We start from the raw sequence: 113,245 nt of genomic DNA, 5'->3' as shown, positions 1-113,245 counted from the left end.
GCACCAGCAGGCAGGCGCCCATCAGCGTGAACGACATCGCCGCGCCGGCCGGCCAGTTGAAGCGGGTGGAAAATTCCTGGGCGATGAACTGGCCGATCATCGTGCCCGAGCCGCCGCCGAGGAACAGCGGCGTGACATAATCGCCCGCCGCGCTCAGGAAGGAGATCGCGAAGGCCGAGAACAGGCCGAACCGGCATTGCGGAATGACAACCCGCCACAGCGTCTGCCAGGGCGATGCGCCCAGGTCATGCGCTGCCTCCAGCGTGATGTCGCGCACATTGCGCAGCTCGGCGTAGATCGGCAACAGCGCGAAAGGCAGCAAGAAATTCACCAGCGCGACGATCACCGCGCCCGGATTGTAGATCAGCCAGCCGACCGGTTCCGTTACTATGCCTGCGCCGAGGAGCAGCGAATTGACGATGCCGTCCTGGCTGAGGATTGCCTTCCAGGCGTAGATTTTCACCAGATAGCCGCCGAACAGCGCGATGAGGGCGGTGACGATCAGCCAGTCGCCATGCCGCCCGGCGCGGAAACGTACGCCGTAAGCGAAGATGAAGCCGAGAACCGTGCAGAACAGCGCGGTGGCGATGCCGATCGCCAGCGTCGACAGCATCAGGCCGGAATAGGCGGTGAAGACGCGGGTGTAGGCGGCGAAGGAGAAGTCCGGCCGCAGCGCGAAGCTGCGCACGGTCCAGAAGCTGACGACCAGCAGCAGCGACATCGGCACGACGAAGAGCGTGGCGAACACAAGGTAGGACGGCGCCAGGAAAAGCCCGCGCCGCGCGCCGCTCATGGTCGGCTCGGCCCTCATCGGCCGACCTCGACCAGCGCCTTCGCCGGCCATGAAATGGCAACCTCCGTGCCGGGATCCAGATCGAGCGTCCTGTCCGGCTCGGCGAGTGTCAGAAGCAGCGTCTGTCCGTTGGGCGCGGTCACGCTGGCGCGGCCGGAGCCGCCGAGATGTATGGCTTCGTTCACTGTTGCGGCGATCGCGACCCTGTCGCCGCTTTCTTCATGCATGACTGCGTCGAGCCGGATGTCTTCCGGCCGAAGCACGAAGCTGGCGCGGCTGTCTGAACCCTGAGACGCGAAGCTGGATCCGACGTCCAGAGCGACGCGGCCATTGGTCCGCGTGCCGTCGAGCACGTTGGCGTCGCCGACGAACCGCGCGGCGAACAGGCTTGCCGGCCTGCGATAGACCTCGTGCGGGCGGCCGATCTGCTCGATGCGTCCGGCATTCATGACGACCAGCCGGTCGGCCAGCGCGAAGGCCTCGTTCTGGTCGTGCGTGACATAGATGAAGGTGCCGCCGGCTTCGCGGTGGATGCGGCGCAATTCTTCCTGCATGGTCTGGCGCAGCTTGAGGTCGAGGGCCGACAGCGGCTCGTCGAGCAGCAGGATCTTTGGCCGCATGACCAGCGCGCGGGCCAGCGCCACGCGCTGCTGCTGGCCGCCGGAAAGTCGGTCGACCGGACGGTCGTCGAGCCCGTCCAGCCGCACCAGCGCGATGGCGTCGCCGACGCGCCGGCCGATCTCGGCACGCGGCCGGCCGGCGATCGACAGGCCGAAGGCGATGTTTTCCCACACCGTCATGTGCGGGAAAAGGCCGTGGCTCTGGAACACCATGTTGGTCGGCCGCTTCTGCGGCGGCAGTTTTGTCACGTCTTCGCCGGCGATGGTGATGGTGCCGGAAGAGGGCAGCGCGAAGCCGCCGATCATCCTCAGCAGCGTCGACTTCCCGCAGCCGGACGGCCCGAGGATCGCCGTGAACGATCCTACTTCGACTGAAAGGTCGACGGGATGCACCGCTACCGCGCTGCCAAAAGCCTTGGCGACGCCGGAGAGGCTGAGAAGCGGGGATCCGGCCGGCAATGCGCCGGCCGGTTCGGAGCGTGCGGTCATGCCTTAAGGAAGCGCTGGTACTCTTCCTGGACCTGGTCGAAGGTGGCGAATTCGCCTTCCTCCTCCAGCGGCCAGAACGGGTTGAAGCGGGCAAGCTTGAACAGTTCGTCGAGCGCGTCGTAGCGGTAGACCTGGCGGTTGACCTCGTCGACCAGCGGCACGGCGTCGATGTTGATCACCGCCTGGGTGAGATTGGTCGCCATCACCTTCTGGCCTTCCGGCGAGATCGCCTGCGCCAGCGCCTTGTAGGCGGCGTCCAGATGCGGTGCGCCGCGCGGGATCGCGAGCGTATCCATGAACGCCATGACGCCTTCCTGCGGCATGACGAAGGCGAGCTTCTTGCCCTTGGCGGCGGCGAAGCCGACTTGCGCGTCCCAGCCGATCGCCGAAATCACCACCTCGCCGCGCGCGAACAGGTCGGTCGATTCGCCATAGCTCGGCGAGAAGGTGCGGGCATGATCCTTCTTGATGGTGATCAGGAAATCGATCGTCTGCTTCAACTGGTCCATGGTCAGACGGGCCGGCGTCTTGGTACCGGTGACGATCGGCGCCCAGGTGGAGATCAAGCCGGTGATGTCGTCGGTCATCGCCACCTTGCCCTTGAACTCGTCCTTCAGGCAGTCCTTCCACGAGGTCGGCGCGGCAATCGCGCCGGGATCGTAGACCATCGACAGCGTGCCCCAGGTGAACGGCACGGCGTAGAGCTTGCCGTCCTTGCGGATCGTTTCGACATTGAGGAACTGCGGGAACACCTTGTCGATGCCGGCGAGTTTCGTCTCATCGATCGGTTCAATCAGGTCTGCGCCAGACAGGATCGGCACATGGCCGAAATAGATGGTGATCAGGTCGATCTGGCCTGCGCCGCCGGCCTGCAGCTTGGTGATCACCTCCTCGTTGGAACTGATGTATGTGGTGACCAGTTCGATGTCGGCGTCCTTCAGGAAGCTGCCGGCCTTCAGCGGATCGTCATAACCCTGCCAGCCCATCCAGGCGAGTTGAGTGGCGGCGCGCGCCGCGCCGAGGCCGGCGAGCGACAAGGCGCCGGTCGCGGCGGCGCCCGCCATCAGGGTGCGGCGGTTGAGATTGGGAAATGAGAAAGATCGGCCGTCTGTCATTGCGTTCTCCCATTGCTTGATGACGTCATATTTCTCGGTACGGCGACGGGCTCGGCGCGCCCGCGCGTCCATTCGGTGAGGCGGTCGATGACGGCGGCCTTCAGCGCCGGATCGTAGCGCATCAGGTTGAAGCTTTCGGCGAACCACAGCCCGTCCACCGCCATGCGGATGATGGTCGACAGCACAGGGTCGATGGCGTCGGCCTCGATCGCCTTCTGGTGGCGCTGGCCCTGGTCCTGCACCGGTTGCAGGCGCTCCGGCGAATTGGCGAGCGCGGCGGTAATCGCGCCATTGACGTGGTCGAAATGCAGTCCGGTAAAGGGTTCGCCGCGATGCGTGGCGTTGATGTAGGCGCGGATGGCGCGGCCCCGCGCGTCCGGGTCGGTGGCGATGGCATCCGCCCAGGCGGTGTCGAAGCGCTCGACGAAGCGTTCGATCATCGCGGCGGTCAGGGCTTCCTTGCAGTCGAAATGGTAGAGCACGGTGCCCTTGGCGACCTCGGCCTCGACGGCGACGCGGTCGAAGGTCAGGCTGAGCACGCCGTCGCGGGCGACGATCGCCTCGGCTGCATCAAGAAGCCGCTTCCTTGTCTGGTTGACCCGCTTGCCTTTTGCCATGAGTTTTTTGTACTGTCTGGTCAGTATAAAAATCAAGTGCCGTTTTGACTGGCGAGACAAGGAAATCCGCATGGCCTACAAATCGTCGCCGCGCCCGGTGTTCGACCAGCCGACCCATATCCGCTACGCGGACGTGACGCGGCATCTGTGGGGAGACGCCACCACCGGCTACGTCGACGACTGGATCTACGCCTCGACCGACAAGATCCATCAGCTCGTCTTCGGACTGCCGGGCGGCGGCTCGTTCAAGCATTCGGAAGATTTCCGCACCGTCTTCGGCGCCGACGAGGTGCTTTACGTGCTGTCCGGCACTTATGGCTCCGCCAATCCCGAGACCGGCGAGGTCCGCGTGGTCAAGGCAGGCGAGGCGGTGTTTTTCCGCAAGGACACCTGGCACCACGGATTCAGCCTGTCGTCCGAACCGGTGCGCGTGCTGGAATATTTCGCGCCACCGCCCTCGACGGGCACGTCGGGCGCTTATGCCCGCACCCGGCCCTATGTTTCGGAGCCCGCCTATCGCCAGGAGAAATTCATCGGGCGCTGGCCGCTGGCGACCGCCGAGGAAAAGGCCGGCGCGACCATGCATGTGCTGCGCGACGCGGACATGCTGTGGGAACTCGACATCGAGGACCAGGGAGTGATGACCGGCCTGTTCGCCTCGACCGAGCATCTGACGTCGGGCAAGACGACGGTGCTGCCGGGCCGCAAATCGTCGATCCAGACACATGCCGGCGACGAATGCCTCTATGTGCTGTCCGGCTGCCTCAATGTACTGACGCCCGACCGTGACGGCCAGGTGTGGTTCGAGGTGCATCCCGGCGACGGGTTCTTCGTGCCGGCCGGCGCGCGCCACCGCTATGCCAATATGGGCGGCGAACCGGCGGTGTTCGTGTTCGGCGTCGCGCCGGGCTACCTGCCGGCGGCCGCTGTCTGACTATGCTTGCGATCGGAGTTGACGTCGGCGGCAGCAAGGCGTCGGTCGGCATCGTCGATACGGCGGATGCGCGCATCGTCGAGCGGCTGGAGATCGCCACGCCACCGGTCGAGGAGACCGGCGATGCGTTCCTGGCCGCCGTTGCCGAGGCGGGGCGCGATCTCGCCGCGAGGCGCGGCGGAGCCCCGATGCCGACTGGCATCGGCATATGCGAACTGGTCGACATCGGCGGCGAAATCCTGAGCGAGCATCGGGTGCGTTGGAACACTGCAGATGTGAGTCGTGCCTTCTCATTCGCGAAAACCGTGCTGATCGAGGCGGATGTGCGCGCGGCGGCGGTGGCGGAGGCCAATTTCGGTGCGGGAGCGGGGCTGCGGCACTGGATCTACGCCAATGCCGGCACCGGGATCGCCACCGTGCTGATGGACGGGCGAACGCCCTATCTCGGCGCGCATGGGCGCGGCGTGGCGATGGGCATGAGCCTTGCCGACCTTCGCCCCGTGGAAGGGCCGTCGCCCACCGTCGAGGACATCGCCGGCGGGGCCGGCATGCTGGCGCGCGCCCGAAAGGCGGGGCTGGCGGTCGTCCGTATTGCCGACCTGATCGACCGGGCCAACGCCGATCACGAGCCGGAGCGGACAATCGTCGCGGAGGGCGGCCACATCTTCGGCCGGTCGCTGGCGTTGCTTGCCAACAGCCTCGACCCGGAGGCGATCGTCATCGGCGGCGGCATCGCGGCGGCAAGCGCCGGTTACATCGCGGCCAGCAGCGAGGCCTTCATAGGTTCGGTCTGGTATGCCCGCGATGGGGTTCCGGCGCTGCGCACCGCCCGCTTTGGCTCGGAATCCGGGCTGATCGGCGCGGCGCTGCTGGCGGCGCGTCAGGCCGGCTGACCCCCGAGGCGCTGTCCGCCGTCGAATGCATTGGCATAACCGACGGCAGACATTCTAGTCGCCGCAAACCCCGGCGAGCACGTGGTGCTGTCGTCGCGAATGCCGAGGATACTCTGGGATCAGCGGCAGCGGTGCGACAGGGAATGCCGTTTGCCCACCCCGTTCAAACGTCGATCCGGTCGTCGGCGAACGCCAGGACTTCGATGGGATCCCCTAGCCCCTTGAGGGGATGGAAGCCGAGATTTTCGAGCTTCGAATCGCAGCCCGCCGCGTCCGCGAATGCCCTGGACAAAAGTACCGGCCGCTTCACTTCTTTGGTCAGGCTTTCGATGCGGGACGCCACGTTGACGGCCGGGCCGATGACAGTGAAGTCGAGGCGCGTGCGCGAGCCGATGTTGCCGTACATCACTTCGCCGACGTGGACGCCGATGCCGTATCCGAGCGCCTGATGCCCTTCACGAACGTTCTTTGCGTTCAGGTCGCGTATGGCGACCTGCGCTTCGCTGATGGACCTCAGCAGGTTGCGGCATGCCTCCGGGTTGCTGAGCGGAAAGATCGCGAGCAGGCCGTCGCCCATGAACTTCAAGATCTCGCCGCCATGCCGCTCGATCGGTTCGCACATGGCGTCGAAATAGCCGTTCAGAAGCTCGATCACGTCGTCGCGGGGCCAGGCATCCGAGATCGCGGTGAAGTCGCGAAGATCGCAGATGAGGATGGCCGCGCCGACCGACGTTCCGCTGCCGCGCATCGTCGCGCCCGCCAGGATCTTCTCGCTGGCGTGGGGGCCGACATAGGTTTCGAGCAAGGTGCGCGCCAGCCGGTTCTTGATTCGGATTTCGCTGACCAGGGCCAGCGCCGGAAGCAGGTCCTTCAGATATTGCAGATGGCCGTCTTCGAAGCCGCCCGGCGCATCGGTCGCGAAGCTCACCACCTGCCGCTTGCCGAGCGTGTGGTCGACGGGCCAGGCGACATAGTCCGTATAGCCTTCGTCCCGCAGTTCCTTGTAGACGGGGTGTTCGGGTTCCGCGCTGACGGTCCCAAGCCGCCGCCGGGCTTCGCTGGCGCCGTTGTTGATGTCTCGGATCGGGCTGTTCGCATATTGCGCGCTGTCTTCGACGTCATGGCCGAAGGTTGTCATCTCCGCCTCCGACATGCCCTTTTTCCAAAGCATCCGGGCGCCAAGCCACTGCGGATTGAGTGTCCGCATGTAAAGTGTGGCCCGTGAGATGGGAACGCCCTCCTCGACGAGCCTCCGGCACATCTCGACCAGGATGTTGTCGATGAAACGTTCGGTCCTGGTTTCGATCATGAGCCAGTCGAGCGTCGATCGTCTTGCCGTCGGCCACAGCCCCTCCTTCGGGGACGTCTGGACGGGCAGGGGCGCGTTGTTGAGAACCAGGTTCATGGGGCAACTCCTAGCACGGCTGCGCGGCAGGTCCGTGGGCTGGTTGGTGCGGCCGATCTTTCCAGGCGACCTGGATCGCGGTCATATAGGACGGCCACCCCGCCGTTGCAGGGGCAAATTTTTTTGCGGATGGCCGATAAGTTGGTTCTCCGAACTATCGTCGACTTGCGGCAAGCCTCCTGCCTGGACGGGCAAATGATCCTGCGCCGGGGATGCGAGCGAGCATGGCGAGATTTCAAGGCCGGTGACGGCTGGGTTCGACAGACGCTATGAAGGCGCGGCAACCGCCGCAAATGCCTCTATCCCTCGAATTGACGGCACCAGTGCTCGGCGATGGCGACGACGGCGGCATTGATCGGGCCGCTGGGGATGCGCGGAATGATCGAGGCGTCGACCACGCTGAGATTGTCCAGCCCGCGCAGAGTGAGGTCCGGGTCGACGACCGAGGACGGGTCCGATCCCATGCGGCAGGTGCCGCAGGGATGGTGATGGGTTGAGGCGGCCGTGGCGATGAAGGAGTCGATCTCGGCGGGGGTGCGTGTCGCGGGGCCGGGCAGCACCTCTTCGGCCCGCCAAGCGGCGAGGGCCGGATGGTGGCCGATGGCGCGGGCGGCATCGAATGCCTTGCGGAAGGTCGCACGATCCGCCTCGGCTTCGAGGTATCGCGGATCGATGATCGGCGGGAGATGCCGGTCCCCGCTGCGCGGCAGGAGCCGGCCGCGGCTCAGCGGATGCGTCACGCCGAACAGCAGCGTATAGGCCGAGCCGTAGGGTGGTGCCTCGAGGCCCGGCGCGGCGGACGGCGCCACCACGCAGGCGACGACGATGTCCGGGCTGCCGTCATTGCTCGAATGGTCGTCGCTGTTCAGATACATCAGCGATTCGGAATGCTGGAGGCGGGACGGCGGCACCGGCCGCTTCGCCGAATAGACGTTGCCCAGACCAAGCAGGTGATCTTGAAGGTTCGAACCGATTTCCGGGCGGTCGATACGGCATTCGATGCCGGCTTCCTTAAGCGCCGCGCGCGGTCCGATGCCCGAGCGCATCAGTAGCATCGGCGAGCCGATGGCGCCGGCGCAGAGCACGAAGCGATCGGCCTCGATCTTGATCTCCTCGCCATTGACGACGCAGGCCAGCCGGGCTGCGCGCATGCCCTCCAGTTGGAGATGGTCGACCTGGCAATCCGTCAGCACCGTCAGGTTGGGCCGGGCGAGCACGTCCGCCGACAGGTAGGCGTCGGCGACGCTGACGCGCCTTCCCTTGTCGATCGTGAGCGAATTGGGGGAGACGCCGCTAAGCGGACCGCTATTGTGGTCGGTCAACCGCGGCACCCCAAGAGTTTCGCCGGCCGCCATGAAATCGCGCACCAACGGGCTCACTTCGTCGTCAGGGAGATGGACGGAAAGCGGCCCGTCGGTACCGTGGGAGGCGTTGCGGAAGGCGCGAAAAGTCTCGCTCCGGATAAAGGCGGGAAGCAGGGCTTTGAACGACCAGCCCGGCCCGCCTGCCTCCGCCCAGGCGTCGAAATCGTCGGGATGGCCCCGCACATGCGCCATAGCGTGAAGACAGCTCGATCCGCCGACGATCCGCCCGCGCGGCCATTCGTGGACGCGGCCAGCGGTGAAGGGCTGCGGCACCGTGCGGTAGGCCCAGTCGTAGTCGCGGTTCTGGAGCGCGGGCCACTTCGATGGATCGGCAATATTCGGATCGGCCGGCCAGCCGCCGGCCTCGATCAGGACCACGCGACAGGCAGTGTCCTCGCTCAGCCGGCTGGCGACGACCGAACCGGCTGAGCCGGCGCCTATGACGGCTACATCGAAATGCCGCTTCACTGAAAATCGCCTCCCGGCGCAATAGCGATGGAAAGCCCGGGATCAGGCGGCAAAGGCAGCGGCATTGGTGCGTTCGTTGATCTGCTTCTGAACTGAGAGCAGATGCGCGCGCATGGCCGCTTCGGCCGCCTCCGGATCGCGCCGGGCGATCGCTTCGGCGACCAGCCGATGCTCGGAATCGCGCTGCGCGATGCGTTTGGGGCAGCTCGGCGCGCCGGTGCCGGCAATGCGCACCCGCGCATCGACGCCCAGTTGCCGCAGCATCTTGTAGAGCTCGCTGGCGAGATGATTGCGCGCCGCGCTGACCACCGCGAGGTGAAAGGCGAAGTCGACGGCGCCGGACGAGGCGTTCTCGGGCGTCGTCGCCGCGTCGAGGATTCCCGCGATCTCATGCGTCGACGCCCGCACGGAGGCAAGACGCGCCAAGCCCGGTTCGATCAGCAGCCGCAGCTCCAGGATCTCGAGCGGATTGGTGACCCGCACCAGTTCTTCTCCATAGCGCGGCTGCTCCGGCGAGGCCCGCCGCACGCGGGCCGGGGCAAGGTCGCCCGAGCGCCGCAGCGTATCGAGAGCCTTGCGCAACTGGTGGCGCTTGACCTGGAGCCGCTCGGCCAGCTGGCGTTCCGGAGGCAGCGTCCCGAGGTCTCGCTGAAGGTCCAGCACCGCCTTCACGATGTGATCGACGCCAAAGGGCATGACGGCCGATGTGTCCAATACTGACCTCCCGGGCCGATCCGCCCAACGCGGCCGAGGGACTCAACCCCCAACCCAGTGCAACCAAAAGATAGCTGGTTAGACCGTGGTTGACAACATCGGGCGGGCGATGGTTGACTTGTTTCGGGCGCTGCGCCGCTTTTGCCGGGGATGTTCATGCCGACCGCCGAAACCTTCGACTATGTCATCGTCGGCGCCGGGTCGGCCGGCTGCGTGCTCGCCAATCGCCTGAGCGAGGACCCGAAGGTCACGGTCCTGCTCCTGGAAGCAGGCGACTGGGATCGCGACCCGATGATCCACATTCCGCTCGGATGGGGCAAGATCCTGACTGAGCGGCGGCATGACTGGATGTATTTCTGCGAACCGGAAGCCAATGTCGGCGGCCGCAAGGTCGAGTGCGCGCGCGGCAAGGTCATTGGCGGCTCGTCGTCGACCAATGCGATGGCCTATGTTCGCGGCAACCGCGGCGATTTCGATCGCTGGGCGGCGTCGGGCCTCACTGATTGGTCCTACGACAATGTGCTGCCCTACTTCCGCAAGGCCGAAAGCTGGGAGGGCGGCGAAACCCGCTACCGTGGCGGGTCCGGACCGCTTCGAACCCAGTTCTGCCGGTATCGCGACGACCTCATCGACGCCTTCGCTGAAGCCAGTCGCCAGGCCGGCTTTCCGCAGACCGATGACTACAATGCCGGGACGCAGGAAGGTTTTGGCCGGCTGCAGATGACGATCTCCAATGGCCGCCGCTGCTCGTCGGCCACGGCCTATCTCCGGCCGGCGATGCGCCGGCCGAACCTCAAGGTGATGACGCAGGCCATCGCCACGAAAGTACTGCTCGCAAACGGCCGCGCCACCGGCGTCGCCTTTTCGAGGGGAGGCGTGGTCTCGCAGGTCAGTGCTCGGCGCGAGGTCCTGCTTGCCGGCGGCGTCATCAACACACCGCAATTGCTGATGATTTCCGGCATAGGCGATGGAAGCGCGCTCGCCGCCCACGGCATCGAGACGCAGGTCTCGGCTCCCGATGTGGGAAGCAATCTGCAGGACCATGTATCGGTCATCCTGATGTATCGGCGCAAGAGCCAGGGGCCGTTCCTGCGCATGATGCGCGCCGACAGGATCGGCCTCGATTTCGCAAAAACCTATCTGACTGGGCGCGGTTTTTCCGGGGACGTGCCGGGCGGCGTGGTGGCGTTCCTGAAAAGCGACGCGGACCGCCCGCTCCCGGACATCCAACTGCTGTTCACCGCCGCGCCGCTTGGCGCCTGGCCCTATTTCCAGCCGTTCAAGCAGCCGTTTCCCGACGGTTTCGCGACGCGCATCGTCGCCGTCCAGCCGGAGAGCCGCGGGCATGTGGCGCTGGCATCCGCCGATCCGTTCGCCGCGCCGCTGATCCATCAGAATTTCCTGTCGTCGCCGCGCGACTGGCAATCGCTGAGACATGGCTTTCGCGTTGCCCGCAAACTCGCGTCGCAGTCGGTGATGGCGCCGCATGTCGCCGCCGAGTTTTTTCCAGGGCCGAAATGCGAGAGTGACGACGAGATTGATGCGCATATCCGCGCGACGTCGATCACGGTTCATCATCCCGCCGGCACCTGCCGCATGGGCGCCGACGACCGGTCGGTCGTCGATCCGCAACTGAGGGTGCGCGGCGTTGATGCATTGCGGGTCGTCGATGCGTCGGTGATCCCGGACCTTGTTTGCGGCAACATCAACGCGGCCGTCATCATGATCGCGGAGAAGGGCGCCGATCTGATCCGTGCGGCCGCAGCGCAAAGGCTGGCAGCCTGAACTCAACCAAAATGGCTATTGGTTGACTCTTGCGGAATCGTGCCGATGTCCGCCCTGTGGATGGTATCGTCAAACGATGTGTTCTATAAGTAGCTGAATTGCATGTATTTTATTGGGACGATGCTCCTTTTCAAGGGCTATTTGCCTTTCTCCGAAAGCTTCTGAATTGCTGGACAAACGGGTTCGTTTTTGGGCTTGAAGTGCGTAACCGCTATGCTACGGTTGGCTTGGTCGGTAGACATTTGTTCTCGGCAAGGGATGGTTGACATGTCAGTCGCTCGCACGGTCTCGCTCAGCAACAAGCAATCGGCGCTGGCCGACCTCTATGACGACATCCATCGCGGCAACATGTTTCCGTTCTGGGCGACCAAGGACGTCGAGCATGACGAGATCAAACAGCTCATGGCGACGCCGAAGGCGGTGCCGTTCGTCTGGAAATACACCGACATAGAGCCGACGCTGCAGCGCGCGGCGCAACTCGTCACCATGGACGACAGCGAGCGGCGGTCGCTGATCCTGGTCAATCCCGGGCTGGCGCCGAAGCGTGCGTCGGTTTCGACCATGTATACCGCTTACCGGCTGAACGATCCGGACGAGATCATGCCGCCGCACAAGCATTCGCCGAGCGCCATCCGCTTCGGCCTGACAGGCGAGGGCAATTTCACCGGCGTCGAGGGTGAGGACGTGGTGTTCGGCCCCGGCGACATGGTTTTGACGCCGAACGACGCCTGGCATAATCACGGCACGGTCGGCGGCGAGCAGGCGGTGAACCTGTCGGTGCTGGACCTGCCGCTGGTCGAGATGCTGCACGCCGTGCATTTCGACCACAAATACACCGAGATGGTCGACGGCAAGGAGGTCGAGAAGAAGGTCCAGACGGCGCGTTACCCGTCGGATTATTCGCAGCGCATCTATGGCGAGGGCGGCCTGATGCCGCGCTTCGTCGACCACAAGCGCGGCGGCGGGCTGTCCTCGCCTATGTACGTCTATCGCTGGGAGAAGATGCAGGCGGTCCTGGACGCCCACAAGGACTGGGACGGCGACCCCCATGAGGGCATCGTCGTCGACTACGTCGATCCGTCGACCGGCGGGCCTGTCTTCCACACCATCAATTTCTACGTCCAGATGCTGCGTCCCGGCGAGAAGACGCTGCCGCAGCGCGAGACGGCAAGCCTGCTGCTCGCGCCGTTCCGCGGCAAGGGGCACTCGATGATCGACGGCAAGCGCTACGACTGGAACCAGTTCGATACGCTGGCGGTTCCGGGCGGCTCTTGGGTCGAGCATTTCAACGGCTCGGACAAGGAGCCGGTCATCTTCTTCGGTGCGACCGACGCGCCCACCCAGAAGGCCTTGCTGCTCTACAAGCGCTGGGGGCGCAACCAGGCTGGCGACCTGCTTCGTCTCGCCTAGTCTTTCCTATCGCGACGGCCGCCGCGCACGCGGCGTCCGACCCACCCGAGTTTGTCACAGGGAAGGTGTTGCAGTTTGATTTCCGCCGTCAACACGAAACATCTCGCGAATTTCGACTGTCCGGGTGGCGGGCAGGTCTGGGTCGATGGCGACATCCTCTATGTCGGCCATATGCGTCCGCCTTCCGGCACGACGCTCGTCGACATTTCGGACCCGCGCAAGCCGAGGAAGATCGCGACGATCGACGTTCCGCCGGGCTGGCATTCGCACAAGGTGCGGGCCAAGGACGGCGTGATGATCATCAACCACGAGCGCTTCGGCAGCGATGGTCCAGCCGAGTTCGGCGGCGGGCTGGCGATCTACGACACGTCGAAGCCAGCGGAACCGAAACTCATCTCCAAATGGATGACCGGCGGCAAGGGTGTTCACCGCTACGACTATGACGGGCGCTACGCCTTCATCTCTCCGACGGCGGATGGGTATGTCGGCAACATCGTCATGATCCTCGACCTCATCGATCCGGTCCATCCGGTTGAGGTCGGGCGCTGGTGGATACCCGGGCAATGGACCGGCGGCGGCGAGGACTATCCCTGGCATGACTACGTGTCGCCGCGCTGCCATCACCCGCTGCGCATGGGTGACCGGCTGTTTGTCAGCTACTGGCACCACGGCCTGTTCATCCTCGACATCTCCGACATGAGCCGGCCCAAACTGATCAGCCACCTGAATTCCAGCCCTTCCTTCCCGCATCCGACCCATACCTGCCTGCCGATTCCGCAGAAGCTGAAGGGCCGCGACATCATGGTGGTGGCCGACGAGGACGTGGCGAAGCTGCGCCCGTCGCCGCCGGCCTTCTCATGGATTTACGACATCACCGACGAGACCAACCCGCTGCCGATCTCGACGTTCCAGGTGCCGGGCCTCGATCCTGACGGCGCGCCGCAGCCGCCGATGACCGGCTGTCACCAGCCTTCCGAGCGCTTCAAGGGCAGCATCATTCCGTTCGCCTGGTTCGCGCAGGGGCTGCGGCTGGTCGACATCGCCGATCCGTTCGCGCCGAAGGAGGTCGGGCATTTCATGCCGGATCCGCCGGCAGGCGCCGAGCGCTCGTCGTCCAACGACGTCACCATCGACGACCGCGGCATCATCTATCTGATCGACCGCATCCGCGGCGTCGACATCATCGAAACAAGCGTGTTCTAGGAGCGGCCGTGGCGGACAGCACCCGGAAGTCCGACAAGCATTATGCCGTCGGCAACAAGAATCCGAACCTTCCCTTCCATCCGGCGGTCAGGGCCGGCGACTACATCTTCGTCTCCGGCCAGGTACCAAAGGACGAGAACAACAACATGATCGACGGCACGATCGAGGTGGAAACGCTGGCGACGCTGAAGACCATCGAGCGGGTCATTGCGCATGAGGGCGCGACGCTGTCGGACGTGGTGCGCATCACCACCTATTTGCAGGATGTGCGTGATTTCGGACGCTACAACAGGGCCTTCCTCGAAGGCATCGGCGACGCCGTGTTGGCGCGCACCACGGTGGAGGCGCGCGCCGTCATCAACACCAAGATCGAGATGGACGCAATCGTCTACAAGCCGCTGCCGGCCGACAAGGCCTGAGCGGAACAGGACAGGGAGAAAGCCATGTACAAGCTGCTCGGACGCCAGACGTCCGGAAACGTCCAGAAAGTTCTCTTCATGCTGGAAGAGGTCGGCGCTGAATACAGCCGCGAGGACTATGGAAGGCAGTTCGAGAATACGGCCACGCCGGAATACAAGGCGCTCAACCCGACCTCGAAAGTGCCGACCCTGATCGACGGCGATACGGTGATCTGGGAATCGAACACCATCCTTCGCTACATCGCGAGCAAGGAAGCGGGCCAGCTTACCGGCTCGACGGCTGCCGAGAAGACCGAGGTCGAGCGCTGGATGGATTTTCTGCTTGCGGCGGTCAATCCCGGCTATCTCGCGGCCTTCAAGGGCGCCAAGCTGACGCCGGAGGAGCAGACCGCCGAATACAAGGAGCAGGTCAAGGATCTCGGTGCGCAGTTGAAGATCGTCGACGGCCATCTTGCCGACAAATCCTTCCTCGCCCTCGGCAAGTTCACCATTGCCGACATCGCCTGTGCGCCGATCCTGAAGCGCTGCGTCGATTTCAAGATTGAGCGTCCGGCGCTGCCGAATCTGGAGCGCTGGGTGGCGGCGATCGCCGGGCGCGCCGCCTTCCAGAAGGCGACGGCGCCGCAGTCGGCCGCGACCAAGGCGGCCTGAATGATTCGCCGCGTCGCCCTCATCGGCCTCGGGACCATGGGTCCGGGCATCGCCGCGCGACTTGCGCGTGGCGGGCTGGATGTCGTGGCGTTCGACAGCGCGGCGGCGGCGGTCGAGCGGGCGAAGGCGATGCTTCCGGTGGCGGCCGGCGCGCTGGATCGGCTTGGCATCACGCCGCCGGAGGCAGGCGAGGGAACGATCGCTTTCGCAGCCTCGCTCGCCGAAGCGGTCAAAGGCTGCGATCTGGTCATCGAGAACGTGCCGGAGGACGCCGGGATCAAGGCGGAAATCTATCGCGCCATCGACCCGTTGATTGGATCGCAAACGATCGTGGCGACGGATACGTCCGGCATTCCGATCACCGGATTGCAGGAGAACATCTCGCATCCCGAACGCTTCGTCGGCATGCACTGGTCGAACCCACCGCACATCATCCCGATGATCGAAGTGATCGGCGGCGCGAAGACTGCCCCTGCGACGGTGGCGGCGATCCGCGACCTGATCCGCTCGCTCGGCCTGCTGCCGGTGGTGCTGAAGAAGGACGTGCCGGGTTTTGTCGAGAACCGGGTGCTTTACGCGCTTCTGCGTGAGGCGGTCGATTTGGTTGAACGCGGCGTGATCGAGGCCGAGGATCTGGACACCTGCGTGTCCTGGGGCATCGGATACAAGATCGCGGTGATCGGTCCGATGGCGCTGCTGGACATGGCGGGGCTCGATATCTACCGCTCGGTCTCTTCCTTCCTCAACGCCGATCTCGCCGACCGCAAGGACGTGTCACCTGCAGTGGAAGAACGCTTCGCCGCCAGGAAGCTCGGCATCAAGACAGGCGAGGGCATGTATTCCTACACGCCCGAGCGTATTGCCGCTTTGCAAGGCGAGCGCGCCGGCAAACTGATCGCCATCCGTCGCATCCTCGAAGCGGCGAAATAGCGCGATGAGGGGCACTTACGAACAAGCGAGACGCCCGGCCTCTTCAAGGCAGGCGACGCTGCGCGGAGTTGCAGCGGCGGGCTGGCCGCGGTCGAGCGGCAGGGCGGCGCGGGTCTCATACGACCGGCCTTCGAAGCCGCACCAGAGCGCCTCGACGGGCATGTTCTCCTGCTTGTCGTTGAGCGCCACGAAGGCGCCGGTCGACGGGTCCTGCCATAGGGCGATGCGCGTCGATGCGCCAGGGCCGGCCTGCGCCACGACGGCGGAATACCAGTGCGCCAGTTGGGCGACGCAAACGATCGGCGCGGCGGTGGAGTTCGTGACGGCGATCGGCGCGGGGTGGAGGCCGTCGACGCCGGTGCGCACCGTGATGTGCCGCAATTCGACTGCGTGCGCGCCGATGGTCTGAACGAGGAGGCCGGCAACGGCCATGGTGGCGAAAAATCTCATTCCGGTACTCAAAAGGGGTTCAACAGCAAGCAGAGACTAGCCTGAACGGGGAATAACACAGAACTGCTCTCAAGAGAAACAGTCAAAATGGAGGCTTCAATGAAGAAATACATGATTGCGGCAGCGAGTGCGCTGCTGCTTACCAGTACAATGCTGGTCGGCGCCTATGCGGCCGAGGTGAAGTCGATTGCGATCCTCACGCCCGAGGAAGGAACCGACTACGGCTGGAACCAGCAGGGCATCGACGCGGCGAAGGCTGCGGGCGCCGCCGCCGGTGTCGAGGTCAAGGTCGCGCAGGGCCTGGGTTATGGCGACGTGCGGCCGACGCTGCGCGAGCTTGCCGAGGACGGCGTCGGCCTGATGATCGCGCATGCCAGCGGCTACAACACCGCCGCGCCCGAAATCGCCGAAGAGACCAAGGTGCCGGTCGCCATCGTCGACACGCCGACCGGCCTCAAGAAAGGGCTCGTCGCCGACTATACGCTGTCCGGCCATGAAGGCGCCTATCTCGCCGGCCGGCTTGCGGCGAAGATGTCCCGGTCCAAGGCCGTCGGCATCGTCGTTTCCGGCGAGCCTCCGTCATGGAACTCGCAGTCCGCCGCCTTTGCAGAGGGCGTGAAGGCCGAGAACAAGGACGTCAAGCTGATCTATGCCGTGATCGGACCCGCCGCCTACAGCGATGCGGCCGGCGGCAAGCGCGTCACCGAAAGCGTGATTGCGGCCGGCGCCGACATCATCTTCGGCCAGGGCAACGGCTCTTCCTTCGGCATGTTGCAGGCGGTCGAGACCACCAAGGCGGGCGACGGCGGCAAGGTGCTGTTCATCGACGTCATCGGCGACAAGACCCCGATCGACAAGGGCTTCCTGCTGTCGTCGGTCGTCTGGAACATCGAGCCGGTCTATGCGGCGATGATCGCCGACCTGAAGTCCGACACGTTCGGCACCAAGAGCTATGCCATCGGCCTCAAGGACGATTCGGTGAAGCTGCTCAAGACCGCGCAGATCCCCGACGATGTCTGGGCGTCCGTCCAGGGCATCCGCGACGAGATCGTGTCGGGCAAGATCGTGGTCAAGCCGGTGTTCGAGGCGACCGCCGTCCGCGCGCTGATGTCCGACGTCAAGGAGTGATCGATCGGGAGGGCGCCCTCTCGGTGCCTTCCCGCTATCCAGTGTGTTAGGTGCTGATTGCCGACGGTAGAGCAAGATAATCTGGCCGGGCCGGTCATAGCGCTGGAAAACGTCACGAAACGTTTTCCGGGCGTGATCGCCAACGATGCCGTCAGCCTGGCGATACGGCCCGGCGAGGTTCACGTCCTTCTCGGCGAGAACGGCGCCGGCAAGTCGACGCTGATCGGCATGCTTTCGGGCCTGCAGCAGCCGGACGAGGGCCGCATCCTGGTCGACGGCAGGCCGCAGCCGATCCGCTCGCCGCGCCATGCGCTGTCGCTCGGCATCGGCACGGTGTTTCAGCACGCAATGCTGGTGCCCACGCTGACGGTGGCGGAAAATCTGCTGCTCGGCGAAAGCTGGTGGAAACCGCCGCGCAAGCAGGCGCTACGGGCAGAGGTCGACGGACTGGCGCGGTCGCTGGGCATGCGCATCGATCTGGACGCCGTCGCCGCCGAACTGTCGCTGGGTGAACAGCAGCAGGTCGAGATCCTGCGCGCTTTGCTGCGCAAGAGCCGCGTGCTGATCCTCGACGAATCGACTTCGATGCTGACGCCGTCGGGCATCGACGAGCTTGGCGCGCTGATGCGGCGGCTGGTCGAGCGCGGACTGGCGGTGGTGTTCATCACTCACAAGTTGCGCGAGGCGGCCGCCTTCGGCGACAGGATTTCGGTGCTCAAGCTCGGCCGCAAGGTTGGCGAGATAAAGCCGGAGCGGTTCCGCGAACTGGATGGGGACGGGCTCATCGCGGAAGTCGTGGAACTGATGTTCGGGCGGCGCGCCGGCGACCCGGAGGAGTCACGGATTGCAGTCCGCGAAGCGCCGGCGAAGGGCCTGCGCCTTCTTGCGGTGCAGAACCTGCGCGTGCTTCCCGGTTCGACCTCGCCCGAACTGCATGATGTTTCATTCGAGCTTCGCGCCGGCGAAATTCTTGGCGTGGCCGGCATAGACGGCAATGGCCAGAAGCAACTGGCGGAAGCTCTCGCCGGCCAGATCCCGGTTGAGAGCGGTACGGTGCATCTCGACGGGCGACCGATCGGCCAACTGAGCATCGGTGAAAGGCGGGCCGCGGGGCTGCGCTACCTTACCGACGACCGGCTGGGGGAGGGCACCGTCGCGACCTTTCCGGTGTCGCTCAATTTTCTGCTCAAACAGATCGGCGAGACGCCTTTCTGGAAGAACGGCCTGGAGCAGGCCGGCGAGATCGAGCGGAACGCGCAGCGGCTGATCAAGAGCTACGATGTGCGTACGCCGAGCGAGCGCACCCCGATCGGCCGCCTGTCGGGCGGCAACATCCAGAAGGTGCTGCTGGCACGCGAACTGGCCGACGGCGCCAAAGTCGTCATCTTCAACAAGCCGACCTATGGGCTCGACCTCGCCAACACCATGGCGACGCGGGCCCGCATCGGCGAGAACGCGGCGGGCGGCAAGGGCGTGCTGCTGATATCGACCGACCTCGAGGAATTGCTGCAACTCTGCGACCGCATCGTCGTGATGTCGGGCGGCGCACTGGCCGGAACGGTCGAAAACGGGCCGTCGGCGCGCGCCCAGGTCGGGCGGCTGATGGTCGGGCTGGCGGCATGAGCGTGGACACGGCTTCCGAAACTGGAGCGTTGCCGACGTCGTCGCCGAGAGTGCCGCGCGGCGCGACCCTGCGTCGGCTGGCGCTTGCTGTCGGCCCGGTGCTGATCGCGCTGGTGCTGGCGGGGCTGCTGCTGCTCGCGCTCGGCGTCAATCCGCTCGCCTATTACGGATTCGTGGTCGAGCGTGGCCTGCTGTCACCTTCCGGTGTCCAGCAGACGCTGACGCGGATGGCGCCGCTGCTGTTCATCGCTGCGGGTTTGATCGTGGCCTTCAGGGCCGGCATCTGGAATCTCGGCGTCGATGGCCAGTTCCTGCTGGGCGCGGTTTCGGCGGCGGCCAGCGCGCCGTGGCTGGTCACGCTGATGCCGGTCTGGCTGGCGACAATCGCCGTCTTCGCGCTGGCGATGCTGGTCGCCATGGCATGGTCGCTCGCGCCGGCTCTATTGAAGGCATACCAGGGCGTCAACGAGATCATCACCACCTTGATGATGACGTTCCTCGGCACCTCGCTCGCTAACGTGCTGGTCAAGCTGGTCTTCCTCGATCCCGGCACCACCGTGCCGCAGACCCGCACGCTGCCGGTCGAGGACCGTCTGCCTCGCCTGTTCGACACGACGATCAGCAGCGGGCTCTTGCTCGGGTTGGTCGCCATCGTCGCCGTCCATATCCTGATGACCCGCACCAGCTTCGGCCTCAAGCTCAGGGTCGTCGGCGCCAATCCGCGTGCCGCGATCCATGCCGGGCTGCCGGTGCCGAAACTCACGATCGCCGTGTTCGCGCTGTCCGCCGGCCTGGCGGGGCTTGCCGGGGCGGTCGACATCGTCGGCGTGCAGGGCAATGTGCGGGCCGACTGGAATCCCGCCTACGGGCTCACCGTCATTCCCATGGTGTTCCTCGCGCGGTTCAACGGGTTCGCGACGATCGTCTACGTCATGTTGCTGTCGATCCTGTCGATCGGCGGCGAAAGTGCGGCTCGGCGGCTGGGCGTGCCCAACCATTTCACGCTGGTGCTGGTGGCGACGGTGCTGATCGTATTGGCGATCGCCGAATATCTCGACCATCGCTTCCAGCAGGCGCGCAGGATATGATCTTATGAGCGGCCTCTTTGGCGAAGTCTTTCTCGGGGCGCTGCTCTTCGGCGCGGTGACCGCCTCCGTGCCGCTGCTGCTGGCGGGTCTTGGCGAGCAGATGTCGGAAAAGGCCGGCGTGCTCAACATCGGCATCGAAGGCATGATGATCTTCGGCGCCTATATCGGCTTCGTCGTCGCCTACTATTCGGAATCGCTGTGGCTCGGCTTCCTCGGCGGTGCCGCCGGGGGCATGGCGGTGGCGCTGATCATGGGGCTGCTCTGCGTCAGGCTCGGCCTCAACCAGATCGTCATCGGCATCGGGCTGACGCTGGGCTTCGAGGGCCTGACCGCGCTGCTCCATCACTTCCAGTTCTCGCGCAGCTATCCGCGCCTGCCGGCGGCCGAGGCGACGACGATTCCGCTGCTCGACGATGTTCCGGTGCTCGGGCCGGCGCTGTTCCGCCACCATTTGCTGGTCTATGTCGCGGTGCTGCTGGTTTTTGTCATGCGCTACATCTACCGGCGAACGCAGCTTGGCCTCAACCTGCAAGCGGCGGGCGACAAGCCTGCGGCGCTGGACGTTGCCGGCGTCGACGTCGTGCGGACGCGCATGATCGCGGTTATGACAACCGGCGCGATGGCGGGTCTCGGCGGCGCCTATCTCGCCAATATCGGCGCCGGCATCTTCGTGCCGTTCATCACCAATGGCGCGGGCTTCCTCGGCGTCGTGCTCGCCATGCTGGCGCGCGGCCGGCCGAGTTGGGTCCTGCTGGGCGCGCTGGTTTTCGGCCTCTGCCTGTCGCTGACGACAGCGCTGCAGGTGGCCGGCATCAACATCCCGACCGACGTGATCCAGATGATCCCGTTCCTGGCGGTGATGGCGATGCTGCTCGCCTTCGGACGCAAGTCCAGCCTGCCGGCGGCCCTTGGCGTTCCCTATGAGCGCGGTGCAAGATGATTTTTCAAGACCGGCCTAAGCACAAGAAATGTGCCGGCAGTGAATGGGAGAAATGAATGTCGGATACGAAAGTCTACCTGCTCGACGGCGGCTCGCTCGTGCTCGATGGCTACCACGTCTATTGGAACCGCGGTCCTGGCGGCGAGGTGCGGTTTCCCGTCTATTCGATCCTGGTCGAGCACAAGGACGGACGCTTCCTGATCGACAGCGGCTATGACTACGACCATGTCATGAAGGTGCTCCCCTTCGAGAAGCCGATCCAAAGCAAGGACCAGACCGTGCCCGGCGCGCTGGCGCTTCTCGGCCTGGAGCCGAAGGACATCGACGTCGTCTTCAACTCGCATTTCCATTTCGACCATTGCGGCGGCAACAAATATTTCCCGCACGCCAAGAAGATCTGCCACCGCCTTGAAGTGCCGCAGGCCTGCGCCCCTGCGCCGTTCGAGCATCTCGGCTATTCCGACCTGAGCTTTTCCCTGGAGGCGGCCGAGGCGCGCGGCGCGACCGCGCAACTGCTGGAAGGCACGACAAAGGCGAATTCGACGTTCGAAGGCGTCGACGGCGACGTCGAGCTTGCCAAGGGGGTGAAACTCATCCTCACGCCCGGCCATTCCATCGGCCACTACAGCCTGATGGTCGAGTTCGGCAGCCGCAAGCCGATCCTCTTCACCATCGACGCCGCCTATACGCAGAAAAGCCTGGAGACGCTTTGCCAGGCTTCCTTCCACATAGACCCGGTCGCCGGCGTCTCGTCCATGCGCAAGGTCAGGAAACTGGCGGAGGACCATGAGGCGGAACTGATGTATTCGCACGACATGGAAAACTTCAAGACATACCAGACCGGCACCCGGTTCTACGGTTGAGCGAGGCTTCGATGCGTTATTCTCCAGACCGCAAACCGGTCGTCACGCTGGCCGCTGGGCCGGTCGATTCCTATCCGGAAGTGCTGAACGCGCTGTCGCGCACGGTGCTCTACGATTACGACCCGGCCTTCCAGGGTTTTTACGAGCGCGTCGTCGACAAGGCGCAGAAGGCGCTGCGGCTGTCGAACAAGCCCGTCATCATGCATGGCGAGCCGGTGCTCGGGCTGGAGGCGGCGGCTGCCTCGCTGATCACCCCGCAGGATACGGTGCTCAATCTCGCCTCGGGCGTTTACGGCAAGGGGTTCGGCTATTGGGCGAAGCGTTATTCGCCGAACCTGCTGGAGATCGAGGTGCCCTACAACGAGGCGATCGATCCGCAATCCGTCGAGGACATGCTGAAGAAACATCCGGAAATCACGATCATCTCCGTCTGCCATCACGACACGCCGTCCGCCACGATCAATCCCATCGATGCGATCGGCGCGCTGAGCGCCAGGCATGGCGCCTACATGATCGTCGATGCCGTCTCGTCCTTCGCCGGCATGGATACGCATCCGGAAGAATGTCATGCCGACATCTATGTGACGGGACCGGGCAAATGCCTCGGCGCGCCGCCGGCGCTCACCATGCTCGGCGTCAGCGATCGTGCCTGGGCGAAGATGAAGGGCAACGCCGCGGCGCCGCGCGCCTCGATGCTGTCGATCGTCGACTGGGAAAACGCCTGGTCGCGCGAGCGGCCGTTTCCGTTCACGCCTTCAGTGGCCGACGTGAACGGGCTCGACGCGGCGCTCGACCTCTATCTCGGCGAGGGACCGGAGAATGTGTGGGCACGCCACGCGCTGACCGCCAGGGCTATGCGGGCGGGCGTGCAGGCGATGGGGCTGTCGGTGTGGGCCGCGAGCGAGGCGATCGCCTCGCCGACCTGTACGGCGGTCCGCACGCCGGAAGGCATCGACGAAGCGCAGATGCGCAAGCTGGCGCGCGAGCGCTACGGCGTGGTGTTTTCGTCCGGGCGGGGCGAGACGCTGGGCAAGCTGACGCGCGTCGGCCACATGGGCACCACGGCGCATCCGATCTACGCGCTGACGGCGCTGCCGGCGCTTGGCGGCGCCTACGCCGCGCTGGGCAGGAAGGTGGACATCGGCGCGGGCGTCGAGGCGGCGCTCGCCGTCATCGACGCCTGATTCACAAGAACATTGCAACGATTAGGGGAAAGATCATGACGGATCGGCTGGCGGGCAGGACGGCGCTGGTGACGGGCGCGGCGCAAGGCATCGGCAGGGCGATCGCCGAACGGCTCGCTGCCGACGGCGCCACGGTGGTCGTGAGTGATATCAATGCGGAGGGCGGAATGGCCACCGCCAAGGCGATCGGCGGCAAGGCGCTGGCCATCGCCGCGGATGTATCGGACGCGGCGTCGGTGAAGAACCTCTTCGACCAGATCGAGGCGAAGACGGATGGCATCGACATATTGGTCAACAATGCGAGCATAGTGCCCTTCATCGCCTGGGACGACGTCGACCTGGCGCACTGGCAGAAGATCATCGGCGTCAACCTCACCGGCACCTTCATCGTCACCCGCGCCGCCACCGACCTGATGCGGGCGAAGAACAGGGGCGGCCGCGTCATCTCGATCTCCTCCAACACCTTTTTCGCCGGCACGCCCAACATGGCCGCCTATGTCGCCGCAAAGGGCGGCGTCATCGGCTTCACGCGCGCGCTGGCGACTGAACTCGGCAAATACAACATCACCGCCAATGCGCTGACGCCCGGTCTGATCGAGAGCGACGGGGTCAAGGCCAGCCCGCATAACCAGGCCTTCGGTTTCGTCGAGATGCTGCAGGCGATGCCCGGCAAGGGTCAGCCAGAGCACATCGCCGACGTCGTGTCGTTCCTTGCGTCGGATGACGCACGCTGGATCACCGGCCAGACCCTGAACGTCGATGCCGGCATGGTGCGCCATTAAGCCAAGCCATCAAGCCAAGGCACGTCTTGTCTGCCGCATCTGCCGAGCCGTACGGCCGTCCCGGAACGAGATGGCGCGGGCGGATCGGGAGAATTAAGGGGTTACAGGCGTGAGCGAAACTCGCCCTCCGGATTTGGGTTCTCGGCGCTGCGCCTGCCCATCGGGAGATCGTCGGAAGGCCGGGCGAGTCGCGTGCCACAGCGGCGAGGGCAGGGCGGACATCCGCACATTCGCGTGTCTGCGGGTCTTGTCCTGATGGATCCGGAACTGCTCGGCGGCGAGACGTTCGCCGTCCCGCACGGCAAGCGCCACTGCGTGCGGAGGCGCTTGCGCATCGCGGGTCCTGCGCACATTGTAGGTTGCGGACGGAGGGCAGATGGACGCGGCGGATCGGTCTTCATCCGTCAGACGTCGACAAAACCCGCGAATTCAACGGAAAATCCGTCTGGAAGAAAGGAATTTTGACCCAATTGCTGGACGACGGCGCGTCTGCTGATTGTGATTCGTGCGATTCGGTATCGGACCAAACGACGGGTGCGACGGCCGGTCTTGTCGATGCCAGCGGCAGCCCCATGCAAGAAACCTATCCTGCATCGGCCTCGCGCGCCGGCTTGATCGAATTCCTGGTCGCGCCGCCTTGCGGAGGTCCGATCAAGCCATAGGCCGCACGCGGTCGCATCCCGAACAAGCCTTGAGACCCATACCATGCTCCGTTTCATTCACAGCGGCGACCTGCATCTCGGCAAGCGTTTCGGCAATATGCCGGAGGACCTTCGCGGCCGCTTGCGCGAGGCGCGGCACGGGATCATCGGCCGGCTGGCCAGCCATGCGCGGGAGAATGGCGCAACCGCCATCCTGCTGGCTGGCGATACGTTCGACACCGAAACGCCGACCCCGGAAATACGCCGGCAGGCGCTGGCCGAGATGGGTCATCATGCGCCGCTCCTGTGGGTGGTGCTGCCGGGTAATCACGACTCGCTGCAGGCGGTGCAGCACTGGAACGCCATGCGCGCCAGCGCTCCCGGCAACATCGTCTTCGCCACCGAGCCCGAGCCGCTGACGATCGCGCCGGACGCCGTGCTGCTGCCCGCGCCCTGCACGACGCGCCGGCCCGGCCGCGATCTGACGGGATGGATGGACGCGGCTGCGACGCCGGAAGGCGTCATCCGGCTCGGCCTCGCCCACGGCGCGATCCAGTCGTTTTCGGAAGAGGCGGCAGCCTCCGACGTCATCGCGCCCGACCGGGCGGTGCGGGCCGGCCTCGACTATCTGGCGCTCGGCGACTGGCACGGGCCGGTCGCCGTCAATGCACGCACCCACTACAGCGGTACGCCGGAACCCGACCGCTTCAAGCACGACAAACCCGGCCAGGCGCTGCTGGTGTCCATTGCTGCACCGGCCGCCACGCCAGAGATCGTTTCGCTCGAAACCGGCAGTTTTGCCTGGCGGACCATCTCCCTGCCGCTGCTGTCGCGCGACGACGCGGTCGCGGCCCTGGCGGCGCACCTCCCGGCCGGCCTCTCGCGGCGGCAGACCTTGCTGCGCATCGCCCCGTCCGGCCGGCTGAGGCTCGGCGGTCGCACGGCGCTCGCTGCCGCCGTCGAGCATGCGGCGCCGGAATTCGCGCATCTCGAACTGGATGAGAGTGAACTGGCGACGGATTGCGAAAGCGAGGATCTGGACCTGATCGACCGGGCGGGCGCCTTGCGCGAGGCGGCGAATGCGCTGCTTGCCGAGAGCGAGGACGAGGCGCGCCCGGCGGGCGAGCGCGAGGTGTCGCGCGAAGCCCTGGTCCGCCTGTTCTCCTACTGCGAGAAGATCGCATCATGAAGATCTCCGCGCTTCGGCTGCACAACGTCAAGCGCTTCGCCGGTCGCGGCGTCGCGATCGAGGGCATAGGCGACGGCGTGAACGTGCTTTGCGCAGCCAATGAACACGGCAAGTCGACGAGCTTCGAGGCTCTGCATGCGCTGTTCTTCCAGCCGCACAGTGGTACGCCGGGCGACGTCCAGAAGCTGCGCCCCTACAGCGGCGGAAACCCTCTGGTCGAGGCGGACATCGTCACGGCGCAGGGCCGGTACAGGCTGACCAAGCAATATTATGGCGGCCGGCGGGCCAGCGTCACCGATATCGCCACTGGCCGCCTGCTGGCGCAGGCCGACGAGGCGGAGGCCTTCATTGCCAACCTGATCCGTGGCGGCACCTCTGGTCCGGCCGGTCTGCTCTGGGTCCGGCAAGGCGTCACCGGCATCGAGAAGCGCAGCCGGGCCGAGGAAGACGGCGAGAAGCGCGTCCGCGAAAGCCTGCTCGCATCGGTGCAAGGCGAGGTCGAGGCGATGACCGGCGGGCGGCGCATGGCGGAGATCGTCGATGTCTGCAACGAGGAACTCTACCGGCTGGTGACGCCGACGATGCGCCCCAAGGGCGGCGGGCTCTACGAGGCGGCCGTGGAAAAGCACCGGCGGCTGGTCGAGGAGGAACGGCGGCTCGCTGCCGAAGTCAATGCGATGCGCGAGGCTCTCGACAAGCGCGGCGCGGCGCTGAAACGCCTTGCCGAGATCGAGGATCCCTCGGAACTGGACGCGCGGCGCGGCGCGCTGGAAAAGGCCGAAGCGGCCTTGGCGGCGGCGAAGACCCATCGCGCCGCCCTTGACGCGGCCGAGGCAGCCGCCGCGCTGGCTCGCAGCCGCCGAGACACCGCCCAGCAGGCGCTGGGCGGCTTTCGCGAGGCGATCGCCCAGGCGGCAAGGCTGGGCGAGCAGGTTGCCTCGGCACAGTTGCACCGCGATGACGCCGTTGCCCGGCGCGACGCAGCGACCGCCGAGATCGATCGCGCCGCGGGCGAGGCCGACGCCGCCGACGCCGCGGAACGCGAAGCGCGCGAATTGCTCGCCCGGCTGGACCGAGCCATGGCGGCGCGACAGGCGGCCGAGCATCGTACCGAGATGCGAGACCGGCTGGACAAGGCCGAAGCCTTGCGTGCGAAGATAGAGGCTGGCGAGACCGCACTCGCCCTGCTGGCGATGCCCGCCAACGCCATCGGCCAGTTGCAGGATTTGGAGATCAAGCTGGCCGGCCTGCGCGCCGCCAAGAACGCCACCTTGCCGACGTTCCGGATGACCTACGGCGCAAGCGCCGAAGGCCGCGTCACGCTGAACGGGGCGCCGCTGCCTGATGCCGTCGAACAAATGTTCGCCGACGTCGCAAACCTCGAAATCTCCGGCATCGGGACGCTGACGCTGCGCTCCAACCGCCCGCCCGAGGCGGACCAGGCATTGCTCAAGGCCGAAGCGAGGCATCGAGACCTGCTGGCCGCGCTGGGCGTCTCCAGTCTGGCCGAGGCGCATGGGCGGCAGTCCGCCGGGCATGAGAAATCGACAGGGCTTGAACTGGACCGCCAGAATTTCAGGCACCTTGCGCCGGGCGGACTTGCGCAGCTTCGCGAGGATGTCGCCCGGCATGCGGACGACGGCGCCCAGGACCTGGAACTGAAGGCCGATCCGGAAGACGTGCGGCAGGCGATGTCGGCCGCCGGCCAGACGGCCGCCGCCGCGCGCAACGCCGCCCGCGAGGCCCGGCCGATGCGAGGTATCGCGGACAAGGCCGCCATCGAGGCCGAGACGGCCTATGCCGCCGCCAGGGGCGAACTGGAAAGGGTCGTTTCCGTGCTCGGCCCCGAAGCGGAGCGTGGCGACAAGGAAAGGCGGCTTGCCGAGGGTCTCGACGAGCAGGAGACGCTTTTTACGAAAGCCGAGGCGCATGCTGCGACGCTGCGCGCCACTGCGCCCGATCTGGAAACCACGGAGGCGGCCCTGCGCCGTGCGCGGTCGGTGCGGGATGCCGCGACGCAGGAAGCAGCCAGGCTGCGCGAGACCGTGGCGGATTTCAACGGCGAGATACGGACGCGCTCCGACGTTGCGGTCGAGGAGGCGTGGCGCGAGGCCTCCGAGGCCATGGCGGCGGCAGCCGAGCGCGTCAAACACTACGAGACCGAAGTCGCGGTGCTCGACCGCTTGCGCAGGGCGCTGCAATTGTCCCGCTCGGCGGCCCGCGACCTCTACCTGAAGCCGATCATCGAGGAATTACGCCCGCTGCTCGGCGTGCTCTTCGACGACATCTCGATCGTCTTCGACGAGAATACGCTGTTGCCGCAGTCGATACGCCGCAACGGCCAGGACGAGGACGTGGAGCGGCTGAGCGGCGGCATGCGCGAGCAACTCTCCGTGCTTACCCGCCTTGCGTTCGCAAAACTGCTGGCGCGCGACGGACGCCCTGCGCCGGTTATCCTCGACGATGCTCTGGTCTATTCCGACGACGACCGAATCGAGCGCATGTTCGACGCGCTGCATCGCCAGTCCCGCGACCAGCAGATCCTGGTGTTTTCGTGCCGGCAACGGGCTTTCGCAAAGCTCGGCGGAAACGTCCTGCACATGACGGCCTGGACCCCGGATGCCTGATTCTCTTCGACGGCAAAGCAAGGCCCGTCAGTTTGTCTCCCGGCGATCGCAACGAAACTCCAGGCGGCTATCGCCATGCCCCGTACGGCTTGGCGGAAGGAATCCTTTGATCTGAAGGGATCGATCATTCAGCTCTGACGTCGCACGCCTGTCGTTGAGCTGAATCTGCGGTTGAGCAGAATAAATCGCCAATCCTTGAGGTTATCCTCGGCCGCGCCGGTTAAAAGAAAAATAACGAGCCAAATACCGAGTAGCGCTGCGCGTCTCGCCCTCGTGGATGGGGGCATAAACAATCCACAGACAAGAAAAGCATCGACAACTTGAAAGTCTGAGAAGCGGATGGAGGCCCGGTCGATCACATTTGATCTTAAAAACTGGCGGAGAGGAAGGGATTCGAACCCTCGAGAAGCTTTTGACCTCTACGCCCTTAGCAGGGGCGCGCCTTCGACCACTCGGCCACCTCTCCGTCCGTCCCACTAGCCCGAGCGCTTCCGGCGATCAAGCGGTTTCTCGGCTTATATCGCGCCGGCGGTGGAAACGCCGGAAACGGGAACCGGTCTTGAGATCGGGCGGAATGGTTTCGTGGCTGGCTGTACCGAGCGCGATTCGAGGCTGCGGATCGTGGACGCGGCATCCATGCACCTTCGCCCGGCGCTGGATGGTTAACCAAGTCTTTAAAGGGGGTATCAAATCGTGTCTTTTGTGTCACAGACACCCGGCATCGCATCCATGCGTCGGCGCGCTTCCGATGATCGAGGTTGAACGCGCCGAAGCTATGCGCGATCCTCGAATCGAGAGAGGGGCGAACTATCGTGTCTTTTTCGGCTTGGGAACGGGGCAGGGAACGCTGTCCTTCAGCAAACACAAAGCCCAGACCCTTTTAACAACTTTTGACTGGAGATCAGAAAATGAACATCAAGAGCCTTCTTCTCGGCTCCGCTGCGGCCCTGGTCGCAGTCACCGGCGCTCGTGCGGCCGATGCGGTCGTGGTTGCCGAGCCGGAACCCGTCGAATACGTCCGCGTCTGCGACGTCTATGGTTCGGGCTTCTTCTACCTGCCCGGCACGGAAACCTGCCTGAAGATCGGCGGTTATGTCCGCGTCGATATTCGTGGCGGCGATTTCTACGGCGTGACGAGCGCCGCAGGCGACGATACTTACAACAATCGCGTCCGCTTCCAGCTGCGCACCGACGCCCGCAGCGAGACCGAACTCGGCACGCTGCGTGCGTATGCCGCCATCAACTTCAATTACCAGGTGTCCGGCAGCGGCACGCCCTTCTACGACATGAACGACGGCATGAGCATCGAGCATGCCTATATCGAGCTTGGCGGTTTCCGCATCGGCAAGACGGACTCCTACTTCTCGACCTTCACCGACTATTCGTCGGGCGTCATGAACGACGGTATCGTTCCCTACGGTCCGTTCGGCACGTTCCAGATCGCCTACACCTACACTGGCGCGAACGGCTTCTCGGCCGGCGTCGCCCTGGAGCAGGGCGACCAGAACGAGATCGTGTATGGTTCGGACTTTGACGGCCCCTTCGGGTATGGCGGCATCACGCAGGACTACGCTCCTTATGTGGTCGGCGGTCTGTCGTTCACGCAGGGCTGGGGCAAGATCGGTCTCGTCGCCGGTTACGACAGCTGGCAGTCGGAAGTGGCGGTCAAGGGTCGCCTGGACATCAACATCACCGACACCGCTTCGGTGTTCGTGATGGGCGCCTGGGACTCGGCCGGCTTCGACAACGAGAACTTCTACGCGCAGTGGGCTGGCGACTGGGCCGTCTGGGGCGGCACGGCGATCAAGCTGAACGAGAAGGCGACGTTCAACGCCGAAGTCGGCTATGACGACGGCTCGAACTTCTCGGTTGCCGCCAACGTTGCCTACGACCTGGTTCCGGGCTTCACGATCACGCCGGAAGTCGTCTATTACGCCCCCGACAAGAACAGCAAGGGCGTCGACCAGGATCTCGACGACAGCTGGGGCTTCAACCTGCGCTTCCAGCGCACGTTCTGATCGGCTTCACCGATCGGCCTAGACAGAACCCGGCGGGCAACCGCCGGGTTTTTTATTGCACCCGCCGCTGCGTCTTTGTTGCACCGCCGCCGCGTCGGGGCGGATATCGGCAGTGGATCAGCGGGACTGGCCGCGGCTGCCGGCCGATGTCAGGCGGCAGGCTGCGTGGTTGGCGGAGGGCCGGGCCGATGGCGCGCTATAGGCGGGTCGGTTTCCCGGCATGCGCGAGGAAGCGCGCGATCCGTTCCGGCAGGTCGCCTGTCTCCAGCATCGGTGGATGTCCTTGGCCGGCGACCCCGACTGTTTCCATGCCTGGATGTCGCCGCTCCATCTCTGCCACGGTTTCGCGTGAAAGCAGGCGCGTGTTCTCGCCGCGTACGACAGTGACCGGCACTCTTGCCAGTGCGTCGAACTGCTCCCACATCGCCGGCAGTGCCTGACGCAAATCGAGAGCGATGACGGTGTTGACCAGTGCCGGATCGTAGTCGGCAACGGGACGCCCGTCTTCGTCGCGGTAGAGCGCCTTCACCATCCGCTTCCAGTCGTCGTCGCAAAGCGCGGGAAAATCGGCGCCATGGATCGCGCGTTGCGCCTGCTCGGCTTGCGCGAAGGTAGCGGCAGGGGCGGCGTTTTCGAGATAGGAACGGATATGCGCGAGGCCAGCAGCCTCGACGACCGGGCCGATATCGTTGAAGACGACCGACTTCAGCACCGACGGACGGATCGCCGCCAGAATATGGATGATCAGCCCGCCGCGCGACGTGCCGATGAACGCCGCTTCGGAAATGCCCAGCGCGTCCAGCCCCGCAAGCACGTCGTCCGCCTCGGTGACGATGTTGTAGTTCTTCCAGTTGGGATCGTAGGCCGAAGCGCCACGCCCGCGATAATCGAACGTGACGACCTTGCGCGGCGTCTCGGCATCGCTTGAGAGGAAGAGCGCAAGCTCATGGAAATCCCGGACATTCCGCGTCAGGCCGGGAAGGCAGACGACGGGCAAGCTTGCCTGGTTGCCGCCGCCGTAGACCCGCCCATGCAGCCGCAGTCCGTCCTTCGAGGCATAGAAGAAGTCTGTGAAACCGTCGCTCTCCGCCATGCCGATGCCCTCGCATTCCGTTCGTCGGTCTAGCTACAAGGCAAGGCGATCCCGGTCAAACCGATCGACGCAGGGCAGGGTCGCGAAACTCGAGCTGAGATGATGAACGGTCAGCGGCCTTTGACGAGATCGCCGCTGATGTCGAACGATCCGGTCAGCTGCATCTTGTAGACTTGGTAATTCTCCATCACGCGCTGCACATAGCTGCGCGTCTCGGCGAAGGGGATGCGCTCGATCCAGTCGACCACCGTGTCGAGGTCCTTGCCGCGCGGATCGCCGTAGCGTGCCACCCAATCCCGCGCGCGACCCGGCCCGGCATTGTAGCCGGCGAAGGTGAGCACGTAGGAGCCGCTGAACCTGCCGAGCTGTTCGCCGAGGAAGGCCGCACCCAGCGTTGCGTTGTATCCGGCGTCGGTGGTGAGTTTTTGCGACGAGAAGGCGAGGCCGGCTTTCTTGGCAACGTCCTTTGCCGTGCCGGGCATCAATTGCAGCAGTCCAAGGGCGCCGGCGCCAGAGACGGCGCCGACGTTGAACTCGCTCTCCTGACGGGCGATCGCATAGGCCAGCGCCTTGCCCGACCCTGAAATATTGGCCGAGGCTGGGATCACGCCGACCGGGTGCGACAGCGCGCCGATATCGATGCCGCGCGCCGCGGCGATCTTGGCGACCTTCAGCCCGAGATAATGGTTGCCGCGATCTTCCGCCATGGCTGCCAGCAGCGCCAGTTCGCCCGGGCTGGTCAGTTGCCCCGCGAGGTCGCGATAGAGCGTGTCGGCGAGGCCGTCATAGCCTGCGGCTTCGAGCCGCTTGATCGCCTGCACGGCTTCGCGATGCACGAAATCGCGGCGGTCGCCGTCGCTCGGCGTGGGCGAGGCGACATTGATCGCGGCACGGCCGATCTTTTCTGCGGCAAGCTGGCCGTAGAAGCTGGTGCCGTAGCCGGCCGCGCGTTCGTAATACGCCTTTGCGCTGCCCGGCCCGCCGGCTTCGGCCGTACGACCCAGCCAGTAATAGGCGCGCGACAGCGAGATGGGGCCGCCCGCGACCTCGGCGATCCGCGCGAAATGCGCCGCGCCGGCCTTCGCGTCGCCCATGCCGCGAAACGCATACCAGCCCGCATGGAACTCGGCGTCGGCCTGGTTGACGGGGCTTTCGGCGGAATGGGAAGCGGCGATGCGGTAGGCGGTTTTCATGTCGCCGGCGTCGACCAGTTCGCGCGACAGCGTGCGCCGCTCGATCCACCACGCATCGGGATCGATCAGTTCGGCGCGATCCTTCGGCGCCTTGAGCATCACGGCCGCCGCCTCGGCGAATTTGTCGGTGCGCCGCAGATATTTCGCCTTGGCGAACAGATAACCGGCGCCGCGCTGCGCGGCAGGCACCGCTTCGAGCAGCTTGACCGCCGTGCGGTCGCCCTTGGCTGCCGCGGCCCAGGCGTCGAACAGCGGCTTGGCGCCGGCCAGATCGGCAACGCGCCGGGCCGAATTCACGCGGTCGGCATAAAGCATGCGCTCCATGCGGATGCGGTGGTCTTCGGCAGGAATGATTGCGCCGAATTCCTTGATGATGGCGATCTCTTCCTCGGCGTCCAGTTTTTCGCTGCGCCAGAACGGTGAGAGCATGGCTTGGGCGGCTTGCATCTGTCCGAGCGCCACATAGGACCGGGCGAGGATGATGGCGCCTGCCGCCGTCTGCGGCGGGGTGCCGCCAAAGGCCTTGATGACGACCTGCGGCGCGGGTTGCTCGCGCAGAAGGGCGCGTTCGCTGTTGCGCCGGAAGGCCTCCGCGCCGGGCCAGCTTCGCAGCGTCTCCGCCGCGGCCGCTATGTCGGCGCTGGGCACGAGTTTTCCACCCTTCAGCGCGATCGCCCAGGCAAGGATATGACGGTCGAGCGAAGACGCCGGCAGGCTGTCGCGGATGACCCGGGCCGCGAGCACGTCGCCTGATGAAAGAGCGTCCAGCCCGGCCTTCAATTGTGCGCTGGTGTTGCCCCCGATGCGGTCGCCCTTGCCGGTGACCGCAATCGGAATGCCGGCGGTGGTCTGCCCGTCCAGGGTCGCGGCGATGGCAATGACCGGTACGACCGCCACGAGGACGGCCAGCAACATCGACCGGCGATGCCATTGGGTGCTTGTGCCCATTCGGCTTCCCTGTCCTGGTCCACTACAAAGAGGGGCGGATGCTGGCATGCTAGGTCTTGATGGTGAACGGCCTGTAAACAAACGGCTGGCACAACCGTTTGGATTGTGTCCGCGCCGATCCTTGCGGCAGCACAATGTCAAGACTATGGTGCGCGGCCCTGCTTTCCTCTAGAAGGCGGTGCGATCGAAAAACATAATGCAGCCGGCAGGTTGCGGAGGAGTTTGACCAGATGTTGAGAGGTTCGTTGACCGCGCTCGTGACGCCGTTCGACAAGAACGGGGCGCTGGCCGAGAAAACGTTCCGCGACCTGGTCGAGTGGCAGATCGCGGAGGGCACCAAGGGGCTTGTTCCAGTGGGCACGACCGGCGAATCGCCGACGCTGTCGCATGACGAGCATCGCCAGGTGGTGAAGGCTTGCGTCGAGGCCGCGAAAGGCCGTGTGCCGGTTGTCGCCGGGGCAGGGTCCAACAACACCGAGGAGGCCGTCGGCCTTGTCCAGTATGCGGAAAAGGCCGGGGCCGACGCCGTACTGGTGGTCACGCCCTACTACAACAGGCCGACGCAGCGCGGGCTCTACCTGCATTTCGCCACCGTCGCCAAGGCGACGAAGCTGCCGGTGATCATCTACAACATCCCGCCGCGCTCGGTGATCGACATGACGCCGGAGACGATGGGCCGTCTCGCCCACGACTTCAAGAACATCGCCGGCGTCAAGGACGCGACCGGCAAGGTCGAGCGCGTCTCGGAACAGCGGCTGACCTGCGGCAAGGATTTCATCCAGCTTTCCGGCGAGGACGCCTCGGCGCTGGGCTTCAACGCGCATGGCGGCGTCGGCTGCATCTCGGTCACGTCCAACGTCGCGCCACGCCTCTGCTCCGAGTTCCAGGAGGCGACGCTCGCCAACGACAAGGAAAAGGCGCTGGAACTGCAGGACCGCCTGATGCCGCTGCACAAGGCGATCTTCCTGGAGCCGGGCCTTGCCGGCGCGAAATACGCGCTGTCGCGGCTGGGCAAGGTGGAGAACACCGTGCGCTTGCCGCTGACTACGGTGGAAGAGGGCACCGCCGAGAAGATCGAAGCGGCGATGAAGCATGCCGGCTTGATCAATTGACGCCGGCGCATCATTTGATGGCACGATGAATCAAGTCCGAAAAGCCGATCCCAACAACAAGACCGTCGCTGAAAACCGCAAGGCGCGTTTCTCTTACGAGATCCTCGACACGGTCGAGGCTGGTCTTGTGCTGACGGGGACCGAGGTGAAGTCGCTGCGCCAGGGGCAGGCGAACATCCAGGATTCCTATGCCTCGAACGAAGGCGGTGAAATCTGGCTGATCAATTCCTACCTGCCGGAATATCTCCAGGCCAACCGCTTCAACCACGAGCCGCGCCGCCACCGCAAATTGCTGCTGAACAAGCGCCAGATGTCGCGGCTGACCCAGAGCGTCGAGCGCGACGGCATGACCATGGTGCCGCTGAAAATCTATTTCAACGACCGGGGCCGCGCCAAACTGCTGCTCGGCGTGGCGCGCGGCAAGAAGCTGCACGACAAGCGCGAGACCGAGAAAGCGCGCGACTGGTCGCGCGAAAAGGGTCGGCTGCTCAAGGAGCGCGGCTGACTTTTTGCGTCGGCATCCCGGCCGCTCGGCGCGCAGTTCGGTTGCTGATTCGGGCTGTACAGTTTTCCCACAGACGGCTTTCACCGTGATTTCGCTTGGGGCGCGTGCGCTTTCGTCGCGGGCGCGCGGCGATTTTTGCTGGCTGCTGCTGTTCACGTTTGCTTGACATGCAGGCCAAAACCAGACAGCAAATCGATTCGAAAAGGGGTTCTTGTCAGGTGTCGGAGGTCTGTGGGCCATCGTTGTGATGCGCTCCGCGTAGAAAAGACGTTTGGGAAAAGGGATTGGTTAACCATCATTGTCCATCTTTTGAGTCGATGAGCGACAGGCAAGGCGTGCCGACAGCGCGCCGGGGGATCACTCCTCGGACTGATGATCATGACGGCTTAGTGGCCTGTTGCCGCGATGCCGGCTCAAGGAAGACGGGTGCGTAATGGCGTTCGTGAGTAAAAATGGCCGCGACAGCGGCAGCGCTGGAGAATTGCGCTCCAGCAGGTTCAGCCCGGACAGGATGATTCGCTGGGTTGCGCTCCCCTGTGCCGGTGCGGCGCTGGCCGTATGGTCTGTAACGGTCCTGGCCGGCGTCAGTTCCATGGGTGCATCCTTTGCGTCTTCTCCAAACCTCATGCCGCAAGGGCTTGTGGTGCCGACGGAGGTTGCTGGCCTCGATCCGGCGAAGCGTGAATCCCTGCTTCGCCAGGCGCGCGCCTCGCTCATGCCGAACGTTCGGTTCTCCGATAAAGCCGCGCGCCTGGCCACGACGACGCTTGCGCCAGCCGCAGGCGGCGCGGCCGAAAGGGATGCGGGCCGGTTCGATCAGGTGGTCGCCAGCGCAGCCCTGACGCCGCAAAAGATGGCTGCGGCGTTCGCGCAGGTCGGGCTGGTCGCAAAGGCGCCGGAAGTGGCCAAGGCCAAGGTGGCGAAGCTGTCGCCATCGGCGCGCAACGCTTCCCTGCCGAAGGCCAGGGAGGAACGCTTCGCCCGATTGCCCAACCAGGCCGTACCAGTTCTGGAGCGTTTTGCCCGTGGCGGCAGCGAGATCGAGACGAGCACTGAAGTGCTGCTGGCCTATGCCGATCCATCGCCTTTCGCGGCGAGCGGCTCCCTGTCGGACGCCAGTGTGCTGGAAAACAACGGCCTCGTGCTGCATACCCCGCTGGAAGACGGCAGCGAGGACAGCGCCGCCCTGCCGGGCTACGAGGACACGCCGGACGCGACGCCCCTGCCACTGCGACGCCCGAAAGCGGACGCGGGCAAGCGTCCCGACGAACCGAGACGCTCCGATGATGACAGCCGTTCCGACGGCAATCGGCGTTCGGACGATGGCAAGGACAAGGGCGACAATCGTCGTCCCGACAAAAAGCGCGTCGACGATGCTGGTCGTGATGACGACCGGCGCAAGACGACGCAGTCGCAGCGCGGCGCGCCATCGTTGCTCGCCTTCGCCAAACCTGACGATCCGTCGCAGGAAAAGGGCGGCGGCATCTTCAAAAAATTCCTGAACACGCCGAAAGCCGGCGGCGGCACGGCTGTCTATGACATCAGTGCCCAAGTGGTCTACATGCCGGACGGCTCCAAACTCGAGGCGCATTCGGGTATTGGCGCCATGGCCGACAACCCGCGCTACGTACACGTCAAGATGAAGGGGCCGACGCCGCCCGGCACCTACAACCTAGTCATGCGCGAGAAGCGTTTTCACGGCGTGGAGGCGGTGCGGATGTTGCCCGCCAACGGGAAGGTGGCGCACAACCGTACCGGGATTCTGGCCCATTCCTATCTTCTGCGTGGTGGCCGCGCAGAGTCGCACGGCTGCGTCGCGTTCAAGGACTACAATCGTTTTCTGACAGCTTTCAAGAAGGGCAAGGTCACGCGCATCGTCGTGGTTCCCGGCGGCGGCAAGTCGAAAAGCCCGGTGCAGGTCGCTTCGGCGCGCGGCTGAGACGGGTCTCCGTTCAAGCATCGCCTTTTTCTGCGGTCAAGGGGGCCTGGAAGCCGGCGTCAGCCTCATTCCGTGGCCTGGATGTACTCCGCGATCCGGGAAAACACGTCGACGAACATTCCTTCCGTCAGCACGCCGGTATTCGTGTTGTAGCGCGAGCAGTGGTAGCTGGAAAACAGCTTCACGCCCCCGATTTCGATGGCAGCCCCATGCTTGAACGGATAGGCAGCCACCCGCCCGCCAAAGGCGCGCACAGTCGACTGGTGGCCGATGGCGCCGAGCGTCAGCACGGCCTTGAGGTTCGGAAAGCGTGAGAAGGCCGGCGACAGGAACTGGCGGCAGGTGGTGATCTCGGCAGGCGTCGGCTTGTTCTCCGGCGGCACGCAGCGCACCGCATTGACGATCGCTGTGCCAACCAGTTCCAATCCGTCGTCTGGGCGAGCCTTATAGGTGCCCTGCGCCAGCCCGAAGCGGATCAGCGTCCGGTAGAGAAGATCGCCGGCATAGTCGCCGGTGAACGGCCTGCCAGTGCGATTCGCCCCGCGCAAGCCGGGCGCCAGCCCGACGACGAGCAGCCGCACTGCGTCCTCGCCCTCCAGCGGCATGAAGGTCGGGACGGGCGCATTGAACCACTCGGGCTCACGCACGCGCCATTGGGCGATGAAATCATGCAGGCGCGGACAGAGAGGGCAGTCGCGCGACGGTTCGGCGGTTTCCACCGCCGGTCCGTCAGTATTCGTCCTCGGCGGCCACCGGTTCGGTGCGCCGGACCGGGCGTTCCGACGGATCGCGGCCGACTTCGCTCTTCAGCGTCGTCAGGTCGATGAAATGGTCGGCTTGCCGGCGCAGATCGTCGGAGATCATCGGCGGCTGCGAGGCCATGGTCGACACGATGCTGACCTTGCGGCCACGCCTTTGCAGCGCCTCGACCAGCGTGCGGAAATCGCCGTCGCCGGAGAAGATCACATAGTGGTCGACATAATCCGCGAGTTCCATGGCATCGATCGTCAGCTCGATGTCCATGTTGCCCTTGATCTTGCGGCGTCCTGTCGAGTCGGTGAACTCCTTGGCCGGCTTGGTCACCACCTTGTAGCCATTGTAGTCCAGCCAGTCGATCAGGGGACGGATCGAGGAGTATTCCTGGTCCTCGACCAGCGCCGTGTAATAATAGGCGCGCAGCAGGTAGCCGCGTTTCTGGAACGAAGACAGGAGCTTGCGGTAGTCGATGTCGAACCCCAGCGACCGGGAGGTCGCATAGAGGTTTGCACCATCGATGAACAATGCGATCTTTTCACGCGGATCGAACATGGCTGGAATATCCTTGGTCAAATCAATCGGTCAGTTCAACAAACGTGCGGCCGATGCAGGCGGTCGGGAAATGCTCGTGGCATCGTCTATAAGAATGAGATACCGCCTTGACGGACGCTTTCCAAGATCGGTCACGAAAAAGTAATAATCGTCGACGACGCAGTTTTTGCCGTAGGTCCCCCGCGTTCGGACCCCTCGCGGCGTGCCGGTCGCCTGCATGCTTGTTTTCCGCCGCCTTTCGGGTTATGCACCGCGCCGGCTTTCCGTCACATCCAGGTATGAAAGGGGCAGTTCATGGCCCGCGTAACCGTTGAAGACTGCATCGACAAGGTCGACAACCGCTTTGAGCTCGTTCTGCTTGCCGGCCACCGCGCCCGCCAGATCAGCCAGGGGGCGGCGATCACCGTGCCGCGCGACAACGACAAGAACCCGGTGATCGCGCTGCGCGAGATCGCCGACGAGACGCTCTCGCCGGGCGACCTCAAGGAAGACCTGATCCATTCGCTGCAGAAGCATGTCGAGGTCGACGAGCCCGAGAGTGACGGCGCCGAGATCACCGACCAGACTGTTGTCGCGGCCGGCGAGACGGTGGAGCAGGACGACGACAGCAACATCACCTTCGACCGCATGTCGGAAGAGGAACTGCTGGCCGGCATCGAAGGTCTGGTCGCGCCGGAAAAAAGCGACGATTTCTAGGACTTGGCTTACACTGCGGACCTTTCGTGGCCCGCGGATCATGGCTATCTATCGAATGCGCCGTGTCTCCCGACGCGGCGCATGTTTTTTTGTGGGTGCGGACGTTGAGCCATGATGCGTCAATATGAGCTTGTCGAGCGCGTTCAGCGCTACAAGCCCGACGTCAACGAAACCCTGCTCAACAAGGCCTATGTCTATGCCATGCAGAAGCATGGCCACCAGAAGCGCGCGTCCGGCGACCCGTATTTCTCGCACCCGCTCGAAGTCGCGGCGATCCTGACCGACATGCATCTCGACGAGTCGACCATCGCGGTGGCGCTGCTGCACGATACGATCGAGGATACGTCGGCCACCCGCCAGGAGATCGACCAGCTTTTCGGACCGGACATCGGCAAGCTTGTCGAAGGTCTGACCAAGCTGAAGAAGCTCGACCTCGTCTCGAAGAAGGCCGAGCAGGCGGAAAACCTCCGAAAACTGCTGCTGGCGATCTCGGAAGACGTCCGCGTCCTTCTGGTCAAGCTCGCCGACCGGCTCCACAACATGCGCACCCTCGACCATGTGCCGGAAGCCAAGCGGCTACGCATCGCCGAGGAGACGATGGAGATCTATGCGCCGCTGGCCGGCCGCATGGGCATGCAGGGCATGCGCGAGGAATTGGAGGAACTCGCCTTCCGCCACATCAATCCCGAAGCCCATCGCATGGTGACGGCGCGGCTGACCGACATATTCGAGCGCAACCGCGGCGTGGTCGCCGAGATCGAGGCATCGCTGTCGGCACTGTTCGACAAGCGGTCGATCAAGGCCAAGGTCAAGAGCCGCCAGAAGAAGCCCTGGTCGGTATTCCGCAAGATGGAATCCAAGGGCCTCTCGCTGGAACAGCTTTCGGACTTGTTCGGCTTCCGGGTCGTCGTCGATACCGTCGAGGATTGCTACCGCGCGCTGGGAGCGATCCACACGGCATGGTCGGTGGTGCCGGGCCGCTTCAAGGACTACATCTCGACGCCGAAGCAGAACGACTATCGCTCGATCCACACGACCATCGTCGGCCCGTCGCGCCAGCGCGTCGAACTGCAGATCCGCACCTATGAGATGAACACGGTCGCCGACTACGGCGTCGCCGCGCATGCGCTCTACAAGGACGGCAGGACGAAGGTGAACGGCGCCGCGCATTCGATCTCTAAGGAGACGAATGCCTATGCGTGGCTGCGGCGCACCATCGAGCAACTGGCGGAGGGCGACAATCCCGAGGATTTTCTCGAAAATACCAAGCTGGAGCTGTTCCAGGACCAGGTCTTCTGCTTCACGCCGAAGGGCATGCTGATCGCCCTGCCACGCGGCGCCACGCCGATCGACTTCGCTTATGCGGTCCACACCGAAGTCGGCGATTCCTGCGTCGGCACCAAGATCAACGGCCGGATCATGCCGCTGATGACCGAGCTCAAGAACGGCGACGAGGTCGAGATCATCCGCTCGAAGGGGCAGGTGCCGCCGGCGGCCTGGGAGGCGATCGTCGTCACCGGCAAGGCGCGCGCCGCGATCCGCCGCGCTGCCAAGAACGCCATCCGCAAGCAATATTCGGGGCTTGGCCTGCGCATCCTCGAGCGCGTCTTTGCGCGTGCCGGCAAGGAGTACACGAAGGAAAGGCTGAAGCCGGTGCTGGCGCGGCTGGCCCGCAAGGATGTGGAGGATGTGCTGACGGCGGTGGGCCGCGGCGAACTCGCCTCCAGCGACGTGCTGCGCGCCGTCTATCCCGACTACAAGGAAGAGCGCGTCACCACGCCATTGCCGACCCGCCGCGAGGAAGGCTGGTCGAAGATCCGCAACGCCGCCGGCATGCTGTTCCAGATACCCGGCCGCGCCGCGCGCAAGGACCGCAAGGAGCAGAAGGACGACGGCGCCGTGCCGATCCGCGGCGTGCGCGGCGACCTGCCTGTGCGTTTCGCGCCGGATGGGGCGGTGCCGGGCGACCGCATCGTCGGTATCGTGCAGCCCGGCGTCGGCATTACCATCTATCCGATCCAGTCGCCGGCCTTGACCGATTTCGACGACCAGCCGGAACGCTGGATCGACGTGCGCTGGGACATCGACGAGAGCAACCGCGAGCGCTTTCCGGCCCGCATTTCGGTAACGGCGATCAACGCGCCGGGTTCGCTCGCCGAGATCGCCCAGACGGTCGCGGTCAACGACGCCAACATCCATTCGCTGTCGATGGTGCGCACCGCGCCGGACTTCACCGAGATGCAGATCGATCTCGAAGTGTGGGACCTGAAGCACCTGAACCGGCTGCTGTCGCAACTGAAGGAATCGCCCGCCGTCAGCGAGGCGAAACGGGTCAACGGCTGATTGATGTCTGGGGAGTACGAATGAACACGGACGAAGTCTTGTCGATCTTCCGCGAGGCGGGGGCGGTGCTGGAAGGGCACTTCATCCTGACCTCCGGGCTGCGCAGCCCGGTCTTCCTGCAGAAGGCGCGGGTCTTCATGCATGCCGACAAGACCGAGCGGCTTTGCCAGGCGCTGGCCGCAAAAATCCGGGAAACCGTGCCGGGCCGCATCGATTATGTCGTCGGGCCGGCGGTGGGCGGCCTGATCCCGGCCTACGAGACCTCGCGCCACCTCGGCGTGCCGGCGATCTGGGTCGAGCGGGAGCAGGGCGTCTTCCGCCTGCGCCGCTTCGAGATCGAGAAGGGCGCGCGCGTCGTCATCGTCGAGGACATCGTCACCACCGGACTGTCGATCCGCGAGACGATTGCATGCCTGCGCGAACTCGGCGCGGAGGTGCTGGCCGCCGCCTGCATCATCGACCGTTCCGCCGGCAAGACCGATGTTGGCGTGCCGCTGGTGGCGCTCGCCGAATACGAAGTGCCCGCCTATCCCGCCGACAATCTGCCGCCGGAGCTTGCGGCGATCCCGCCGATCAAGCCCGGCAGCCGGAACATCTAGATGATCATCGGCATCGGCAGTGACCTGATCGACATCCGACGCATCGAGAGTTCGCTCGACCGCTATGGGGAGCGTTTCGTCAAGCGCATCTTCACCGATCTGGAGCAGGCCAAGGCCGAGAGCAGGCGCGAGCGCGCCGCGACCTACGCCAAACGCTTCGCCGCCAAGGAAGCATGCTCCAAGGCCCTCGGCACAGGCATGGCGCGGGGCGTGTTCTGGCGCGATATGGGCGTCATCAATTTACCGAGCGGCAGGCCGACCATGCACCTGACCGGCGGCGCGGCCGAACGACTGAAGTCCATGCTGCCGAAACACCATCGCGCCGAGATTCACCTGACGATTACTGACGATCATCCGCTCGCTCAGGCATTTGTGATCATCGAGGCACTACCCGCCGAACAACAGCCATGATTATGGCATTGAAGGCGGCCGCGCGGCGTTGCTCCGCTTTGCGCTAGCCCTTATACCGGAACGACGACGACCGAGGACGACATGAGCGTGGCCGAGAAGACTGTGAAGAAATCCGGAGGGCTTGGCGAGACCGTCAACGTCATCATCCAGGCGCTTATACTCGCCCTCGTCATCCGCACGCTCCTGTTCCAGCCTTTCTCGATTCCCTCCGGTTCGATGCGGCCGACGCTGCTCGAGGGCGACTACCTGTTCGTCACCAAATGGGCCTACGGCTACTCGCGCTATTCGCTGCCGTTCTCGCCGAACCTGTTCTCCGGCCGCATCTTCGGCAGCGCGCCGGAGCGCGGCGACGTGGTGGTGTTCAAGTTCCCGCCGAATCCTTCGCTCGACTACATCAAGCGGGTGGTGGGCCTGCCGGGCGACCGCATCCAGATGCGCGACGGCCAGTTGTTCATCAACGGCGAGGGTGTGCCGCGCGTCAAGACCGGCACCATCGACAACCCGGACATCACCGAGGAGAACCGGCCGATCGACGTCTATCGCGAGACGCTGCCCAACGGTGTCTCCTACGACACGCTCGACCTGACGCCGAATGGCATCGACGACAACACCCGTGAATATGTCGTGCCGCCCGGCCATTATTTCATGATGGGCGACAACCGCGACAATTCCAGCGACAGCCGCCGTTCGGTGGGCTTCGTTCCCGAGGAAAACCTCGTCGGCCGCGCCAACATCATCTTCTTCTCGATCGCCGGCGGCGCCAGCCCGCTGGAGATATGGAAATGGCCGACCGAGATGCGGCCGACCCGCCTGCTCAATTTTGTCAGATAGGGCGATGGGGCTGAAACGGCCGACGGGAGATGCGCTCGCACTTGCACTGCGCGACCGCACGGGCCACAGTTTTCGCGATGTTGCCCTCCTGCAGACGGCGCTGACGCATTCCAGCGCGGTCAAGGCCAAGACCAACAACGAACGCCTCGAATTCCTTGGCGATCGCGTGCTTGGGCTGGTGGTGGCCGAGATGCTGTTCGCCCTGTTCCCCGACGCGCGGGAAGGCGACCTGGCGCCGCGCTTCAATGCGCTGGTCGATGCCCGGACCTGCGGCGCGATCGGCCTCGAACTCGGCCTCGACCAGCTCATCCGCGCCGACGCGGCGCTGAAGGCGGGCAAGGGCGGCAACTACCTGTCCGATGCCGTCGAGGCGCTGATCGCCGCGATCTATCTCGACGGCGGCATGGAGCCGGCAAAAACCTTCATCCTGCGCTATTGGGAACCGCGCTCGCGCGGCGTCATCGACAAGCCGCGCAATCCGAAATCCGAATTGCAGGAATGGGTGGCGCAGGCGAATGGCGCGCGACCCGAATACGTCATAGAGAGACGCGAAGGACCGGACCATCAGCCGGTGTTCACCGTCGCGGTGAATGTCATTGGTTTCGCGCCGTCGCGCGCCAGCGGTCCGTCGCGCCGTGCCGCCGAGGAAGCGGCCGCAACAGAATTCCTCCTGCGCGAAGGCGTGTGGAGCGGAGAAAGTGCAACATTATGAGCGACACTCCGGTCACCGAGACTCCAGTCCCCGAAACCCATTCGGGCTTCGTCGCGCTGATCGGCGCGCCCAACGCCGGCAAGTCGACCCTGGTCAACCGGCTGGTCGGCGCGAAAGTCTCGATCGTCACCCATAAGGTGCAGACGACGCGCGCCATCGTGCGCGGCATCGCCACGCACGGGCAGGCGCAGATCGTCTTCGTCGACACGCCCGGCATCTTCAAGCCGCGCCGCCGGCTCGACGAGGCGATGGTGACGACCGCCTGGGGCGGTGCCAAGGACGCCGACGTCGTCATGCTTCTGATCGATGCCGAGCGGGGCATCCGCGGCGACGCCGAGACGATCCTGGACAATCTTAAGGGCGTGCGCCAGCCGAAGATCCTGATCCTCAACAAGGTCGACCGGGTCAGGCCCGAGGCGTTGCTGACCATGGCGAAAGAAGCCAACGAGCGCGCCGAATTCCAGCGCACCTTCATGGTCTCGGCGCTCACCGGCGCCGGCTGCGACGACATCCTCGCCTATCTCGCCGCATCGCTGCCGGCCGGCCCCTGGTACTATCCCGAGGACCAGCTTTCCGACCTGCCGATGCGCCAGCTCGCCGCCGAGATTACGCGGGAAAAACTGTTCCTGCGCCTGCACCAGGAACTTCCTTATTCCTCACATGTCGAGACCGAGCGCTGGGAGGAAAAGAAGGACGGCTCGGTGCGCATCGAGCAGACCATCTACATCGAGCGCGAGAGCCAGAAGAAGATCGTGCTGGGATTGAAGGGCGAGACCATCCGCGCCATCGGCCAGGCCTCGCGCAAGGACCTTGCCGAGATATTGGAACAGCCGGTCCATCTCTTCTTGTTCGTCAAGGTGCGGGAGAATTGGAGTGACGATCCGGAGCGTTTTCGCGAGATGGGGCTGGAGTTTCCACGATAGGGTCTGCCGAGATTCAGCGCTCGACGCGTGAATATCAATAGACCTTAGCCGCGCGGACGGATCGGGGAGCGGACATGAGACTTGCAGGCAAGCGGGCGCTGGTCACCGGCGGTTCGGACGGCATCGGGCTGGCGATCGCCACGGCATTCCGCCGCGAGGGCGCCAGCGTGACGATCGTCGGCCGCAGCGCCGAAAAGCTGGATGCCGCGCGCCGGCAGATCGGCGAGGCCCATGTCTTCGAAGCTGACCTCGCCACCCCGGAGGGCGTGGAGGCTGTCGCCGGCGAGTTCGAGCGCCTGGACGAAAAACTCGACATCCTGGTCAACAATGCCGGCGTCGCCTATCTCGTCGCCTTCGACACGGTGACGCCGGACCAGTATGCCAATTCTTTCGCGCTCAACGTCACCGCGCCCTTCTTCCTGACCCAGAAACTCCTGCCGCATCTGGCTGAGGGCGCCTCGGTCATCAACATCTCGTCCTATTTCGCCCACAAGATGATCCCGAAACGCCCGTCCAGCCTTTATTCGCTGTCGAAAGGCGCGTTGAACTCGCTGACCAAGTCGCTCGCCTTCGAACTCGGCCCGCGCGGCATCCGCGTCAACGCCATCGCCCCAGGCACGGTCGACACGGTGATGCGCCGCAAGACCGTCGACAATCTGCCGGAAGCCGCCAAGGCCGAACTCTCCGCCTACGTCCAGCGCAGCTACCCACTCGGCCGCATCGGCCGCCCTGACGACCTCGCCGGCATCGCCGTTTATCTCGCCAGCGACGAGGCGGCTTGGACCAGCGGCGCTATCTTTTCGGTCGACGGCGGTTATACGGCGGGGTGAGCCCTCCTTGATCTCGTCGCTCTTTCCGTGAAAGTCTCCGCCGCATGGAATGGCGCGACGAAGGCATAATCCTTGGCACCCGCCGGCATGGCGAGACGTCGGTCATCCTCGAAGTGATGACGCGGGCGCATGGCCGCCATCTCGGCATGGTGCGCGGCGGTCGTTCGCGAAAGCAGCAGCCGGTGCTGCAGGCGGGAAACCGCGTCGACCTGGTCTGGCGGGCGCGCCTCGACGAGCATCTCGGCACCTTCCAGGCGGAAGCCATCGAACTCAATGCGGCGCGGCTGTTCGACAGCGCCGTCGCCGTGTTCGGCCTGCAGACCATTGCCGGTCATCTCAGGCTGATGCCCGAGCGCGACTCGCATCCGGCGCTCTACGAGACGCTGGCGCTGCTGATCCGCCATCTCGACCAGCCGCTGCTGGCCGGCGAACTGGTGGCGCGGTTCGAATTGATGGTGCTGGAGGAACTGGGTTTCGGCCTCGACCTCTCGGAATGCGCGGCGACGGGCGTGCGCACCGACCTGGTCTACGTATCGCCGAAATCCGGGCGCGCCGTGTCGCGCGAGGCAGGCGCACCCTGGCGCGAAAAAATGCTGGTGCTGCCGGATTTTCTCGCAGCACCCGCCCGGCGCGCCGATCCCGTGGCGATCGACCACGCCTTCCGTCTGACCGGCTTCTTCCTGGCGCGGCACGTCTATGAGCCGCGCGGCATTTCCGAACCCGAGGCGCGCGCCGGTTTCCTGGCGGCGCTGCGCAAGCTGAACGGCGCGGCCGCGCCCGGAGAACACGCCGCATGAGCGAAGTCGAATTGTTTCCCGGCCATGTTTCGCGACTGGGGCTGGGCACGATCCCGCGCGAGGATCTGGCCGGCCAGCCGGGTCTTGTGCTGCTGCAAAAGCTGATTGCCGGCGAATATCCAGCGCCGCCGATCGCCGGCACGCTCAGTTTCGCGCTGACCGAGGTCGAGCCGGGCAGGGCGGTGTTTCGCGGCCTGCCCAATGAACGCCATCTCAACCCGCTCGGGGGCGTGCATGGCGGCTGGACGGCCACCATCATGGATTCGGCGCTCGCCTGCGCCGTCCACACCACGCTGGAGGCAGGCGAGGCCTACACCACCGCCGAGTTCAAGATAAACTTCCTGCGGCCGATCACGCCGAGGACCGGCGAAGTCATCTGCGAAGGCCGGGTCGTCCATCGCGGCCGCACGCTTGCCGTGTCGGAGGCGACGCTGAAGGATCAAGCCGGCAAACTTCTGGCCTTCGGCACCGAAACATGCTCCATCTTCCCTGCCGCCAGTCTGGCCGGCCGATAGCAAAGTCTGTGGGCGAGGGCGGATGTTCGACAGTTTTTTCGGCATGCTGAGCGCCATCGGCGTGGTGGCGCTGATTGTCGTGGTTGCCCGCCAGCATTCGCGCATCGGCCTGCTGGAGCGCGAAATCGGCGCCTTGCGCTCCTTCATCCTGTCGTTGCCGGACGCGGGCAAGGCGAAATCAGCCGCCGCCGCGTCGGCAGGCCACACCGCGTCAGCAAGCGCCGCATCCTCTTCTGCGTCGACGGGCACTGCATCACCGCCTGTCGCTACCGACGCGATCCCCGCCGAAGCTGCTGAAGCCGCACCCGTCGGCCCTGTCGGCGAGACGGACACGGCTCCGACCGATGAACCCGGCCTCGCCGCCTTGCGTCCCAAGCCGGCCGAAGCAGCGCCCTCCGAAGGCCTTGTGGAAACGACCGCTTCGGCCGCCGCCTCCGTCGAGGTCGGCGACACCGTGCGGAGCGCTGCCGGCACTGAGGCAGCCGGTGCTGCCGGGCAGGCGGCAAAACCTGCCTCGCCCCCGAAAGCAGCGCTAAAAACACCCGACCTCGAAACCGCGCTCGGCACGCGCTGGGCGGTCTGGGTGGGCGGCGTCGCGCTGGCGCTGGGCGGCATCTTCCTCGTCCGCTATTCGATCGAGGCCGGCTGGTTCGGCCCTGGCACGCGCCTCGTGCTGGCCGGCCTGTTCGGCCTTCTCCTGATGGCGGCCGGCGAGTTCATCCGCCGCACCGGCTTCAGCATGCCCATGCCTGGTGCTGCCGGCGCCTATATCCCGGCGATCCTCACCGCCGTCGGCGCCTTCACGCTGTTCGGCACGATCTACGCCGCGCATGGCATTTACGGCTTCATAGGGCCGGGCCTGGCCTTCGTGCTTCTCGGCGTCGTCGGCGTCGCCACGACGGCGCTGGCGCTTATCCACGGGCAGGCGTTGGCCGGTGTCGGCCTGCTCGGCTCATTCGTCACCCCGATCCTGGTCGCCACCCAATCGCCCAATCCCTGGGCGCTGTTCGGCTATCTGGCGGTCGTGCTGGTCTCCTCCATCGCCATCGCGCGCATCCGCCGCTGGCGTTTCCTCGCCACCGCCGCCTTCTTCGGCACCGGCTTCTGGTGTGTCGTCTACATGGCCGAGATGACGCCGGTCGACCTGACGATCGTCCTCTTCATAAACCTCGTGATGCTGGCCAGCCTTGCCCTTCTGTGGCCGGACAGCGCGCCAGACGCCGCTGCCAGGACCGGCTACCGCGCTTTCCCCGCCGCGATCCCCGCCTTTTTCGTCGCGCTCGCAGCCACGGCGCTGATGGTCGATCCGGCGTTCCAGGCGGTCCGCGGCGTTCCCGCAGGCACTGCGCTGTTCGTGCTGATGGTGGCGCTGGCCGGCTGGCGCGCCGAGGCGCTGCCGCTGCTGTTCGGCGCCGGCATCGCCGTCAGCCTCGTTTACCTGCGCATCGGTCTTGCCGGCTCATTCGATTTCGAGATGATGGGCGAGCCCGTCTCCATCGAGGGTTTTGCGGCCGTCTCCTCCGTCGATGCGCTGTTTTATCCCGGCATCCTGCTCTCGGCCGTCTTCATCGCCGCCGGCCTGTTCCAGGCGCGGCGGCTGGTCGCCGCCCGGCGTGCTGGCGCCGCCTCCTGGGCGGCGTTCGCGGCAATCGTGCCGTTCGTCTCGGTCTGTTCGCTCTGGCTGTCACTTGGCAACCCGGAGCTCGATTTCCACTACGCCGCCGCCGCCTTGCTGCTTGCCGTCATCCTCGCAGCCGGTGCCGAGACGGTCGCCCGCGCAGAGCAGCCGGCATCGGCCGGTGAACCCGCGGTCTCCTTCCTGCTTGCCGGCGCGGGCGCCGCACTTGTCGCCGCCATCCACATGGCTTTCGGCCCGGCGCCGACAACCATTCTCGTCGGCGCGGCTGCCGTCCTGCCGGCGCTGGCGACGCGCTGGCGCAGCTATCCGGCGCTCGGCTGGCTGTCGGCGGCAGCCGTCGTCGTGGTGATCATCCGCGCGGCGATCGACCCCACCATCGTCGGCGCTGCCGCCCTCGGCACGACGCCGGTTCTTAACGCGCTGCTGCCCGGCTACGGCATTCCGGCGCTGGCCTTCGCCTTCTGCGCCTGGCAGTTGGCCCGCACCACCGGCGGCCGGCCGCGCCAGGCGATGGAAGGCTCGGCGATCTTCTTCGGGCTGCTGACCGTCGCGATGCTGGTGCGCCACGCCATGCACGGCGGCATATTGGACACCAGCGAAGCGACGCTGGCCGAGCAGTCGATCTATTCGCTGCTTGCGCTTACCGCCGGCGGCATCCTGATCTCGCTTGACCTGCGCGCGCCGAGCTCGGTGCTGCGCTACGGCTCGCTGTTGATCGGCGTGCTGTCGGTGGCGATGATCGTGCTCCAGCATTTCCTGCTGGTCAATCCGCTGTTCACCAACGAATCGACCGGTGCGATACCGGTATTCAACCTGCTGTTCCTCGCCTATCTGCTGCCGGCCTCTGCTGCCGCGCTGCTCGCCTGGTATGCGCGCAACCGCCGTCCGCCCTGGTATGGCATGATGCTGGGCATCGCCGCCGCGGCCCTCGCCTTCACCTATGCGACGCTGTCGGTGCGCCGTGTCTTCAAGGGCGAGTTCATCGGTTTCTGGAGTGGGCTGGAGCCGCTGGAGACCTACACCTATTCGGCGCTGTGGCTGGTCATGGGCGTGGCACTTCTGGTCATTGGTGTGCGCACCGGCTCCTTCATCCTGCGCGCCGCCTCCGGCGCCCTGATCGCCATCGCCGTGGCAAAAGTCTTCCTGTTCGACATGTCGGAACTGGAAGGCGTGCTGCGTGCGCTGTCCTTCATAGGGCTCGGCGCGGTGCTGATCGGCATCGGCCTGTTTTATCAGCGGCTGCTGACGAGAGCAGCCGCGCGATAAGCGATAAAATCATTCAATCGTTCCCCGCGGCGGAAAGCCGGGAGAGGGCTTGCGACGCCCTGTGGAAGACTATCACACCACCTCGAAGGCGCTCGCCGTCAGATCGGGCGCGCCGATCAGATTGGCGAACTTGACGTTGCCGAAAGCCGCGCCCGAACCGTCCGCGTCGTAGTAGAGATTGCCGGTAACGGAGTTGTAGATGATGCGATCGTTCGCATCCTTCGGGCCGTCATTGAAAATGTTGAAAGCCGCGAGCGCGCCGGCCGGCAAAGCGGTGAAGACCGCACTATCCAGCCGGATCGTGTCGGCTGCAGAAAAATCGGCGATCTTGTCGTAGCTGCCCGAATTGCTTGGCGCAGTGTCGAAGACGAATGTGTCGTCGCCGCTTCCTCCGACAAGCGTATCGAAGCCCAGACCGCCGATCAGAATGTCGTTTCCGCCGCTGCCGTCCAGTGTATTCGACCAGTCATCGCCTACGAGCGTGTCGGCAAACGAAGAACCGGTAAGACCTTCCAGGCCGTAGTAGGTGTCACCCTCCGCATCATTGGTATTTGCGAGTGGGTCGGCCAATGATGCGAGCACGGCTTCCTTCGAGCCGCGATACGACGCGATATCGAAGCCGTCACCCCCGCTGAGCAGATCGGCGCCGGAGTATCCGATGAGAATATCGTCTCCCCCGGCGCCTTTCAATTCGTTCTCGCCGGCGGTCCCGATCAAGGTCTGGCTGAACTCGTTTCCAATCAGCCACAAATATTTCGTGGAGTTGAGATTGTTGGAGGTGAGTTTCTCGACTTCAACGCCGGGTTCGAGTTCGTAGAAGTTGTAATCCCCCCTCAAGCTGATTGCCACATGATCGAATCCACCGCCGACGGCTTCCCTGACATCGTCGAGCTGATTGTCGACATGGTAGGTGTCGTTGCCGGTACCACCTGCCATTGTGTCGACTTTTCCACCTCCATTGATGGTGTCGTTGCCCAGCCCGCCAAAAAGAGTGTCATTCCCTGCGGTGCCGACAACGGAAAGGTTTGATCGTGAGGTGTTGAAGATAAAATCTGCTTCCGTAAGCGTGTAGTTTTCGACTGTGAGATGCTCAAGGACGCTATTGTATAAGAATCCTACTTCTGTTCCGCCCTTGTAGAACTGGATGTTCCAGGAATCGAACTGATCGAAGGTGGCAATGTTAAACGCTGAGAAGTCCAGCCTGTCGCCGGCCTGAAAGTTTGAAATCACTTGTGGCGCGAACCAGCGCTCGAATTTGTATATTGTCATGCAAAAGCCCCGGCTGCCCAGCTTCAAAAATAGGTTTTAGATCGAAGCGAAGTAAGTGGGTGCCGGGAGCCGCGTCTTGCGATGGTTAACCTCGAGTGCATCTCGTCATCCTGACGTGCGAGCCCTCTCGAACGTCAACGATCCTGTGCGAACTTGAATGGCGAGCCTGGAAGGACGCAGCAATAGCGTCCCGATATCTACTCCGCCGCCACCAGTCCCGGCCGCTCCACCGCCTTCTCCCGGATCGGCCAATGCACGATCGCGGCAAAGATTCCGAGCGCCACCCCCAGCCACCACACCGGATCGTAGGTGCCGAACTGGTCGTAGAGATATCCGCCCAGCCATACGCCGAGGAACGAGCCAACCTGATGCGACAGGAAGACGACGCCGCCCAGCATGGCGAGGTGGCGCGTGCCGAACATGATCGCCACCAGCGAATTGGTCGGCGGCACCGTGGACAGCCACAGCAGCCCCATGACGATGGCGAAGACGATGACGCTGGTCGGCGTCTGCGGCAAAAGCAGGAAGGCGGTCACCGCCACCGAGCGGGCGAGATAGATCAGTACGAGGAATTTCGGCTTGGGATAACGCTGGCCGATGAAACCCGAGGCAAGCGAGCCGATGATGTTGAAAAAACCGATCAGCGCCAGCGCGATGACGGCATAACGCGCGGGAATACCGAGGTCGCCGATATAGGCGGGGAAATGCGCGGTGATGAAGGCCACCTGAAAGCCGCAGACGAAGAAGCCGGAGACGAGCAGCAGATAGCTGGAATGGCCGAGCGCCTCGCGCAGCGCCTGGCCTGCCGTCTGCTGGAACGCCGCCTGCGCCTTTTGAGCGGCGTGCGAACTGCCGGCGAGCGGCATGGCGAGCACCGGGATCACCAGCATGGCAATCGCCATATAGACCAGCGTGTCCGACCAGCCGAAGGCGTCGATCATGCCCTGGCTGAGCGGCGCGAACAGGAACATGCCGGCCGAGCCCGCCGCGGTGCCGATGCCGAACACGACCGAGCGCATTTCCGGCGGCGTGTGCCGCGCGAAGGCTGCGAGCACGATCGAGAAGGAGCCGGCCGCCACACCCATGCCGACCAGCACGCCGCCGCCGATATGCAGCATGGTCGGCGTCGAGGCCGTCGCCATCAGCATCAGCCCGGCCGCATAGATGATGCCGCCCGCCGCCAGCACCCGCCATGTGCCGTAGCGGTCGGCGATCGCCCCGAAGAACGGCAGGCTGAGCCCCCAGAACAGGTTCTGGATCGCCATCGCCAGGCCGAAGGTCGTTCGGTCCCAGCCCTTTTCCGCCAGCATCGGAAGCTGGAAGAAACCCATCGCCGAGCGCGGCCCGAAGGTCAGCGCGGCGATGATGCAGCCGCAGGCGATGATCAGCCAGGGAAAGGGCCGCGATGCGGCGGTTGCGGTCGTCGACGTCATGGGCGGTCCTCCGATCGGCACAACCTAGACGATTTTCCCGGACCTCCCGAATGAATAGAATCGACGCATCGTTCATTTTCCTTGATGGATAGGGAAGATTTCGGCCCGCGCCGGCGTTTGCACTTATGGCAGCACCCGGTCCGCAATCGACCGGCCAAGCGCGGGCTTGCGCAGAGACGCGAATTCGGATTTGACGGCGGCGGAACGGGCGGTGCGAGCGTCGCGGATGGACGACAGACGAAGAGCGATCCTGGAGGAGATCCCGCGGCTGCGGCGCTATTCGCGCGCGCTGCTGCGTGACCGCGACCGGGCGGACGACCTCGTCCAGGACTGTCTCGAGCGCGCGCTGGCCCATCTCGACAACTGGCGCACCGGCGAAAGCCCGCGCAAATGGCTCTTCACCATCATGCATCACATCTTCGTCGACCAGATGCGGAAGGACAAAAGGCGCGGCGAGTCCGCCATGCTGCCGCTAGACGGTTTCGAGGCGATGGCGGTGCCGGCAGAGCAGGTGGAGGACGCAGGCTCGCGCGAGGTTCTTCAGGCGCTGCAGACGATCAGCCCCGAGCGCCGCGCGGCGATCCTGATGGTCTCGGTCGAAGGCTTTTCCTATGCCGAGGCATCCACGATCCTCGGCGTGCCGGCGGGAACGCTGATGTCGCGCATAGCGCGCGGCCGCGACGATCTTCGCGCTCTGCTCGACGACGGCGCCCGCCGCCGTGCCATCAGGGTGGTAGACCGATGAGCGCGCGCGATTTCACCGACCGCGACATCCATCTGGCGCTCGACGCGGAACTGCCGGAGGACGAGCGCGCCCTGTACCAGTCCTGGCTCGACGCCAATCCCGACATGAAGGCGCGCGCTGGCCGTTACGCCGACGATCTGTCGCTGATCCGTGGCGCAGTCTCCGGCATCGAGGAAGAAGCTGTGCCCGCGCGGCTGGCCGCGATCGTCACCGGCGAGAGCGAGCCTGCGCGGCCCGCCATCCGTTCCGCCTGGTGGCGGCAGGCCGCCGCGGCCGCGCTGATCTTCGTCGTCGGCGGGGCGGCAGGCTATTTCGCGGCGGTCGGGTCGGTGGGAGAAGCTGCGGCGCCCGCCGACCGCCTCGCCGACAGCGCCATCGGCGCCTATGTCACCTACGCCGTCGACAAGTCGCATGCGGTGGAGGTCGAAGGCAACGACCGCGATTATCTGCAAGGCTGGCTGTCGAAGCGCACCGGCCTGAAGCTGGTGGTGCCGGACCTGTCGGCGCAGGGTTTTGAACTGCTCGGCGGCCGCATCCTGCCGGACGGCCACTCCGCGGCGGCGTTGCTCGTCTACAAGGACCCGAACGGCAACCAGGTGTCGATCTATCTGACGCCGGAGCCGAAGATGAAGGCGAAAGGCACCTACGCCCAAGGCGATGGCGGCCCCACCGCCATCTACTGGCTGGACGAGGGGTTTGGCTGCGCCATCGTCAGCACCGCGCCGAAAGACGTGCTCGACGCCGTCGCCGGCAACGCCTGGCGGCAGCTGAAGGAAGGGCTGGCGAGCTAGGCCATGCCCAGATTTCAGATGCAGATCGAGACACGGCACCCGATCCTGTTTCTGTCCGACGCATCGCCCAACGTGACCGTCCCGGAGGTCACGGGAGAGTCATTCGTTGTGGCTTCGGAGGATTGTCTCTGTTTCTGCGTGCTCTCCTTCGTCGATGGAGCCTCCCTCGTCACCGTGACCGACCGGGAAGACGATTTAGGCGGAACGAAAATGTTCAGCGGCAGCCTGTATGCGTCGACCGGCATCCTTGCGGTCAGCGATAGTGAAGCATTTGAATATATTCGTATTCCCGTTCCTGTTGGACAGGTGTCGGTCGATGTCTGGGCAGATGACCACGGCAACACCGAACGGGTCTGGATAAAGCTGGGCGCCATCCGTAACCATTGAAACGCCGGACATCGGTGCGTGTTGATTCAGCCTGTTCCATACGCGTCACAATTCAGCCCAAATCCGGGAGCGAAAGCGCGTACGATGCTGGCGCGGAAACTTGTCCTGGCGGCAAATTGTTTGCTTGAGTCCTCACTCCGCGACGAGGTTTTCCGGCCCCGATGTCCCTAAAAGTTCGTCCGGCCAGTGCGTCCGATCTCGACGCCCTCGTGGCGATGGAGGAGGCCGTGTTTGACGCGGACCGCATCTCCCGGCGCTCGTGGCGAGACCTGCTCTCCAGCAGGACCGCGATCGTGCTTGGCGCCGAAAGGGCAGGGCAGATCGCCGGCTGCTGCGTTGTGCTTTTGAGGAAGCGCAGCCGCAAGGCGCGGCTCTATTCCATCGCCGCGGCACCTGGCCAATCCGGCGTCGGGGGCAGGCTTTTGGCGGAGGCAGAGCAGGCGGCGCATGCCCGAGGCGCGGCATCGATGCGGCTGGAAGTGCGCGAGGACAATCTTCGCGCCATCGGTCTCTACGAACGATTCGGTTATCGCCTGTTCGGCCGCAAGCTCGACTACTACGCCGACGGCGCGACGGCCCTGCGTTTTGAGAAGCCGCTCGCCCTGCAGCCGTTGCTCGGAACACCGCCCCAGGCCGAACACGGAACGACGCCGCCGTGACCGCGTTAACCGCTGCCGTGCCGCTTCCACAAAAATCCGCCCCTTTGCCGCAACGCTCTCGCAAACGGAATTTTCGATGACCTGGGTCATCCTCACCGGCCGCAACAGCGATCTCGACCAGGTCGACACGCCGCACAAGATCATCACCAATCGCGACTATCTCGCCCACCCGGCGCTGTTCGCCGGCCAGCGGCCGAAGGTGATCAACCTGTCGAACAGCTATGCCTACCAGAGCCGCGGCTATTACGCCTCGCTGCTCGCCGGCTCGCGCGGCCACAAGGTCATCCCGACCGTCGAGACCATGATCGACCTGTCGGAGCGGAAACTCTACGAGCACGCTCTGCCGGAGCTTGAGCTGGCGCTCAACAAATGCCGAAAGGATCTCGGCGGCGCCTTTCCCGCAAAGGTCTCGTTCTTCTTCGGCATCGGCCCGTCGAAAGCCTGGGACCGGTTTGCAAAACTGCTGTTCGACTGGTTCCGGGCGCCCGCCTTGGAGATGGCGATCAAGGACAGCCAGCAATGGGCGTCGATCCACCGCATCGGCTTCCATCCGCTTGCCCGCCTGACGCCGGAGGAGAAGCCGCGTTTCCTCGCCAGCCTGCAAGCCTACACCAGCCGCGAATGGCGCGACACCAAGGCGCGTACGCCCGCGCGCTACAGCTTTGCCACGCTGATCGATCCCGCCGAGCAGTTGCCGCCCTCGGAGATCAGCTCGCTGCGCCACTGGGCGCGCATAGCCGAAAAGATGGGCGTCGAGGTCGAGCCGATCACCAAGCGGGATCTGGCGAAACTCGCCAATTACGACGCGCTGTTCATCCGCGAGACGACGGCGATCTCCAACCACACCTATCGCTTCGCCCGCCGCGCCCAGCAGGAAGGCATGCCGGTCATCGACGATCCGCTGTCGATGATCCGCTGCACCAACAAGGTCTATCTCAACGAGTTGATGACCTTCAACAAGGTGCCGGTGCCGCCGACGGTGATGATCGCCGGCCCGTCCGACTTCCAGCTCGCTGCCGACACGCTGGGTTTCCCGCTGGTACTGAAAATCCCCGACAGCTCGTTTTCGCGTGGCGTCAAGAAGGCGTCGACCTTCGAGGAGTTGAAGACGCTCGCTGTCGAGTGGCTCGAGGATTCCGATCTGCTGATCGCCCAGAAATTCATTCCGACCGAATATGACTGGCGGGTCGGGGTGCTCGGCGGCCAACCGCTGTTTGCCGTGCATTATCTGATGGCGAAAAAACACTGGCAGATTGTCAACCACAAGGCCAACGGCAAGCCGGACCAGGGCGGCATAAAGACCTTTACGCTGAAGGAAGCGCCGCCGCATGTCGTGGAGACGGCGGTCAGGGCGGCACGCTGCATCGGCGATGGGTTGTACGGCGTCGACATCAAGGAGACCAGGGACGGCGTCTTCGTTATCGAGGTCAACGACAATCCCAACCTCGACCACGGCTGCGAGGACACCGGCGAGAAGGACGAAGTGTGGGTGCGGCTGACCCAGTGGTTTCTGGACCGCCTGGAGCGGCAGGGGCGATAGCTTTGCCGCCGCCGTCCTCGGGAGATGCCGCCGCTCTTATAAACGTGTGGACTCCGGCAGCGGCCTTGCCCGCGCGGCTGTATTTGCAGCGGCCGGCCTGAGCGCGGTCCCGGCGGCGAGCCTTGCCCTCAGAAAATACAATCCGCTCACCCACCAGATCGCTCCGACGATGGCGATCGAAACATAGCCGTCGATGGCATAGTGCCAGCCTGTATAGACCGAGCCGAACAGGATGATCGCCAGGAATGTCCACGCCGCCACGCCGAGGCTGCGTTGCAGGCTGCCGAGAAACAGTGCGTTGAGCGTCGCGATCGCCACATGCATGCTTGGCATCGCGGAGATGCCGGTGCCGAAGGCCGCACTGCCGCCGTGGTAGCTGTCGAGCAGGTAGCTTGCGAAACGGGTCACGGTTGCCGCGCCGTCGCTTGCCCCCAACTCGCCGAGCAGCGCGGCGAAGCGCTCGCCGCCGTAGAACCTGTCATAGAAGATCGGGCCGACGGACGAGAATGCCGCCGCCGTCAATGTGCCGGCCACCAGCACCGTTGCGGCGAAGGCCCAGAGATACCGTTCCTTGCGCGCGCCGCCTTTCCACATGGCGACGAACAGCAGGGTGCCAAACCACTGGCCGAACCAGACGATCGAATAGAAGAATTCCATGAGCGTCGAGGTCGGCTGGCGCGGCAGGCTGTGCGGCCACCGCCATGGCGCCCCGCCGTGCAGGACTTCGTCCCAGTCTGCGAGATAGGGGTCGGCGTAGAACGGAACGAGGTTCGGTATATTGGTCTTCAAGGTGGTGTAGGCGGCGACACCCAGCAGGAAGACGACAACGATCTTCGCGGCTTGCCATGACGCGTTTGCGAGCATCCGCTTCGCGCCGTTCAACGGCGCCGCGGGATTTTCCATGAAACCGGTGATGCCGACTGTAGCGGCAAGAACCAGGGGCAGGGAAAGGCCGAACACCATGGCGAACTGCCAGAGAACCGCCGCGTAGTCTTCCGGAAAAGCGATCGCCGCGGCCGCTATGTAGGCCGCGCAGCAAATCCCGAGAAACGGCAAGGAACTGGTCCGCACGGCGCGCCGGGCTGCTCTCGAAATTCGTTGGCTTGCCGCCAATCTAGCAAAAAGCCGGTGTTTGCGAGAGTGCTTTGATGCAGGCCGTGAATTGTCGGCGGGATCGATGTCACCTTGGCTGTTCCGGCGTACTGCCCGGCGGCTGCGGTCGACTTTGTAAAAAATGGGAAGCGAATCTCGGGCGTCGAGACGCTCGAATTCGCCGGCGAGGAAATCTCCATCGACGATGTGGAAACCGTGCTTGCACGTTCCCCGATGGTTTCGGAAATGGAGTTCGGCTGAAACCCGGTTACGTCCGTGACGGCGCCCGCCCAGGGCGGGTGCCGTCACGATCCGCCCGGCAGATATTGCGCTCATTGTTACATTCTCCACATTGTTATTGGAACTCGCGACATTTTCCGGTTTCCATCCTGCCGTAATCCTCCCAGCCCGGTGGTGCTGGAACCGGTGTGGAGAAGGCGGATGATCCGATTCTGGGAGGTTTTCCGATGCGCCGGTGTCGATCACGACCCGCGCCATCCGGGCATGGTCATCCCGTTCAACGGTTCCAATCTGGTCGCCGTGCAGGTCGACAAGGAGAAGGCCAGGCTGATTTCCGACAGCACCGCTCTCAAGATCGATGACGTGGATACGGCCGAGATGATCCGGGCTCGGACAGCGAAATACACGGAGCTTTCCCAGCCAGGCACCGATGCGAAGCTGGCCAAGGCCTACATGCCCGACGATATCCACGCCACGGTCCGCTACTATCGCATCACCGGCAAGCGCAAGGTCGACTTCAAGGCGCCGGCGAAGCTGCAGGTGACGGTCGACGGCAAGCGCAAGACCGAGATGCCGGTCGTGGTGGTCGATCTGGTGACGGTCAAGGTCGCAATCAGAGACCTGCGGGTCTATGACGAGAAGCGCACCCTGAAATTCCACAGCTCCCGGCCGGCCGAGGTCGTCAGGGAGATGGCCGTGGTCAATGAAATCTGGACACCGCAGGCGCAGATGGTCTTCGAGACCTTCGCTGCGCCGCAGCCCGCGATCATTGACGACACCGACCCGAAAATCCGGGAGGCGATCCGTGCCGGGCTGGGCCAGCGGACAACGGAATTCTCCAATCTCGGCGAGAACATCGACCCCGAGAAACTCAAAACCCTGTTTGCGCCGCTCCGCGTTTCCGGCGCCGACGTCACGGTGTTCTTCGTGGAAAAGGTCATCGGCAGCGACGGCCGCTCCGTGAACGGCAGGGCGATCTCAAGCCATGCGATGGTCTTCATCGCAGCCAACCATGACCATTCCACGCTTGCTCACGAACTCGGCCATTTCCTCGGCGGCACGCGCAAGAACGGCGAGTGGGACGGCCTCGATCACACCTACGACATGCAATATGACGAGAAGACCAAGAAGATGCAGATGACGGACGAGGACGTTCGCATGCTGATGCGCGACGGCGGCGCCGGCTACAAGATCCCGTTCAACTTAGTCGAGCCGTTCCGCACTTTCAAAGCGCGTATCGGGCAGAAGGCGAAGTAGTCGGTCAGGAGCGAGACGTGGTCAGCCCGGCAGCGAAAGCGTCGGAACCGTTGGGCCGGCCGTTGCCGTCCGCTCCTTCTCGATCGCCGCGAAGCGTTTCAGGAAAGCGGCCTGCACGGTCTTTGCCGGGCGCAGCGCCAGGTCGAGCCGGTCGGCCGAAATCCCGTTCGGCCGGCCGAAATAGCGCACCGCCTCCGTGGCTGCGAAGCCGGCGAGCACCGTCGCCTCGAAATAGGCGGCCACCTGGTCGGCGCGCTTGATCGCCGCTTTCGTCTTCTCGTCGAGCTTTGGCGGCAGCCCGAAGCGCAGGTGGATCGCATGCTGCAGCCGCAGTTCCACCGCCTTGTAGTCGCCGCCCACCACCGCCTTGAACGGCGAAATCATGTCGCCGATGACATATTCCGGCGCATCGTGCAGCAGCGTCGCCAGGCGCTGGTCGGGCGAGGAGCCCGGCGCCTGTTCCCGGAAAATCGCCTCGACCAGCAGCGAATGCTGCGCCACCGAAAACGCGTGGTCGCCAAAAGTCTGGCCGTTCCAGCGCGCCACCCGCGCCAGCCCATGCGCGATGTCGGAAATCTCGATGTCGAGCGGCGAGGGGTCGAGCAGGTCGAGCCGCCGGCCGGACAGCATGCGCTGCCAGGCGCGCGGTGGCGCTCCCGTCCGGTCCGCCGCCATCAGGCTTCCTCCGCGGGCGCTTCCTTCGGGAAGTTGAAACCCGCCCAGGCCGGTATCTCGAGCGACAGCGGGACATCGCCGGCCGTGATCGCGACGCCGTCGTCCATCGCCGCCTTGACCTTGTCGATGCGCGCAATGGCGATCGCCGAGCGCCCCGCCGTCGATCCGAGCGTGCCGACGGAACGCCCTCCGGCCAGGATGTCCGTGCCCGGTGGCGGCAGGTCCGCTTCGGCCGTGGCGACCAGCACGCGCCGCCGCGCCGTGCCGCGGTGCTGCATGCGCGAGACAACCTCCTGGCCGACGTAACATCCCTTGCGAAACCCCACGCCGCCGTTCTGGTCGAGCAAAACATCGTGCGGAAAAACGTCATTCAGGGCAAAATCGCAGCCGCTCTCGGCTATGCCGTTAACAATGCGGAATCTTTGCCACTTCACGCGGTTGTCATCATCGCCCGCGGCGCTTGCGCCGTATACGCGCCAGACCTGGAGAGGATCGGCGAATCGCCGGTCGCGCATCGCGCCGGCAGGCGTTGATTCGGTTTGCGAGGCGTTTGAATCGTCTCCCCACGAAACCTGCACAAGCTGTTGATCGCGCTTCCTGATTTCCACCTTGGCGCGCAGCCGGTAAAGCATCAGCCGGCGCACGAAATCGTCGGCGATGTCGGCCCGGCACTCGATCAGCAGCGCATTTTCGCCGTCGCGCGCAATCAGGAAATCGAACAGGATCTTTCCCTGCGGCGCCAGCAACGCGCCGGGTTTCGCCTCGCCGGCCGCCAACTGGTCGAGATCGGTGCTGACGATGTTTTGCAGCAGGTGTTCCGCCTCCGGCCCGGAGACGGAAATCAGCGCGCGGTCGTCGAGGAGGGCAGTCGGCATGAAACGGGCCTTGGCTTGCAATCGGCAGGGTCATTACGTAAGCCCCGGAAAACCAGCGGACAAGAGCGGCGGACGATATGGCGGCGACGTACGATTTGATCCTGACAGGCGGCACCGTCGCCAATCACGACGGCGTCGGACGGCGAGACCTCGGCGTCAGTGGCGGGCGGATCGCAGCGATCGGCGACCTGTCCGGCGCCAGCGCCGGCGAGGCGATCGACTGCACAGGGCTTCACATATTGCCCGGCGTCGTCGACAGCCAGGTGCATTTCCGCGAGCCCGGACTTGAGCACAAGGAAGACCTGGAAACCGGATCGCGCGCCGCGGTGCTCGGCGGTGTCACCGCCGTCTTCGAGATGCCGAACACCAATCCGCTAACCAGCAGCGAGGCGGCGCTCGCCGACAAGATCCAGCGGGCGACCGGCCGTATGCATTGCGACTTCGCCTTCTGGGTCGGCGGCACGCGCGACAACGCCGACGACGTCGCCGAACTGGAACGGCTGCCGGGCGCGGCCGGCATAAAGGTATTCATGGGTTCGTCCACCGGAGACCTGCTGGTCGAGGACGACGACGGCGTCTTTTCCATTCTCAAAAACACCCGTCGCCGCGCCGCCTTCCATTCCGAGGACGAGTTCCGGCTGCGCGAGCGTGCCGGCCTGCGCGTGCCCGGCGACCCGTCCTCGCATCCTGTGTGGCGCGACGAGATCGCGGCGTTGCGCTGCACCGAGCGCCTGGTTTCCATCGCCCGCCGCGCCCGCGCGCGCATCCACGTCCTGCACATCTCCACGGCCGAGGAGATCGATTTCCTGCGCAACCACAAGGATGTCGCGACGTGCGAGGCGACGCCGCATCACCTGACGCTGACTGCCGACGACTATGCGCGGCTGGGCACGCTGCTCCAGATGAATCCGCCGGTGCGCGAGAGCCGGCATCGCGACGGCGTCTGGCTGGGCGTCGCGGACGGCGTGGTCGACGTGCTCGGTTCCGACCACGCCCCGCATACGCTGGAAGAGAAGGCGAAACCCTATCCGGCGTCGCCGTCGGGCATGACCGGCGTGCAGACGCTGGTGCCGGTCATGCTCGACCATGTGAACGCAGGGCGGCTGACCCTCGAGCGCTTCGTCGATCTCACCAGCCACGGCCCGAATCGCCTGTTCGGCATGGCCGGCAAGGGCCGCATCGCCGCCGGCTACGACGCCGATTTCACCATTGTCGACCTGAAGCGCTCCGAGACGATCACCAACGCCAAGGCCGGCTCGAAGGCCGGCTGGACGCCGTATGACGGCAGGCGTGTCACCGGCTGGCCGGTCGGCACGGTGGTGCGCGGCGTGCCGGTCATGTGGGAAGGCGACATCGTCGCGCCGGGCAGGGGGCAGCCGGTGCGGTTTTCCGAAGCGCTGCCTCTATAGAGGCCTCTACTCCCCCGCGACGAAGAACGCCCACTTGCCCTGCGGCGTGATGCCGACGCGGTAGAAGATGTAGGAGCCGAAGTTCTTCATCTCCTCATAGTCGCCGGCCGTCACGATCTTGAACAATTCGACCCGCTGCGGGCCGGTCAGCTTGTCCAGCGGCACCGCGAAGAAATACGGCCAGACATAGAGTTCATCCGGCTTGCCGGCGTCGAGATGCACATAGCCGGCCGAAAGCACTTCCTCGAGAATCGCTAAAATCTCCTGTCCGTCCTCGTCGCCGGCAAGGCTTTTCAGATAGTCGATCGGGTCGCCATCGACGGTGATCAGCGACAGCTGGGTCATGTCGTCGCCCATGCCGATCAGCGGCCTCAACTTCTCGATATCGCCGCTCTTGGTAACTTCGAGGATCTGGTCGCGCAGCCGCTTCACGTCGGGCGGCAACTGGCTGAAATCGTAGAGAACCTCCGGCACCGGCTCGTTCGGATCGCGCGGGCTGGTGACGTCCGGCTGGTTGGAATCGGCGGGCTGGGTCGCGTCGTCCGGATCGGCCTGGTCGGGCTTGGCCGGATTCTCGGACGTTGTTGGAGAAAGCGGATCGGGCAGCGGAACCGATTTTTCCGTGTCATCGCCCTGTGGCGACGCGGGGGAGGTCGGCGCTGGAAGCTCCTCGCGCTTGATCTCGCTCAGCGCGAAGGCCGGCGCACTCGAAAGGGTGAATGCCAGGCAAAGGCCGACGCACAACAGCACCGGCCGGAAGGTGCTGACGATATCGGCGCCCGATGCAGAACGCGCCCTGGCGGCCGCCAAAAACCTCATCACAAGACCATCTCCGCAAACACGACGCCCGCCCGTGCCCCTTATAGCATGGGCCGGAAGTTTGCGTGACGACTCAATGTCGCGACTGGGACGGAGCGAAATCGCCGGCGACGACTCGCTCGCGCATACGGTCGATAAGCGTCAGCGTGACGGTCTCGCCGCTGCAGCGGAAGATCTCGCAAAGCGCCGTTGCAAGCGCAGCTTCCGCGATGATGTCCGTCTCGATGCCGGCCGAGAGCCCTTCGGCCCAGGCTTCCGTGTGGCATTCGACCGCGGTCAGGCGCTTTTCCTCGCGCACCAGCGCATCGATGTCACTCGTATTATGCTCGATACTCACATCCACACCCTTCAAACCCGTGACCGCGAGCGGCCAACTTGATTCAAATTTTTAATGTCCCGTTAAGAGTCCTATCACAGTTGTGCCGCGCTGCACGCTCGCATTGGCGAAAAAGTTAACACGGTCCTAATTTCCCTGGCGGGCGGCGATTTCCCGTGACAATTCCTCGCCTTCCTTCATGTAGCGGCTGATGGCTTCCGTGGCTGAGGCGGTGCAACTCGTATAGTTGTCGGCAAACGATCGGTAGCCGCGATTGAAGCGCGCCACGAAGCGTTCCCGCCGCGCCGGGTCGGGATTTTCGGCGGCGAGCAGCTTTTCCATCTCGCCGCGCCACCGGTCGCCCGTCTCGCCGCATAGGCTGCGCAGGAAATGCAGCGACCCCAGCACCTCGGAAAGCCGCAGCAGGCCATTCTCATAAGGACTCTCGGAGGCTCGCCCCATGCCTGGCGCTGCCACCGTCAAGGCCGCTGCAAGCCCAAGCACCGCCGCTGAGATTCGTCCCATCGCAAATCTGTGACGGATCATTTTGGCGAGGACAAGGCAGCCGGCGCGTCTTTTCTTCGCGATTTCAGCGGATTGCGAGCAACTGCTCAGCGATCTCCTCGATCGTGTCCGTCAGCGGCAGCGCCCGCAATTCGCCGAGCGTGAAGAACGCCGCTTCCTCGGCGTCGCTGGCGCTTACCGGCTCTCCGCCGACATGGAACGCGGAAAACACCTGAAGGCGGAAATGGACCGGCGCGTCACCCTTCGCGCCGCCGACCAGCAGTTCGACCACCGGGCTCAGCGGTCCGGCCTGCAGCCCCGTTTCCTCGAACAGTTCGCGCCGCGCCGCTTGCTCCAGGGTCTCGCCCGCTTCCACCCGTCCGCCGGGGAAGGCATAGAGCCCGCGCGACGGGGCCCCGCCGCGCTTGACCAGCAACACCCGTTCTCCGCGCACCAGCGCGACCGAAACGGCGGGGATCGGCGAAGGTCCGGTCATGCTGTCACCTTTGCGACGATGCGGCAGGGTAGGGTTGCGGCGGGCTCGAGCGAATCCCACACTATGCATGTCCGGATTCTGAGTCTCGAGGGCTTAGACAGTGAATCGGGCGGCAGGATCAACGGAGAAGCCGCATGTGCGGACGATTTACCTTGATGGCCAGTTGGGAGGAGGTCGTCGCCTATATGGGATTGCTGGAGGTGGAGCCGTTTCCGCCCCGCTACAACATCGCGCCGACCCAGCCGATCCTGATGGTCATTGCGGCCGAACCGCGGCAGCCGGGATCGAACCTGCCCGACCGGCGCGCCATGCTGGTGCGCTGGGGTCTGATCCCGCGCTGGGCGAAGAACCCGAAGAGCCTGCCGCTGCTGATCAATGCCCGCTCCGAATCGGCGGAGGAGCGCGGCACCTTCAAGGTGGCGCTCCGTCATCGCCGTACGCTTATCCCGGCCAGCGGCTTCTATGAATGGAAGACGGTGGGCAAGGAGAAGCGGCCGTTCTTCCTGAAGCCCCGCGATGGCGGGCTGGTCGCCTTTGCCGGCTTGATGGAGACCTACGCGGATCCGAACGGCTCGGAGATCGACACCGGCGCCATCCTGACCACGGCGGCCAGCGCCGACATTGCTCCTATCCATGACCGCATGCCGGTCGTCGTGCGGCCCGAGGATTTTGCCCGCTGGCTGGACTGCCGCCGGCTGGAGCCGCGCGACGTGGCCGACATCATGCGGCCGGCCGAGCCTGGCCTGTTCGAGGCGATTCCGATCTCGGACCGCGTCAACAAATTCGCCAATGTCGGGCCGGAAATCCAGGAGCGCATCGCCGATGCGCCGCCTCTGGCGGTCGAACCGCAGAAGCCTGCAAAACCGCCTGCCGCGCCGAAGGACGACGGCCAGTTCAGCCTGTTCTGAAACAGCCTGTCTGCATGGCGAGGCTGGCGCCCGCCAAAGCTCCGCGTTCGGCAATCCTGGAATTCAGTATGTCCCGGCGGATGGCCGGGCGGCATCGCCGGGCCTTGCACAGGGGATCGGTCCTTTGCCTCGCTCTCTGTGAGGAGGCTGCCGCCTGGCTCACGCCTTGACGGGGGTCGCCTTGACCTTCGGCTTCTGCTTCTTGGCAGAAGCGAGCGCGCCGGCCACGGCGCCCGGGCCGATGGCCCGGTAGTGCTTGACCAGGTTGGCATATTGAGCGCGCGCTCGTTCGGCTTCGCTCTTCAGGATAGACATTGTACTTTCCTTGGGTCTGTCAGTTCTTGTTGCACGGCGCACATCGCGATCGAATTCGACCAAACCGTGGCCGCGATTCCTACATACTCCGACAATTCCGTTATTTAAGTATAGACATGATTAAGGAAAGCTTGCCGGTGTTGCTTTCCCGTCACGTTTGCCCCGGTTTCTTGCGGAAAGGGACGAAAACTGCGCCGGCTCATGACGGGGTCGCCCGTCCGCCGCCGCTTCGCGGCCTTCCAAAGGCATCCGTGCCGAAGCTTTGCCCTCGAATGGAACCTTAGCCGCGAAATGCAACGAAAAGGTGCCGCCCGTATGGTCTTGTCGTAACATTGTACGAACGCCTGCCTTATTTCGCGATCATCGCGCTTGACGCGCGCTCCGGCTTGGCGCGATAAGGCGGCCATGAAAACGACTTTTGCCATTTGCGGCATCTGCATTATCGGCTAGCGCTCTCGCTGGTCCGGTCGTTTTCGTTCACGCCTCTCCGATCCGAAAAACGCCCCGGCCAGCAGGCTGGTCTTTTTGCGCACGCGCGAAAGCTGAGGAACGGGACGGGCGATGACGGACAGGACTTTGCGGCTCTACAACACGCTGACGCGGTCGAAGGAGGATTTCTCCCCGATCGATCCTGACAACGTGCGCATGTATGTCTGCGGCCCGACCGTCTACGACTTCGCCCATATCGGCAACGCGCGCCCGGTCATCGTCTTCGACGTGCTGTTCCGGCTGCTGCGCCATCTCTACGGTGAAGACCGCGTCACCTATGTCCGCAACATCACCGACGTCGACGACAAGATCAACGACCGGGCGCTACGCGATTTCGGGTCCGACATCGCCAGCGGAAAACTGTCGCTGAACGAGGCGATCCGCCGCGTCACCGAAAAGACCGCCACGCAGTTCCACGACGACGTGAAGGCGCTGGGCAGCCTGCCGCCCACGCACGAGCCGCGCGCCACCGAGTTCGTCGAGCCGCGCGCCGACGGCAAGACCGACATGATCGGCCTGATTCAAAACCTCATCGCCCGCGGCCATGCCTATGTCGCCAAAGGCGAAGTGCTGTTCGATACAAGCTCCATGCCCGACTACGGCCAGTTGTCAAAGCGTCCGCTGGATGAGCAGCAGGCCGGCGCCCGCATCGCCGTCGACGCCCACAAGAAAAACCCCGGCGACTTCGTGCTGTGGAAACTTTCTTCTCCCGAGGAGCCTGGCTGGAACAGCCCTTGGGGCAGGGGCCGTCCCGGCTGGCACATCGAGTGCTCGGCCATGTCTGCCGCCTATCTCGGCGAGGTTTTTGACATCCACGGGGGCGGCCTCGACCTGATCTTCCCGCACCACGAGAACGAGATCGCCCAGTCGCGCTGCGCCCACGGCACCGACGTGATGGCCAATTACTGGCTGCACAACGGCTTTCTGCAGGTCGAGGGGCGGAAGATGTCGAAGAGCGAGGGCAACTTCGTCACCATCTATGAGCTGCTGCACACGGAAAAATTCGGTGGACGCAAGTGGCCGGGCGAGGTGCTGCGGCTGGCCATGCTGATGACGCACTACCGCGAGCCGATCGATTTTTCGATACGCAAGCTGGAGGAGGCGGAGAACACGCTGCGCAAATGGAAGCGCGTCGCCGACACCGCGACCGACGCCGAGGCAGCGGTTTCCGGCGAACTCCTGTCGCGGCTGGCCGATGACCTCGGCACCTATTCGGCGTTCCAGGTCCTCAACGAACTCGCGGCGGAAGCATCCGAGCAGTCCGAGGCGGCGAGCGTGCTGAAGGCAAGCCTCGCCTTCCTCGGCTTCGACGTCTCGAACGCCGAGATCGACGAGGTCGGCGTCTCGGCGCGCATCGCCGATCGCCTTGCTTTCATTGCACAGAAGAACTGGGCCGAGGCCGACCGCATCCGCGACGCGCTTCTGGTTGAGGGCGTGCAGTTGAAGGATGGCAAGGACCCGACCACTGGCGAGCGCGTGACGACATGGGAGGTGAAGCGGTGAGGGCGGCGCTAAACACCCCCCTCTGTCCTGCCGGACATCTCCCCCTCAAGGGGGGAGATTGGCCGTCCGCCTGGGGTTCGCCAATCGCCAGCATTGCAATGTGGACGGCGAGGCAGACACTGCCAATCTCCCCCCTTGAGGGGGAGATGTCCGGCAGGACAGAGGGGGGTGTGCGGGCGAGGGATAACCGCCCATGACCCACTACCCAGTCCCGCCCGCGAACCGCAAGAATGCGCGAAAGATGCGTCACGTCCATACAGACGCAGAACTAAAATTGTGGAATGAGTTGCGGGCCCACCGCTTGATGGGGCTTTCCTTCCGGCGGCAAATGCCGATCGCGGGCTACATCGTCGATTTCGCCTGTCCCTCGAAGAAACTGATCGTCGAGGTGGATGGCTCCCAGCATGCTGAGGCCGGAGCAGCCAAGGCCGACGAAATGCGCACGGCGAAACTCCAGGGACTTGGCTGGACCGTCCTCCGCTTCTGGAACGACGATCTTCTGCGCGACCTGGACGCCGTCTGCACCAGCATCGTCATCGCCTCTGGCCTCATGGCCGAGGACGCAAAACGTCAAGCGCAAGACCTCGCAATGTTGGATACTGTGTCTGCATGAGCCCGAACCGGAGGACAATCCCATGATCGACCACACAGGCATTGCCGTCTCGGACTGGACCAAGGCCAAGGCGTTTTACGACGCCGCCTTCGCGCCGCTCGGCGCGAAGCTGCTCTACATGGTGCCGGAGCAGTTCACGGGCGGCGTCAAGGCTGGCGGCTACGGCCGCGAGCGGCCGGTCTTCTGGCTGCACGAGGGCAAGTCCGCCGGTCCCGGCCGCCACTATGCCTTCGCGGCGAATTCCCGGGCCGAGGTCGACGCCTTCCATGCGGCGGCGATGGCCGCGGGCGGCAGGGACAATGGCGCGCCGGGCCTCAGGCCGCACTATCACGAAAACTATTACGGCGCGTTCGTCTTCGATCCGGATGGCAACAATGTCGAGGCCGTCTGCCATAAGCCGGAAGGGCTGACGCGATGAGCCTGGACAATTTGCCTCTCTATTGCGGCGGCTGCCAGTGCGGCGCGGTGCGGTTCCGCGTCGAGGGCGCGCTGGGCGACGCCTCGATCTGCCACTGCCGCATGTGCCAGAAGGCCGCCGGCAATTTCTACCTGCCGCTGGTTTCGGTGCGGCAGGCAAAACTGACCTGGACGCGCGGCGAGCCCAAAAGATTCCGCTCGTCGAATTTCGCCTATCGCGGCTTCTGCGGCGATTGCGGCACGCCGCTGACCTATGAGGCGCCGGACGGCGTAGCGCTCGCCATCGCCGCCTTCGACAAGCCGGAGGAGATCGCGCCGACCATCCAGTGGGGCACCGAAGCGAAATTGCCTTATGTCGACGCCATTCCCGGCCTGCCCGGCGAGGAGACGATGGCCGACATCACCTCGGCGCCCTTTCTCGCCGATCTCGTCTCCTATCAGCATCCCGACCACGACACCGACCGCTGGCCGCCGGAGGATCGGCCATGAGCGCGCTTCCGCTGACGGGCGGGTGCCAGTGTGGCGCCGTGCGCTATTCCATAGCCGATGCCGGCGAGAACGCTTTTCTCTGCCATTGCCGCATGTGCCAGAAGGCGATGGGCAATCTGTTTTCGGCGATGATCTACGTCCCGCCGGAAGCGATCACCTGGACGCGCGGACAACCTGCGACGTTTCGCAGTTCGGTCTCCGGGCAGCGCGGCTTTTGCGCAGCCTGCGGCACGCCGCTCTGCTACATCGGCGACCACGGCCACAGGACGATCACCATCGGCTCGCTCGACCATCCCGAGCGCCACAAGCCGAAGACGCAGGACGGCCTGCAGGGCCGCATGCCGTGGTTTTCCGAACTGACCAGCGTACCGGAGGAAGGCGAGACGGGCGGCGGCCCGGATGTAGACTGGGTGGTGGCGAACCGCCGCTCGAACCGCCAGCACCCCGACCACGACACCGAGACCTGGCCACCGGAGGAAAGTGCATGACCGAAACCGTTCGAACCGGCGGCTGCCAGTGCGGCGCCGTTCGTTTCCGCATCCGTGGCGCGTTAGGCCGCCCCTCGATCTGCCATTGCCGCATGTGCCAGAAACAGTTCGGTTCGTTCTTCTCGGCGCTGGTCACCGCGCCGAAGGACGGCGTCGAGTGGGTGCGCGAGGAGCCGAGCTATTTCCAGTCGTCGGTCAATATCGACCGCGGCTTCTGCCCGCGCTGCGGCACGCCTTTGACCTATCGACATCCGGACGGGCTGGAGATCGCCATCGGCGCCTTCGACGACCGCTCCGACCTCGCCCCGCAGATCCAGGTCAATTATGCGGTGCGGCTGCCATGGGTTGAAAAAATCTTCGAGGCCAAGGTGCACGACGACCCGGGTTACTATTCGCGGCAGGAGCAGATCATCTCCTTCCAGCATCCCGACCACGAAACCGACAACTGGCCTCAAAGCGGATTGCAGTTATGACCTTGCGTACATTCTATCCGGCCATCGAGCCGTTCGAGACCGGCATGATGGATGTCGGCGACGGTCACATGGTCTATTGGGAGCGCGTCGGCACCAGGGGAGCCAAGCCCGCCGTTTTCCTCCACGGCGGGCCGGGCGGCACCAGCCTGCCGAAATATCGCGGCTTCTTCGATCCGGCGCTCTACGACGTCATCCTGTTCGACCAGCGCGGCTGCGGAAAATCGACGCCCAATGCCTCGCTGGAGGCCAACACCACCTGGCATCTGGTCGCCGACATCGAGCGGCTGCGGAAAATGATGGGCGTCGACAAATGGCTCGTCTTCGGCGGCTCGTGGGGCTCGACGCTGGCGCTCGCTTATGCCGAGACGCATCCCGAGCGGGTCAGCGAACTCGTCGTACGCGGCATCTACACGCTGACCCGCGCCGAACTCGACTGGTATTATCAGTTCGGCGTGTCGCAGATGTTTCCAGACAAGTGGGAACGCTTCCTCGCGCCGATCCCCGAGGCCGAGCGCGGCGACATGATGGCCGCCTACCGCAAGCGCCTCGTCGGCTCCGACCGCGACAAGCAGGTCGAGGCCGCACTCGCCTGGAGCCTGTGGGAGGGCGAGACGATCACGCTTCTGCCCGAGCCATCGACCAGCGACCCGTTCGGCGAGGTCGACTACGCGATCGCCTTCGCCCGCATCGAGAACCACTATTTCGTCCATGCCGGCTGGCTGGAGGAGGGGCAATTGCTCCGTGACGCGGGGAAGCTCAACGGCATTCCCGGCGTGATCATCCACGGCCGCTACGACATGCCATGCCCGGCCACCTATGCCTGGCAGTTGCACAAGGCATGGACCGACGCCGAGTTCTTCCTGGTCGAGGGGGCAGGGCACGCGTCGTCGGAGCCCGGCATTCTCGACCGGCTGATCTATGCGACGGACAAGTTTGGGGGAAAGCGATGACGCAGCTTCTTACCCTCCCCCTTGTGGGGAGGGTCGGCGAGCGACCTGAACGGAGTGAAGGTCGCGAGACGGGGTGGGGGTGCTTGCAATGAGTGCCTTTACCCCCACCCCGGCGCTGCGCGCCGACCCTCCCCACAAGGGGGAGGGTAAGGACCGCCTCACCCTCTTCGACACGACTCTGCGCGACGGCCAGCAGACGCCGGGCATCGATTTTTCCGTCGAGGACAAGATTGCCATTTCGGCGATGCTGGACGAGTTCGGCATCGACTATGTCGAGGGTGGTTATCCCGGCGCCAATCCGACCGACACCGCCTTCTTCTCGAAGAACCGGACCCGGCGCGCCAAATTCGTCGCCTTCGGCATGACCAAGCGCGTCGGTGTCTCGGCCTCCAACGATCCCGGCCTCGCTGCCCTTTTGCAGGCCAGCGGCCATGCCGTCTGCTTCGTGGCAAAAAGCTGGGATTATCACGTGCGCCTCGCGCTCGGCTGCACCAATGACGAAAACCTCGACGCCATCCGCGCCTCCGTCGAGGCGGCGCGGATGGCGGGTAAGGAAGCGCTGGTCGACTGCGAGCATTTCTTCGACGGGTTCACGGCCAATCCCGACTACGCGCTGGCCTGTGCGAAAACCGCCTACGAGGCTGGCGCGCGCTGGGTGGTGCTGTGCGACACCAATGGCGGCACGCAGCCCTCCGAAATCCGCGATATCGTCGGCAAGGTGATCGCCAGTGGCATTCCGGGGGAAAATCTCGGCATCCACGCCCATGATGACACCGGCCAGGCGGTCGCCAATTCGCTGGCAGCCGTGGAGGCCGGCGTGCGTCAGATCCAGGGCACGCTGAACGGCATCGGCGAGCGCTGCGGCAACGCCAATCTCGTCACGTTGATCCCGACGCTGATGCTCAAACCAGCCTATGCCGACCGCTTCGACACCGGCATTTCGCCCGAGGCGCTGGCCGGCATCTCACGACTGTCGCGCAATTTCGACGAGTTGCTGAACCGTGCGCCGGAAGCGCAGGCGCCTTATGTCGGCTCCTCGGCCTTCGCCACCAAGGCCGGCATCCACGCCTCGGCGCTGGTCAAGGAGCCGCAGACCTACGAACACGTGCCGCCCGAAAAAATCGGCAACCGGCGAAAAATCATGGTGTCCGACCAGGGCGGCAAGGCGAATTTCGTCGCCGAGCTGAAGCGGCGCGGCATCGACGTGCCGCGCGACGATTCCCGGCTCGACGCGCTGATTGCCGTGGTCAAGGAACGTGAGGCCGAGGGGTATGCCTATGAAGGCGCCGACGCCAGTTTCGAGCTGCTTGCGCGCAAGATGCTGGGCGGCGTGCCGGAGTTCTTTCGCGTCACCTCGTTCCGCTGCATGGTCGAGCGCCGCTTCGACGCCAACGGCCAACTGAAGACGGTGTCGGAGGCGATCGTGAAGGTCGCCGTCGACGGCGAGGAAAAGATGTCGGTGGCCGAGGGGCACGGTCCGGTCAACGCGCTCGACATCGCGCTCAGAAAGGATCTCGGCAAGTACCAGCATGAGATCGCCGATCTCGAACTCGCCGACTTCAAGGTGCGTATCCTCAATGGCGGCACCGAGGCGATCACCCGCGTGCTGATCGAATCGCACGATTCCTCCGGCGCACGCTGGTGGACGGTCGGCGTCTCGGAAAACATCATCGACGCCTCGTTCCAGGCGCTCATGGATTCGATCGTCTTCAAGCTGATGAAGAACCGCGACATGGCCGGGCTGGTGGCGGCGGAGTGAATTAACGCCGGGGACAGTTCCCATTCCGGCATCGGCCGCGCGCTGACGAATTTCGGGTTTCCGGATGGGCCCGGCAAAACTGCCCTCCGCATTGTGGCTGGCATAAGCGAAAGTCCATAGTCGATCAGAAGTTTGCATTGGTCGGCGTCGCGCCTTTGGCCCATATGCTCACCCATGACCACGCAGTCACTTGACGCCGCCGCCGGCGACGATGCCCGCCGCGGCTTTCTCTTCGCCCTTTCGGCCTATCTCCTCTGGAGCATCATGCCCTTCTACATGAAGGCGGTCGGCCATATCCCGGCGGCGGAGGTCGTCGCCCACCGCATCGTCTGGTCGGTGCCGATCGCCGGCGTGGTGCTCTACCTGCTCGGCCGCACCGCCGACATAAAGCTCGCGCTGCGCTCGCCGCGTATGCTGGCCATGGGCTCACTGACCGCCGCCCTGATCAGCTTCAACTGGGGCATCTATGTCTGGGCGATCGGCAATGGCCGCACGCTGGAGACGGCACTCGGCTACTACATCAATCCGCTGTTCAGCATCTTCCTTGCCGCCGTGCTGCTCGGCGAGAAACCGAGCAAGCCGCAGATGGTGGCGATCGGGCTGGCGGTACTGGCAGTGGTCGTCCTCACCTGGGAGACCGGCGGCCTGCCCTGGGTGTCGCTGGCGCTGGCGATCAGCTGGGGTTTTTACGCGCTATTCAAGAAGACCTTGCCGATCGGCCCGGCACAGGGCTTCTTCCTCGAGGTCCTGCTGCTCGCCCTGCCGGCGCTGGGCTACATTATCTACCTGCATGTGCGCGGCGAAGGGCATTTCGGCACGTCCACGGCCACAGATTTCTGGCTGCTGCTCGTCGCCGGCTTTGTCACCGCGGTGCCGCTCATCCTCTACGCCAACGGCGCAAAACTCTTGAAACTGTCGACCATCGGCATCATGCAATACATCGCGCCGACCATCGTCTTCCTGATCGCGGTGTTCATCTTCCGCGAGCCGTTCACTCACGAGACGGCGGTTGCCTTCCTGCTCATCTGGCTGGCCCTTGCCATCTACAGCGGGTCGATGTTCCTTGATCGGAAAGACACGAAGCAAGGATAAAGGGGGCAGCCGTGTACACGCTTCACATCGCCAACAAGAACTATTCGTCCTGGTCGCTGCGGCCCTGGCTGCTGATGCGCATGCTGAAAATCCCGTTCGAGGAGCATCAGGCGCCGTTCCCGACAGGCCCCAGCTTCGAACTCTACCGCCCGTTCTCGCCGAGCGGCCGGGTGCCCTGCCTGACCGACGGCGATTGGGCGGTATGGGATTCGCTGGCGATCATGGAATACCTTGCCGAACGGCACCCCGGCGTCTGGCCGGTCGATCCGAAAGCCCGCGCCTTCGCGCGTTCTGCGGCGGCCGAGATGCATTCCAGCTTCACGGCCTTGCGCAACGACTGCCCGATGAGCTGCGCGGTTCGCGTCGAGCCGAAGCCGAAGTCCGACGCGCTGAAGTTCGACCTGTTCCGCCTCGGCGATCTCTGGAACGACGGGCTGAAGCGTTTTGGCGGCCCGTTCCTCGCCGGTGAAGACTTCACCGCCGTCGATGCCTTCTTCGCCCCAGTCGCTTTTCGTGCGCAGTCCTACGGCTTGTCGTTCGGCGGCGCGGCCGGAGCCTATCCAGCGCGCCTGCTCGGCCTCGACCCGATGCGGGAGTGGTACGCCTCGGCCATTGCCGAACCATGGCGCGAGGAAAATCACGAGGCCGAGGTCGCCGCCGCCGGCACGCTCATCGAGGATTTGCGTTCACCGGCGTAAGGGGCGGACGCATCGCGAAAACCCCCGCCTCTCAGGCGGCCAGCTCTATCGCCACCGGCACGTGATCCGACGGCTTTTCCCACGACCGCACATGCTTTTCCACGGATGCCGAAGCGAGCAGGTTCGCCGCTTCCGGCGACAGCAGCTGGAAATCGATGCGGATGCCGTTGTTCTTCTGCCAGGCGCCGGCCTGATAGTCCCAGAAGGTGTAGACATCGTTGGAATCGGTGACGGCGCGCGTCGCGTCGGTGAAGCCGAGATTGACCAGCCTGCGCAGCGCCTGCCGGCTCTCCGGCTGGAACAGCGCGTCGTTTACCCAGGCTTCCGGGTTTTTCGCGTCGCCCGCCTCGGGAATCACGTTGTAGTCGCCGGCCAGCACTAGCGGCTCCTCCAGCGCCAGCCGCTCCGCGGCCCAGCGCTCGAACCGCGCCATCCAGCTGAGCTTGTAGCTGAACTTGTCCGTGCCGATCGGGTTGCCATTGGGCAGATAGAGCGAGACGACGCGCAGCGCGCCCTTATCGGTCGAAAAAACGCCCTCGATAAATCGCGCCTGCTCGTCCGTGTCGTCGCCCGGCAGGCCGCGATTGACCTCGTCGAACCGCAGCTTCGACAGCAATGCCACGCCGTTGAAACCCTTCTGGCCGTGCGTCTCGACGTGGTAGCCGAGCGTCTCGATCTCGGCGCGCGGAAACTGCTCGTCCACCGTCTTGATCTCCTGCAGGCAGACGATGTCGGGCGCGCTGTCGCGCAGCCAGGAGGTGAGGTTGCCGATGCGGGCCCGCACGCCGTTGATGTTCCAGGTGGCGATTTTCATGAATCCCTCACGACACAATCAAACACTTCTTGATGGTCGAATCCGCGCAATGCGGCAATGCTTGTTAATCCCCCGAAGTGGGGAGCGTGCCGTGCGGCACCATCGGATGCTGCCCGGACTTTGATAACGGGGAACCAGAGCCATGTCATCCGCTACCCATCCTGTTGACGAAATGCTGCCGCCACCTAGGCTGCTGACGCTGGGCATCCAGCACGTGCTTGTCATGTATGCCGGAGCAATCGCCGTGCCGCTGATCGTCGGCCGCGCGCTGAAGCTCGATCCGGAGCAGGTCGCCTTCCTGATCTCGGCAGATCTGTTCGTCTGCGGCCTGGTCACCTTGATCCAGTCGCTTGGCGCCACCCAGTGGTTCGGCATCAAGCTGCCGGTGATGATGGGCGTTACCTTCGCTTCGGTCGGGCCGATGGTGGCGATGGCCAATGCCAATCCGGGACCGGATGGCGCCCGCATGATTTTTGGCGCCATCATCGGCGCCGGGGTCGTCGGCATCCTGATCGTTCCGCTGGTCAGCCGCATGCTGCGCTTCTTTCCGCCGGTGGTGACGGGTACGATCATCGTCGTCATCGGCGCGTCGCTGATGCGCATCGGCATCAATTGGATATTCGGCAATCCGGTCGGCCCGACCGCGCCGAAGCTGGTGGCGCCGGCGCATGCCGAATGGCTGAAGGCGGTGACCGACCTTGCCGCCGCGCCGAACGCCGTGGTGCCGCCGCTGCCGCCCGGGCTGGGGCTTGCGGCGACCGCGCCGAACGTAGCCTATGCGCCGCTCTCCAACATTGCGATTTCGGCGATCGTGCTCGCCTCGATCCTGCTGATCGCCCGTTTCGGAAAAGGCTTCATCGCCAACATCGCCGTGCTGGCCGGCATCGTCGTCGGCGCGGTGATCACCGCCGCGCTCGGCATGATGCATTTCGACAAGGTGGCCAGTGCCGGGTGGTTCGAGCTTGTGACGCCGCTGCGCTTCGGCATGCCGATCTTCGATCCGATCCTGATCGTCACCATGGTGCTGGTCATGATCGTCGTCATGATCGAATCGACCGGCATGTTCTTGGCGCTCGGCGACATGACCGGCAGGAAGATCACGCAGCCGATGCTGTCGGCCGGCCTGCGCACCGACGGGCTGGGCACGGTCATCGGCGGGCTGTTCAACACGTTCCCGTACACGAGCTTTTCGCAGAATGTCGGCCTGGTCGGCGTCACGGGGGTCAAGAGCCGCTTCGTCTGCGTGGCCGGCGGCGTGATCCTGATCGTGCTCGGTCTGGTGCCGAAGATGGGCGCCCTGGTCGAGGCTCTGCCGGTCTTCGTGCTCGGCGGGGCAGGGCTGGTCATGTTCGGCATGGTCGCCGCCACCGGCATCCGCATCCTGTCGAACGTCGACTTCAAGACCAACCGCAACAATCTGTTCGTCGTCGCTGTCTCGATCGGCTTCGGCATGATCCCGCTGGTGGCCCCGGACTTCAAGATGTGGCTGCCGCACGCCATCCATCCGCTGATCGAATCGGGCATCCTGCTCGCTTCACTCTCGGCCGTGCTGTTGAATGTCTATTTCAACGGCGCGTCGGCTCCGGCCGAGGATGACGTGCGCGAAGCGGCCATGGCCGCGGAGGCGTAAGGCTCAGCGCGGATGAACGGAAAGCGGGAGCGCCACCAAAGGCGCTCCCGTTTGCTTTCGGAAGTTATTATTGGCTCCCGGATCCGGCGGCCGCCATGCTCCGTTTGCGGCCGGGCAGCGTCATGGCGATGACGCCGGCGATCACGCAGACGAGCCCAATGCCCGCTGTCGATGTCACGGTCTCGCCGAGAAAAATCACGCCGATGGCGACGCCGATCGGCACGCGCAGATAGGCCTGCGCCGTCGCGCCGACCGAGCCCAGCGTATGGATCAGCCGGAAATAGATGACGAAGGCCAGCGCCGTCGAGAACACCGCTAGGCCGAGCAGCGCCAGCATCGAATCGGTCGACGGGCGGAGGGTCCACGGCCGGTCGACGACGAGGCTGAGCGGGATCAGGATGACTGCCCCGCAGACCAGCGAGCCGGCTGCCGGCATCATCGGGTCCAGCCCCTTGAAATTCTTGCCGAAGATCCCCGCCCCCGCATAGCAAACCGTCGCTGCCACCACTGCCAGTTGCGCCCATAGCGCATCGCCAAGACCGTTCAGCGCCTGCATGCCGATGATCAGGCTGATGCCGGCGAGACCGGCGACGACGCCGAACAGTTTTCGCGCCGTCACCTGCTCGTGGCGGGTGATCAGCGCCGTCAGCAGGAAGGCGAAGATCGGCGTCATCGAGTTGAGGATCGCGGCCAGCCCGGCATCGACCGTCTGCTCGGCCCAGGCGATCAGCGTGAACGGGATAGCGCTGTTCAGGCAGGCCTGCACCAGGAAACGCACCCATGTCGCGGCATCCGTCGGCAGCCTCAGCCCCCGCCATGCAAGCACGGCGAGCAGGATCATTCCTGCGATCAGGGTGCGCGCGGCGATCAGCGTGATCGGCGGGATCGTCTCCACGCCGATCTTGATGAAGGTGTAGGAGGCGCCCCACAGCGTCGCCAGCATCAGGAGGAGGGCAAGTTCCCTTGTCGTGTTCGTCGTCGTGGGCATGATGTCCGGCGTTCCATTGTTCGTGTCGAGGTCTTTTAGCGCGGAACGCATTGGCGACGTTTCGTTGCCGGCCGAACTGTCGGATGCAAAAGTGCAACTTTCCACAATGGTGCCACGATCGTCGGCTGACGATGACAATCTCGTAGCTTGCGCTGCTGTGAAGCGCTAGCTTCGGTGTCTGGCGATGACCGGCCCGAGGGGCAAGCCGGTCCTCTTCATGAGCCCGGGGGTGGGACGATGAGCGAAACGGAAAACCGGATAGAGCCGGAGACGTATCGGCGCGTCTGGCCGGCGGTGGTGGCGGTCATCCTGCTTTTGGTCGCGCTGCCTGTCGCCGTGCTGTTCGACCTGCGCGACCTGACCGAGCAGCTGTCACGCCGCCAGGCCAACGACATCAGCAAGATCATCAACGACATCCGCGGTTTCTATGCCAATGATGTGGTCGCGCGTGTGCTGCAGGCCGGCGACACAAAGGTCACGGCGACAGACAATTACCGGGTCACGCCCGGAGCCATCCCGATTCCCGCGACGTTCTCGCTGGAGATCGGCAAGCTGACCAGTTCGCGCGACAACACCGTGCGCTACGACTTTCTGTCGGACTATCCGTTCGCCGGGCGCGAGGCGCATGTCCTCGATCCCTTCCAGAAGAATTCGCTGGCAGCGTTCCGCCACGATCCGTCGATCCAGACGCTCGAGAGCGTCGAGGGCGGCTGGAGCCCGACGGTCCGCGTCGCCGCACCCATCCGTATGACGCAGCCCTGCGTGACCTGCCACAATGCGCACCCCGCAAGCCCCAAGCACGACTGGAAGGTCGGCGACGTGCGCGGCATCCAGGCGGTCTCGGTGACCCAGCCGCTGACGGTTGGCTCGCTCGGATTCCGCTATCTCTTCGTCTATTTCGCCGTTGCGGTGGCGACCGGCATCGCGTTCATCGTCCTGCAATGGCGGCAGGCGCGTCAGCTCAGCCTGGTCAACAACGAGTTGAAAGACGCTAACAATTTCCTGGCCACCGTCTCGCTGAAGATCGCCAAATACCTTTCGCCGGAGATCTACAAGAGCGTGTTCAGCGGCGAGCGTGACGTCAAGGTGACGGCCGAGCGCAAGAAACTGACCATCTTCTTCTCCGATATCGTCGACTTCACCGCCACCACCGAGCGCATGCAGCCGGAGGAACTGACGGCACTGCTCAACGACTATCTGACGGAGATGTCGCGCATCGCGCTGGCGCATGGTGCGACGGTCGACAAGTTCATCGGCGACGCGATCCTCGCCTTCTTCGGCGATCCCAATACGCTCGGCCCCCGCGAGGACGCCCGCGCCTGCATGCGCATGGCGGTCGCCATGCAGGACAGGCTGCGCGAGCTTCAGGTGAAATGGCGCGACCAGGGCATCGAAAAGCCGTTCCAGGTGCGCATGGGCATCAACACCGGCTACTGCAATGTCGGCAATTTCGGCAGCGAGGATCGCATGGATTATACGATCATCGGCGCCGAGGCCAATCTGGCGGCCCGCCTGCAGGCGATCGCGCCGGCCGGCGGCATCGTGCTCTCCTACGAAACCTTCGCGCATGTGAAGGACATGGTCGACGCCCGCCCCATGGAGCAGATCAGCATCAAGGGCATCAGCCGCGCCATCATCCCCTACAAGGTCGACCGCACGCATACCGGCCTCGAGGCGACGGCGACGGTGATCAGCGAGAACGAGGACGGACTGTCGCTGAAGCTGGACGTTTCAGGGCTGGACGCGGCGAAAGCCGCCCGGCTGCGCGGAAAACTCCAGGCAGCACTGGCGGCGCTGGACGACAAGATCAAGGAGCAGATTATTCCAGCCTCACCGGAACGAGCATAACGGCGGAAACCGGAACAGACGTGCGAGTTTCTAACTTTCCCACCTGTCCGGGAGCGAACTATGAACAAGGAATCAGTGCTCGGCCGGTTGCAGCAATGGTACGCCAGCCAGTGCGATGGCGATTGGGAGCACGGCTACGGCGTGGCCATAGGAACTTTGGACAATCCTGGCTGGACGATAAAGGTGGATCTTCGAGGCACCGATCTCGACGGCAAGACGCTGGCCGAGAAGAAACACAATTATGATGACGACATCGATTGGTATGTCGTCCACACCGCCGACAATAAATTTGAAGGGAGGGGTGGCCCGGCGCAGCTCGAGAAAATGATCCAGGAGTTTCTGGAATTCGCCGGGAGATAGCTTCAGATCGAAAAACTCGTCCCGCAGCCGCAGGAGGCGACGGCGTTGGGGTTCTTGATCTGAAAAGACTGGCCCATCAGGTCGTCGACGAAGTCGATGACCGAACCGCCCATATAGACCAGCGACAGGTCATCGATGAGCACGGTCGCGCCGTTCTTTTCGATCGCGACGTCGTCGTCGTTGCGGGCATCGGTCAGGTCGAATTTGTAGGAGAAGCCGGAGCAGCCGCCGCCTTCGACCGTGACGCGCAACGCGGTCTTGCCGGCTTCCCTGGCGACGATGGCGGCGATGCGCTTGGCCGCGGCATCCGTCATCTCGACCTTCATTGCAGACTTGGCATCCGCATTCATGGCGTCACCTTGCGTTCGCTCTTGCACAATAGGTATGAAGCGCGAGGGGCCAAGTCAACTACGGCGATATGAAGTGTCGGCGCCGCGTCGGTCCGGAGATCATGTCGTTGTCGGCGGGAAGCGTGTTAGTGTCGAGTTTCAGCGGGGTGCATGACATGGGTGACCAGAAGACCCGGGAAACACGCTTACCACAAGCCGACAAGGGGCTCTCTTACGAGCGCGACTGCCGCGACGCCTATGGTGAGAACAATAAATCCAAACGGAAGGCGATTCCGAAATTCAAGGCTGCCTCAAATCGCGAAGGCCGGCATTTGTCCAAGGTCGTAGTCGACCGGATGACAGGCGATGAAAATGTAGACGAGGAAGCGGGGCTTCTAGCTTCGGATCGCAAGTCGTTGCAGCCATCAAAAACCAAATCGCCGGACATACCATTGGGCAAGATGTTGGTTCGGCGCCACAAGCTTCGTTAGACAGGCAAAGCAGTATCCTTATGGAGGATAATCGCGAAGGCCTCGGCGACATCGGCTTCGGCTACCGGCCGCGCGCGCCCTACGCCTGCGACCCGGCGCAAAGCCGCGGCCGGCTGTTCGACGAGGTGGAAAGCCCGACCCGCACGCCGTTCCAGCGCGACCGCGACCGCATCATCCATTCCACCGCCTTCCGCCGCCTGAAGCACAAGACCCAGGTCTTCGTCGCGCATGAAGGCGACCATTTTCGCACGCGGCTGACCCATACGATCGAGGTTGCGCAGATCGCACGCGCCCTGGCGCGCGCCTTGCGCTGCGACGAGGACCTGGCCGAGGCGCTGGCGCTGGTCCACGATTTCGGCCACACGCCGTTCGGCCACACCGGCGAGGACGCGCTGAACGACAAGATGGCGGCGTGGGGCGGTTTCGACCACAATGCCCAGTCTTTGCGTGTGGTGACGCGGCTGGAACGGCGCTACGCCGAGTTCGACGGGCTGAACCTGACATGGGAGACGCTGGAGGGGCTGGTCAAGCACAACGGCCCGCTGATCGGCCCGGACGGCAAAGGCCTGAAAGGCCCGGTTCCGCGCACAATCCTCGACTACAACGAGCTGCACGACCTCGAGCTTGGCCGCTACGCCAGCCTGGAAGCGCAGTGCGCGGCGATCGCCGACGACATCGCCTACAACACCCATGACATCGACGACGGCCTGCGCGCCGGGCTGCTGACGCTCGGCATGCTCAGCGAAGTGTCGCTGCCCGCGCGGCTGCTGGACGAGGTGCGGTCGCTCTACCCGGCGCTCGACCCCGTGCGCACCGGCCACGAGCTCATGCGCCGGCAGATCACCCGGATGGTCGAGGATGTGATCGTCACCGCCAACCGCAACCTCGCCGAGATCAATCCCGATAGCGCCGACGCGGTGCGCGGCGCGGGGCGGCCCATCGTCACCTTCTCGGCCGATATGGCGGTTGACGAAAAGCAGTTGAAAGCGTTCCTGTTCAAGCACATGTACCGGCATGCGGAAGTGGTGCGCGTGCGCGTCGAGGCCGACGGCATCGTTCGAAAACTGTTCGACGCCTACTACGCCGATCCGCGCGCTATGCCGGATGGCTGGCGCGAGGGGCTCGACCGCGCCGAGCCGCGTGTGAAAGCCCGCCATGTCGCGGATTTCCTGGCCGGAATGACCGACACCTACGCGGTCAAGGAATATGAGCGCTTGTTTGACCAGGCGCCGGATTTGCGATAGGGCAGGCGCGTTTCCGGCCGGCGGAGCCTTCCGCGTGCCAAAAATTTCCAGGACGAGAGCGATGAACGTTTTTGCCGACTTCAACGAGCGGATCAGGAAGGTCGTTGAAGGCCTTGAATTGAAAAGCACCGCTGGCGAGCCGCTCGACCTGTCGCGCATTGCCGTCGAGCCGCCGCGCGACCCCAGCCATGGCGATCTTGCGACCAACGCCGCCATGGTGCTGGCCAAGGCCTGCGGGCAGAATCCGCGCGCGCTGGCCGAGACCATCGCCCAGGCGTTCCGGTCCGACGCGGATGTCGCGGAAGCCTCCGTCGCCGGTCCCGGTTTCGTCAATTTGCGGCTCCACAACGGCTACTGGCAGAATTACCTCGCCCGCCTGCTGGCGCTCGGCCCCGCCTTCGGCCGCTCCGCCATGGGCAAGGGGCGCAAGGTCAATGTTGAATACGTCTCGGCCAACCCGACCGGCCCGATGCATGTCGGCCATTGCCGGGGAGCGGTTGTCGGCGACACGCTGGCCAACCTGCTCGCCTTCACCGGCCACGACGTCACCAAGGAGTACCTGATCAACGATGCCGGCGCGCAGATCGACGTGCTGGCGCGCTCGGTGCTGCTGCGTTACCGCGAGGCGCTGGGCGAGGAGATTGGCGACATCCCGTCCGGCCTCTATCCTGGCGACTATCTGGTGCCGCTCGGCAAGGCGCTGGCCGCCGAGTATGGCGACCGCCTGCTGGCCATGCCGGACGACGAGGCGATGGCGATCTTCAAGGACCGGTCGATCGACGCCATGATGGTCATGATCCGCGAGGATCTGGCGCTGCTCAACGTGCACCACGAAGTGTTCTTCTCAGAGCGTACGCTGCATGCCAACAACGCGCAGGCGATCCGCACGGCGGTCGCCGAACTGACCATGGCCGGCCACATCTACAAGGGCAAGCTGCCGCCGCCCAAGGGCGAGAAGCCGGACGACTGGGAGGATCGCGAGCAGACGCTGTTCCGTTCGACGGCGGTTGGCGACGACATCGACCGGCCGCTGGTGAAGTCCGACGGGCAGTTCACCTATTTCGCCGCCGACGTCGCCTATCTGAAGGACAAGGTGCGCCGCGGCTTCGAGCACACGATCTTCGTGCTCGGCGCCGACCATGGCGGCTACGTCAAGCGCATGGAGGCGCTGGCGCGCGCCGTCGGCGGCAACAGCCTCAAGCTCACCGTGCTGCTCTGCCAGCTGGTAAAACTCTATCGCAACGGCGAGCCGGTCAAGATGTCGAAGCGCTCCGGCGATTTCGTCACCTTGCGCGAGGTCGTCGAGGAAGTGGGGCGCGATCCCATCCGCTTCATGATGCTCTACCGCAAGAACGACGCACCGCTCGACTTCGACTTCGCCAAGGTCACCGAGCAGTCGAAGGACAATCCCGTGTTTTACGTGCAGTATGCCTCCGCACGCTGTCACTCGGTGTTCCGGCAGGCGGTCGAACAGCTTGGCGAGATCGATTCCGGCCGCGATGCTCTGGCCCGCGGCACCGCGATGCTGGCCGATGAGAGCGAGATCGCGCTTGTCCGCAAGCTTGCGGAATATCCGCGACTGGTCGAGTCCGCGGCCCAGTCGCTGGAGCCGCACCGATTGGCATTTTACCTCTACGACCTGGCCAGCGCCTTCCACGCACAGTGGAATCGCGGCAATGAAAATACCGACTTACGGTTTGTTAAGGTTACCGACCGACAATTGACGCATGCCAGGCTCGGACTGGTCCAGGCGGTCTTGGATGTCATCACGTCCGGACTTGGACTGATCGGGGCAGAAGCGCCAAGCGAGATGCGTTAGCAGAAAGGGGCCGCAGACCGGCCACCGTTTGCTCACATTACGCTGATATTGCGCGGCATTGCGTGGCGCCGTTCGCGTCGAGTTGTGTCGAAGTTCGGGATTCGAAATGGCAGACAAAGCAAACCTGAAGATCGCCGCCCAGCCAGCAATCTCGGATGACGATCCTTTCGCGGAACTGACCCGGATCATGGGGTTCGACCCGCGCCAGCCGGCCAAGCCCACCTCCATCGTCAAGCCGGCAAGGCCGGTCACGGTCGAGCCCGCCAATGACGTTTTTGCCGAAACCGATCTCAGCCTCGATCTCGAGCGTGAGTTGATGGGCGACTTCGCGGCCCAGGAGCCGGATGTCGAGATGGCCGCGCCTGCGTCGGTCGAGCCGGAGTTCGACGAGGTCGCCGAGATTCGGGCGAGGATCGCCCAGGCGGAAGCGGAGCACGCGGCCGAGGCCGAGGCTGCGCATGCCGCCACTTTGGAAGCTCCTCATGTCGAGCGCGTGGCTTCCACCGAGCCTGCCGTCGCCCAGCAGCCATGGTTCCGCCCGGTCGAGCCGGAAGCCGCGGCTGCGCCTGTCCCATCCATGCACGACCAGCCCGACGACGCGGCCCTGTCGCTCGCCGAAGCCGAGATGTACGCCCCGGCCGAACCGGAGCTGCCGGCCGCTGCGGAAGTAGAACTCCCCGAGACTGCCCAGGCATGGAGCGCCGAAGCCCCGATCCAGGTCCAGCCTGAACAGGCTGAGGCTCTGGAGCAGTTCGAAGCTCCGGTCGAGTTTGCAGCCGGTGCGCCCGAAATGCAGCCGGAGATGGCAAGTGCCGATGCGCCGGCTTCCGACTGGGATCAGGGCCGCGATTTCGATGCGGCGGTGGCCGATTACCCGGAGCCGGTCGCCGACTATTCGGAAGCGGTCGCGCCGGAGCAGGATGCCGTTGGATTCGATCGGGAAACGCAGGCCCGTTCCTACGAGACGGCGGAAGCCGGGCCCGACCTCGCTGGCGCGGTTGAATTCGAAGCTTTCGAATACGAGCAGGCGCCGCTTGCCGCCGTCGAGCCGGCTCTGGCGGTCGCGCCCGAGCAGGCGCTGGAGGCAAGCCTTGAACATGAACTGAATGCCTTGCTGGGTAATGCAAGCCAGCCCGAGCCGGCCGCGCAGGTCCGCTATGAAGAGCCGGTCCCGGCCTACGAGGCCGGGCATGCCTACAACGCAGAAGAGCCTGCCTATGCGGACGACGCGGCGTTCGCATTGTCCGAAAATGCCTTCGACGACGAGCAGGCCGAGCCTGCCATGGCGGCTTCCGCGCCGGCCTCGGTCGAGGCTCTGCCCGTCTATGACGAGGCCGAGCAGCCGCGGGACGACCGCTGGTACGACGAGAGACCGGTTGACCTGGCGAATCAGCATGGGCAAAATCAAGTGTCGGCATCTGTCAAGCCCATGGCGGAAGCCATGGACGACGATTTCGACAGCTTGTTCGACGACCAGGCCTTCGAAGCAGCGATAAACAGCGCGGTCGCGCAGGCGGATCTTGGAACGCGCCACAGCGAACCCGCCGCCAGGCAGAGAGAGGAATCGGAGAATTCCATGCCACGGGATGGACACGATCCGTATGCAGCCCTTGCGGCCCTCTCGGCCGACCTGAAATCCGGCCGCTCGTGGCAGGAGGCCCCGGCGCAACAGGCAGAAGTAAACCCCTATGCGCCGCAGACTGCTTTCGCCGGTTATGGCCGTGCGGCTTCGGGTCACGGCGCGGCACATGCGGAGATGCCGGATATCGAGACGGTCGACGTTCCGGAGCAGGCCGTTGCTCTTGCCGACGATCTCGACCTGCCGGAACTCGCCTACGAGGACGAGCCGACGCTCGCTCCCCGCTATGACGACATCGATGCCGAGTTCTCGCACCTGCTCCAGGACATGAATGTCCGTGGCGAGCCGGCTCCCGTGGCGCAGCATGATGCGCGAGGCGCGCAGCACTATCCCGACGACTATTTCGACAATCGGCCGATCGTCGCGGCCGCCGCCGCTGCGGGAGCCGCCGCGATGGCGAGGCCTGCGCCGGCTGGCGACTACGAGCCCGTCTATTCGGATGCGCCGAGGCAGGCCGGCCAGGCGGCGAGAGCGGGCCAGGAGCCCGATGTCGGCGAGTTCGCCTACGATCCCGATTTCGACGAGGAGATCGCCGGCCCGGCCTATACGCCGATCGTCGAGCGTCGGCGTCCGCGCCGCGGTCTCGTAATCGCGGCCGTCGTCGGTGGCGTCGCCCTGCTTGGCGGCGTGGCGGCCTTGGCGCTCTCCTTCGGCGACGGTACGGGCTCGCAGGAGCTGGCGCTGGTCAAGGCCGATCCGTCGCCGGTCAAGGTGAAGCCGGAGAACCCGGGCGGCACGGTCATCCCGAACCAGGACAGCAGGGTCTATGATTCGGTCGCCGGCTCCGATGCACCGACCACGCCGACGCAGGAGAAACTGCTCTCCAGCGCCGAGGAGCCGGTCGACATGCCGACGACCGAGGACGAGCCGGTCGAGTCACCGATGTCGACGATGGAAGAAACGTCCGACGAACAGCCGGCGGGTGTCGACACGACATCCACCGCTGGCCCGGTCGTTGCCGATGCCACCACGCCGGCCGCCGATGCGCAGATGCCGAAGGGCGAGGACCGTGTCGAGCAGGCCGCGCAGGACCCCGGCGTCGATAAGAGCGTCGAGGTTGCAGCCGTTGCGCCGCGCAAGGTCCGCACCATGATCGTCAAGGCGGACGGCACGCTGGTCGCCCGCGAGGAGCCGGCGCCCGTCGCTGACCAGGTTACGTCCGCTTCGGAAGGCATCGTCGATCCAGTCGCGTCCACGGCGCTGCCGGCGGGCGAGGGTGCCGACACGACGGCGGCGGTGCCTGCCGCCGCTGCGAAGCCTGCTGCGGCGGACAAGAATGCCACCGCGCCGCGCACCTCCGGCACCACCCCGAACGTTGCGCCGATCGCCCCGACGCGCCCGTCCGACCAGCCGGTCGACATCGTTGGCGAGGTCAAACCGCAACAGGTCGCGGCGCTCAGCCCGGCCGCTTCCGCCGGTGCATGGGCAATGCAGATCGCTTCGCAGCCGACCGAAGCCGCCGCGCAGTCGAGCTATCAGGATCTGGTGCGCCGTTATGGCAAGGTGCTCAGCGGCAAGCAGGCCACGATCGCCAAGGCCGAGATTGCAGGGAAGGGAACCTTCTGGCGTGTTCGCGTCCCGGCCGGCAGCCGCAACGATGCGATCAAGCTGTGCGAGAGCTACAAGGCCGCAGGCGGAAGCTGCTTCGTCTCGAAATAGTGTTTTCGGCCGCTGTTGCGGCCGAAAATCAATCCAAAAACCGGCGCGACAAGCTTCGCGCCGGTTTTTTCGTTCATCCTCCGGTCGATAGGGAGTAGAAATCTGACATGACCGAATCGAAAGCCATGATCCTCGGCTGCGCCGGGAAATCCCTCACCGACGACGAGATCCGGTTTTACCGCGACGAGCGGCCATGGGGTTTCATCCTGTTCGCCCGTAACATCGGCGAGCCGCAGCAGATTTCCGATCTGGTCGCCTCGATGCGCGATACCGTCGGCCGGCCTGAAGCGCCGGTCTTCATCGACCAGGAAGGCGGGCGCGTCCAGCGCTTGCGTCCGCCGATCGCGCCCAACTACCCCGCGGGCGCCTCGGTCGGCGCGCTTTACCGCGAGGATCGCGAGGCCGGCCTGCGCGCCGCCTGGCTGCTGGCGCGGCTGCACGCCTTCGACCTGCTGCGCTTCGGCATCACCGCTGACTGCCTGCCGGTGCTCGACGTGCCGATCGAGGGCGCCAGCGACGTTATCGGTTCGCGCGCCTATGGCAAGGACCCGGAGACCGTGGCCGCGCTCGGCGGTGCCGCGGCGGAAGGCTTGCTTTCCGGCGGGGTGCTGCCGGTCATGAAGCACATGCCCGGCCACGGCCGCGCCTTCTCCGACACGCATTTCGAGTTGCCGACCGTCGATACGCCGCTCGGCGAATTGCGCCGGCACGATTTCGCACCGTTCAAGGCGCTGAACCATTTGCCGATCGGCATGACCGCGCATGTCGTCTATTCGGCGATCGACCCGACCGCCCCCGCGACGACCTCGGAAAAGGTGGTGCGCGAGATCATCCGCGGCGAGATCGGTTTTGACGGCCTGCTGGTCAGCGACGACACGTCGATGAAGGCGCTTTCTGGGGATTTCCCGGAGAAAGCCGCAGCGATCCTTGCAGCCGGCGTCGACATCGTTCTTCACTGCAACGGCGTCATGCAAGAGATGTCCGGCATCGCCTCGCTCACGAAACCGCTCGCCGGCAAGTCGCTGGCGCGGGCCGAGCGGGCATTGAGCTACATCAAGGACCGCGACCAGGCCGCTGAAACAGAGGTGCGCGCCGAGTTCGCGCGTTATTTCGAGGCGGTGGCCTAGGGGCACCAGAAAGGACGGCGTTGGCCGCGAGCGGAGAGCAGAAGGGCGCTACACCCATCCCGATGGACCGCCTGTGGGCGGAGCCGGCGGATGACCGCGCCACCGGCGATCCGGCGCTGCTGGTCGACGTCGCCGGCTTCGAGGGGCCGCTCGATCTCCTGTTGCATCTGGCGCGCAACCAGAAGGTCGACCTGTCGCGGATCTCGATCCTGGCGTTGGCCGAACAGTATCTCGCCTTCATCGACCAGGCGCGCGCCATCCGGCTCGAACTCGCCGCGGACTATCTGGTGATGGCCGCCTGGCTTGCCTTCCTCAAGTCGAAGCTCCTCATCCCCAAGCAGGCGAATGACAATGGCGAGAGCGGCGAGGAACTGGCGGCGGTGCTGCAGTTCCGCCTCAAGCGCCTGGAGGCGATGCGCGATGCTGCCGCCCGGCTGGTCAACCGCAATCGGCTCGGCCGCGACGTATTCGCGCGCGGAGCACCGGAATTGGTCATCGTCGAGAAGCGCAACCAGTATTCCGCCAGCCTCTACGACCTGCTCACCGCCTACGCCATCCAGCGCCAGCGGCAGGCCGTCACCAATGTGCGCATCGCCAGGCGCGGTGTCTGGTCGCTCAAGGAGGCGCGCGACATCCTCACCCGCCTGATCGGCAGCTTCAAGGACTGGACGGCGCTCGACCGTTACCTCGTCGATTACCTGACGACGCCGGAGGAGCGGGCGACCGCGCTCGCCAGTTCGTTCGCGGCGACGCTCGAAATGGTGCGCGAGGGCCAGATCGAGATGCGCCAGGAAGCGGCCTTCGCGCCGCTCTACCTGCGCGGCCGGCAGGCTGTAGCGATCGTCGCGGGAACGGCATCATGAGCGAAAGCGCCAAGGCAATAATCATCCCGTTTTCGGGAGAGGGGCATGAAAACCTCAACCCGGCCGAGCGGCTGCACCTGTCGGAGGCGATGCGCATGGCGGAGGCGATCGTCTTCGCCAGTGCCGAGCCGGTCAGCGAGGCGCAGCTTGCGCAGCGCCTGCCGGACGGCATCGCCGTGCCGCTGGTCATGGCCGAACTGCGGCAGGTCTATTCCAAGCGCGGCGTGAACCTGCTGAAGGTCGGCCCCGGCTGGGCCTTCCGCACCGCGCCCGACCTCGCCTTCATGATGACCCGCGACCAGGTCCAGCAGAAGAAGCTGTCACGGGCCGCACTCGAGGTGCTGGCCATCATCGCCTACCACCAGCCGGTGACGCGTGCCGAGATCGAGGACATACGCGGCGTCGAGACCTCCAAGGGCACGCTGGACACGCTGCTGGAGACCGAATGGGTGCGCATGCGCGGCCGCCGCCGCACGCCAGGCCGCCCGGTGACCTACGGCACCACCGACGGTTTCCTCGATCATTTCGGGCTGGAGGAGATCCGTGATCTGCCCGGTATCGAAGAATTGAAGGGCGCCGGACTGCTCGCCGCCCGCATGCCCGCCAACTTCTCGATGCCCTTGCCGCCCGCCGATCCCGAAGAATTGACCGAGGATGAGGACCCGCTGACCGACATCGACCTCGAGGAACTCGGCCTGTTGACACCTCGCGCCACGGATGATTGACCGTTCCCCATCGGGAAAGGGTCAGTCCAGTTGACGATCGAGGAAGCGGGCAGGGTCGATCGCAGGACGGCGGGGGTCACCTTCGCCGCGCGCCTTGTCTTCGAGAACATACGCCATTCCTTCGCGCCGGGCTCCGAGACGCTGCGCGACGTGTCCCTGGCGGCCGAACCGGGGGAAGTGCTCTGCCTGCTCGGTCCTTCCGGCTCCGGCAAGACGACGCTGCTGCGCATCGCCGCCGGCATCGAGCCGCAGACGACCGGCCGCGTCCTGCTCAATGGCCGCGAGATCGCCGGGCCGAGCCTATTCCTGCCGCCGGAAAAGCGCTCGATCGGCCTGGTCTTCCAGGACTTCGCGCTGTTCCCGCACATGACCATTCTGGACAATGTGCGCTTCGGGCTTACCGCGCTGTCGCGTGACGAGGCGCGCGACGCGGCGATGATCGCGCTCGGCCGTGTCGGGCTGGAATCCTACGCCGCTTCCTATCCGCATGTGCTCTCCGGCGGCGAGCAGCAGCGCGTGGCGCTCGCCCGCGCGCTGGCGCCGCGCCCGGCGGTGCTTTTGATGGACGAGCCCTTCTCCGGCCTCGACTCGCGCCTCAAGGATTCCGTGCGCGCCGAGACCCTGGCGATCCTGCGCGAGAGCCGCGCCACCGCCATCGTCGTCACCCACGACGCCGAGGAGGCGATGCGCATGGGCGACCGCATCGCCCTGCTGAAGGACGGACGCCTGGTGCAGACGGGGAAGGCCGAGGACCTTTATCTCAAGCCGGCCGATCTTTTTGTTGCCGGATTCTTTTCCGAGCTAAATGTTTTTTCGGGCCGCGTGCGCAGAGGAGCGGTCGACACCTCGCTCGGCGCAATCGAGGCAGCCGGCCTCGCCGACGGTTCGGAGGCGACCGTCGCGGTGCGCACTACAGGCTTCGATGTCAGCGAAAACCAGGGAAATACAGAGGCGCGCATCATTTCTCGGCGCTATCTCGGCGTCGTCGAATTGCTCGAATTGGCAGTCCCAGGCGCCGAATCCCCGGTCCGGGCGCGGGTCCGCTGCGGCGCATTGTCTGCCAAGGCGCGGGATATCTGGCTTTCCCTGCGCAAATCGGATGTACTTCTGTTTGAAACGCGGCGCGAAAGCGCATAGATCAGTTCCTAGGAAATCGCTTCGAGAGAGTTTGACATGGGTTCCTTTTCGATATGGCACTGGCTCATCGTGTTGGTGGTCGTGCTGCTGCTGTTCGGCCGCGGCAAGATTCCCGAGTTGATGGGCGACATGGCCAAGGGCATCAAGAGCTTCAAGAAGGGCATGTCCGACGAGGACGCCGAGACCGCCAATGGCGCCGACCCCAAGACCGTCGAGCACCGAGCGGACGAGACCGTCGCCGCCGCCGCCCGGGAAAAAGCCAGCAAGAGCTGAGCCCTTCTTGGGTCAGTCTGGATTGAAAAGCCATGTTTGACATCGGCTGGACCGAGATGCTCGTGATCGCGGTCGTCATGATCGTGGTCGTGGGTCCGAAGGATTTGCCGAAGATGCTCCGCACCTTCGGCAAGATGACCACGAAAATGCGCTCGATGGCGGGCGACTTCCAGAAGCAGTTCAACGACGCGCTGAAGGAAGCCGAACTCGACGACGTCAAGAAGTCGGTCGACGCCTTGCGCAGCATGAACCCGGCCAACGAGATCAAGAAGCAGCTCAACCCGTTCGAGAAGGCGGCCGCCGACGTGCGCGCCGGCCTCCAGTCGGCGATGGCGCCGAAACCTTCGACTTCAGCCGAGCCGGCCGTTCCGACCGCCCACGAGGCCGAGCCGCTGAAGAACGGCGCGACCGAGATGCCGGGTGTCGCCGGGCCGGAGGCGATGCCGGTCCCGCCATCGATCGTAGCGGCGGCCGCCACCCCTGTCGCCGCAGCCACGCCCGCGCCGTCGCCCGAGCCTGCAAAACCGGCAGCGGCGGCAATCCCGATGGCGGACCCGCAGCCGGCGAAGGCCAACGGGGCCGAAACCCCTGTCGTCGCCAAGCCCGTGGCCACCCGTGCTACCCGGACAAAGGCAGCCGCTCCCAAGCCGGCGGTCGCCGCGCCTGTGGCGAAGACGACCGAGCCCAAAGCGAAGGCGCCGGCCAGGACGAAGAGCGCCGCCGCAGCGGCGCCTGCCGCCGCAAAGGCTGCCAAGCCAAAACCTGCGGCTTCGGTCCGCAAACCCGCGGAAAAATCGAAGTGAGTACCAAGGACGAAAGCGAGATCGAGGCCTCGTCGGCCCCGCTGATCGAGCATCTGATGGAACTGCGCACGCGGCTGATGTGGTCGATCGGCGGGTTTTTCGTCGCCTTCCTCGTCTGCTTCTATTTCGCCAAGCAGCTTTTCAACGTCCTCGTCCAGCCGTTCAAATGGGCGGTGCACTGGGCCGGCCTGGCGCAGGACAAGGTGGAACTGATCTACACCGCGCCGCAGGAGTTCTTCTTCACGCAGGTCAAGCTCGCCATGTTCGGCGGTCTGGTCATCGCGTTTCCGTTGATTGCCGCGCAGATCTACAAATTCGTGGCGCCCGGCCTCTACAAGAATGAGCGCGGCGCCTTCCTGCCGTTCCTCATCGCTTCGCCCATCCTGTTTCTCATGGGCGGCGCGCTAGTCTATTTCTTCTTCACGCCGATGGTCATGTGGTTCTTCCTGTCCATGCAGCAGGTCGGCCCGGGTAACGACGTGCAGATCTCGCTGCTGCCGAAAGTCTCGGAGTATCTCAGCCTGATCATGACGCTGATCTTCTCTTTCGGCCTGGTGTTCCAGTTGCCGGTGGTGACGACGCTGATGGCGCGCGTCGGCCTGCTGACCTCGCAGGGGCTGAAGGAAAAGCGCAAATGGGCGATCGTCCTGGCGTTCATCGTCGCGGCGGTGCTGACGCCGCCCGATCCGATGAGCCAGATCGGCCTCGCCGTGCCGACCATCATCCTCTACGAGGTCTCGATCTGGGCCGCCCGCTTCGTCGAGAAGAAGCGCGACGAGGAAAAACTCGCCGCCGAGAAGGAAGAGGCCGGCACGACCGCCGCGACGTGATATTCGGTTGGTGTCGCACTCCGTCCAGCACCCCTCATCCGACCTCGCTTCGCTCGGCCACCTTCTCCCACAAGGGAGAAGGTGGAGTTTCGCGCCAACCTCGCAGACAATCGCCAACGTTGGAGATTTGCAGAGGCGAAGCGGCAGCGCTCCACCTTCTCCCCTTGTGGGAGAAGGTGGCCTCGCGAAGCGAGGTCGGATGAGGGGTGTTGGACGGAGTGCGCCTGAAAAAGGGGAACCGATCTAGCGCTTCAAAATTCAAAAATCTTACAAGCCATTGAAACAAAACAAACTTATTTCTCTCCAGATATCTGAAATCCGATTCTCATCACCCTCCCCAAAACCTGCCCCATACTCACCGGCAGTTCCTCCCGCGGGAACGCCGGTCATGACGGTGATTTGCGGGGAGGGACCGGCGTCCTGGAGAGAACGGCTAACGTGGCCGTGAAGGCCGGGGGCTGTCCCAAGAGTTCCCACATACACAACCTGGAGTATGTCTGCCAGTACGAAACGACATCGCAGGTGCAAGCCGTAAGGCGATGGTTTGCGTAGCGGAACGGGATGGCAAAAGCATGCGCCGGACGGGCGGCCGCGAGGTCGCATGTTTATACCTAGATTGGCGATCGAACGGCCGCCCGTCTTCCCGAACTTTCAATGGCCAGACTGCAAAAAGGCAGGGCGTGGCAAAGAAGAAGGTTGGATACAGGGGACAGTTACCTTTTATCCCCCAAAAGGCTCTGCGCCGGATGGATTGGCGCGTGGGAATAAAAGGAAACTGTCCCCGGCGCGGCACCTGCACCAACGTCCGTGATTTGACAGCGCCGCAAGGGTCCGGCATGAGCGGCATCGAAAATCCCCGCAACGAAATCGCCGATACCGCTCATGCTCGACATCAAATGGATTCGCGAAAAACCGCAGGCCCTGATCGACGCGCTGGTGAAGCGCCAGTGGTCCGAGGAGGATGCGCGGTCGGCCGTGGACGATGTCATCTTGAAGGACGAATCGCGCCGCGCCCATCTGGGCGAGCTGCAGGTCAAGCAGGAGCGCCGCAACACCGCCTCGAAAGAGATCGGCAACGCCATGCGCAACAAGGACATGGCGCTGGCCGAGACGCTGAAGGCCGAAGTCAACGCCATCAAGACTTTTTTGGCCGAGGCTGAAGAGACCGAGCGCAAAAACGACAAGGCGCTGGAGGATGCGCTGGCCGTGCTGCCCAACGTGCCGCTGGACGACGTTCCGGTCGGCGCCGATGAGCACGGCAATGTCGAGGTCCGCAAGGTCGGCGAAGTCAAGGCGCGCCCGAACTGGGTGAAGGAGCATTTCGAGATCGGCGAGGCGCTCGGCCTGATGGATTTCGAGCGCGCCGCGAAACTGTCGGGTGCCCGCTTCACGATTCTGAAGGGCCAGCTTGCGCGGCTTGAGCGTGCGCTTGGCCAGTTCATGCTCGACCTGCACACCACCGAGCACGGCTACATGGAGGTGCAGCCACCGCTGCTGGTCCGCGACGAAGTGCTCTATGGAACCGGTAGCCTGCCGAAATTCGAGGAAGACCTGTTCTTCGTTCGTCATGGCGAAGGCCGTCTCGGCCTCATCCCCACCTCCGAACCTCCGCTGACAAACTTGGTACGCGAGGAAATCCTAAAGCACGACCAGCTCCCGCTGCGCTACACCGCGCTGACCCCGTGCTTCCGCTCGGAAGCGGGCTCCGCCGGCCGCGACACTCGCGGCATGTTGCGCCAGCATCAGTTCTACAAGGTCGAGCTGGTCTCCATCACCGACCAGCAGAATTCGCTGGCCGAGCACGAGCGCATGACCCAATGCGCGGAAGAGGTGCTGAAGCGCCTCGGCCTGCCGTTCCGCACCGTCGCGCTCTGCACCGGCGACATGGGTTTCGGCGCCCAGAAGACCTACGACATCGAAGTGTGGCTGCCCGGCCAGAACGCGTATCGCGAAATCTCGTCCTGCTCGGTCTGTGGCGATTTCCAGGCGCGCCGCATGGACGCCCGCTACCGGCCGAAGGACGAGAAGGCGACCCGCTTCGTCCACACGCTCAACGGTTCGGGCGTCGCCGTCGGCCGCGCGTTGATCGCCGTCATCGAAAACTACCAGAACCAGGATGGTTCCGTTAGCATTCCTGAAGCATTGCGCCCCTATATGGGTGGGCTCGAAAAGATCGGGGCCTGAAATGCGCATTCTGCTCACCAATGACGACGGCATCCATGCCGAGGGCCTGCACCTGCTGGAGCGCATCGCGCGCCAGTTGAGCGACGACGTCTGGGTCGTCGCGCCGGAAACCGACCAGTCGGGTTTCGCCCATTCGCTGTCGCTGTCGCAGCCGCTCCGCATGCGAAAACTCGACGACCGGCATTTCGCGGTGCGCGGCACGCCGACCGACTGCGTCATCATGGGCGTCAAGAAGCTGATGCCGGAGCCGCCCGACCTGATCCTGTCCGGCGTCAATTCCGGCTCCAACGTCGCCGACGACATCACCTATTCGGGTACGGTGGCCGGCGCCATGGAAGGCACGCTGCTCGGCATCCGCTCGATCGCGCTCAGCCAGGCCTACGTGCTGAAGCAGGACATCGGGCGCGACGTGCCGTGGGAGACGACCGAGGCGCATGCGCCCGCGCTGCTGGACAAGCTGCTGTCGACCGACTTGCCGCCGGGCGTTTTCCTGAACCTCAATTTTCCGAACTGCGCCCCCGACGAGGTCGAGGGCGTGAGCGTCACCGGGCAGGGAAAACTCGGCTACGGCATGTGGATCGACGAGCGCGCCGACGGCCGCGGCTTCCCCTATTACTGGCTGCGCTTCGGCCGCGGCACTACCGAGCCGCTGGCGGGAACCGACCTGCACGCGCTGGGCAGCCGCCGCATCGCGGTGACGCCGCTGAAGATGGATCTGACCGCGCACGAGTTGCGCGACCAACTGACGAAGGCGCTTGCGTGATGATCGGCGGCCCCGACCGCGAAGGTTTTGCCGCCTTCATGCTGCGCCTGCGCGGCCGCGGCGGGGTGCCCGGCAGCGTCATCTCCGCGTTCGAGGCGACGCCGCGAGCGCCTTTCCTCGCAGGGCATTTCTACAATCTCGCCTGGTCGGACCGCATGCTTCCCATCGAATGCGGCGAGGCGATCGAGGGCGCCGATCTGCAGGCGCAGGTGATCGCAGCCCTTGCCTTCGAGCCCGGCAACCGCGTGCTGGAGATCGGCACGGGCTCCGGCTACACCGCCGCCGTGATCTCGCGGCTGGCCGGCCGCGTCACCACCATCGACCGTTACAAGACGCTGGTCGACCAGGCGCGGCAGCGCTTCGAACAGTTCGGCATCCAGAACGTGACCGTCAAGCAGGCCGACGGCGCCAATGGCCTTGTCAGCGAGGGACCGTTCGACCGCATCGTCGTGTGGGCGGCCTTCGACAGCCACCCGCGCGTCTTCGTCGACCAGCTTTCGACCGGCGGCACGATGGTCGCCGCGATCGGTCCGGAGGAGGGCAAGCAAGTTCTGGTGCGGCTGACGAAAGTCGGCAGCCGCTTCGAGCGCGAGGACATCGGCGAGGTCCGCCTCCAGCCGATCCTCAAGGGCGCAGCTGCCATCCTCTGACGTCGAGGCGTTTGCGCAGGGCTTAAAAAAGCGGCGCGAATGCCCCCGGCCTTAACCGACAGGTAACATTAACGCGCTTTAATCATACCTGTGTTTGTACCGGGTGTAAGCGGGTCATTGCGATGCTTGTAGGTGTGTTGCGGTCGGATAGGCGCAGGCTTTGGTGCGGCGCTGCCTTGCTCCTGATGACAGGGATGACGGCGGGCTGCAGTTCGCAGTTCTCGCGCTTCAACTCCTCCGACGATGTCTTCACCGGCTCGACGGCCAACCAGCGCCAGATCATCAACGGCGAAAGCCAGCCCTATCCCGGCGACAGCCCCCGGGTGGCCGCTGCGCCAGTGGACAGGGTCGCTACCGGTTCCGTCAATCGCGGATCGCTTGCGCCCGTGTCCGCGCAGCCCTTGCCGGCGCCGGTCGCCGTGGCGAAGCCCGCTCCCGCCCGCGCACCCTTCGCCGCCGCTTCCGATGAGCCCGCGCCTGTCGCCGAGGCCCCCAGGCCGAAGCCGGCGAAGGAGGCTGCCGTTGCTTCCGCCGCGCCGCTGGACAACAAGCCCACCGGAACGGTCGCTGCGCCGCAGATGGCGGTCGAGGCGACCGAGCCCGCCGGCTGGTCGCGCGCCGGCGGCACTCAGGTCACCGTCAAGGACGGCGAGACCGTATACAATTTGTCGCGGCGCTTCGGCGTGCCGGCGAACGTGATCGCAAAGGTGAACGGCCTGCCGGAGAAGGGCGGCCTGCAGACCGGCCAGAAGATCGTGATCCCGACCTACGTCTATTCGAACAAGGCGCCGGTCTCGTCCCCCGACAGCAATCCCAACGTTGCGGATGCAAGATCGTCGACCGGCACGAAATTCGACGTGCCGGCGAACAAGGTGCCGGTGCCGTCCAAGGCGCCGCAGGAGAAGGTCGCCGTCCTGCCGCAATCGCCGAAGGTCAAGGAAGCCCCCGCACCGGTCGGTGCTTCGGCTTCGAACGACGCCAAGCAGCCGGACAAGCCTGCCAAGGCTGAGCTGGCCAAGGCGGAACCGACGAAAGCCGAGCCGGTCAAGACCGCCGCGGCCAAGGGTGCCTACACGGTCGAATCCGGCGACACGCTGTCGAAGATCGCCAGGAAGACCGGCGTCAGCGTCGCGTCGCTCAAGGCTGCGAACGGCATAGAGGACGGCAAGTTGCGCATCGGTCAGGCCCTGAAGGTGCCGGCGCCCGGCGAGACGGTCGTTGCCAAGGCTCCGGCGATCGACCCGGTCTCGACCAGCGCCGTTCCGGCGGCGCCCAAGAAGGTGGCGCAGCAAGAGACCGTCGCCGCAGTCGCTCCTGCGAAGAATGACGGAAAAGTCATCGAGCAGGCCGAGAAGTCGGACGCCGCCGCGCCCAACTCCACCGGCATCGACCGCATGCGCTGGCCGGTGCGCGGCAAGGTGATCTCCGGCTACAGCAAGGGCGGCGGCGGCGAAAAGGACGGCATCGACATCGCCGTGCCGGAAGGCACGCCGGTCAAGGCCGCCGAGAACGGCGTCGTCATCTATGCCGGCGACGGTTTGAAGGAATTCGGCAACACCGTGCTGGTGCGCCACGAGGACGGTCTGGTCACCGTCTACGGCCACGCCAGCGAACTCAAGGTGCAGCGCGGCCAGAAGGTCAAGCGCGGCGACGAGATCGCGGTCTCGGGCATGAGCGGCAACGCCAATTCGCCAAAGCTGCATTTCGAAGTGCGCAAGAACTCCGCGCCGGTCGATCCGTCGACCTATCTGGAGTAGGTGGGCCAAAGGTCCGTCCTTCGATGCCTCGAAGGACGGACCTGACCATCAATCCTTCAACGGCTTGCCCAGCCGTCCCGCCAGATCCTGGGTGAATTGCCAGGCGACGCGCCCGGAGCGGCTGCCGCGCGTCGTCGCCCATTCCAGCGCCTCGGCGCGCAGCGTGTCCGGATCCATGTCCAGCCCGTGATAACGGACATATCCGTCGATCATCTCGAGATAGTCGTCCTGCGAGCATTTGTGGAAGCCGAGCCACAGGCCGAAGCGGTCGGACAATGACACCTTTTCCTCGACCGCCTCGGACGGGTTGATCGCCGTCGAGCGCTCATTGTCGATCATGTCGCGCGGCAAGAGATGCCGGCGGTTCGACGTTGCATAGAAGATGACGTTAGCCGGCCGGCCCTCGACACCGCCTTCCAGTGCCGCCTTCAGCGACTTGTACGACGTGTCGTCGTGATCGAAGGAAAGGTCGTCGCAGAACAGGATGAAGCGGTGCGGCGCCGTCTTCAGGATCGTCATCAGCCGCGGCAGCGTGTCGATATCCTCGCGATGGATCTCGACCAGTTTTAGCCGCGTGCCATCGGCGCTCTCATGATTGATCGTCGCGTGGGCTGCCTTCGCCAGCGACGATTTTCCCATGCCGCGCGCGCCCCACAAAAGCACGTTGTTGGCTGGGAGCCCTGCTGCGAAGCGCTGCGTGTTGTCGACGAGGATGTCGCGCACCCGGTCAACGCCGCGGATCAGGCCGATCTCCACCCGGTTCACCCGATGCACTGGCTCCAGCACGCCCTGTTCCGCCGACCAGACGAAGCAGTCCGCCGCGTCGAGGTCGGCAGCGGGAGCCGGCGGCGGCTGGATGCGGTCGACGGCCTCGATCAGGCGGTCGAGTTTTTCGAAGAGAGCTTGCAGGGATGCGGTCGGCATGAGGCTGGTCCGGTCAGGTTTTGTCGGTGCAGCGATACGCGAATCCGCGGCCGTGCCCAAGGGGGAGGGCGGTGGTCCAGACGGGGGAAATGTCGGACGCACCTCGCCATGTTCTGCGGCTGCGGCGATAAACCGCGAGAATGGCCGGAATCCGGGCCGAAAACCACCTGCGAATCCTACAGGTGTAGTTGCATTGACGGTTCGACCGACTATATTCCGGCCAACTTTGGCGGGCCCCGCAGGGCCCTTTTTCCGTTTCAGGAGCAGACTGCATGATCGTGACCCCGGCATACGCGCAAGGCATGGGCGCGTCGCCCGACATGTTCATCAGCATCCTGCCGTTCGTGCTGATCTTCGTGATCATGTACTTCCTGATTATCAGGCCGCAGCGCACGCAGTTGAAGAAGCGCCAGGAGATGCTGGCGGGCGTCCGCAAGGGGGACACGGTCGTCACCGGTGGCGGCTTCGTCGGCAAGGTTACGCGCGTGATCGACGATAACGAGCTCGAGATCGACCTGGGCGGTACCAAGGTCACCGCGCTTCGTTCCACGATTGCCGACGTGCGCGTGCGCGGCGAGCCGATCGCCAACCAGAACGTCAAGAAATAAACGCCTTCGGGAACTACACTTCCGACTGACAGAGGCAAGATGCTCTATTTTTCACGCTGGAAGACGATTTCGATCTGGGGCGCGGTGCTCCTGGGCGTGATTTTTGCCATCCCCAATCTGTTCTCGGAATCCTTCCGCGACAGCCTGCCGAGATGGGTGCCCGACCGGCCGATGACGCTCGGCCTCGACCTGCAGGGCGGTTCCCACATTCTTCTTGCCGTTGACCGCAACGACCTCGTCAACGAACGCCTGCAGACGGTACGCGACGATATCCGTACCCTGCTGCGCGACGCCAAGATCGGCTACACCGGCCTCTCCGGCACCGGCACGTCGGTGCAGGTGCGCATCCGCGAGGCCAATGAGGTCGAGCAGGCGAAGACGGCGCTGGCGTCGCTCCTCCAGCCGGTAACCAACAGCCTGTTCGGTACGGGCGCGATCTCCGAACTGACGCTGGAAGAGCCGGAGCAGGGCTTGCTGCGCTATACGCTTACGGAAGAGGGCATCAACTACCGCATGTCCTCGGCCGTCACCCAGTCGATCGAGGTCATCGGCAGGCGCGTCAACGAACTAGGCACGACCGAGCCGACGATCCAGCGCCAGGGCGCCGACCGCGTGCTCGTCCAGGTGCCCGGCCTCCAGGACCCGCAGCGGCTGAAGGATATCCTCGGCCAGACCGCCAAGCTGACCTTCCAGATGGTTGATCAGTCCATGCCGGTGCAGGAGGCCGTTCAGGGCCGTCCGCCGGCCGGGTCGAGCGTGCTCTATTCCACCGACGATCCGCCGGTTCCTTACCTGATCGAGGACCGCGTCATCGTTTCGGGCGAAAACCTCACCGACGCCCAGGCGACCTTCGACCAGCGCACCAACGAGCCGGTCGTCTCCTTCCGCTTCGACGGCAAGGGCGCGGCCCGCTTCGGCCAGGCGACCCAGCAGAATGTCGGAAAACTCTTCGCCATCATCCTCGACAACCAGGTGATCTCGGCGCCGCGCATCAACGAGCCGATCCTTGGCGGCAGCGGCCAGATCTCAGGCAATTTCACCCCCGAATCCGCCAACGACCTGGCTGTGCTGCTGCGCGCCGGCGCCTTGCCCGCTGACCTCACCATCGTCGAGGAACGCACGGTCGGCCCGAGCCTTGGCGCTGACTCGGTCGCCGCCGGCGAGTTCGCGGCCATCATCGCCGGTATTCTCGTCGTCGCCTTCATGCTGGTCGCCTATGGCACGCTGGGCATCATCGCCAACATCGCGCTTGCCGCCAACGTGACGCTCATCATCGCCATCCTGTCCGTGCTTGGCGCGACGCTGACCATGCCCGGCATCGCCGGCATCGTGCTGACGGTTGGCATGGCGGTGGACTCCAACGTCATCATCTACGAGCGCGTCCGCGAGGAGCGGCGATGGGGCCGCTCGCTGGTGCAATCGCTCGACCAGGGTTTTGCACGCGCATTGGCGACCATCGTCGACGCCAATTTCACGACCTTCATCGCGGCCGTCATCCTGTTCTACATGGGCACCGGGCCGGTGAAGGGCTTTGCGATCACGCTTGCCATCGGTATCATCACCACCGTCTTCACCGCCTTCACCCTGACGCGCTGGATGATCGCCTTCTGGCTGAAGCACTCCAAGCCGAAGGAACTGCCGAAGGGCTTGATCCGCTTCATCCCGGACGACACCAAACTGCCGTTCATGAGCTGGCGCCGATACGCCTTCACGCTTTCGGCGGCGCTTTCGCTGGCAGCGGTGGTGCTGTTCTTCTCGATCGAGATGAACTATGGCATCGACTTCCGCGGCGGCACCAGCATCGAGGTCCAGTCCAAGGACGGCCCGGCCGATTCGGCCGCTGTGCGCGAGGTGCTCAACGAACTCAACATGGGCGACGTCCAGGTTCAGGAGTTCGGCTCGGACCGCGACCTGCTCATTCGCGTCGAAGGCCAGAATGCCGGCGACAACGCCGAACAGAGCGTGGTCGAGAAGGTTCGATTGGTGCTGGCGGACAGCTATGACTTCCGCAAGGTGGAATCAGTCGGCCCGACCGTGTCGTCGGAGCTTGCCTGGGCCGGAACGATGGGCATCCTCGCCTCGCTGATGGCGATGCTGGTCTATATCTGGTTCCGGTTCGAGTGGCAGTTCGGCCTCGGAGCGGTGATCGCCACGGTTCACGACGTGACCTTGATGGTTGGCCTCTACGTCGTCTCCGGCCTGGAGTTCAATCTGACCAGTATCGCGGCGATCCTGACGATTGTCGGCTATTCGATTAACGACACCGTCGTGGTCTACGACCGCGTGCGTGAAAATTTGCGCAAATACAAGAAGATGCCGATCGAGCAGTTGCTCGATCTGTCGATGAACCAGACGCTGTCGCGCACCGTGCTGACCGGCGTCACGACGCTGCTGGCGCTGATCGCGCTTTATCTGTTCGGCGGCGAGGTCATTCGCTCCTTCACCTTCGCCATGATCTTCGGCATCCTGGTCGGCACCTATTCGTCGATCTTCGTCGCCGGACCGTTGCTGATCCTGTTCCGGCTCCGGCCTGAGGGGGCGGGCGCGGACGGCAAGGACGACACCAAGCTGCCGGCGACTGCCCAGCCTTCGCAGACCTGAACGGCCGTTTCGTGACGGCCGGCATCGTCATCAGGGACGCGCATTTTCCGGGTCGGGCGCCGATCGAGGCCTATGGCAATGGCGGCTTCCGCTTCGCCGACATGTCGCATCGCGGTTCGCTGCTGTGCCTGCCTTCCGGCGTCTACGGCTGGGAGCCAGCCGATCCGGCGGCGCTGACGCCCGCCGACTTCAGCCGGCTTATCGCCGAGGCCGGGAGCGTACAGATCCTGCTGGTCGGCACCGGCAGGAACCTGCGCCCGCTGCCCGCCGCCTTGCGAGCCGCATTGCGCGAGGCCGGCATATCCGCCGAGCCGATGTCGACAGGCGCCGCGGTGCGCACCTACAACGTACTGCTCGCCGAAGACCGCGCTGTTGCGGCCGCGCTGATTGCCGTCGACTAGGCCGGCCGGAAACCGATCCGTGACGGATGAAGCAAAGCTGGTCGCTGAACAGGTTCGCGCGGCGGATCACGACCGCTATCTCAGCGCGCTCTACGCGCCGCAGGGCAAGCGCGGGGCGCTGCTTTCGCTGTACGCCTTCGACGCCGAGATCGTCGGCATTCGTGGCCGCATCCGCGAAGCGTTGCCCGGCGAGGTCCGGCTGCAATGGTGGCGCGACACGATCGCCAACCGGCGTGCGGGCGAAGCGACCGGCCACCCCGTCGCCGACGCGCTGCTCAGGACGATCGCCGAATATGATCTCCCGGAACGAGCTTTCGACAATTACCTCGAAGCGCGCATCTTCGACCTTTACGACGATCCGATGCCATCGCGCACCGATCTCGAAGGCTATTGCGGCGAGACGTCAGGCGCGCTGATCCAACTGGCTGCGATGGTGCTTGACGCGCAAGCCGCACCGGATTTCGCAGCCCTCGCCGGTCATGCCGGCTGCGCGCAAGCGATCACCGGCTTGCTCAGGAGGCTGCCGGTGCACCGGGCCAGGGGCCAATGCTACGTGCCGCGCGACATCCTCGCAGCCGCGGGGACGACGCCGGAAGAGTTCATTACCACCGGCGCAAACGAGTCGGCCGAACGCGCCGTCCTTGCCATGATCGCGTTGGCGCAGGACCATTTGTCGGCCTTTGTCGCAGGCGCGACGCAAGTGCCACAAACCCTCCGCCCGGCCTTCCTGCCGCTGGCTCCGGTGCCGGCCTATCTGGCCGTTCTGGTGCGAAGCCCGCGGGCTGCCTTGGCGCAGCCGGCGGATATTCCCGGCTGGAAACGGCACTGGCGGCTTTTCAACACAGCCTCAAAAGGCTGGTAACTGGCTCACTCAGCCGCCTTCACCGTAGGCGCCATTCCCAGCCATGCCCGGCAATCCCGCAGCGCCCTTGCCGTCGTCGCCTTCTTCTTGGCGATCGTCTTGTCCTTGCCGCGGAAGCGGCCCTCGAAATCGTCCGGCCTGAGTTTGGTGCCGGGCTCCAGCGGCGGGAACAGGCCGAAATTGACGTTCATCGGCTGGAACGAGCGTTTTCCCGGTTCCTCGTCGGAAACGATGTGCCCGCCGGTGATGTGGTTGAGCAGCGCGCCGAAGGCTGTCGTTGCCGGCGGTGCCGAGATCGGTTGACCAAGCCGCTCAGCCGCTGCGAAGCGTCCCGCCAGCAGGCCGATGGCCGCGCTTTCGACATAGCCCTCACAGCCGGTGATCTGGCCGGCAAAGCGCAGGCCGGGCCGGCCCTTCAACTGCAGCGTCGGGTCGAGCAAGGTGGGCGAGTTGATGTAGGTGTTGCGGTGCAGCCCGCCGAGGCGGGCGAACTCGGCGTTCTCCAGTCCCGGGATGGTCTTGAAGATGCGCACCTGCTCGCCGTGCTTCAGTTTTGTCTGGAAGCCGACCATGTTGTAGAGCGTGCCCAGCGCGTTGTCCTGCCGAAGCTGCACCACCGCGTACGCCTTCACCGTCGGGTTATGCGCATTGGTCAGGCCCATCGGCTTCATCGGCCCGTGCCGCAGCGTTTCCACGCCGCGTTCGGCCATCACCTCGATCGGCAGGCAGCCGTCGAAATACGGCGTGCCTTCCCACTGCTTGAATTCTGTCTTTTGGCCGTCGACCAGCGCGGCGACAAAGGCTTCGTATTGCGCCTTGTCCAGCGGGCAATTGATATAATCCTTGCCGGTGCCGCCCGGCCCGACCTTGTCGTAGCGCGACTGGAACCAGCAGACATTCATGTCGATCGTGTCGAAATGCACGATCGGCGCGATGGCATCGAAGAAGGCCAGCGCGTCAGTCCCGGTCTGGTCCGCGATTGCTTCGGCGAGCGACGGCGCGGTCAGCGGGCCGGTGGCGATGATCGCCTGGTCCCAGTTCCCCGGCGGCAGGCCGGTCACTTCCTCGCGCACGATACCGATCAGTGGATGCGCTTCCAGCTTGGCCGTTACCGCAGCCGAAAAACCGTCGCGGTCGACCGCCAAAGCCCCGCCGGCCGGCACCTGATGCGCATCGCCGCACGCCATGATGAGGGAATTCGCCAGCCGCATCTCGGCATGAAGCAGGCCAACGGCGTTGGCTTCGGCGTCGTCGGAGCGAAAGGAATTCGAGCAGACCAGTTCGGCTAGGCCATCGGTCTTGTGCGCATCGGTGCCGCGCACGGGGCGCATCTCGTGCAGGACGACCGGCACGCCGGCCTGGGCGGCCTGCCATGCAGCCTCGGATCCGGCAAGCCCGCCGCCGATGATATGGATTGGGTTTGTCATCGCACGGCAGATAATCCGCTCGCCGGCTTAAAGCAACGGCCGCGGATGCGAGATGCGGAGGGATATCGGAGCGAAGCGGGGCCTCGATAAAGCAACACCCGCCGGGGGAGGAGGTCCGGCGGGCGCCGCATAGGCCGGGCAGCGTTCGGGAGGAGGAGAAGGCTGCCCGTAGTCGCCAAGCCCTGGGAGGAGGATGGGCCGGCGATGTTCTTTTCGCATATGGTGGGTGCGAAACCCGATTTCAACAGCACCCGCCGGGGGAGGAGGTCCGGCGGGTGCCGTTTGGGTGGCCAGTCATCGGGAGGAGGTGAGGACTGGCCGTATCCGAAGGGACCGGGGAGGAGGTCGGTCCCGACGAAATTCCTTAGATGGCCTTTCGCGCGACGTAAGGGATGTCGCTGCGGCTGAAGCCGAGATCGGAAAGCTCGCGGTTCGACAGGCGGTTCAGCTCGGAAACGGTTTCCCGGTAGCGGCGCCAGTTGCGATAGTTGCGGATCAGGTTCATGGTCTTGCTCGTTTCGTCTTTCGTTCTTTTCTTTTTTTCACGATCCGAAAATAAGCGTGGGGCGGGCGTAAGAAAAGTGTCGATACCGCATGGCAGCAATGCGAATTGTGCAATGCAACATTAACTGCCTTTAGCAGGTGTGGCGTGATTGCGGCCGATTCGAAATCATTTCGTGACGTCAAGCGGTTGCGCCCCGAAACTGACGTTGTGATCGGACGCGGCGCGGAGGCCGGATGACGGGGTATTCGAAGCGGCTGGCTCATGACGTCGAGCGCTGGGTAGGGCAGGGACTGATCGACCGAGCGACCGGCGCCGCCATGCTGCGTGATGCCGAGGCGAACGACCGGCGCTCTTTCAGCTTCGGTTTCATCCTGATGATGATGGCGGCGCTTCTGCTTAGCGCCGCACTGCTGCTGGTCATCGCTTCGAACTGGGAGGCGATCCCCAGGCTTGCACGCGTCGCGGTCCTGTTCGCCCTCATCTTCGCGGGCTACGTCGGCGGCGCGTTGTCCAAGATGCGCGGCTATGACGCTTTTGCCGAAGCGGCCTGGCTGATCGCCGCCGCCGCGTTCGGCGGCGGCATTGCGCTGATCGGCCAGATGTATCACCTCGCCGGCGACGAGGAGACGGCGATCCTGATTTGGTGCGCCGGCACGGCGCTTGCCGCCATCCTGCTGCGCTCTGGCACCCTGACGATCGGCGCGGCGGCAATCGCGGCGGCCTGGCTGTTCACGGAGGGTTTCGACATCTGGGGCAGGAGTGTCGTGCCGCTCGCCTATCCGCTCGCCGCGGCCGCCTTGTGGCTGGTGTCCCTGTGGACCCGAAGCACCGCCGCGCGCCATCTGCTTGTCCTGTCGCTGATCGCCTATGCGATGATGCTCGCCGTCGATCGTGACGTCACGTTCGTTGCCTCCTGTCTTGCCGTGGTATCGCTGATCCTGCTCGCCGCTTCGGCGCTTGCCGGTCCGGTTGTGGAGCGTCTGGTACGGCTCGACGGCCGCCTGCCGCTGCATGCGTTGCTGGGCTTTCTCACCGGCGCGGCGATGCTGCAGGCCGAGCATACGGACAACAAGGCGATGCTCGTCGTCGCGGCGCTGGTGGTCTTCGCCGTCATCGCCGCCACGGTCTACCTGCTCGGCCGCGACAGCCGGGGCCTGCGTTGGCTTGCCTATCTCGGTTTCGCCTTCGAGCTCTGCTTCGTCTATGTGGCGACGGTCGGCACCATGCTCGGCACGGCCGGGCTGCTGCTGGCGGTGGGGCTGGTGCTCGCGATTGCCGCGTTCCTGATCATCCGCATCGAGCGCCGCATGAAGACGGAGCCCGCCTGATGCGCCGCTATATCTTGGTCGTTTTCGCGCTGGCCCTGGCTGTCCTCCAGATCGGCTTCCTGTCGTGGATCATCGCCGCCCGCGCTGCTGTGCTGCGCGACGGCCGCGAAGTCTTGCTGAAGGTGGAGCCGGTCGATCCGCGCGATCTGCTGCGCGGCGACTATGTCCGGCTCGGCTATGATATTTCAACCATCCCGCGCGGCCTGGTGGTCTTCGCGCCTTACGGAGGGGAGGCGGAGGGAGGCGCCGATGTCTATGTGCGCATCAAGCGGCAGCCCGATGGTTTTTGGACTGTCGCCTCCGCTTCGGTGTCAGACTTTCCACCTACGCCGACCGGAGCCGACGAGGTCCAGTTGCACGGCCGGCTTGCTTATGCCTCGTCAGACATGCCGATCCGCGTCGACTATGGCATCGAGCGCTTTTACCTGCCGGAAGGCGAGGGCAAGCCGATCGAGCGCGACATGCGAGTGCGCAGTTTCGGCGTTCTGGCGGCGGTCGGTTCCGATGGAGCCGCGCAGATCAAGGCGCTTATGGACGGAGACACCAAACTCTTCGAAGAACCGCTGTACTGAGGCCGCCGGTGCTTCCCGGCAGGATCTCACATCCAGCCGCATCCGCGTCGGTTTTTCGATGCGTACGCGTCCCGCACAGTCTCGCCTTGGCGCTCATGGCCGGGCTTGTCTTCCTCGTCGACAAGGGGACGACGGCGTCCGCCTAGATCGGCGCGGTTCAGGCGGCCTCAGAAGTTGCTCAGCACCTTGTAGGGCTGCGGCAGGCTGCCGGCGTTGTTGAGCGCCAGCGCCAGCTCCGTGATGTGCAGGGCGCGATTGCCCGAAAAATACGGGTGTTCGCCGGCCTCGATGGCCTTCGCCTGGGCGGCGATGCCCCGGCAAAAATCGATCTGCGATGGAAAATTGGGCATCGCGTCGCTCCGTGTCCCGGAGGAATACGCCAGCCGCTGGCCGGGCGTCGGTTTCCATGGGATGAAGCGGCCGAGCTTTGCCTCCAGCCGGTTCACGACGCGCGTCGCCAGTTTTCGCGGCGCGGCGGTCTCCTCGACGAAGACCGCGGAACGGTTGTCCCAGAGGTCGCGCACGGTGATCGAACCCTTGTCGCCCAAAATGGTCAGCGAGCGGTCTTTTGGCGCCGCCAGCCCCGAAGTCAGGCGGGCGACGAGGCCGGAACGGAACGAAAGGCAGCCGACCGAAAAATCCGGCGCCATGACGACGTCCTGCGTTCCGGGGCCTTTGTCCGGAAAAGTGACCGCGGAGAAAGCGGTCAAGGTGTCGACCGCACCGAACAGCGATACCAGCCAGGACAGCGCATAGCCGGCATGTTCCAGCGTGCAGCCGATCTCGAATTCGTGCAGGCCAGGCCAGGGCGCGCCGGAACGCGAGCGCCAGGTCGCCCATTTGTCGCGGAACACCGGCCCGTCCTCCATTTCGGCATAGACTAGGCGCGGCGTGCCGATGCGGCCTTGGGCAAGGGCCGCGGCCACCAGGCCATGGGCGTCGCTCAGGGCGTTCGCCGGCGCGGTGGCGAGCGCCAGCCCTTTCGCATCCGCCAGCGCGACCAGTTCGCTTGCGTGGCCTAGGTCCATGGCCAGCGGCTTTTCGCAATAAACGTGTTTTCCTGCGTCCAGTGCCGCGCGCGACACTTCATAGTGGCTTTCCGGCGTGGTCAGGTTGACGACGATCTTCACGTCGGGGTCGGCCGTGACGGCGGCGAGGGACTCGTATTTGCGGACCTTGTGGAAGGCAGCGAACTGGTCGAGCCGCGCCGCCGAGCGGTCGAACACGCCTGCCAGCCGCAAGCTGGGATGGTTGGCAAGCGTCGTCATGTAATAGTCGGCGACGAAACCCGTCCCGACGATCGCGATTTTCATTGTCGGTCACCCGATTCGACTGTGCCTGCGTCGCTTTAACGCCAAACGCTTGCCAAAACCTTCCGGCCTAGGCGTGCGAGCGGCGCTGGCCATGCGCTTCCGTGGCGGCGGCAAGACGTGCGGTGGTGGTCCGGCGCCGGCTGGTCTTGGCGTTCATCCAGGCGAGCATCGGCTTCTCGATCGAGAAATAAAGCAGGATGCCGCCAATGGCGCCGACCGTCACCGACACGACCAGGAAGGCTGCCGCCTGCCAGCCGTCGCCGCCGAGGCCGGCCATGGTCCACAGTTTTGCCAGGACGGCGAGGCCGATGCCTTGCGACAGGTAGATCGAATAGGAGGCGTCGCCGATCATCAGCAGCGGCTGGAACGGCCGTTTGCGCAACAGGTCTTCGGCGAAAACCGTGCCGGCGACCACCATCGCCGCCGGAAGGCCGAGGCTGATGATGCGCGGCAGCGTCGCGCCGGCGCCGAGATAGAGCAGCGTGAAGCCGGCGACCACCAGCACCAGCGACATGGCGCGCGGTATCGTGACCCCGCGCTGCCACAGCCAGGCGAGCACCGCGCCGGCGGCGAACTCCAGCACCAGCGTGTCGGTGTAGAAACCCAGCGCGCCGCCCTTTTTCACGAACAGGCCGATCACCGCCAGCGTTCCAAGCGTGCCAAGCAGCGAGCCCAGCCGCCAGCGCGGCGGCACCAGCAGGCAGGCTGCAAAGATGACATAGAAGGCCATCTCGTAGTTCAGCGTCCAGCCGGGGATCAGCAGAGGCACGGCCGCATCGAGTTTCGGGTGCGGCCACGGGATGAACACCATCGAGGCGACGAAATGCGCCGGGTCGAAGACGGCGGTCGACAGCAGATCGGGTTTCACCACCGCGACCGTCGCCAGGAACAGGGTCAGCGCCCAGTACAGCGGTACGATACGGATCAGTCGCTTGCGGATGAACTCGGCCGGCGACGGATAGGCCTTTTCAGCCATGATCCACATGATGAAGCCGCTGATGACGAAGAAAATGTCGACGCCGGCCAGCCCGATCATGAATTGTTCGCTGTCGCCGCCGGAACCCAGGCGCGCCAGGACGTCGAAGGCGTGGAACGCGACGACCATCATCGCCGCGACGCCGCGAAGATACTGGAGCGAAACGATCATTGGTTATTTCCCCGGCAAAACCCTGTCACGATTGTCCCGGATCGGGACATCCGCTCATTGACGGGATGATCAGCAAGAACCACGCCAGACGCTCGCGCCTGGCGTGCCGCACACCGCGTCAAGTCACTGCAATTTCCGCCTCAGCGCGCGAATGGCGGCATCCAGTTGCGGATCGGCCCCTGCCGCGTAGGGGAGCGGGTTCTCCACCTCGATGTCGGGCGGGACGCCGACACCTTCCAGCCGCTTGCCGTCGACGAGAACGTCTGCGACCGCCAGAAGCAGAAGACTATCGTCCGGCAACACGTAGGATTTTCCAGACAACACTGCGCCTGCAGTGGTTTTGCCGACCAACAAGGCACCATCCTTCTTCATGGAATAGGCCAGCATTTCCATAGCGCTTCTGGTGCCTTCGTCGACAATGCCAACGATCGGCTTGCTCCAAGCCACCCCGTCGCGCCTCGTATCGCCGCCACGCCGCACCAGTTCGATATCGATGCCGTCGCCGAGCAGTTCATGGACCTGTCCCAACCGGCCGCCCAAGCGACCGCGCAAGTCCACGACAAGTCCATCGGCGTCTTTCAATCGCCCCTTGCTGATCTCGTGGCGGAGGAGATCTTCTATCTGCGGCGTCGATAGCGACCAAAGACGAATATAGCCGATTGTCCGATCGCCATCCTGCATCGTGCGGACACTCGACGAGACAGCCGAGACGAAGGCCTCATTCGGCCAGATTTCAGCGACGGTGACAGGAATATCGACAGGCGCTTCGTCTTTTCGTCGTCTGACGGTAATCGGGAGGGTCTTGCCGATCGATCTCGCGAACGAAGCTATTTCTTCATACGGCTTGCCATCGACTGCAAGAATCTCGTCGCCGACCCTGATTCCGGCCTTGGCGGCCGGCCCACCGTCGTAGACGTCGGCCGCGAAGCGTTTGCCGCAGACGATTTGCGTGATCATCCCGATCCCCGCATAAACCACCGAGCCGTCCGTAGCGAACAGACGTGCAGGCGGGTCGACGAGTCCTTCTTTCGACGCGTCCAGGATCTCATAGTAGTCGATCTGGTCGGGTTGGACGCGCCGAGTATGAGATGCTCCAAGCCCAGCCAGCGCTTGGTCGATTGTTGCGGTGTTCAGACTTCCAGTGTCGAGCGTTGGGAATGAGACAGGCCGATAAAAGTCCTTGTCGACGATCTCCTTGATCGCCTGCCCAACAGCCACGGGCTGATTCACGACCGGATCGCCAAGCGCGGGCGATAGCCCAAGCGTCAGGGCGACCACCCCGGCGCAGATCATTGAAAGAAAACGCATCAAAACTCCCGACGCCTGGAATTCCATAGGTCGAAGAGGAGCGTCCGTCCGTCAATAGGAACCATATGAAAATGGGCCGCCGATGAGGGCGACCCTTAGCAACTTTTCGGCAGCCGGAGCGGAGAGCTCCGGCGAAAAATCAGCGCTTCGAGAACTGGAAGCTGCGGCGGGCCTTCGCCTTGCCGTACTTCTTGCGCTCGACGGTGCGGCTGTCGCGGGTCAGGAAGCCGCCCTTCTTGAGCACGCCGCGCAGGCCGGGCTCGTAATAGGTCAGCGCCTTGGAGATGCCGTGGCGCACCGCGCCCGCCTGGCCGGAGAGGCCGCCGCCGGTAACAGTGGCGATCACGTCGAACTGGCCGCCGCGGTTGGTCGCGACGATCGGCTGCTGCAGGATCATCTGCAGCACCGGACGCGCGAAATAGGCCACGAATTCCTTGTCGTTGACGATGATCTTGCCGCTGCCCGGCTTCACCCAGACGCGGGCGATGGCGTCCTTGCGCTTGCCCGTGGCGTAGGCGCGGCCCTGCTTGTCAAGTTTCTGGACATGCACGGGGGCGGCGGGCTGCGGCGTGACGGCAACCGTGCCGAGGTCTGCGAGCGAGTTGAGCTCAGCCATGATCACGAAACCTTCTTGTTCTTGCTGTTCAGCGCGCCTACGTCGAGGGCGACGGGCTGCTGTGCTGCGTGCGGATGCTCGGCGCCGCTATAGACGCGGAGGTTCTTCATCTGCTGGCGGCCGAGCGGCCCGCGCGGGATCATGCGCTCGATCGCCTTCTCCAGGACGCGCTCGGGAAAGCGGCCTTCCAGAAGCTGGCGCGCGGTGCGCTCCTTGACGCCGCCGGGGTGGCCGGTGTGCCAGTAATAAATCTTGTCGGTGAACTTCTTGCCGGTCAGGGCGACCTTGTCGGCATTGACGATGATGACGTTGTCGCCGTCATCGACGTGCGGGGTGAAAGTCGGCTTGTGCTTGCCGCGCAGGCGGTTGGCGACGATGGAGGCGAGGCGGCCGACGACGAGACCTTCGGCGTCGATCATCACCCACTTCTTCACCACTTCCGCTGGCTTCTGCGAAAAGGTTTTCATGGAGGCTCTTTCTTTCGGACCTTCGTGAGAAGGCGTTTCTTGTTGCTTGATTTGGCGGACCGGGTAGGCAGATCGCCAAAAATGAAACGGCGGCCGGTGGGCCGCTGCTTTCGATGCGGTCTATAGGCGAGGGGCTTTGCCGCGTCAAGCAGACCGGATTTGCCGGCGTTCAAAAAGAGCAGGATAAATCAAATAGATAGATAGGAGGTATTATTTTACCCCATGATCTGGCGCCTCGCTGCCGTCCCGGACATCTGCTTCGCCGGCGTCCACAGCCACTACCGCGACGACAGCCACCTCATCGACCGTCTCGACCACGACGACCTCCTCGACGATCTCGACCGGTTTCGGATCGCTGGAGACCAGCCATTCAGCATAGCTGAATTGTGACCAGCCGCCCGGCAGGTCGGGTGCGGTCAGCGGCCGCAGCGGCGAAACGGGGCGGGCGGGGCGCACCGGGCTGACAGCCCGCACGACGTTGACGGGGCGGAGCGGCCGGCCGAAACCGCGCAGAGGTGCGGCGGGGTTC

At 64.7% G+C, this 113,245-nt stretch carries 109 protein-coding genes and 1 tRNA gene (2 of these 110 running past the window's edge); 74 read left to right on the top strand and 36 right to left on the bottom strand.

Features of this window, described 5'->3' with window-relative positions:
- The 4 genes in view from ACSBOB_RS23320 to ACSBOB_RS23305 are tightly spaced (each overlapping or abutting the next) and all read right to left on the bottom strand, a layout consistent with a single transcriptional unit that may run on beyond the window.
- Positions 1–811: the 5' portion of an ABC transporter permease gene (locus ACSBOB_RS23320; protein WP_442578444.1), read on the bottom strand. It extends 44 nt beyond the left edge of the window; the window shows 811 of its 855 coding nt (coding positions 1–811); its start codon is at positions 809–811; the stop codon falls past the left edge of the window.
- On the bottom strand, positions 808–1,902 hold the full coding sequence (locus ACSBOB_RS23315; protein ID WP_442578443.1) for an ABC transporter ATP-binding protein: 1,095 nt from the start codon (positions 1,900–1,902) through the stop codon (positions 808–810). The genes ACSBOB_RS23320 and ACSBOB_RS23315 overlap by 4 nt, the downstream gene beginning before the upstream one ends.
- Entirely contained in the window at positions 1,899–3,017 is a 1,119-nt protein-coding gene (locus ACSBOB_RS23310; RefSeq protein ID WP_442578442.1) for an ABC transporter substrate-binding protein, read from the bottom strand. Before ACSBOB_RS23310 ends, ACSBOB_RS23315 begins: the two co-directional genes overlap by 4 nt.
- Positions 3,014–3,634, bottom strand: a complete 621-nt coding sequence (locus ACSBOB_RS23305; protein ID WP_442578441.1) for a TetR family transcriptional regulator — start codon at positions 3,632–3,634, stop codon at positions 3,014–3,016. The genes ACSBOB_RS23310 and ACSBOB_RS23305 overlap by 4 nt, the downstream gene beginning before the upstream one ends.
- A 70-nt stretch (positions 3,635–3,704) precedes the next feature.
- Between ACSBOB_RS23305 and ACSBOB_RS23300 the strand changes: the two genes are divergently transcribed.
- Both ACSBOB_RS23300 and ACSBOB_RS23295 read left to right on the top strand, forming a co-directional pair.
- On the top strand, positions 3,705–4,568 hold the full coding sequence (locus ACSBOB_RS23300) for a cupin domain-containing protein (RefSeq protein ID WP_442578440.1): 864 nt from the start codon (positions 3,705–3,707) through the stop codon (positions 4,566–4,568).
- 2 nt (positions 4,569–4,570) lie between these two features.
- Positions 4,571–5,461 (top strand): ROK family protein, encoded by an 891-nt coding sequence (locus ACSBOB_RS23295; RefSeq protein ID WP_442578439.1) that lies wholly within the window; start codon positions 4,571–4,573, stop codon positions 5,459–5,461.
- A gap of 163 nt (positions 5,462–5,624) precedes the next feature.
- On the opposite strand, the gene ACSBOB_RS23290 is transcribed toward ACSBOB_RS23295, so the two are convergent.
- The 3 genes from ACSBOB_RS23290 to ACSBOB_RS23280 form a co-directional block, all read right to left on the bottom strand.
- Positions 5,625–6,866 carry an adenylate/guanylate cyclase domain-containing protein gene (locus ACSBOB_RS23290; RefSeq protein ID WP_442578438.1) on the bottom strand — a complete coding sequence of 414 codons (1,242 nt, stop codon included), beginning with the start codon at positions 6,864–6,866 and terminating at the stop codon, positions 5,625–5,627.
- Positions 6,867–7,165: 299 nt separating this feature from the next.
- Entirely contained in the window at positions 7,166–8,698 is a 1,533-nt protein-coding gene (locus ACSBOB_RS23285) for a GMC family oxidoreductase (protein WP_442578437.1), read from the bottom strand.
- A gap of 42 nt (positions 8,699–8,740) precedes the next feature.
- Complete coding sequence (locus ACSBOB_RS23280) at positions 8,741–9,394, bottom strand: FadR/GntR family transcriptional regulator (RefSeq protein ID WP_442578436.1); 654 nt, start codon at positions 9,392–9,394, stop codon at positions 8,741–8,743.
- Between the two features lie 174 nt (positions 9,395–9,568).
- Here ACSBOB_RS23280 and ACSBOB_RS23275 point away from each other — a divergent pair, with 174 nt between their 5' ends.
- From ACSBOB_RS23275 to fhmpcd1, 6 genes are all read left to right on the top strand, one after another.
- Positions 9,569–11,197: a GMC family oxidoreductase gene (locus tag ACSBOB_RS23275; RefSeq protein WP_442578435.1), complete on the top strand. Its 1,629-nt coding sequence runs from the start codon at positions 9,569–9,571 to the stop codon at positions 11,195–11,197.
- A gap of 267 nt (positions 11,198–11,464) precedes the next feature.
- Positions 11,465–12,607, top strand: coding sequence for a cupin domain-containing protein (locus ACSBOB_RS23270; RefSeq protein WP_442578434.1), 1,143 nt, complete (start codon positions 11,465–11,467; stop codon positions 12,605–12,607).
- A 75-nt stretch (positions 12,608–12,682) separates the two neighbouring features.
- Entirely contained in the window at positions 12,683–13,810 is a 1,128-nt protein-coding gene (locus ACSBOB_RS23265) for an LVIVD repeat-containing protein (RefSeq protein ID WP_442578433.1), read from the top strand.
- 8 nt (positions 13,811–13,818) lie between these two features.
- Positions 13,819–14,229, top strand: a complete 411-nt coding sequence (locus tag ACSBOB_RS23260) for a RidA family protein (protein WP_442578432.1) — start codon at positions 13,819–13,821, stop codon at positions 14,227–14,229.
- Positions 14,230–14,253: 24 nt separating this feature from the next.
- Positions 14,254–14,880 (top strand): glutathione S-transferase family protein, encoded by a 627-nt coding sequence (locus tag ACSBOB_RS23255; RefSeq protein ID WP_442578431.1) that lies wholly within the window; start codon positions 14,254–14,256, stop codon positions 14,878–14,880.
- Complete coding sequence (fhmpcd1, locus tag ACSBOB_RS23250; protein WP_442578430.1) at positions 14,881–15,810, top strand: 5-formyl-3-hydroxy-2-methylpyridine 4-carboxylate 5-dehydrogenase; 930 nt, start codon at positions 14,881–14,883, stop codon at positions 15,808–15,810.
- A 15-nt stretch (positions 15,811–15,825) separates the two neighbouring features.
- On the opposite strand, the gene ACSBOB_RS23245 is transcribed toward fhmpcd1, so the two are convergent.
- Positions 15,826–16,260, bottom strand: coding sequence for a hypothetical protein (locus tag ACSBOB_RS23245; protein WP_442578429.1), 435 nt, complete (start codon positions 16,258–16,260; stop codon positions 15,826–15,828).
- 99 nt (positions 16,261–16,359) lie between these two features.
- On the opposite strand from ACSBOB_RS23245, the gene ACSBOB_RS23240 reads away from it, so the two are divergent.
- The 9 genes from ACSBOB_RS23240 to ACSBOB_RS23200 all read left to right on the top strand — a co-directional run bounded on the left by ACSBOB_RS23240 (position 16,360) and on the right by ACSBOB_RS23200 (position 28,325).
- Positions 16,360–17,388 carry a putative B6 ABC transporter substrate-binding protein gene (locus tag ACSBOB_RS23240; protein WP_442578428.1) on the top strand — a complete coding sequence of 343 codons (1,029 nt, stop codon included), beginning with the start codon at positions 16,360–16,362 and terminating at the stop codon, positions 17,386–17,388.
- Positions 17,389–17,445: 57 nt separating this feature from the next.
- Complete coding sequence (locus ACSBOB_RS23235) at positions 17,446–19,011, top strand: putative B6 ABC transporter ATP-binding protein (protein WP_442578427.1); 1,566 nt, start codon at positions 17,446–17,448, stop codon at positions 19,009–19,011.
- The gene (locus ACSBOB_RS23230; RefSeq protein WP_442578426.1) at positions 19,008–20,099 is read left to right on the top strand and encodes a putative B6 ABC transporter permease subunit 2; all 1,092 of its coding nucleotides are present in this window, start codon (positions 19,008–19,010) and stop codon (positions 20,097–20,099) included. Before ACSBOB_RS23235 ends, ACSBOB_RS23230 begins: the two co-directional genes overlap by 4 nt.
- A gap of 4 nt (positions 20,100–20,103) precedes the next feature.
- Positions 20,104–21,039 (top strand): putative B6 ABC transporter permease subunit 1, encoded by a 936-nt coding sequence (locus tag ACSBOB_RS23225; protein ID WP_442578425.1) that lies wholly within the window; start codon positions 20,104–20,106, stop codon positions 21,037–21,039.
- 56 nt (positions 21,040–21,095) lie between these two features.
- The gene (gene pldA / locus ACSBOB_RS23220) at positions 21,096–21,902 is read left to right on the top strand and encodes a 4-pyridoxolactonase (RefSeq protein WP_442578424.1); all 807 of its coding nucleotides are present in this window, start codon (positions 21,096–21,098) and stop codon (positions 21,900–21,902) included.
- A gap of 11 nt (positions 21,903–21,913) precedes the next feature.
- On the top strand, positions 21,914–23,086 hold the full coding sequence (gene ppaT / locus ACSBOB_RS23215) for a pyridoxamine--pyruvate transaminase (RefSeq protein ID WP_442578423.1): 1,173 nt from the start codon (positions 21,914–21,916) through the stop codon (positions 23,084–23,086).
- Between the two features lie 35 nt (positions 23,087–23,121).
- Positions 23,122–23,868, top strand: coding sequence for a pyridoxal 4-dehydrogenase, SDR-type (gene pldH, locus ACSBOB_RS23210; protein ID WP_442578422.1), 747 nt, complete (start codon positions 23,122–23,124; stop codon positions 23,866–23,868).
- A 705-nt stretch (positions 23,869–24,573) separates the two neighbouring features.
- Positions 24,574–25,698: a metallophosphoesterase family protein gene (locus tag ACSBOB_RS23205; protein ID WP_442578421.1), complete on the top strand. Its 1,125-nt coding sequence runs from the start codon at positions 24,574–24,576 to the stop codon at positions 25,696–25,698.
- Positions 25,695–28,325, top strand: coding sequence for an AAA family ATPase (locus tag ACSBOB_RS23200; protein ID WP_442578420.1), 2,631 nt, complete (start codon positions 25,695–25,697; stop codon positions 28,323–28,325). The genes ACSBOB_RS23205 and ACSBOB_RS23200 overlap by 4 nt, the downstream gene beginning before the upstream one ends.
- A 375-nt stretch (positions 28,326–28,700) precedes the next feature.
- Here ACSBOB_RS23200 and ACSBOB_RS23195 read toward each other — a convergent pair.
- A tRNA-Ser gene (locus tag ACSBOB_RS23195) sits at positions 28,701–28,791 on the bottom strand.
- Positions 28,792–29,233: 442 nt separating this feature from the next.
- Here ACSBOB_RS23195 and ACSBOB_RS23190 point away from each other — a divergent pair.
- The gene (locus ACSBOB_RS23190; RefSeq protein ID WP_442577518.1) at positions 29,234–30,343 is read left to right on the top strand and encodes a porin; all 1,110 of its coding nucleotides are present in this window, start codon (positions 29,234–29,236) and stop codon (positions 30,341–30,343) included.
- A 196-nt stretch (positions 30,344–30,539) separates the two neighbouring features.
- Here ACSBOB_RS23190 and ACSBOB_RS23185 read toward each other — a convergent pair whose 3' ends face one another.
- Together ACSBOB_RS23185 and ACSBOB_RS23180 are read right to left on the bottom strand one after the other, a co-directional pair.
- Positions 30,540–31,436, bottom strand: a complete 897-nt coding sequence (locus ACSBOB_RS23185; protein ID WP_442578419.1) for an alpha/beta fold hydrolase — start codon at positions 31,434–31,436, stop codon at positions 30,540–30,542.
- 110 nt (positions 31,437–31,546) lie between these two features.
- Positions 31,547–33,577 (bottom strand): lytic transglycosylase domain-containing protein, encoded by a 2,031-nt coding sequence (locus ACSBOB_RS23180; RefSeq protein ID WP_442578418.1) that lies wholly within the window; start codon positions 33,575–33,577, stop codon positions 31,547–31,549.
- A 230-nt stretch (positions 33,578–33,807) separates the two neighbouring features.
- On the opposite strand from ACSBOB_RS23180, the gene dapA reads away from it, so the two are divergent.
- Together dapA and smpB are read left to right on the top strand one after the other, a co-directional pair.
- Complete coding sequence (gene dapA / locus ACSBOB_RS23175; RefSeq protein WP_442578417.1) at positions 33,808–34,689, top strand: 4-hydroxy-tetrahydrodipicolinate synthase; 882 nt, start codon at positions 33,808–33,810, stop codon at positions 34,687–34,689.
- Positions 34,690–34,714: 25 nt separating this feature from the next.
- Entirely contained in the window at positions 34,715–35,194 is a 480-nt protein-coding gene (smpB, locus tag ACSBOB_RS23170) for an SsrA-binding protein SmpB (RefSeq protein WP_442578416.1), read from the top strand.
- A 357-nt stretch (positions 35,195–35,551) separates the two neighbouring features.
- Here smpB and ACSBOB_RS23165 read toward each other — a convergent pair whose 3' ends face one another.
- A complete protein-coding gene (locus tag ACSBOB_RS23165; RefSeq protein ID WP_442578415.1) occupies positions 35,552–35,788 on the bottom strand; it encodes a hypothetical protein in 237 nt (78 codons plus the stop codon).
- Between ACSBOB_RS23165 and ACSBOB_RS23160 the strand changes: the two genes are divergently transcribed.
- A complete protein-coding gene (locus ACSBOB_RS23160) occupies positions 35,787–37,133 on the top strand; it encodes a DUF2778 domain-containing protein (RefSeq protein ID WP_442578414.1) in 1,347 nt (448 codons plus the stop codon). The genes ACSBOB_RS23165 and ACSBOB_RS23160 overlap by 2 nt on opposite strands.
- A gap of 65 nt (positions 37,134–37,198) precedes the next feature.
- On the opposite strand, the gene ACSBOB_RS23155 is transcribed toward ACSBOB_RS23160, so the two are convergent.
- The gene (locus ACSBOB_RS23155; RefSeq protein ID WP_442578413.1) at positions 37,199–37,852 is read right to left on the bottom strand and encodes a uracil-DNA glycosylase; all 654 of its coding nucleotides are present in this window, start codon (positions 37,850–37,852) and stop codon (positions 37,199–37,201) included.
- A gap of 10 nt (positions 37,853–37,862) precedes the next feature.
- Positions 37,863–38,441, bottom strand: a complete 579-nt coding sequence (locus ACSBOB_RS23150) for a LabA-like NYN domain-containing protein (protein WP_442578412.1) — start codon at positions 38,439–38,441, stop codon at positions 37,863–37,865.
- Between the two features lie 294 nt (positions 38,442–38,735).
- On the opposite strand from ACSBOB_RS23150, the gene rpoZ reads away from it, so the two are divergent.
- The 11 genes from rpoZ to ACSBOB_RS23095 all read left to right on the top strand — a co-directional run bounded on the left by rpoZ (position 38,736) and on the right by ACSBOB_RS23095 (position 50,003).
- Complete coding sequence (rpoZ, locus tag ACSBOB_RS23145) at positions 38,736–39,137, top strand: DNA-directed RNA polymerase subunit omega (RefSeq protein WP_442578411.1); 402 nt, start codon at positions 38,736–38,738, stop codon at positions 39,135–39,137.
- Positions 39,138–39,248: 111 nt separating this feature from the next.
- Entirely contained in the window at positions 39,249–41,480 is a 2,232-nt protein-coding gene (locus ACSBOB_RS23140) for a RelA/SpoT family protein (protein WP_442578410.1), read from the top strand.
- Positions 41,481–41,500: 20 nt separating this feature from the next.
- Positions 41,501–42,079, top strand: a complete 579-nt coding sequence (gene pyrE / locus ACSBOB_RS23135) for an orotate phosphoribosyltransferase (RefSeq protein WP_442578409.1) — start codon at positions 41,501–41,503, stop codon at positions 42,077–42,079.
- Positions 42,080–42,490, top strand: coding sequence for a holo-ACP synthase (gene acpS, locus ACSBOB_RS23130; protein ID WP_442578408.1), 411 nt, complete (start codon positions 42,080–42,082; stop codon positions 42,488–42,490). It begins immediately after the preceding gene.
- Positions 42,491–42,571: 81 nt separating this feature from the next.
- Complete coding sequence (gene lepB, locus ACSBOB_RS23125; RefSeq protein WP_442578407.1) at positions 42,572–43,321, top strand: signal peptidase I; 750 nt, start codon at positions 42,572–42,574, stop codon at positions 43,319–43,321.
- A 4-nt stretch (positions 43,322–43,325) separates the two neighbouring features.
- Positions 43,326–44,033: a ribonuclease III gene (rnc, locus tag ACSBOB_RS23120; RefSeq protein ID WP_442578406.1), complete on the top strand. Its 708-nt coding sequence runs from the start codon at positions 43,326–43,328 to the stop codon at positions 44,031–44,033.
- Positions 44,030–44,956 (top strand): GTPase Era, encoded by a 927-nt coding sequence (gene era / locus ACSBOB_RS23115; RefSeq protein ID WP_442578405.1) that lies wholly within the window; start codon positions 44,030–44,032, stop codon positions 44,954–44,956. Before rnc ends, era begins: the two co-directional genes overlap by 4 nt.
- A 74-nt stretch (positions 44,957–45,030) precedes the next feature.
- A complete protein-coding gene (locus ACSBOB_RS23110) occupies positions 45,031–45,786 on the top strand; it encodes an SDR family NAD(P)-dependent oxidoreductase (protein ID WP_442578404.1) in 756 nt (251 codons plus the stop codon).
- A 44-nt stretch (positions 45,787–45,830) separates the two neighbouring features.
- Positions 45,831–46,583, top strand: coding sequence for a DNA repair protein RecO (gene recO, locus ACSBOB_RS23105; RefSeq protein WP_442578403.1), 753 nt, complete (start codon positions 45,831–45,833; stop codon positions 46,581–46,583).
- Positions 46,580–47,098, top strand: a complete 519-nt coding sequence (locus ACSBOB_RS23100; RefSeq protein ID WP_442578402.1) for a PaaI family thioesterase — start codon at positions 46,580–46,582, stop codon at positions 47,096–47,098. The genes recO and ACSBOB_RS23100 overlap by 4 nt, the downstream gene beginning before the upstream one ends.
- Positions 47,099–47,120: 22 nt before the next feature.
- Positions 47,121–50,003, top strand: a complete 2,883-nt coding sequence (locus tag ACSBOB_RS23095) for a DUF2339 domain-containing protein (RefSeq protein WP_442578401.1) — start codon at positions 47,121–47,123, stop codon at positions 50,001–50,003.
- Between the two features lie 72 nt (positions 50,004–50,075).
- On the opposite strand, the gene ACSBOB_RS23090 is transcribed toward ACSBOB_RS23095, so the two are convergent.
- Together ACSBOB_RS23090 and ACSBOB_RS23085 are read right to left on the bottom strand one after the other, a co-directional pair.
- Positions 50,076–51,272: a calcium-binding protein gene (locus ACSBOB_RS23090; protein WP_442578400.1), complete on the bottom strand. Its 1,197-nt coding sequence runs from the start codon at positions 51,270–51,272 to the stop codon at positions 50,076–50,078.
- A 197-nt stretch (positions 51,273–51,469) separates the two neighbouring features.
- Complete coding sequence (locus ACSBOB_RS23085; RefSeq protein WP_442578399.1) at positions 51,470–52,705, bottom strand: MFS transporter; 1,236 nt, start codon at positions 52,703–52,705, stop codon at positions 51,470–51,472.
- Between the two features lie 226 nt (positions 52,706–52,931).
- On the opposite strand from ACSBOB_RS23085, the gene ACSBOB_RS23080 reads away from it, so the two are divergent.
- The 5 genes from ACSBOB_RS23080 (at position 52,932) to ACSBOB_RS23060 (ending at position 56,827) form a co-directional block, all read left to right on the top strand.
- The gene (locus ACSBOB_RS23080; protein ID WP_442578398.1) at positions 52,932–53,450 is read left to right on the top strand and encodes a sigma-70 family RNA polymerase sigma factor; all 519 of its coding nucleotides are present in this window, start codon (positions 52,932–52,934) and stop codon (positions 53,448–53,450) included.
- Positions 53,447–54,241, top strand: coding sequence for an anti-sigma factor family protein (locus ACSBOB_RS23075; protein WP_442578397.1), 795 nt, complete (start codon positions 53,447–53,449; stop codon positions 54,239–54,241). Before ACSBOB_RS23080 ends, ACSBOB_RS23075 begins: the two co-directional genes overlap by 4 nt.
- A gap of 18 nt (positions 54,242–54,259) precedes the next feature.
- Positions 54,260–54,628 carry a hypothetical protein gene (locus ACSBOB_RS23070; protein WP_442578396.1) on the top strand — a complete coding sequence of 123 codons (369 nt, stop codon included), beginning with the start codon at positions 54,260–54,262 and terminating at the stop codon, positions 54,626–54,628.
- A gap of 227 nt (positions 54,629–54,855) precedes the next feature.
- The gene (locus tag ACSBOB_RS23065; RefSeq protein WP_442578395.1) at positions 54,856–55,287 is read left to right on the top strand and encodes a GNAT family N-acetyltransferase; all 432 of its coding nucleotides are present in this window, start codon (positions 54,856–54,858) and stop codon (positions 55,285–55,287) included.
- Between the two features lie 76 nt (positions 55,288–55,363).
- Positions 55,364–56,827 (top strand): RimK family protein, encoded by a 1,464-nt coding sequence (locus ACSBOB_RS23060; protein ID WP_442578394.1) that lies wholly within the window; start codon positions 55,364–55,366, stop codon positions 56,825–56,827.
- Positions 56,828–56,863: 36 nt separating this feature from the next.
- Here the strand turns inward: ACSBOB_RS23060 and ACSBOB_RS23055 are convergent, their stop codons facing one another.
- Positions 56,864–58,405, bottom strand: a complete 1,542-nt coding sequence (locus ACSBOB_RS23055) for a phosphatase PAP2 family protein (RefSeq protein ID WP_442578393.1) — start codon at positions 58,403–58,405, stop codon at positions 56,864–56,866.
- Here ACSBOB_RS23055 and ACSBOB_RS23050 point away from each other — a divergent pair.
- Positions 58,361–59,416, top strand: a complete 1,056-nt coding sequence (locus tag ACSBOB_RS23050; RefSeq protein WP_442578392.1) for a hypothetical protein — start codon at positions 58,361–58,363, stop codon at positions 59,414–59,416. The genes ACSBOB_RS23055 and ACSBOB_RS23050 overlap by 45 nt on opposite strands.
- Before the next feature lie 21 nt (positions 59,417–59,437).
- On the opposite strand, the gene ACSBOB_RS23045 is transcribed toward ACSBOB_RS23050, so the two are convergent.
- A complete protein-coding gene (locus ACSBOB_RS23045; RefSeq protein WP_442578391.1) occupies positions 59,438–60,091 on the bottom strand; it encodes a hydrolase in 654 nt (217 codons plus the stop codon).
- Entirely contained in the window at positions 60,091–60,966 is an 876-nt protein-coding gene (ygfZ, locus tag ACSBOB_RS23040; RefSeq protein ID WP_442578390.1) for a CAF17-like 4Fe-4S cluster assembly/insertion protein YgfZ, read from the bottom strand. Before ygfZ ends, ACSBOB_RS23045 begins: the two co-directional genes overlap by 1 nt.
- Positions 60,967–61,043: 77 nt before the next feature.
- Between ygfZ and ACSBOB_RS23035 the strand changes: the two genes are divergently transcribed.
- Positions 61,044–62,375 (top strand): dihydroorotase, encoded by a 1,332-nt coding sequence (locus tag ACSBOB_RS23035; protein WP_442578389.1) that lies wholly within the window; start codon positions 61,044–61,046, stop codon positions 62,373–62,375.
- Between the two features lie 6 nt (positions 62,376–62,381).
- On the opposite strand, the gene ACSBOB_RS23030 is transcribed toward ACSBOB_RS23035, so the two are convergent.
- The 4 genes from ACSBOB_RS23030 to ACSBOB_RS23015 form a co-directional block, all read right to left on the bottom strand.
- Positions 62,382–63,194 (bottom strand): hypothetical protein, encoded by an 813-nt coding sequence (locus tag ACSBOB_RS23030; protein ID WP_442578388.1) that lies wholly within the window; start codon positions 63,192–63,194, stop codon positions 62,382–62,384.
- Positions 63,195–63,267: 73 nt separating this feature from the next.
- Positions 63,268–63,525, bottom strand: a complete 258-nt coding sequence (locus tag ACSBOB_RS23025; RefSeq protein ID WP_442583805.1) for a hypothetical protein — start codon at positions 63,523–63,525, stop codon at positions 63,268–63,270.
- 132 nt (positions 63,526–63,657) lie between these two features.
- Positions 63,658–64,035, bottom strand: coding sequence for a TIGR02301 family protein (locus tag ACSBOB_RS23020; protein WP_442578387.1), 378 nt, complete (start codon positions 64,033–64,035; stop codon positions 63,658–63,660).
- Positions 64,036–64,099: 64 nt separating this feature from the next.
- A complete protein-coding gene (locus ACSBOB_RS23015; protein ID WP_442578386.1) occupies positions 64,100–64,510 on the bottom strand; it encodes an NUDIX hydrolase in 411 nt (136 codons plus the stop codon).
- A 134-nt stretch (positions 64,511–64,644) separates the two neighbouring features.
- On the opposite strand from ACSBOB_RS23015, the gene ACSBOB_RS23010 reads away from it, so the two are divergent.
- The gene (locus ACSBOB_RS23010) at positions 64,645–65,418 is read left to right on the top strand and encodes an SOS response-associated peptidase (protein WP_442578385.1); all 774 of its coding nucleotides are present in this window, start codon (positions 64,645–64,647) and stop codon (positions 65,416–65,418) included.
- 159 nt (positions 65,419–65,577) lie between these two features.
- Here the strand turns inward: ACSBOB_RS23010 and ACSBOB_RS23005 are convergent, their stop codons facing one another.
- Positions 65,578–65,733, bottom strand: a complete 156-nt coding sequence (locus ACSBOB_RS23005; protein WP_442578384.1) for a transcriptional regulator — start codon at positions 65,731–65,733, stop codon at positions 65,578–65,580.
- Positions 65,734–66,294: 561 nt separating this feature from the next.
- On the opposite strand from ACSBOB_RS23005, the gene cysS reads away from it, so the two are divergent.
- The 10 genes from cysS to ACSBOB_RS22955 all read left to right on the top strand — a co-directional run bounded on the left by cysS (position 66,295) and on the right by ACSBOB_RS22955 (position 74,704).
- Entirely contained in the window at positions 66,295–67,725 is a 1,431-nt protein-coding gene (gene cysS, locus ACSBOB_RS23000) for a cysteine--tRNA ligase (RefSeq protein WP_442578383.1), read from the top strand.
- Positions 67,726–67,918: 193 nt separating this feature from the next.
- The gene (locus tag ACSBOB_RS22995; RefSeq protein ID WP_442578382.1) at positions 67,919–68,338 is read left to right on the top strand and encodes an endonuclease domain-containing protein; all 420 of its coding nucleotides are present in this window, start codon (positions 67,919–67,921) and stop codon (positions 68,336–68,338) included.
- Between the two features lie 22 nt (positions 68,339–68,360).
- Positions 68,361–68,756, top strand: coding sequence for a VOC family protein (locus tag ACSBOB_RS22990; RefSeq protein WP_442578381.1), 396 nt, complete (start codon positions 68,361–68,363; stop codon positions 68,754–68,756).
- Positions 68,753–69,244, top strand: a complete 492-nt coding sequence (locus tag ACSBOB_RS22985) for a GFA family protein (protein ID WP_442578380.1) — start codon at positions 68,753–68,755, stop codon at positions 69,242–69,244. Before ACSBOB_RS22990 ends, ACSBOB_RS22985 begins: the two co-directional genes overlap by 4 nt.
- Positions 69,241–69,732, top strand: a complete 492-nt coding sequence (locus ACSBOB_RS22980) for a GFA family protein (RefSeq protein ID WP_442578379.1) — start codon at positions 69,241–69,243, stop codon at positions 69,730–69,732. The genes ACSBOB_RS22985 and ACSBOB_RS22980 overlap by 4 nt, the downstream gene beginning before the upstream one ends.
- Positions 69,729–70,205, top strand: coding sequence for a GFA family protein (locus ACSBOB_RS22975; RefSeq protein WP_442578378.1), 477 nt, complete (start codon positions 69,729–69,731; stop codon positions 70,203–70,205). Before ACSBOB_RS22980 ends, ACSBOB_RS22975 begins: the two co-directional genes overlap by 4 nt.
- Positions 70,202–71,155 (top strand): prolyl aminopeptidase, encoded by a 954-nt coding sequence (gene pip / locus ACSBOB_RS22970; RefSeq protein WP_442578377.1) that lies wholly within the window; start codon positions 70,202–70,204, stop codon positions 71,153–71,155. The genes ACSBOB_RS22975 and pip overlap by 4 nt, the downstream gene beginning before the upstream one ends.
- Before the next feature lie 88 nt (positions 71,156–71,243).
- The gene (gene cimA, locus ACSBOB_RS22965; RefSeq protein WP_442578376.1) at positions 71,244–72,914 is read left to right on the top strand and encodes a citramalate synthase; all 1,671 of its coding nucleotides are present in this window, start codon (positions 71,244–71,246) and stop codon (positions 72,912–72,914) included.
- Between the two features lie 174 nt (positions 72,915–73,088).
- The gene (gene rarD, locus ACSBOB_RS22960; protein ID WP_442578375.1) at positions 73,089–74,006 is read left to right on the top strand and encodes an EamA family transporter RarD; all 918 of its coding nucleotides are present in this window, start codon (positions 73,089–73,091) and stop codon (positions 74,004–74,006) included.
- An 11-nt stretch (positions 74,007–74,017) separates the two neighbouring features.
- On the top strand, positions 74,018–74,704 hold the full coding sequence (locus ACSBOB_RS22955) for a glutathione S-transferase (protein WP_442578374.1): 687 nt from the start codon (positions 74,018–74,020) through the stop codon (positions 74,702–74,704).
- 31 nt (positions 74,705–74,735) lie between these two features.
- Here the strand turns inward: ACSBOB_RS22955 and xth are convergent, their stop codons facing one another.
- Positions 74,736–75,518: an exodeoxyribonuclease III gene (gene xth, locus ACSBOB_RS22950; RefSeq protein ID WP_442578373.1), complete on the bottom strand. Its 783-nt coding sequence runs from the start codon at positions 75,516–75,518 to the stop codon at positions 74,736–74,738.
- Positions 75,519–75,660: 142 nt separating this feature from the next.
- Here xth and ACSBOB_RS22945 point away from each other — a divergent pair, with 142 nt between their 5' ends.
- Entirely contained in the window at positions 75,661–77,148 is a 1,488-nt protein-coding gene (locus tag ACSBOB_RS22945) for a nucleobase:cation symporter-2 family protein (protein ID WP_442578372.1), read from the top strand.
- A gap of 67 nt (positions 77,149–77,215) precedes the next feature.
- Here the strand turns inward: ACSBOB_RS22945 and ACSBOB_RS22940 are convergent, their stop codons facing one another.
- Positions 77,216–78,136: a DMT family transporter gene (locus ACSBOB_RS22940; protein ID WP_442583804.1), complete on the bottom strand. Its 921-nt coding sequence runs from the start codon at positions 78,134–78,136 to the stop codon at positions 77,216–77,218.
- Positions 78,137–78,373: 237 nt separating this feature from the next.
- On the opposite strand from ACSBOB_RS22940, the gene ACSBOB_RS22935 reads away from it, so the two are divergent.
- Both ACSBOB_RS22935 and ACSBOB_RS22930 read left to right on the top strand, forming a co-directional pair.
- Entirely contained in the window at positions 78,374–79,984 is a 1,611-nt protein-coding gene (locus ACSBOB_RS22935; protein WP_442578371.1) for an adenylate/guanylate cyclase domain-containing protein, read from the top strand.
- A gap of 60 nt (positions 79,985–80,044) precedes the next feature.
- Positions 80,045–80,344 (top strand): immunity 53 family protein, encoded by a 300-nt coding sequence (locus tag ACSBOB_RS22930; RefSeq protein WP_442578370.1) that lies wholly within the window; start codon positions 80,045–80,047, stop codon positions 80,342–80,344.
- 2 nt (positions 80,345–80,346) lie between these two features.
- Here ACSBOB_RS22930 and erpA read toward each other — a convergent pair whose 3' ends face one another.
- Positions 80,347–80,694, bottom strand: coding sequence for an iron-sulfur cluster insertion protein ErpA (gene erpA, locus ACSBOB_RS22925; protein WP_442578369.1), 348 nt, complete (start codon positions 80,692–80,694; stop codon positions 80,347–80,349).
- Between the two features lie 155 nt (positions 80,695–80,849).
- On the opposite strand from erpA, the gene ACSBOB_RS22920 reads away from it, so the two are divergent.
- The 15 genes from ACSBOB_RS22920 to ACSBOB_RS22850 all read left to right on the top strand — a co-directional run bounded on the left by ACSBOB_RS22920 (position 80,850) and on the right by ACSBOB_RS22850 (position 98,637).
- The gene (locus ACSBOB_RS22920; protein WP_442578368.1) at positions 80,850–81,164 is read left to right on the top strand and encodes a hypothetical protein; all 315 of its coding nucleotides are present in this window, start codon (positions 80,850–80,852) and stop codon (positions 81,162–81,164) included.
- A 20-nt stretch (positions 81,165–81,184) separates the two neighbouring features.
- Positions 81,185–82,408, top strand: coding sequence for a deoxyguanosinetriphosphate triphosphohydrolase (locus ACSBOB_RS22915; protein WP_442578367.1), 1,224 nt, complete (start codon positions 81,185–81,187; stop codon positions 82,406–82,408).
- Positions 82,409–82,469: 61 nt separating this feature from the next.
- Positions 82,470–84,227, top strand: a complete 1,758-nt coding sequence (gene argS, locus ACSBOB_RS22910; protein ID WP_442578366.1) for an arginine--tRNA ligase — start codon at positions 82,470–82,472, stop codon at positions 84,225–84,227.
- A 106-nt stretch (positions 84,228–84,333) separates the two neighbouring features.
- Entirely contained in the window at positions 84,334–87,525 is a 3,192-nt protein-coding gene (locus tag ACSBOB_RS22905; protein ID WP_442578365.1) for an SPOR domain-containing protein, read from the top strand.
- A gap of 107 nt (positions 87,526–87,632) precedes the next feature.
- Positions 87,633–88,652: a beta-N-acetylhexosaminidase gene (nagZ, locus tag ACSBOB_RS22900; protein ID WP_442578364.1), complete on the top strand. Its 1,020-nt coding sequence runs from the start codon at positions 87,633–87,635 to the stop codon at positions 88,650–88,652.
- 62 nt (positions 88,653–88,714) lie between these two features.
- A complete protein-coding gene (locus ACSBOB_RS22895) occupies positions 88,715–89,515 on the top strand; it encodes a segregation and condensation protein A (protein WP_442583803.1) in 801 nt (266 codons plus the stop codon).
- Positions 89,512–90,240: an SMC-Scp complex subunit ScpB gene (gene scpB, locus ACSBOB_RS22890; RefSeq protein WP_442578363.1), complete on the top strand. Its 729-nt coding sequence runs from the start codon at positions 89,512–89,514 to the stop codon at positions 90,238–90,240. Before ACSBOB_RS22895 ends, scpB begins: the two co-directional genes overlap by 4 nt.
- A 30-nt stretch (positions 90,241–90,270) precedes the next feature.
- Positions 90,271–91,377: an ABC transporter ATP-binding protein gene (locus tag ACSBOB_RS22885; protein ID WP_442578362.1), complete on the top strand. Its 1,107-nt coding sequence runs from the start codon at positions 90,271–90,273 to the stop codon at positions 91,375–91,377.
- 36 nt (positions 91,378–91,413) lie between these two features.
- Positions 91,414–91,650 (top strand): twin-arginine translocase TatA/TatE family subunit, encoded by a 237-nt coding sequence (locus ACSBOB_RS22880; RefSeq protein ID WP_442578361.1) that lies wholly within the window; start codon positions 91,414–91,416, stop codon positions 91,648–91,650.
- Positions 91,651–91,682: 32 nt separating this feature from the next.
- On the top strand, positions 91,683–92,453 hold the full coding sequence (tatB, locus tag ACSBOB_RS22875; RefSeq protein ID WP_442578360.1) for a Sec-independent protein translocase protein TatB: 771 nt from the start codon (positions 91,683–91,685) through the stop codon (positions 92,451–92,453).
- A complete protein-coding gene (tatC, locus tag ACSBOB_RS22870; RefSeq protein ID WP_442583802.1) occupies positions 92,444–93,283 on the top strand; it encodes a twin-arginine translocase subunit TatC in 840 nt (279 codons plus the stop codon). Before tatB ends, tatC begins: the two co-directional genes overlap by 10 nt.
- An 882-nt stretch (positions 93,284–94,165) precedes the next feature.
- Complete coding sequence (gene serS / locus ACSBOB_RS22865; RefSeq protein ID WP_442578359.1) at positions 94,166–95,467, top strand: serine--tRNA ligase; 1,302 nt, start codon at positions 94,166–94,168, stop codon at positions 95,465–95,467.
- Between the two features lies 1 nt (position 95,468).
- Positions 95,469–96,230 (top strand): 5'/3'-nucleotidase SurE, encoded by a 762-nt coding sequence (gene surE, locus ACSBOB_RS22860; protein ID WP_442578358.1) that lies wholly within the window; start codon positions 95,469–95,471, stop codon positions 96,228–96,230.
- Positions 96,230–96,880, top strand: a complete 651-nt coding sequence (locus ACSBOB_RS22855) for a protein-L-isoaspartate(D-aspartate) O-methyltransferase (RefSeq protein ID WP_442583801.1) — start codon at positions 96,230–96,232, stop codon at positions 96,878–96,880. Before surE ends, ACSBOB_RS22855 begins: the two co-directional genes overlap by 1 nt.
- 122 nt (positions 96,881–97,002) lie before the next feature.
- Positions 97,003–98,637 carry a peptidoglycan DD-metalloendopeptidase family protein gene (locus tag ACSBOB_RS22850; RefSeq protein WP_442578357.1) on the top strand — a complete coding sequence of 545 codons (1,635 nt, stop codon included), beginning with the start codon at positions 97,003–97,005 and terminating at the stop codon, positions 98,635–98,637.
- Between the two features lie 48 nt (positions 98,638–98,685).
- Here ACSBOB_RS22850 and ACSBOB_RS22845 read toward each other — a convergent pair whose 3' ends face one another.
- Positions 98,686–99,561: an ATP-binding protein gene (locus ACSBOB_RS22845; RefSeq protein ID WP_442578356.1), complete on the bottom strand. Its 876-nt coding sequence runs from the start codon at positions 99,559–99,561 to the stop codon at positions 98,686–98,688.
- Positions 99,562–99,833: 272 nt separating this feature from the next.
- Here ACSBOB_RS22845 and yajC point away from each other — a divergent pair, with 272 nt between their 5' ends.
- Genes yajC through ACSBOB_RS22825 form a run of 4 tightly spaced genes read left to right on the top strand, consistent with a single transcriptional unit; the run spans position 99,834 to position 104,033 of the window.
- Positions 99,834–100,169: a preprotein translocase subunit YajC gene (gene yajC / locus ACSBOB_RS22840; RefSeq protein WP_442578355.1), complete on the top strand. Its 336-nt coding sequence runs from the start codon at positions 99,834–99,836 to the stop codon at positions 100,167–100,169.
- 39 nt (positions 100,170–100,208) lie between these two features.
- Positions 100,209–102,770, top strand: a complete 2,562-nt coding sequence (secDF, locus tag ACSBOB_RS22835) for a protein translocase subunit SecDF (RefSeq protein WP_442578354.1) — start codon at positions 100,209–100,211, stop codon at positions 102,768–102,770.
- Between the two features lie 11 nt (positions 102,771–102,781).
- Entirely contained in the window at positions 102,782–103,171 is a 390-nt protein-coding gene (locus tag ACSBOB_RS22830; protein ID WP_442578353.1) for an Mth938-like domain-containing protein, read from the top strand.
- A 19-nt stretch (positions 103,172–103,190) separates the two neighbouring features.
- Entirely contained in the window at positions 103,191–104,033 is an 843-nt protein-coding gene (locus ACSBOB_RS22825) for a phytoene/squalene synthase family protein (protein ID WP_442578352.1), read from the top strand.
- A gap of 5 nt (positions 104,034–104,038) precedes the next feature.
- Here the strand turns inward: ACSBOB_RS22825 and trmFO are convergent, their stop codons facing one another.
- Both trmFO and ACSBOB_RS22815 read right to left on the bottom strand, forming a co-directional pair.
- The gene (gene trmFO / locus ACSBOB_RS22820) at positions 104,039–105,460 is read right to left on the bottom strand and encodes a methylenetetrahydrofolate--tRNA-(uracil(54)-C(5))-methyltransferase (FADH(2)-oxidizing) TrmFO (RefSeq protein ID WP_442578351.1); all 1,422 of its coding nucleotides are present in this window, start codon (positions 105,458–105,460) and stop codon (positions 104,039–104,041) included.
- A 364-nt stretch (positions 105,461–105,824) separates the two neighbouring features.
- The gene (locus tag ACSBOB_RS22815) at positions 105,825–105,965 is read right to left on the bottom strand and encodes a DUF1127 domain-containing protein (protein WP_442578350.1); all 141 of its coding nucleotides are present in this window, start codon (positions 105,963–105,965) and stop codon (positions 105,825–105,827) included.
- A 233-nt stretch (positions 105,966–106,198) separates the two neighbouring features.
- On the opposite strand from ACSBOB_RS22815, the gene ACSBOB_RS22810 reads away from it, so the two are divergent.
- Together ACSBOB_RS22810 and ACSBOB_RS22805 are read left to right on the top strand one after the other, a co-directional pair.
- Positions 106,199–107,293: a DUF2157 domain-containing protein gene (locus ACSBOB_RS22810; RefSeq protein ID WP_442578349.1), complete on the top strand. Its 1,095-nt coding sequence runs from the start codon at positions 106,199–106,201 to the stop codon at positions 107,291–107,293.
- Positions 107,290–107,865: a GDYXXLXY domain-containing protein gene (locus tag ACSBOB_RS22805; protein ID WP_442583800.1), complete on the top strand. Its 576-nt coding sequence runs from the start codon at positions 107,290–107,292 to the stop codon at positions 107,863–107,865. Before ACSBOB_RS22810 ends, ACSBOB_RS22805 begins: the two co-directional genes overlap by 4 nt.
- 167 nt (positions 107,866–108,032) lie before the next feature.
- Here ACSBOB_RS22805 and ACSBOB_RS22800 read toward each other — a convergent pair whose 3' ends face one another.
- The 6 genes from ACSBOB_RS22800 to ACSBOB_RS22775 form a co-directional block, all read right to left on the bottom strand.
- Complete coding sequence (locus ACSBOB_RS22800) at positions 108,033–109,178, bottom strand: Gfo/Idh/MocA family protein (RefSeq protein WP_442578348.1); 1,146 nt, start codon at positions 109,176–109,178, stop codon at positions 108,033–108,035.
- 67 nt (positions 109,179–109,245) lie between these two features.
- Positions 109,246–110,325 carry an acyltransferase family protein gene (locus ACSBOB_RS22795; protein WP_442578347.1) on the bottom strand — a complete coding sequence of 360 codons (1,080 nt, stop codon included), beginning with the start codon at positions 110,323–110,325 and terminating at the stop codon, positions 109,246–109,248.
- A gap of 123 nt (positions 110,326–110,448) precedes the next feature.
- Positions 110,449–111,633, bottom strand: coding sequence for a S41 family peptidase (locus ACSBOB_RS22790; protein ID WP_442578346.1), 1,185 nt, complete (start codon positions 111,631–111,633; stop codon positions 110,449–110,451).
- Between the two features lie 139 nt (positions 111,634–111,772).
- Positions 111,773–112,249 carry a 30S ribosomal protein S9 gene (rpsI, locus tag ACSBOB_RS22785; protein ID WP_442578345.1) on the bottom strand — a complete coding sequence of 159 codons (477 nt, stop codon included), beginning with the start codon at positions 112,247–112,249 and terminating at the stop codon, positions 111,773–111,775.
- Between the two features lie 2 nt (positions 112,250–112,251).
- Complete coding sequence (gene rplM, locus ACSBOB_RS22780) at positions 112,252–112,716, bottom strand: 50S ribosomal protein L13 (protein ID WP_442578344.1); 465 nt, start codon at positions 112,714–112,716, stop codon at positions 112,252–112,254.
- 210 nt (positions 112,717–112,926) lie between these two features.
- Positions 112,927–113,245, bottom strand: the 3' portion of a protein-coding gene (locus ACSBOB_RS22775; RefSeq protein WP_442578343.1) for a 4-fold beta flower protein. 194 nt of this gene lie beyond the right edge of the window; 319 of the gene's 513 nt are visible here — the last part of the coding sequence; the start codon falls outside the window, past its right edge; its stop codon occupies positions 112,927–112,929.

The organism is Mesorhizobium sp. KACC 23794, assembly GCF_052180275.1.
Taxonomy (GTDB): domain Bacteria; phylum Pseudomonadota; class Alphaproteobacteria; order Rhizobiales; family Rhizobiaceae; genus Kumtagia.
This window is presented reverse-complemented; position numbering and strand designations above follow the sequence as displayed.

Coding starts and splice junctions, on each gene's coding strand:
- ACSBOB_RS23315 (WP_442578443.1), bottom strand. CDS start 1,902: ATGACCGCACGCTCCGAACCGGCCGGCGCATTGCCGGCCGGATCCCCG.
- ACSBOB_RS23310 (WP_442578442.1), bottom strand. CDS start 3,017: ATGACAGACGGCCGATCTTTCTCATTTCCCAATCTCAACCGCCGCACC.
- ACSBOB_RS23305 (WP_442578441.1), bottom strand. CDS start 3,634: ATGGCAAAAGGCAAGCGGGTCAACCAGACAAGGAAGCGGCTTCTTGAT.
- ACSBOB_RS23300 (WP_442578440.1), top strand. CDS start 3,705: ATGGCCTACAAATCGTCGCCGCGCCCGGTGTTCGACCAGCCGACCCAT.
- ACSBOB_RS23295 (WP_442578439.1), top strand. CDS start 4,571: ATGCTTGCGATCGGAGTTGACGTCGGCGGCAGCAAGGCGTCGGTCGGC.
- ACSBOB_RS23290 (WP_442578438.1), bottom strand. CDS start 6,866: ATGAACCTGGTTCTCAACAACGCGCCCCTGCCCGTCCAGACGTCCCCG.
- ACSBOB_RS23280 (WP_442578436.1), bottom strand. CDS start 9,394: ATGCCCTTTGGCGTCGATCACATCGTGAAGGCGGTGCTGGACCTTCAG.
- ACSBOB_RS23275 (WP_442578435.1), top strand. CDS start 9,569: ATGCCGACCGCCGAAACCTTCGACTATGTCATCGTCGGCGCCGGGTCG.
- ACSBOB_RS23270 (WP_442578434.1), top strand. CDS start 11,465: ATGTCAGTCGCTCGCACGGTCTCGCTCAGCAACAAGCAATCGGCGCTG.
- ACSBOB_RS23255 (WP_442578431.1), top strand. CDS start 14,254: ATGTACAAGCTGCTCGGACGCCAGACGTCCGGAAACGTCCAGAAAGTT.
- fhmpcd1 (WP_442578430.1), top strand. CDS start 14,881: ATGATTCGCCGCGTCGCCCTCATCGGCCTCGGGACCATGGGTCCGGGC.
- ACSBOB_RS23245 (WP_442578429.1), bottom strand. CDS start 16,260: ATGAGATTTTTCGCCACCATGGCCGTTGCCGGCCTCCTCGTTCAGACC.
- ACSBOB_RS23240 (WP_442578428.1), top strand. CDS start 16,360: ATGAAGAAATACATGATTGCGGCAGCGAGTGCGCTGCTGCTTACCAGT.
- ACSBOB_RS23230 (WP_442578426.1), top strand. CDS start 19,008: ATGAGCGTGGACACGGCTTCCGAAACTGGAGCGTTGCCGACGTCGTCG.
- ACSBOB_RS23225 (WP_442578425.1), top strand. CDS start 20,104: ATGAGCGGCCTCTTTGGCGAAGTCTTTCTCGGGGCGCTGCTCTTCGGC.
- pldA (WP_442578424.1), top strand. CDS start 21,096: ATGTCGGATACGAAAGTCTACCTGCTCGACGGCGGCTCGCTCGTGCTC.
- ppaT (WP_442578423.1), top strand. CDS start 21,914: ATGCGTTATTCTCCAGACCGCAAACCGGTCGTCACGCTGGCCGCTGGG.
- pldH (WP_442578422.1), top strand. CDS start 23,122: ATGACGGATCGGCTGGCGGGCAGGACGGCGCTGGTGACGGGCGCGGCG.
- ACSBOB_RS23205 (WP_442578421.1), top strand. CDS start 24,574: ATGCTCCGTTTCATTCACAGCGGCGACCTGCATCTCGGCAAGCGTTTC.
- ACSBOB_RS23200 (WP_442578420.1), top strand. CDS start 25,695: ATGAAGATCTCCGCGCTTCGGCTGCACAACGTCAAGCGCTTCGCCGGT.
- ACSBOB_RS23190 (WP_442577518.1), top strand. CDS start 29,234: ATGAACATCAAGAGCCTTCTTCTCGGCTCCGCTGCGGCCCTGGTCGCA.
- ACSBOB_RS23185 (WP_442578419.1), bottom strand. CDS start 31,436: ATGGCGGAGAGCGACGGTTTCACAGACTTCTTCTATGCCTCGAAGGAC.
- ACSBOB_RS23180 (WP_442578418.1), bottom strand. CDS start 33,577: ATGGGCACAAGCACCCAATGGCATCGCCGGTCGATGTTGCTGGCCGTC.
- dapA (WP_442578417.1), top strand. CDS start 33,808: ATGTTGAGAGGTTCGTTGACCGCGCTCGTGACGCCGTTCGACAAGAAC.
- smpB (WP_442578416.1), top strand. CDS start 34,715: ATGAATCAAGTCCGAAAAGCCGATCCCAACAACAAGACCGTCGCTGAA.
- ACSBOB_RS23160 (WP_442578414.1), top strand. CDS start 35,787: ATGGGTGCATCCTTTGCGTCTTCTCCAAACCTCATGCCGCAAGGGCTT.
- ACSBOB_RS23165 (WP_442578415.1), bottom strand. CDS start 35,788: ATGGAACTGACGCCGGCCAGGACCGTTACAGACCATACGGCCAGCGCC.
- ACSBOB_RS23150 (WP_442578412.1), bottom strand. CDS start 38,441: ATGTTCGATCCGCGTGAAAAGATCGCATTGTTCATCGATGGTGCAAAC.
- rpoZ (WP_442578411.1), top strand. CDS start 38,736: ATGGCCCGCGTAACCGTTGAAGACTGCATCGACAAGGTCGACAACCGC.
- ACSBOB_RS23140 (WP_442578410.1), top strand. CDS start 39,249: ATGATGCGTCAATATGAGCTTGTCGAGCGCGTTCAGCGCTACAAGCCC.
- pyrE (WP_442578409.1), top strand. CDS start 41,501: ATGAACACGGACGAAGTCTTGTCGATCTTCCGCGAGGCGGGGGCGGTG.
- acpS (WP_442578408.1), top strand. CDS start 42,080: ATGATCATCGGCATCGGCAGTGACCTGATCGACATCCGACGCATCGAG.
- lepB (WP_442578407.1), top strand. CDS start 42,572: ATGAGCGTGGCCGAGAAGACTGTGAAGAAATCCGGAGGGCTTGGCGAG.
- rnc (WP_442578406.1), top strand. CDS start 43,326: ATGGGGCTGAAACGGCCGACGGGAGATGCGCTCGCACTTGCACTGCGC.
- era (WP_442578405.1), top strand. CDS start 44,030: ATGAGCGACACTCCGGTCACCGAGACTCCAGTCCCCGAAACCCATTCG.
- ACSBOB_RS23110 (WP_442578404.1), top strand. CDS start 45,031: ATGAGACTTGCAGGCAAGCGGGCGCTGGTCACCGGCGGTTCGGACGGC.
- recO (WP_442578403.1), top strand. CDS start 45,831: ATGGAATGGCGCGACGAAGGCATAATCCTTGGCACCCGCCGGCATGGC.
- ACSBOB_RS23100 (WP_442578402.1), top strand. CDS start 46,580: ATGAGCGAAGTCGAATTGTTTCCCGGCCATGTTTCGCGACTGGGGCTG.
- ACSBOB_RS23095 (WP_442578401.1), top strand. CDS start 47,121: ATGTTCGACAGTTTTTTCGGCATGCTGAGCGCCATCGGCGTGGTGGCG.
- ACSBOB_RS23090 (WP_442578400.1), bottom strand. CDS start 51,272: ATGACAATATACAAATTCGAGCGCTGGTTCGCGCCACAAGTGATTTCA.
- ACSBOB_RS23085 (WP_442578399.1), bottom strand. CDS start 52,705: ATGACGTCGACGACCGCAACCGCCGCATCGCGGCCCTTTCCCTGGCTG.
- ACSBOB_RS23080 (WP_442578398.1), top strand. CDS start 52,932: ATGGACGACAGACGAAGAGCGATCCTGGAGGAGATCCCGCGGCTGCGG.
- ACSBOB_RS23075 (WP_442578397.1), top strand. CDS start 53,447: ATGAGCGCGCGCGATTTCACCGACCGCGACATCCATCTGGCGCTCGAC.
- ACSBOB_RS23070 (WP_442578396.1), top strand. CDS start 54,260: ATGCAGATCGAGACACGGCACCCGATCCTGTTTCTGTCCGACGCATCG.
- ACSBOB_RS23060 (WP_442578394.1), top strand. CDS start 55,364: ATGACCTGGGTCATCCTCACCGGCCGCAACAGCGATCTCGACCAGGTC.
- ACSBOB_RS23050 (WP_442578392.1), top strand. CDS start 58,361: ATGATCCGATTCTGGGAGGTTTTCCGATGCGCCGGTGTCGATCACGAC.
- ACSBOB_RS23045 (WP_442578391.1), bottom strand. CDS start 60,091: ATGGCGGCGGACCGGACGGGAGCGCCACCGCGCGCCTGGCAGCGCATG.
- ygfZ (WP_442578390.1), bottom strand. CDS start 60,966: ATGCCGACTGCCCTCCTCGACGACCGCGCGCTGATTTCCGTCTCCGGG.
- ACSBOB_RS23035 (WP_442578389.1), top strand. CDS start 61,044: ATGGCGGCGACGTACGATTTGATCCTGACAGGCGGCACCGTCGCCAAT.
- ACSBOB_RS23030 (WP_442578388.1), bottom strand. CDS start 63,194: ATGAGGTTTTTGGCGGCCGCCAGGGCGCGTTCTGCATCGGGCGCCGAT.
- ACSBOB_RS23020 (WP_442578387.1), bottom strand. CDS start 64,035: ATGGGACGAATCTCAGCGGCGGTGCTTGGGCTTGCAGCGGCCTTGACG.
- ACSBOB_RS23015 (WP_442578386.1), bottom strand. CDS start 64,510: ATGACCGGACCTTCGCCGATCCCCGCCGTTTCGGTCGCGCTGGTGCGC.
- ACSBOB_RS23010 (WP_442578385.1), top strand. CDS start 64,645: ATGTGCGGACGATTTACCTTGATGGCCAGTTGGGAGGAGGTCGTCGCC.
- ACSBOB_RS23005 (WP_442578384.1), bottom strand. CDS start 65,733: ATGTCTATCCTGAAGAGCGAAGCCGAACGAGCGCGCGCTCAATATGCC.
- cysS (WP_442578383.1), top strand. CDS start 66,295: ATGACGGACAGGACTTTGCGGCTCTACAACACGCTGACGCGGTCGAAG.
- ACSBOB_RS22995 (WP_442578382.1), top strand. CDS start 67,919: ATGACCCACTACCCAGTCCCGCCCGCGAACCGCAAGAATGCGCGAAAG.
- ACSBOB_RS22990 (WP_442578381.1), top strand. CDS start 68,361: ATGATCGACCACACAGGCATTGCCGTCTCGGACTGGACCAAGGCCAAG.
- ACSBOB_RS22985 (WP_442578380.1), top strand. CDS start 68,753: ATGAGCCTGGACAATTTGCCTCTCTATTGCGGCGGCTGCCAGTGCGGC.
- ACSBOB_RS22980 (WP_442578379.1), top strand. CDS start 69,241: ATGAGCGCGCTTCCGCTGACGGGCGGGTGCCAGTGTGGCGCCGTGCGC.
- ACSBOB_RS22975 (WP_442578378.1), top strand. CDS start 69,729: ATGACCGAAACCGTTCGAACCGGCGGCTGCCAGTGCGGCGCCGTTCGT.
- pip (WP_442578377.1), top strand. CDS start 70,202: ATGACCTTGCGTACATTCTATCCGGCCATCGAGCCGTTCGAGACCGGC.
- cimA (WP_442578376.1), top strand. CDS start 71,244: ATGAGTGCCTTTACCCCCACCCCGGCGCTGCGCGCCGACCCTCCCCAC.
- rarD (WP_442578375.1), top strand. CDS start 73,089: ATGACCACGCAGTCACTTGACGCCGCCGCCGGCGACGATGCCCGCCGC.
- xth (WP_442578373.1), bottom strand. CDS start 75,518: ATGAAAATCGCCACCTGGAACATCAACGGCGTGCGGGCCCGCATCGGC.
- ACSBOB_RS22945 (WP_442578372.1), top strand. CDS start 75,661: ATGTCATCCGCTACCCATCCTGTTGACGAAATGCTGCCGCCACCTAGG.
- ACSBOB_RS22940 (WP_442583804.1), bottom strand. CDS start 78,136: ATGCCCACGACGACGAACACGACAAGGGAACTTGCCCTCCTCCTGATG.
- ACSBOB_RS22935 (WP_442578371.1), top strand. CDS start 78,374: ATGAGCGAAACGGAAAACCGGATAGAGCCGGAGACGTATCGGCGCGTC.
- ACSBOB_RS22930 (WP_442578370.1), top strand. CDS start 80,045: ATGAACAAGGAATCAGTGCTCGGCCGGTTGCAGCAATGGTACGCCAGC.
- erpA (WP_442578369.1), bottom strand. CDS start 80,694: ATGAATGCGGATGCCAAGTCTGCAATGAAGGTCGAGATGACGGATGCC.
- ACSBOB_RS22920 (WP_442578368.1), top strand. CDS start 80,850: ATGGGTGACCAGAAGACCCGGGAAACACGCTTACCACAAGCCGACAAG.
- ACSBOB_RS22915 (WP_442578367.1), top strand. CDS start 81,185: ATGGAGGATAATCGCGAAGGCCTCGGCGACATCGGCTTCGGCTACCGG.
- argS (WP_442578366.1), top strand. CDS start 82,470: ATGAACGTTTTTGCCGACTTCAACGAGCGGATCAGGAAGGTCGTTGAA.
- ACSBOB_RS22905 (WP_442578365.1), top strand. CDS start 84,334: ATGGCAGACAAAGCAAACCTGAAGATCGCCGCCCAGCCAGCAATCTCG.
- nagZ (WP_442578364.1), top strand. CDS start 87,633: ATGACCGAATCGAAAGCCATGATCCTCGGCTGCGCCGGGAAATCCCTC.
- ACSBOB_RS22895 (WP_442583803.1), top strand. CDS start 88,715: ATGGACCGCCTGTGGGCGGAGCCGGCGGATGACCGCGCCACCGGCGAT.
- scpB (WP_442578363.1), top strand. CDS start 89,512: ATGAGCGAAAGCGCCAAGGCAATAATCATCCCGTTTTCGGGAGAGGGG.
- ACSBOB_RS22880 (WP_442578361.1), top strand. CDS start 91,414: ATGGGTTCCTTTTCGATATGGCACTGGCTCATCGTGTTGGTGGTCGTG.
- tatB (WP_442578360.1), top strand. CDS start 91,683: ATGTTTGACATCGGCTGGACCGAGATGCTCGTGATCGCGGTCGTCATG.
- serS (WP_442578359.1), top strand. CDS start 94,166: ATGCTCGACATCAAATGGATTCGCGAAAAACCGCAGGCCCTGATCGAC.
- surE (WP_442578358.1), top strand. CDS start 95,469: ATGCGCATTCTGCTCACCAATGACGACGGCATCCATGCCGAGGGCCTG.
- ACSBOB_RS22855 (WP_442583801.1), top strand. CDS start 96,230: ATGATCGGCGGCCCCGACCGCGAAGGTTTTGCCGCCTTCATGCTGCGC.
- ACSBOB_RS22850 (WP_442578357.1), top strand. CDS start 97,003: ATGCTTGTAGGTGTGTTGCGGTCGGATAGGCGCAGGCTTTGGTGCGGC.
- ACSBOB_RS22845 (WP_442578356.1), bottom strand. CDS start 99,561: ATGCCGACCGCATCCCTGCAAGCTCTCTTCGAAAAACTCGACCGCCTG.
- yajC (WP_442578355.1), top strand. CDS start 99,834: ATGATCGTGACCCCGGCATACGCGCAAGGCATGGGCGCGTCGCCCGAC.
- secDF (WP_442578354.1), top strand. CDS start 100,209: ATGCTCTATTTTTCACGCTGGAAGACGATTTCGATCTGGGGCGCGGTG.
- trmFO (WP_442578351.1), bottom strand. CDS start 105,460: ATGACAAACCCAATCCATATCATCGGCGGCGGGCTTGCCGGATCCGAG.
- ACSBOB_RS22815 (WP_442578350.1), bottom strand. CDS start 105,965: ATGAACCTGATCCGCAACTATCGCAACTGGCGCCGCTACCGGGAAACC.
- ACSBOB_RS22810 (WP_442578349.1), top strand. CDS start 106,199: ATGACGGGGTATTCGAAGCGGCTGGCTCATGACGTCGAGCGCTGGGTA.
- ACSBOB_RS22800 (WP_442578348.1), bottom strand. CDS start 109,178: ATGAAAATCGCGATCGTCGGGACGGGTTTCGTCGCCGACTATTACATG.
- ACSBOB_RS22795 (WP_442578347.1), bottom strand. CDS start 110,325: ATGATCGTTTCGCTCCAGTATCTTCGCGGCGTCGCGGCGATGATGGTC.
- ACSBOB_RS22790 (WP_442578346.1), bottom strand. CDS start 111,633: ATGCGTTTTCTTTCAATGATCTGCGCCGGGGTGGTCGCCCTGACGCTT.
- rpsI (WP_442578345.1), bottom strand. CDS start 112,249: ATGGCTGAGCTCAACTCGCTCGCAGACCTCGGCACGGTTGCCGTCACG.
- rplM (WP_442578344.1), bottom strand. CDS start 112,716: ATGAAAACCTTTTCGCAGAAGCCAGCGGAAGTGGTGAAGAAGTGGGTG.